Origin of the sequence: Caballeronia sp. LZ016 (assembly GCF_031450805.1) — a bacterium.
In the GTDB taxonomy this organism is placed as follows: Bacteria; Pseudomonadota; Gammaproteobacteria; order Burkholderiales; family Burkholderiaceae; genus Caballeronia.
Map to the genome: position 1 here is coordinate 1,092,864 of NZ_JARTVY010000001.1, position 110,046 is coordinate 1,202,909.

The following is a 110,046-nucleotide window of genomic DNA, read 5'->3' on the forward strand; positions in this document are numbered from 1 at the left end:
CGTGCTGAGCAAGGACGAAGGCGGCCGTCACACGCCGTTCTTCAACAACTACCGTCCGCAGTTCTACTTCCGTACGACGGACGTGACGGGCTCGATCGAGCTGCCGAAGGACAAGGAAATGGTGATGCCGGGCGACAACGTGTCGATCACGGTCAAGCTGATCGCCCCGATCGCCATGGAAGAAGGTCTGCGCTTCGCTATCCGTGAAGGCGGCCGTACCGTCGGCGCAGGTGTCGTTGCGAAGATTATCGAGTAAAATCTCGGTCTTACTCGAAGTCGTAGTACAGAAGTAATGTGACCGGGGCCGGGTGTTCGCCCTCAGCGAATGCCCGGCCCCTCGCTCTTTTGCCAAATCGGCGGCGCAATACCGCCTCGCTCTTTTCTAAGGAATCGTCATGCAGAACCAGAAAATCCGCATTCGTCTGAAGGCTTTCGACTATCGCCTGATCGATCAATCGGCAGCCGAGATCGTCGATACGGCGAAGCGGACTGGCGCGATCGTCCGTGGCCCGGTGCCGCTGCCGACGCGTATTCAACGTTTTGACATTCTGCGTTCGCCGCACGTCAACAAGACGTCGCGCGACCAGCTCGAAATCCGTACGCACCAGCGCCTGATGGACATCGTCGATCCGACCGACAAGACGGTCGACGCGCTGATGAAGCTCGATCTGCCGGCCGGTGTGGACGTCGAAATCAAGCTGCAGTAAGCCTACAAAGCTCCGCCGGCGTGCCGGACGGAGCTAAGTCTTTGATTGCTTGCGGAAAACGAAAGGCCTTGTTATACTCCAAGGCTTTTCGCGCATTTGCGCAAAAAAGTCTGTCGGGTTTTCGGGCGTAAGTCACTTGAACGCGGCGGGCATTTTGTAATCAGCCCCGACCAATCGCAGTCGGGAATGGAGAAAACGATGAGCCTTGGACTCGTAGGTCGCAAGGTTGGCATGACCCGTATCTTCACGCCTGAGGGGGATTCGATCCCCGTCACCGTGCTGGACGTGTCGGACAACCGCGTGACGCAGATCAAGACCGTTGAAACGGATGGTTATACCGCCGTTCAGGTTGCATTCGGTACTCGCCGCGCATCGCGCGTGACGAAGCCGCTGGCGGGCCACCTCGCCAAAGCCGGCGTTCAAGCCGGTGAAATCCTCAAGGAATTCCATATCGACGCAGCCAAGGCAGGTGAACTGTCGAACGGCGCCGTCGTCGGTACGGACATTTTCGAAGTCGGCCAGAAGGTTGATGTGCAAGGCACGTCGATCGGTAAGGGCTACGCCGGTACCATCAAGCGCTACAACTTCGCCTCGGGCCGCGCAACGCACGGTAACTCGCGTTCGCACAACGTTCCGGGTTCGATCGGTATGGCGCAGGATCCGGGTCGGGTGTTCCCCGGCAAGCGCATGACGGGTCACCTCGGTGACGAAACCGTCACGGTCCAGAATCTCGAAATCGCCCGCATCGACGCTGAGCGCAATCTGCTGCTCGTTCGCGGTGCTGTTCCGGGTGCGAAGGGCGGCAAGGTCTTCGTGACCCCGGCTGTCAAGACGCGTGCTGTGAAAGGAGCGAAATAATGGAACTTAAGCTCCTGAATGCCAATGGTCAGGAAGGCGCTGGCGTGACCGCATCGGACGTCGTGTTCGGTCGCGATTACAACGAAGCCCTGATTCACCAGGTCGTGGTGGCTTATCAAGCCAACGCGCGCAGCGGCAACCGTGCTCAGAAGGACCGTGAGCAGGTCAAGCACACCACCAAGAAGCCGTGGCGTCAGAAGGGTACGGGCCGCGCTCGTGCCGGTATGTCGTCGAGCCCGTTGTGGCGTGGCGGTGGTCGCATTTTCCCGAACTCGCCGGAAGAAAACTTCTCGCACAAGGTCAACAAGAAGATGCATCGCGCAGGCCTCTGCTCGATCTTCTCGCAGTTGGCTCGCGAAGGCCGCATCTCGGTGGTCGAGGATCTCGCGCTCGAAGCGCCGAAGACCAAGCTGTTGGCCGAAAAATTCAAGGCGATGGGTCTCGACTCCGTGTTGGTCATCACCGATACGGTTGACGAAAACCTGTACCTCGCGTCGCGCAACCTGGCCCACGTGGCGGTTGTCGAGCCGCGTTACGCCGACCCGCTCTCGCTGATCTACTTCAAGAAGATTCTGATCACGAAGGCTGCGGTCGCTCAGATCGAGGAGTTGCTGTCATGAGCGAAGTTCGCAAAAACGATCATCGTTTGATGCAAGTTCTGCTCGCGCCGGTGATCTCCGAAAAGGCGACGCTGGTTGCCGACAAGAACGAACAAGTCGTGTTCGAAGTCGCGCCGGACGCCACGAAGCAGGAAGTCAAGGCTGCTGTCGAGCTGCTGTTCAAGGTCGAAGTCAATTCCGTCAACGTGCTCGTCACGAAGGGCAAAGCCAAGCGCTTTGGCCGCTTCAACGGCAAGCGCAAGGACGTGAAGAAGGCGTACGTCTGCCTGAAGCCCGGCCAGGAAATCAACTTTGAAGCGGAGGCCAAGTAATCATGGCAATCGTGAAAGTTAAGCCGACCTCGCCGGGTCGCCGCGCGATGGTCAAGATCGTCAACAAGGATCTGCATAAGGGCAAGCCGTTCGCAGCGCTGCTCGACTCGCAATCCAAGTCGGCGGGCCGTAACAACAACGGCCGTATCACCACGCGTCACCAGGGCGGTGGTCACAAGCAACACTACCGTATCGTCGATTTCCGTCGCAACAAGGACGGCATTCCGGCGAAGGTCGAGCGTCTCGAGTACGACCCGAACCGTAGCGCGAACATTGCGCTGGTTTTGTACGCAGACGGCGAGCGTCGCTACATCATTGCGCCGAAGGGCGTGACGGTTGGCACGCAGCTGATGTCCGGCTCGGAAGCGCCGATTCGCGCAGGCAACACCCTGCCGATCCGCAATATTCCGGTCGGTACGACGATCCACTGCATCGAAATGCTGCCGGGCAAGGGTGCGCAGATCGCGCGTTCGGCTGGTACGTCGGCCATGTTGCTGGCTCGCGAGGGCGTCTACGCACAGGTCCGCCTGCGCTCGGGCGAAATCCGCCGCGTGCACGTCGAGTGCCGTGCGACGATCGGTGAAGTGGGTAACGAAGAGCACAGCCTCCGTCAGATCGGTAAGGCCGGTGCGAACCGCTGGCGCGGTATTCGTCCGACGGTGCGCGGTGTTGCGATGAACCCGATCGATCACCCGCACGGTGGTGGTGAAGGCCGCACGGCTGCAGGTCGCGATCCGGTGAGCCCGTGGGGCACGCCGACGAAGGGCTACCGCACCCGCAGCAATAAGCGCACGACGACGATGATCGTCCAGCGCCGTCACAAGCGTTAAGGAGTAGGCAATGACACGTTCTGCTAAAAAAGGTCCGTTCTGCGACGCTCATTTGCTGAAGAAAGTTGAGGCGGCTGCGTCCACGCGTGACAAGAAGCCGATCAAGACCTGGTCGCGTCGTTCGACGATTCTGCCGGACTTCATCGGTCTGACGATCGCTGTTCACAACGGCCGTCAGCACGTTCCGGTGTACGTCACGGAAAACATGGTCGGCCACAAGCTTGGCGAGTTCGCACTGACCCGTACGTTCAAGGGTCACGCGGCCGACAAGAAGGCCAAGAAATAAGGGGCTATCAAGATGGAAGTGAAAGCAATTCATCGCGGTGCCCGCATCTCGGCGCAGAAAACGCGCCTTGTGGCTGACCAGATTCGTGGTTTGCCGGTCGACAAGGCGCTGAACGTTCTGACGTTCTCGCCAAAGAAGGCGGCGGGTATCGTCAAGAAGGTCGTGCTGTCTGCGATCGCGAATGCGGAACACAACGAAGGCGCCGATATCGACGAGCTCAAGATCACGAGCATCTACGTCGACAAGGCCGCTTCGCTGAAGCGTTTTACCGCGCGCGCAAAGGGTCGTGGTAACCGCATCGAGAAGCAATCCTGTCACATCACTGTGACGGTCGGGAATTAAGGAGCCATACGATGGGACAGAAAATTCATCCGACTGGCTTCCGTTTGGCCGTCAGCCGCAATTGGGCTTCGCGCTGGTACGCGAACAACAACAATTTCGCGGCGATGTTGCAGGAAGACATCGGTGTTCGTGACTACCTGAAGAAGAAGCTGAAGAACGCGTCCGTCGGCCGCGTGGTGATCGAGCGTCCTGCAAAGAACGCACGCATCACGATTTTCAGCTCGCGTCCGGGTGTCGTGATCGGCAAGAAGGGCGAAGACATCGAACTGCTGAAGTCCGAGCTGCAAAAGCGCATGGGCGTTCCGGTTCACGTCAACATCGAAGAAATCCGCAAGCCGGAAACCGATGCTCAACTGATCGCCGATTCCATCACGCAGCAGCTCGAGCGCCGGATCATGTTCCGCCGCGCGATGAAGCGTGCGATGCAAAACGCGATGCGTCTTGGCGCCCAAGGCATCAAGATCATGAGCGCGGGCCGTCTGAACGGTATCGAGATTGCACGTACCGAGTGGTATCGCGAAGGCCGCGTGCCCCTCCATACGCTGCGTGCCGATATCGACTACGCGACGTCGGAAGCGAAGACCACGTACGGCATCATCGGCGTGAAGGTGTGGGTCTACAAGGGCGACACCCTCGGTCGTAACGAAGCGCCGGTGGTGGAAGAAGTCGCGGAAGAGAAGCGTCCGCGTCGCAACGCACGTCCGGGTGGCGATCGCCGTCCGCGCCGTGACGGTGAAGGTGCGCCGGCTGGTGCACGCCGCGGCGGCCCCCGTCGTGGTGGCGCCGGTGGTGACGCGAAGAGTGGAGAATAACGATGCTGCAACCGAAACGCAGAAAGTATCGCAAAGAGCAGAAGGGTCGTAACACCGGCAAGGCGACGCGCGGCAACGCAGTGTCGTTCGGTGAATACGGTCTGAAGGCTATCGGTCGCGGCCGTTTGACCGCGCGTCAGATCGAAGCGGCGCGTCGTGCCATGACGCGTCACATCAAGCGTGGCGGCCGGATCTGGATCCGCATTTTCCCGGACAAGCCGATTTCGCAAAAGCCGGCTGAAGTACGTATGGGTAACGGTAAGGGCAACCCGGAGTACTACGTCGCGGAAATTCAACCGGGCAAGATGCTGTACGAAATGGACGGTGTCTCCGAAGAACTGGCGCGCGAAGCGTTCCGTCTGGCTGCAGCCAAGCTGCCGCTCAAGACGAACTTCGTCATCCGCCAGCTCGGCGCCTAAGGAGTAAACGATGAAGGCATCTGAACTTCACCAGAAGGACCAGGCCGCGCTCAACCAAGAGCTGTCGGACCTGCTTAAGGCGCAATTCGGCCTGCGCATGCAACTCGCGACCCAGCAGCTTACGAACACGAGCCAGCTGAAGAAGGTTCGTCGCGACATCGCACGTGTGCGGACTGTCCTGACTGAAAAGGCGAACCAGAAATGAACGATAGCGTAAAAACCTCGCTCAAGCGGACGCTGGTCGGCAAGGTCGTCAGCAACAAGATGGACAAGACGGTTACCGTGCTGGTCGAGCACCGCGTCAAGCACCCGATCTACGGCAAGTACGTCGTGCGTTCGAAGAAGTATCACGCGCATGACGACGCAAACACGTACAACGAGGGCGACCTCGTTGAAATCCAGGAAACGCGTCCGATTTCGAAGACGAAGGCCTGGGTTGTGTCGAAGTTGCTCGAAGCAGCTCGCGTGATCTGAAGTAGAAGTACCGCGACGCAGTAGGTCGTAAGTGTCGCAGTAAGTTTCGCTTGCAAGACCGAGATTATTTGCTATAATCTCGGTCTTCCCTCTTTGTGGGAGCCCCGTCGCGGGCGAAATTGGTGGGGGAAGCCGGTTCAGGCGCCAGCCTGTATCGACAGATTCACCGGATTGCGATGGCGGGTTTCGTCTGCCCTCGCTGCCTGTTCTAACCCAAGCAGCCGAATGGCTGACGGGACCAAGACTGACCGGATGTGCCATGGTGGTGCGACCGGATTAAGTTGGGAAAGATAAACCATGATCCAGACCGAAACTCGGCTTGAAGTGGCCGACAACACGGGTGCACGTGAAGTCATGTGCATCAAGGTGCTCGGCGGCTCGAAGCGTCGTTACGCTAGCATTGGCGACATCATCAAGGTGACCGTCAAGGAAGCGACGCCGCGCGGACGCGTGAAGAAGGGCGAAATTTATAACGCCGTGGTCGTTCGCACGGCCAAGGGCGTGCGTCGCCAGGATGGCTCGCTTATCAAGTTCGACGGCAATGCCGCCGTTCTTTTGAATACGAAGCTCGAGCCGATCGGCACGCGTATCTTCGGGCCGGTCACGCGTGAACTGCGTAGCGAACGATTCATGAAGATCGTTTCGCTCGCGCCGGAAGTGCTGTAAGGAGTCGCGATGAACAAGATTCGCAAGGGTGACGAAGTCATCGTCATCACCGGCAAGGACAAGGGCAAGCGCGGCACCGTGCTGGTCGTTGCGGAAGACCGTGTGACGGTCGAGGGTATCAACCTCGTCAAGAAGCACGTGAAGCCGAACCCGATGAAGGGAACGACGGGCGGTGTGGAAGCCAAGTCGATGCCGCTGCATATTTCGAACGTCGCACTGGTCGACGCGAATGGCAAGGCGTCGCGTGTTGGCATCAAGGTCGAAGACGGCAAGAAGGTTCGCTTCTTGAAGTCGACCGGCGCCACGCTTAACGCCTGATGCGGAGTTAAAAAATGGCTCGTCTGCAAGAAATTTACAAAGAGAAGGTTGTACCGGAACTCGTCGAAAAGTTCGGTTACAAGTCGGTCATGGAAGTGCCGCGCCTCACCAAGATCACCCTGAACATGGGTCTTGGCGAAGCCGTCGCTGACAAGAAGGTCCTTGAGCACGCCGTTGGCGACCTCACGAAGATCGCTGGCCAAAAGCCGGTTATCACCAAGTCGCGTAAGGCAATCGCTGGTTTCAAAATCCGCGAAGGCTACCCGATTGGCACGATGGTTACCCTGCGTGGCAATGCCATGTACGAATTCCTGGACCGTTTCGTGACAGTGGCGCTGCCTCGCGTGCGCGACTTCCGTGGCGTGTCGGGCAAGGCGTTCGACGGCCGTGGTAACTACAACATCGGTGTGAAAGAGCAGATCATTTTCCCCGAAATCGACTACGACAAGATCGACGCGCTGCGTGGGCTGAACATCAGCATCACGACGACTGCGAAGACCGACGAAGAAGCAAAGGCGCTGCTCGCCGGCTTCAAGTTCCCGTTCAGAAACTGAGGTTACCGTGGCTAAACTGGCACTGATCGAACGTGAAAAGAAGCGCGCGCGCCTGGCAGCCAAGTACGCTCCGAAGCGTGCTGAGCTGAAGGCTGTGATCGACGACGCAAGCAAGTCGGACGAAGAGCGTTACTTCGCCCGCCTGGCGCTGCAACAACTGCCGCGTAACTCGAACCCGACTCGCAAGCGTAACCGCTGCGCGATCACGGGCCGCCCGCGTGGCACGTTCCGCAAGTTCGGACTCGCGCGTAACAAGATTCGTGAAATCGCGTTCCGCGGCGAAATCCCTGGCCTCACCAAGGCGAGCTGGTAATAGGAGAAACATAAATGAGCATGAGTGATCCTATCGCCGATATGCTGACTCGCATCCGCAATGCGCAGATGGTCGAGAAGGTTTCGGTGACTATGCCCTCGTCGAAAGTCAAGGTTGCGATTGCGCAGGTTTTGAAGGACGAAGGTTATATCGACGACTTCGCAGTGAAGGCTGAAGGTGCGAAGACGGAATTGAATATCGCGTTGAAGTACTACGCTGGCCGTCCGGTTATCGAGCGCCTCGAGCGCGTTTCGAAGCCTGGTCTGCGCGTGTACCGCGGTCGCAACGACATCCCGCAGGTCATGAACGGCCTGGGCGTTGCAATCGTGTCGACGCCGAAGGGTGTGATGACCGACCGCAAGGCGCGCCAGAACGGCGTCGGCGGCGAAGTCATCTGCTACGTCGCTTAACGCCGAAGGGAGAGGAAACATGTCTCGAGTAGGTAAAAGCCCGATCGCGCTGCCGCAAGGCGCGGAAGTGGCCGTCAAGGGCGACGTCATCACCGTGAAGGGTCCGCTCGGCACGATTTCGCAAGCGGCCAATCCGCTCGTGAACGTGGCGAACGAGAACGGCACGCTGAACTTCGCGCCGGCTAACGAAAGCCGCGAAGCAAACGCGATGTCCGGCACGATGCGCGCCCTGGTGGCGAACATGGTGTTCGGCGTCACCAAGGGTTTCGAGCGCAAGCTGACGCTGGTTGGCGTTGGTTATCGTGCGCAAGCGCAAGGCGACAAGCTGAACCTGTCGCTGGGTTTCTCGCACCCGGTGGTGCACCAGATGCCGGAAGGCGTCAAGGCTGAAACCCCGTCGCAGACCGAAATCGTGATCAAGGGGATCGACAAGCAGAAAGTCGGACAAGTCGCTGCAGAAGTGCGCGGCTATCGTCCGCCGGAGCCCTACAAGGGCAAGGGCGTGCGCTATTCCGACGAGGTCGTGATCCTCAAAGAAACGAAGAAGAAGTAAGGGTGCGCAATCATGGATAAGACTCAATCTCGCCTGCGCCGCGCTCGTCAGACGCGTATCAAGATCGCTGAGCTGCAGGTCGCGCGTCTCGCCGTGCATCGCACGAATACGCACATCTACGCGCAAGTGTTCTCGGCATGCGGCACGAAAGTGCTGGCCAGCGCATCGACGCTGGAAGCCGAAGTTCGCGCTGAGCTGGCCGACAAGTCGGGCAAGGGCGGCAACATCAACGCTGCAACCCTGATCGGCAAGCGTATTGCCGAGAAGGCCAAGGCTGCCGGCATCGAATCCGTCGCCTTTGACCGCTCGGGTTTCCGCTACCACGGCCGCGTGAAAGCGCTGGCTGACGCGGCGCGCGAAGCCGGGCTCAAGTTCTAAGGGAAGAATTCGTCATGGCAAAGATGCAAGCGAAAGTTCAGGCTGACGAACGCGACGACGGCCTGCGCGAAAAGATGATTTCGGTCAACCGCGTGACCAAGGTCGTGAAGGGTGGCCGGATTCTCGGCTTCGCCGCACTGACCGTGGTTGGCGACGGTGATGGCCGCGTCGGCATGGGCAAGGGCAAGGCGAAGGAAGTTCCGGTTGCCGTTCAGAAGGCAATGGAACAAGCCCGCCGCAACATGTTCAAGGTGCCGCTCAAGAACGGTACGTTGCAACACGAAGTGCACGGCAAGCATGGCGCTTCCGCAGTCCTCCTCGCTCCGGCGAAGGATGGTACGGGCGTGATCGCCGGCGGTCCGATGCGCGCAGTGTTCGACGTGATGGGCGTGCAGAACGTGGTGGCCAAGAGCCACGGCTCGACGAACCCGTACAACCTCGTTCGTGCAACGCTCGACGGTCTGCGCAAGCAGTCGACCCCGGGCGACATCGCGGCGAAGCGCGGCAAGTCCGTCGAAGATATTTTGGGCTAAGCCTCGAGGTCATCATGTCTGAGAAAACTGTCAAGGTTCAGCTCGTCAAGAGCCTGATCGGGACTCGCGAAACGCACCGCGCGACGGTGCGTGGCCTCGGCCTGCGCCGCCTCAACTCGGTTAGCGAGCTGCAGGACACGCCGGCTGTGCGCGGGATGATCAACAAGGTCGCGTACCTCGTTAAGGTCATCGGCTAAGCGGCCGACCCACGGATCCAAGGAGTTGAACATGGAATTGAATAACCTGAAGCCGGCGGAAGGCGCGAAGCACGCTAAGCGTCGCGTCGGTCGCGGCATCGGTTCGGGCCTCGGCAAGACCGCAGGCCGCGGCCACAAGGGTCAGAAATCGCGTTCGGGCGGCTTCCACAAGGTTGGCTTCGAAGGCGGTCAGATGCCGCTGCAGCGTCGCCTGCCGAAGCGCGGCTTCACGTCGTTGACGAAGGAATTCGTCGGTGAAGTGCGCCTCGCTGATCTGGAAAAGCTGCCGGTCGACGAAATCGATCTCTTGGCGCTGAAGCAAGCGGGTCTGGTCGGCGAGCTCATCAAGAGCGCGAAGATCATCAAGACCGGCGAGATCACGCGCAAGGTCACGGTGAAGGGTCTGACGGCAACGAAGGGCGCCCGTGAGGCAATCGAAGCCGCTGGCGGCTCGTTCGCCGAGTAACGCGCTTTCGCCGTTACTAGCACTTGCATCGGAGAAGGTTCTTGGCTAACAGCCCGAGTCTCGCAAAACCCGGTCGAAGCGCGGCGAAATTTGGCGATCTGCGTCGGCGTGCAGTGTTTCTGCTGCTGGCGCTGGTCGTCTACCGCATTGGTGCGCACATTCCGGTCCCCGGCATCGATCCGGATCAACTGGCGAAGCTGTTCCAAAGCCAGTCGGGCGGCATCCTTGGCATGTTCAACATGTTCTCGGGTGGCGCGCTGTCGCGATTCACGATCTTTGCGCTGGGCATCATGCCCTACATTTCGGCGTCGATCATCATGCAGTTGCTGTCGATCGTATCGCCGCAAATGGAAGCATTGAAGAAGGAAGGGCAGGCGGGGCAACGGAAGATCACGCAGTACACGCGTATCTTCACCGTCGTGCTCGCGACCTTCCAGGCGTTCGGTATCGCGGTCGCGCTCGAGAATCAGCCCGCTCTGGTAGTCGATCCCGGCATGGTGTTCCGCCTGACGACGGTGGTGACGCTGGTGACGGGCACGATGTTCCTGATGTGGCTGGGTGAGCAAATCACGGAACGCGGTCTCGGCAACGGCATCTCGATCATCATCTTCGGTGGCATCGCGGCGGGCTTCCCGAACGCGATCGGCGGGTTGTTCGAGCTTGTCCGCACTGGTTCGATGAGCATCATCTCGGCGATCATCATCGTCGTGCTGATCGCGGCGGTCACGTATCTGGTCGTGTTCATCGAACGCGGTCAGCGCAAGATCCTCGTGAACTACGCGAAGCGCCAGGTCGGCAACAAGATTTACGGCGGACAGTCGTCTCATCTGCCGCTGAAGCTGAACATGTCGGGTGTGATTCCGCCGATCTTCGCGTCGTCGATCATCCTCTTCCCGGCAACCATCCTGAACTGGTTCAGTTCGGGTACGCGTACCGGCTGGTTCGCAAACACGCTGCACAGCGTGGCTGAGGCCATCAAGCCCGGTCAACCCGTGTACGTGCTGCTGTATGCGTTGGCGATTGTTTTCTTCTGCTTCTTCTACACCGCACTGGTGTTCAACAGCCGAGAAACCGCCGACAACTTGAAGAAGAGCGGTGCATTCGTTCCGGGTATCCGTCCGGGCGATCAGACTGCACGGTATATCGACCGCATCCTCACGCGTCTGACGCTGGCCGGTGCGATCTATATTGTGTTCGTGTGCCTGTTGCCTGAGTTTCTGGTGTTGCGCTGGAACGTGCCGTTCTATTTTGGTGGAACGTCGCTGCTGATCATTGTCGTCGTCACGATGGACTTCATGGCTCAGGTGCAGTCGTACGTCATGTCGCAACAATATGAGTCGCTGCTCAAGAAGGCAAACTTCAAGGGCGGCAACGTCCCGATGCGTTAATTTAGGACTATGGCCAAAGACGATGTAATCCAGATGCAGGGTGAGGTCATCGAAAACCTCCCCAACGCTACTTTCCGGGTGAAATTGGAAAATGGCCATGTCGTCCTGGGACACATTTCTGGAAAGATGCGGATGCACTATATCCGCATCCTGCCAGGCGACAAGGTTACGGTTGAATTGACGCCTTACGATCTGTCTCGTGCACGGATCGTATTCCGGGCGAAGTGATTTGAAAAAAGGGTAATATCATGAAAGTGATGGCATCGGTTAAGCGCATTTGCCGCAATTGCAAGATCATCAAGCGCAAGGGCGTTGTGCGCGTGATTTGCAGCTCTGATCCGCGCCACAAACAGCGTCAAGGCTGAACGCCGCGCTTTTGCTTGCGCTTTTTGTTTGAGGAAAAACAATGGCACGTATCGCAGGGGTTAACATCCCGAATCACCAGCATACCGAGATCGGCCTGACGGCAATCTTCGGCATCGGACGCACGCGTTCGCGCGGCATTTGCATCGCTGCTGGTGTGGAATTTTCGAAGAAGGTCAAGGACCTCACCGACGCAGACCTCGAAAAGCTGCGTGACGAAGTGGGCAAGTTCATCGTCGAAGGCGACCTGCGCCGTGAAGTGACGATGAACATCAAGCGCCTGATGGACTTGGGTTGCTACCGCGGCATGCGTCATCGCAAGGGCCTGCCCCTGCGTGGCCAGCGTACGCGCACCAACGCCCGTACTCGCAAGGGTCCGCGTCGTGCAGCGCAATCGCTGAAGAAGTAAGCGGAACTGACAGTTACAGGAAAACGTAATGGCTAAGGCTTCGAACAACTCCGCGGCGCAACGCGTTCGCAAGAAGGTCAAGAAGAACGTCGCCGAGGGCGTGGTTCACGTTCACGCGTCGTTCAACAACACCATTATCACGATCACCGACCGTCAAGGTAACGCGCTGGCATGGGCGACCTCGGGTGGCCAGGGTTTCAAGGGCTCGCGCAAGTCGACGCCGTTTGCAGCTCAGGTCGCAGCGGAATCGGCTGGCCGCGTGGCAATGGAATACGGCGTGAAGAACCTCGAAGTGCGGATCAAGGGCCCTGGTCCTGGCCGTGAATCGGCGGTGCGCGCGTTGCATGGTCTTGGCATCAAGATCACCGCGATCTCCGACGTGACGCCGGTCCCGCACAACGGTTGCCGTCCGCCGAAGCGCCGCCGCATCTAAGGCGACGACGCGAGCGCATGTTCCTGCTGATGCGTAAGTATCGGCGGGTTTCGTGCGTGATGAATTTGACTAAGCCCACCGTTCGGCCCAAAGGGTTCGGACTAGCGCGAATGAAAGTTCGCGTGATTAATTTTTAAGGATTCAACGTGGCACGCTATACCGGTCCTAAAGCCAAGCTGTCCCGCCGTGAAGGCACCGACCTGTTCCTGAAGAGCGCACGCCGCTCGCTCGCCGACAAGTGCAAGCTCGACAGCAAGCCCGGCCAACACGGCCGTACCTCGGGCGCGCGTACGTCCGACTACGGCACCCAGTTGCGCGAAAAGCAAAAGGTGAAGCGTATTTACGGTGTGCTGGAGCGTCAGTTCCGCCGCTACTTCGCCGAAGCCGACCGCCGCAAGGGCCCGACGGGCGAAAACCTGCTGCAGTTGCTCGAGTCGCGTCTCGACAACGTCGTGTATCGCATGGGCTTCGGCTCGACGCGCGCTGAAGCGCGTCAGCTGGTCAGCCACAAGTCGATCATGGTGAACGGCCAGGTCGCGAACATCCCGTCGATGCAAGTCAAGTCGGGCGATGTCGTCTCCGTTCGCGAGCAGTCGCGCAAGCAGGCTCGTATCGTCGAGGCGCTGTCGCTGGCAGAGCAAGGCGGCATGCCGAGCTGGGTGTCGGTCGATGCGAAGAAGTTCGAAGGAACGTTCAAGTCGATGCCGGAGCGCAGCGATATCGCTGGCGACATCAACGAAAGCCTGATCGTCGAATTGTATTCGCGTTAATCGCGCGGTAATCGGATTAGCAGCCGGGGAGCCTGATTGCTCGTGGCAAATCGGCGTCCTCGGCTGTTTAATTTTCAGGTTGTTACCGGTCAGCCTTATCGGTGTAACGAGCCGAGGGTATTGAAAAGGAAAACCTATGCAAACCAGTTTGTTGAAGCCCAAGATCATTGCAGTTGAATCGCTTGGCGAGAGCCATGCGAAAGTGGTTATGGAGCCGTTCGAACGCGGCTATGGCCACACCTTGGGTAACGCGCTTCGGCGCGTGCTGCTGTCGTCGATGGTGGGCTACGCGCCGACCGAAGTGACGATCGCAGGCGTCGTGCACGAATACTCGACGCTCGATGGTGTGCAAGAGGATGTAGTCAACCTGCTGTTGAACCTGAAGGGTGTCGTCTTCAAGCTGCACAACCGCGACGAAGTCACGGTGACGCTGCGCAAGGAAGGCGAAGGCGTGGTCACGGCCGGCGATATAGAACTCGCGCATGATTGCGAGGTCATCAACCCGGATCACGTGATTGCTCACCTGTCGAAGGGCGGCAAGCTCGACGTTCAGATCAAGATCGAAAAGGGCCGTGGTTACGTGCCCGGCAACGTGCGTCGTTACGGCGAAGAATCGGCGAAGATTATCGGCCGTATCGTGCTGGACGCGTCGTTCTCGCCGGTGCGCCGCGTGAGCTACGCCGTGGAAAGCGCGCGTGTCGAACAGCGTACCGACCTCGACAAGCTCGTGATGAACATCGAAACCAACGGTGTGATCTCGCCGGAAGAAGCGATCCGTCAATCGGCGCGCATTCTGGTTGATCAACTGTCGGTGTTCGCAGCGCTGGAAGGCACGGAAGCCGCAGCGGAAGCGCCGTCGCGCGCACCGCAGATCGATCCGATCCTGCTGCGCCCGGTGGACGATCTCGAACTCACGGTTCGTTCCGCGAACTGCCTGAAGGCCGAGAACATCTACTACATCGGCGATCTGATCCAGCGTACGGAGAACGAGCTGCTGAAGACTCCGAATCTCGGTCGCAAGTCGCTGAACGAGATCAAGGAAGTGTTGGCCTCGCGCGGTCTGACGCTTGGCATGAAGCTCGAGAACTGGCCGCCGGCCGGGTTGGACAAGTAAGGTGCTGTAACTGGCATAGACGCGGATTTTGCTTTAAAATCCGCGTCTTGCTTTTTCTTCGACCGGCCCGTGCGCAGCCATTTTCCGGCAACGCGCAATAGAAGAGCTGGATCAAAACTCGTTAAAGGAACTGAAAATGCGTCATAAGCACGGTTTGCGGAAACTGAACCGCACGAGCAGCCACCGCCTGGCAATGCTCCGCAATATGTCGAACTCGCTGATCGAGCACGAAGTCATCAAGACGACGCTGCCGAAGGCCAAGGAACTGCGCAAGGTCGTCGAGCCGCTGATCACGCTCGGCAAGAAGCCTTCGCTGGCAAACCGCCGTCTGGCGTTCAACCGCCTGCGCGATCGTGATTCCGTCGCGAAGCTGTTCGACGTCCTCGGCCCGCGTTACGCGAACCGTCCGGGTGGCTATCTGAGCATCCTGAAGTTTGGTTTCCGCGTCGGCGACAACGCTCCGATGGCGCTGGTCCAACTGATGGATCGCCCGGAAATCGAAGAAACCGAAGAAGTTCAAGAAGCGGAATAAGTTCGGTAAGCAGTTCAGCGAAAAGGCCAAGCGTTGCTTGGCCTTTTTGTTTTTGGGCTCGTGCGACCGCGTTTCGCGAACCGCCGGGGGCCACTCCCGAATGCTACGATATCAGCCGTAGTCCGCAATTTCTGGAGCCGTAGGTGAACGTTCCTGTCATTCTGATGTTGACGACGCTGCCCGACGCCGAATCGGCGGGCGCGCTCGCGCAAGCGGTTCTCGAGGCGCGACTGGCAGCCTGCGTGACCAAGCTGGGCGCGGTTGAGTCGCACTATCATTGGAGAGGCGTGCGCGAATCGGCGGAGGAAGTACAAGTGCTGCTCAAGACGAGCGTCGCGCGCAGCGAAGAATTGCAGCGCTTCGTCGAGGCGCGGCATCCGTATGAAACGCCCGAGATTCTCGTCTGGCAGGCGGACGCGTCGCCGCGTTACGGTCAGTGGGTCAATGCAGAAACGCAGCGTCATCTTCATGTTTGAGCTTTCCCGTAGCGCCGCGCTTCGTGTCTTCGGCGCGTTCGTCCTGTTGATGTTGTGCTGTGCCGTCATCGGTGCGGCGCGCGCAGACGACGAATTTCTCGATCCCGCCGCCGCTTTCAAGTTCAGCGCCTCCGAGCAGCCAGGCGAAGTCGACGTGCGATACAAGATTGCCGACGGCTATTACATGTACCGCGAGCGATTCGCCTTCGGGGTGAAGAGCGGCGACGCCACCATTGGCGCGGCGCAGTTGCCGGCCGGAAAAGTCCACTTCGATCAGACGTTCAACAAGGACGTTGAGACGTATCGCGGCGAACTGGTCATTCGTATCCCCGTCGCACAAGCCAAGGGGCCGTTCGAACTCGCGGTAACGTCGCAGGGTTGCGCTGAAAAGGGCATCTGCTATCCGCCGATGGAGCGCACGTATCGCGTGAAGGGCGCGGCGTTGCAAGCAGCGGGCGCGTCGCCTTCGACGCCCTCGGCCGCCGATGCATCCCTGTCATGGTTCGATCGCGCGACGAGCGCCGATTACGCCCAGTCCATGCTCGAAGGCGGCGGCTTCTTCGCAGTCGTGGGCCTGTATTTCGTCGCGGGGATGGTGTTGAGTCTGCTGCCGTGCTCATACCCGATGATCCCGATTCTGTCCGCGATCATCGTCGGCGAAGGTGCGCGCGTGACGCGCGCGCGCGGTTTTTCGCTTTCGGCGTGCTATGTCGTCGGCATGGCGCTCGTCTACACCGTGCTCGGTGTGGCGGCGGCGCTGGTCGGCCAGAGTCTCGGCGCCTGGCTGCAGAACCCGTGGGTGCTCGGGGCTTTCGGCGTGCTGCTCGCGGTCTTCGCTATCGCGCTGATTTCAGGTGTCGATATCGCGTTGCCCGAGCGGTGGCAGAGCAGCGTGAACGAGGCGTCGCAAAAGCGCCCCGGCGGCAAGTTCGCCGCGGTCGCCGCGATGGGCGCGTTGTCTGCGCTCGTCGTGGGCGCGTGCATGACGGCGCCCCTCTTCGCGGTGCTGGCGTTCATCGCGCATACCGGCGATGCGGTGCTTGGCGGCGCGGCGCTCTTTGCCATGGGCATCGGCCTCGGCGTGCCCTTGCTCGTCATCGGACTGGGCGCCGGCTCGATACTGCCGCGCGCAGGCGCCTGGATGGGCAGCGTGAAGGTGTTCTTCGGCGTCGTGCTGCTTGCTGCGGCGTTGTGGATCGTTTGGCCGGTAATCGGCGGCGTCGCGCGGATGTTGCTGAGTGCGCTGTGGCTGCTGATTGCCGCTGCGTCGCTCGGTGTGTTCGGGCGTGGCGCGGCAACGCCGGCAAATGTCTGGAAGCGCCTGGGACGCGGACTCGGCGCGGCGCTCGCCGTGTGGGCCGCGACGCTTCTCGTTGGCCTGGCGGCAGGCTCGACCGACCCGCTGCGTCCATTGGCGGTGCTGGCCTCGCGCAGCGGCGCATCCGGCGCGCAGGGTGCGCCGAACCAGGGCCCGGTCTTCGCCCCGGTGCGGACATCGGCTGAACTGGATTCGGCAGTAAAAGCGGCCGCGCGTCCCGCGATGCTCGATTTCTACGCAGACTGGTGCGTGTCCTGCAAGGAAATGGAGAGCCTGACGTTCTCGGATGCGCGCGTCCAGGCGCGACTCTCGCAGTTGAACTTGCTGCGTGCGGACGTCACCGCGAACAACGCCGACGATCAGTTCCTTCTCAAGCGCTTCAAGCTGTTCGGCCCGCCCGGCATCATCTTCTTCGATGAAAAGGGCAACGAGGTGGCGCGGGTCGTCGGTTATGAATCGGCGGACAAGTTTCTCAAGAGCCTCGACAAACTCAGTCCGTCGAATGGATAAAAAAGGGCGATGCCGCGAAGCATCGCCCTTTCTGCATCAGCCGCGCAGAACCTTACTTCGATGCCCGCAGAATGCGCGCCGCATCGAGCGCGAAGTAGGTCAACACGCCATCTGCGCCCGCGCGCTTGAACGCAAGCAACGATTCCATCATCGCCTTGTCGTGGTCGAGCCAGCCGTTCTGGGTGGCGGCCTTGATCATCGCGTATTCGCCGCTGACCTGATATGCGTACGTCGGGAAGCGGAACTCGTCCTTCACGCGCCGCACGATATCCAGATACGGCATGCCCGGCTTGACCATCACCATGTCTGCGCCTTCCTCGATGTCCATTCGCACTTCGCGCATCGCTTCATCGGAATTCGACGGGTCCATCTGGTAGGTCATCTTGTTGCCCTTGCCCAGATTCGCCGCCGAACCGACCGCGTCGCGGAACGGGCCGTAGAACGCGGACGCGTACTTCGCGGCATACGCCATGATGCGCGTGTGGATGTGGCCGTCGCTTTCGAGCATCTCGCGGATCGCGCCGATGCGGCCATCCATCATGTCCGACGGCGCGACGATATCCACGCCGGCTTCGGCCTGCGTGCGCGCCTGCTCGACGAGAATCTCGCTCGTTTCGTCGTTCTTCACGTAGCCTTCGTCATCCAGCACGCCGTCCTGGCCGTGGCTCGTGTAGGGGTCGAGCGCGACATCGGTGAGCACGCCGAGCGTCGGAAAATTCTTCTTGAGTTCGCGCACGGCGCGCGGAATCAAACCTTCGGGATTGGTCGCTTCGCGGCCATCGGGCGTCTTCAGCGACGGCTCGATCGCCGGAAACAGCGACATCACCGGCACGCCCAGTTCGACGCATTGTTCGGCGACCTTCATCAGCAGATCGACGGACGTGCGCTCGACGCCGGGCATCGACGGAATCGACTGCCGCTCATTCGTGCCTTCGACGATGAAAACCGGGTAGATCAGGTCGTTCGTGGTGAGGATGTTTTCGCGCATCATGCGGCGCGAGAAGTCATCGCGGCGCATGCGGCGCGGACGATGATGGGGATAGAAACTCATGACGTGACTCGATGTGATGTGCTTCGGAGGAAGATCGGAAACGTTGCTCGCGTGCGTGACAGCCCTATGCGACAAGCCCGTCCGCGTCGCGGTAACGTTTTGAGACAATGGTATATCATACCGATCGAGCAACGCGCTTGCGCCGCGCTCCCCGCTTCTCCTCCCTGAGCGGGCGCCAATCGTTATTCGATTAGGCTGTTGACCCGCCGTTATGCGGCGGGTTTTTTTATGCCGGCTCGCGCTCGAATTGCGATGGCGTCGGTCGCGTCGGTCACTCTGCCGCGTCGTCGGATGCGGCCTGCTCGGGGATCAGCCAGCTTTCGATCAGTTCATGCGCTTCGTCGAGACCCGTGCGCTTGAGCGCCGAGAAAAGCTGCACGCTGAGTTCGCCCCGATACCCCGCCGTCTTGTACTCACCGAACGCCTTCTGCGTCGATCGCAGTGCGTTAGTCATTTCCTGTCGCGTCAATTTGTCGCATTTTGTGAGGAGCGCGTGGATCGGCTTTCCGGTCGGCGCGAACCAGTCGACCATGATGCGGTCCAGTTCGGTCAACGGACGGCGCGAATCCATCATCAGGATCATGCCGCGTAGCTGCGCGCGGCTTTGCAGATAAGTGGAGAGCAATTGCTGCCAATGCGCCTTGGCCGCGCCCGGCACTTCTGCGTAGCCGTAGCCCGGCAAATCGACGAGATGCGCGGCAGGCTCATCCTTCGGGCCGACGGAGAAGTAATTGATATGCTGCGTGCGGCCCGGTGTCTTACTGGCGAACGCGAGCCGCTTCTGATTGCAGAGAATGTTGATCGCGGTCGATTTCCCCGCATTCGAGCGTCCGGCAAACGCGATTTCCGGCTGCGGCGTCGGCGGAAGGTCGCGCAGATGATTGACGGTGGTGAAGAAGCGAGCTTGATGGAGCAGAAATGACATTGGCGGGCGATCGAGAGAGAGGCGATGACTGAAGCCTTGAGAACCCCGGCAAATACTGGGCATGCCCCGACTGGCGTCTTTGCGTGTAGCGGGTTATTGTACAATACGACGGTTTCTTAATGACCCGCAGGGCGTAAGACCCAAGGCCGCAGGGGCCACCCATCAAGGAGCGAGACGGTTTTCAGGGCGTTCTTGACGCTCTTTCGTTCGGGTATCTTGCGGCATGTCCGGTTGCCGTCGTTTTTGCAGAACCTCACATTCTCACAAGACGAAAAACAGGGTACGCGAATGAACCGACTGTACAGGTCTCTGGTGGTGCTCAAGGCAGCGGCGGCTTTCGGTTTTGGTGCGAGTTTGAGTGGGTTCGGGGTATCGGTGAACGCGGCGGAGCCTGCTCAGCCGGCCAAGCCCGATGTGGCGAGAGGGCAGGCCATCGCCACGCAGGTCTGCGCCGCGTGTCACGCGGCGGACGGCAACAGCGCCGGCGCTGCGTTTCCGAAACTCGCGGGCCAGCACGCGGAATACATCGTCAAGCAGTTGAAGGACTACAAGACGCAGCCGGGCGCGAAAGCGCCGGCGCGCAACAATCCGATCATGACGGGCATCGCGAGCGCGCTGACGGATCAAGACATGGTCAACGTCGCCGCTTACTTCGCTTCGCAAAAGGCCAAGCCCAACTTCGCGCGTGACAAGAACACCGTCGCGCTCGGCCAGAAGATCTACCGTGGCGGCATCGCGGACAAAGGCGTACCGGCGTGCGCGGCGTGTCACGGGGCAACGGGCATGGGTATCCCGGTGCAATATCCGCGACTGTCGGGACAGTGGGGCGATTACACCGCCGCACAGTTGAACGCCTTCGCGCAGGGCACGCGCAACAACAGTGAGCCGATGCACGCCATCTCGTCTCGCCTCAACGATGCCGAGATGAAAGCGGTAGCGGATTACATCGCCGGATTGCATTAACGCAGCACGCAGCGTCCAGCGGTTCCCGCGAAGGAGCACGAAAGCGGGGAATCGCCCATACTACGATACGAAGCCGGCCCACGAAGGCCGGTGCGAGAACAAGAAAAGGGTGGGACGTCGGTCGGTCAGACCGTTGGCGTCTCCACCCTTTTTTGCTGTCAGCCGGAGTTTGAATGAGCGTCACCACATCGGGTATGCAGTCGAAGTCGAGCCGCCGCGTCATCAGGCATTTCGTCGAACTCGTCAGTTCGATGCGCTTCGCCATCGCCTTGCTGGTCGTGCTGGCGATCGCAAGCATCATCGGGACGGTGCTCACGCAAGACGACCCTTACCCGAACTACGTCAATCAGTTCGGCCCGTTCTGGGCGGACATCTTCCGGGGTCTGAGCCTCTACACCGTGTACAGCGCGTGGTGGTTCATGCTGATCCTGATCTTTCTCGTGATCTCGGTGTCGCTGTGCGTGTTGCGCAATGGCCCGAAGATGATTGCGGACATCAAGAGCTGGAAAGATCGCGTGCACGAAGGCAGCCTGCGCGCGTTTCATCACAAGGGCGAGTTCGTGGTCGCAGTGGATCGCGCGCAGACGGCCGCGACGCTCGAACGCCTGAGCGCGAAGATGGGCTACCGCTTCGTTCGGCGCGAGACGGACAACGGCGCGACGCTGATCGCGGGCAAGCGGGGCGCGCTCACCAAGATCGGCTATATCTCGGCGCATCTGGCGATCGTCGTCATCTGCATCGGCGGGCTGCTCGACAGCAACTTGCCGATCAAGCTGCAGATGTGGCTCTTCGACAAGACGCCGATCAACACCAATGCCGTCATCAACGACATTCCCGCCGAACATCGCCTGTCCACGTCGAACCCGACGTTCCGTGGCTATGCGTGGGTGCCGGAAGGCCAGTATGTCGGCACCGCGATTCTGAATCAGCAGGACGGCTCGATCATTCAGGACCTGCCGTTCTCGATCCAGCTCGACAAGTTCATCGTCGATTACTACTCGACCGGCATGCCGAAGCTTTTCGCGAGCGATATCGTCGTGATCGATCACAAGACCGGCAAGCGTATCCCGGCGCGCATCGAAGTGAACAAGCCGTTCACGTATGAAGGCGTGTCGATCTATCAGTCGAGCTTCCAGGACGGCGGCTCGAAGCTGGAAATGACCGCGTGGCCGATGGCCGGGGGCAGCGCGAAGACGGCGCCGGTCAACGGCGCCATCGGCGGCACGGCGCCCATCGGCGCGCAGTTCGCGGCAGCCAAAGGCGAAACCGTCGAGTTCACGGACTTCCGCGCGATCAACGTCGAAAACATGACGGACGGCAGCGGCACGCCGGACGCACGCGGCGTCGGCAAGAAGGACACACTGCGCGATGCGTTCGACGAGCGCCTGGGCTCCGGCGCGAAAACGTCGAAACCGACCGATTTGCGCAACGTCGGACCATCGGTGCAGTACAAGGTGCGCGGCACGGATGGCCAGGCGCGCGAATACAGCAACTACATGCTGCCGGTCGATGTCGGTGGCCAGCGAATGTTCCTCGCCGGCATGCGCACGAGCCCGAACGATTCGTTCCGCTATTTGCGCATTCCCGCCGACGAGCAAGGCTCGGTCAAGCAGTGGATGGAACTGCGCGCCGCGCTCGCGACGCCCGCGACGCGCGCCGAAGCGGCGCACCGCTTCGCGCTGCGCTCGGTGCCGCAGACGAATACGGACATGCAAAAGCACCTCGAGGAAAGCGCGATCCGCGTGCTGAACCTCTTCGCCGGTGCAGACGAGAACGGCGCGGCGACGGCCAATCCGCAGATGATTGGCGGCTTTCAGAGCATTGCGGCGTTCATCGACCGTTCAGTGCCGAAGGGCGAACAGGAGAAAGCCGCGGGCCTCCTGATGCGCATGCTCGAAGGCGCGATGTGGGACGTCTGGCAGATTTCCCGCGAGCAGAACGGCCTGCCCGCCGCGAAGATCGACGAGAAAAGCACGGCGTTCGTTCAGGCGTCCATCAACGCGCTTTCCGACAGCTTTCTGTACGGTTCTCCCGTCTTCCTGCAACTGGATACCTTCAAGCAGATCCAGGCTTCGGTATTCCAGCTGACGCGCGCGCCGGGTAAAAAAGTGGTGTATCTTGGCAGCCTCCTGCTGGTGGTCGGCATTTTCGCGATGTTTTACGTGCGCGAACGCCGGCTCTGGTTCTGGCTCAAAGATACAGGGCAGGGCGGCGCGAACGTCCTGATGGCGATGTCCACCGCACGCCGCACGCTCGACTTCGAGAAGGAGTTCGAGCGCACGCGCGCGACGGTGGCGGCGGCGCTCGGCGCATCGCCGCTGGATCCCGCTGCGGCGAACGCGCCCGTCGCCGCCTCGTCGCAATCGACATCCGAAGCTGCCAGCTCGGAAGTTTCATCACGGTAAGATCATGGACCTCATACAGACTTCCTCCCACGCCTCCGCCAAGACGGAACGTCCGGCATCGGGCCTCCCCGACGCTCTCGTGTTCGACGATCGTCCGTTCTTCCGCAAGCTCGGCGCGCTCGACTGGCTTTTCGCCCTCGCGATGGTCGCGGGCGCGGGCTTCGCACTCAACCGCTATCACACGTACATGGATGTGTACGACATGGCGGTGCTGATCGGCGCGGTGCCCACGTTCGTCGTCCTCGGCTGGCGCTGGAAGCCGGTGCGCCTGCTGATCGCGTTCATCGCGGTGCTGGCGCTGTCGTCCATTCAGCTTTATCAGCACGACCTCGCGCGCGCGGACACCAATTTCTTCCTCAAGTATTTCCTGTCGAGCCAATCCGCCATTCTGTGGATGAGCGCGCTTTTCATTCTCGCGACGCTGTTCTACTGGATCGGCTTGCTGACGCGCTCGCAGACGGGCGGCGCGATCGGTTCGCGCATGACCTGGGTCGCGGTGCTGATGGGCTTCACCGGTCTCATGGTGCGCTGGTACGAGTCGTACATGATCGGCAGCGATGTCGGCCATATTCCGATTTCGAACCTGTACGAAGTGTTCGTGCTGTTCTGCCTGATTACGTCGCTGTTCTATCTCTATTACGAGCAGCATTACGCGACCCGCCAGATGGGCGCTTTCGTGTTGCTCGTGATCAGCGCAGCGGTCGGCTTCCTGATGTGGTATTCGATCGCCCGCGACGCGCAGCAGATTCAGCCGCTCGTCCCGGCGCTGCAGAGCTGGTGGATGAAGATCCACGTGCCGGCGAACTTCATCGGTTACGGCAGCTTTGCGCTCTCGGCGATGGTTGCCGTCGCGTATCTGGCGAAGCAGCGCGGCGTGTTCGCCGACCGCCTGCCGTCGCTCGAAGTGCTCGACGACGTCATGTACAAGTCGATCGCCGTCGGTTTCGCGTTCTTCACCATCGCCACGATTCTCGGCGCGCTGTGGGCGGCGGAAGCGTGGGGCGGCTACTGGAGCTGGGACCCGAAGGAAACGTGGGCGCTGATCGTCTGGCTGAACTATGCGGCCTGGCTGCACATGCGGCTGATGAAGGGACTGCGCGGCGCAGCGGCGGCATGGTGGGCGCTAACGGGCCTCGTCGTGACGACGTTCGCGTTCCTCGGCGTCAACATGTTCCTGTCCGGCTTGCACAGCTACGGCAAGCTCTGATCCGGCCGCATCGAAGGAAAAAACCGCCACGCATCGCGCTGGCGGTTTTTTTTCGTTCTAACGTGGAATACGGGCACCGGCCGTGCTGTTTGCACCGGTAAGCACCCATGCAAAAGGAGTCATCCTCATGTGGATCAAACGAAATGGCGCGCTTTACGGCGACGACATCGACAGCAGCGAGATCACGCCACGGCACGTGTTCGAAAATCGGCGGCGCGTGTTGCGCTCGATGGGCGCGCTCGCCGCGACGGGTCTCGCCGGCGCGAGCGGTATCGCTCACGCGACGCTGACGTCACCGGATGCCAAAGGACAGAAGCTGGCGGCAAAGACGAATGCGAAATTCGTCGCGCTCGACAAGCCGACGTCGCTCAAGGACATCACGACGTACAACAACTTCTACGAGTTCGGCACCGACAAGAGCGATCCGGCGCAGCACGCGGGCACGCTTCGTCCGCGGCCGTGGAAAGTGTCGGTCGAAGGCGCGATCAGGAACCCGAAGGTGTATGACATCGACGAACTGCTCAAGCTCGCGCCGCTCGAGGAACGCGTCTATCGGCTGCGCTGCGTCGAAGGCTGGTCGATGGCGATTCCGTGGATCGGCGTGTCGCTGTCGGAACTGATCAAGCGCGCGGAGCCGACGGGCAACGCGAAGTACGTGCAGTTCATCAGTCTTGCCGATTCCTCGCAGATGCCCGGACTCTCGACGCCGATCCTCGACTGGCCGTACTCCGAAGGACTGCGCATGGACGAGGCGATGAACCCGCTCACGCTCCTGACCTTCGGGCTGTACGGCGAAGTGCTGCCGAACCAGAACGGCGCGCCGGTGCGGATCATCGTGCCGTGGAAATACGGCTTCAAGAGCGCCAAGTCGCTGGTGAAAATCCGTTTCGTGGAGAAGCAGCCGCCGACGAGCTGGAACAGCTATGCGCCGAGCGAATACGGCTTTTATTCGAACGTGAATCCGAAGGTCGATCACCCGCGCTGGAGTCAGGCGACGGAGCGGCGCATCGGCGAGGACGGCTTCTTTTCGCCGAAGCGCAAGACGCTGATGTTCAACGGATACGGCGACCAGGTCGCGTCGTTGTATCAGGGCATGGACCTCAAGAAGAACTTCTGAATCATGCCGACCGCATCCGAAATAAAGCTGAAACGCGCAGCGGCCGCCGCGCCGCAGACTCGAAACTGGATCGCGCCCGCAAAGGTAGCGGTTTTCGTCGCGATGCTCTATCCGCTGGCGCGCATCGTCGTCCTCGGCTTGACGTCGGGGCTGGGCGCGAATCCGATCGAATTCATCACGCGTTCGACCGGGCTCTGGACGCTCGTCTATCTTTGCATCACGCTCGCCGTCACGCCGCTGCGCCGCCTGACGGGCGTGACCGCGCTCGTGCGCTTTCGCCGCATGATCGGGCTATACGCGTTCTTCTTTGCCGTCTTGCACTTCACGACGTACATCTGGTTCGACAAGTGGTTCGACCTCACGGAGGTGCTGAAGGACATCGGCAAGCGGCCGTTCATCACGGTCGGCTTCGCGGCGTTCCTGCTGCTGATTCCGCTCGCGGCGACTTCCCCCAAGGCGATGGTGAGACAGCTCGGCCGCCGGTGGCAAACGCTGCACCGAACGATCTATCTGATCGCGGCGCTCGCCATCCTGCATTTCTGGTGGATGAAAGCCGGCAAGCACGACTTCGAGCTGCCGAAGATTTACGGCGCAATCGTGATCGTGTTGTTGGGCTGGCGTCTGATTGCCTGGCTCCGGGCGAGATCCGCGCGCGCATGAAAAAAGGCGACGCTTGTTCGAGCGTCGCCTTCGTTCCTGGTCTACCGGGTAAAGAAGATCAGTCCGGCAGGATAGATTCCCCGGCGAACAGCGCTTTCACCGTTTCGCGCTCGCGCACGACGCAGACGCGCTCACCGTCCACCATGACCTCGGCGGCGCGCGGGCGGGTGTTGTAGTTGGAGCTCATCACGAAGCCGTACGCGCCCGCCGAGCAGATGGCGAGCAGATCACCCGGTTCGACGGCCAGATCGCGATCGCGCCCGAGCCAGTCGCCGCTTTCGCAGACCGGGCCGACCACGTCGTATCGGTGCGCGGCGGCATCGCGCTTCGCCACCGGCACGATGCGATGAAACGCCTCGTACATCGCGGGGCGCGCGAGATCGTTCATCGCGGCATCGACGATGGCGAAGTTCTTCTCCTCGCCCGGCTTCAGATATTCCACGCGCGTCAGCAACACTCCCGCATTGCCCACGAGCGAGCGCCCCGGCTCGAAATACACTTCGCGCTGACCGTGGCCGCGCTTCTCGATGTGATCGAGCAGTGTGCGCACGAAGTCGCCGATATCCGGCGGAGTCTCGTTGTCGTACGTGATGCCGAGACCGCCGCCGACATCCACGTGACGAATGCTCATGCCGTCCGCTTCGATCTGCGCGACGAGTTCGAGCAGCTTGTCGAGCGCGTCCAGATACGGGCTGATCTCCGTGATCTGCGAGCCGATGTGGCAGTCGATGCCGACGACGTCCAGATTCGCCATCGCGTGGGCGGCGCGGTAGGTCGCGCGCGCGTCGCTGAACGCCACACCGAACTTGTTCGACTTCAGCCCCGTGGAAATGTAGGGATGCGTCTTCGCGTCGACGTCCGGATTCACACGCAAGGAAACGGGTGCGCGCGTTCCGAGCGACTTCGCCACTTCATTCAACGCATGGAGTTCGGGAATCGATTCCACGTTGAAGCACTTCACGCCGGCCTCGAGTGCTTCGCGCATCTCGGCGGCCGTCTTGCCGACGCCCGAGAACACCGTGTTCTGTGCCTTGCCGCCTGCGGCGAGCACGCGCGCGAGTTCGCCCGACGACACGATATCGAAGCCCGCTCCGAGACGCGCGAACACGTTGAGGACGGCGAGATTGCTGTTGGCCTTCACCGCGACGTGCACGGTCGCGCGTCGGCCGGCGCACGCATCGGCGTAAGCGCGATAAGCGCGCGTCAGGGCATCGCGGGAATAGACGTAGAGCGGCGTGCCGAACTGCTGCGCGAGCGACGCGGCGGAAACGCCTTCGGCGTGGAGTGCGCCGTCGACATAATGGAATGCGGAATCACTCATGCGTGGGCGTGGGTGGAAACGGGTCGGGGATGCGCCGGAGGGCGCACAGGCTTGCTGTCAGTACGCGGACGAGGCCGCTTTCGGTGCGGCGGGCGTCGATTTCAGATTCGTCTCGGGCGCGAGCGAGAGCGCTTCGCCGGACGTATCGGGAATGTCGCCGGTGACGTCCGACGATGCGCGAGCCTTGCTTGCGCCAGATGCGGTTTCGTCGCTCGGAGTCACGTCGGAAGGCGGCGTATCCTGCAGGTTGTCAGGACGCTGCGGCATGGGAGGCACGACGGGAAGATAAAGCGGACCGCGTTGCCCACAACCGCCGAGCGTGACTGTCGCTGCGGCGCAAACGCTGACAGCCGCTACAATCGCGCTCATCCTGAAAACAACTCGCATGACCGTCCCTGTACATAGAATCGATGGAGTTTAGCATGACAGACCAGGAATACCTGACGTTGGCGGAGGCCGTGCTGACCGCGATCGAGCGCGATGTGGACACGGCCGAAGCCGACATCGAGTTCGAGCGAAGCGGCAACGTGCTGACGCTGGAATTCGAGAATCGCACGAAGGTGATCGTCAACTTGCAGCCGCCCAAGCACGAAATCTGGCTCGCGGCGAAGGCGGGCGGATTCCACTACAAATACGTCGATGGTCAGTGGCGCGACACCCGCGACGACAGCGAGTTCTTCGCTGCGCTGAGCAAGTATTCGACCGAGCAGGCAGGCGAGCCGATCTGCTTTTTAGCGTGACCGGCTCGTGAGGTGAGGGGAAAGCAGGCCGTGTGACGAAGGGTCACTGACCCTTGAACAGATTCATGATGTCCTGCTTTTCCTGCTCGCCGACATCGGGCGTCGGCGCGGTCACGCCGGACACGCCGTCGTGTGGCGGCGCCTGACTGACGCCGATCGTCGCGATGAAGCCGTGGCCCGGCGTCATGTCGTCGTAGTACAACTCGCCGCCGAGCGACTTCACATCGGGCGGCATCATCGGCTTGTACTCGGGCACGCCTTGCAGCGCGCGGCCCATGTACTCCATCCACACGGGCAGCGCGAGGCCGCCGCCGGTTTCCCGGTCGCCGAGGCTGCGCGGATTGTCGTAGCCAATCCAAGCAATTGCGACCAGCGAACGCTGATAACCGGCGAACCACGCGTCGCGCGAATCGTTGGTCGTGCCGGTCTTGCCGGCCAGGTCGCCGCGCTTCAGCTGATTCGTCTTCGCGGCCGTGCCGTGCTGCGCGACGCTTTGCAGCAGGCTGTTCATCACGTACGCGTTGCGCGGCGGGATGGCGAGCGGCGCGCTGTCCTGCGCGACGAGCGGCTGCGGATGCGACACCACCGCGCCGCGCGGATCGGTGATATCGGCGATCAGATACGGATTCACGCGATAGCCGCCGTTCGCAAAGACCGCGTAACCCGAAGCCATCTGCAGCGGCGTCACCAGACCCGCGCCGAGCGCCATCGGCAGATACGCCGGATGACGGTCGGCATCGAAGCCAAAGCGCGTGATGTACTGCTGCGCGTACTTCGTGCCGATGTTGTTCAGGATGCGGATCGACACCATGTTCTTCGACTTCTGCAGCGCGGTGCGCATGCTCATCGGGCCGTCGAAGCCGCCGCCGTAGTTCTTCGGCTCCCACGCCTGACCGCCCGTTTCGGCGGCGCTGAAGAAGAGCGGGCCGTCGTTGATGATCGTCGCCGGCGACAAACCCTTCTCGAGCGATGCCGAATAGATGAACGGCTTGAAGCTCGAGCCCGGCTGACGCCACGCCTGGGTGACGTGGTTGAACTTGTTCTTGTTGAAGTCGAACCCGCCGACGAGCGCGCGGATCGCGCCGTCCTGCGGCACGAGCGAAATCAACGCGCCTTCGACTTGCGGCAGTTGCGTGATGGACCAGTCGCCGTCGTCGCCTTTGACGAGACGCACGATCGCACCCGCACGAATGCGCTGGTTCGGCTGCGCGCGCGGGGAAAGCGCGTTCGCGACGAAGCGCAGATCGTTGCCGGTGATGGTGGCCACGTTGCCGTCGATGAAGCTCGCCTTCACTTCCTTGGGACTTGCCGACGTCACCACGGCCGCGACGATTTCGCCGTTGTCCGGATGCTCGGCGAGCGCGTCGTCGATGGCCTGCTCGCGGTCGTCCGGGTCCGACGGCAGGTCGATGAAGCCTTCCGGCCCGCGATACCCGTGACGCCGTTCGTAGTCCATCAGGCCCTTGCGCAGCGCGCGGTAGGCGGCGTCCTGGTCGGCGGAATCGATCGTCGTCACGACGTTCAGGCCGCGTGTATAGGCTTCTTCGCGATATTGCGCGTACATCATCTGACGCACCATTTCCGCGACGTATTCCGCGTGGACGCTGAACTCGCGCCCTTGTCCCTTCACGATGAGCGGCTGTTTCGCCGCCTGGTCGTACTCTTCCTGCGTGATGAAGTTCAGCTCGCGCATGCGCTGAAGGATGTACTCCTGCCGGACCTTCGCGCGCTTCGGATTCACGACCGGGTTATACGCCGACGGCGCCTTCGGCAGCCCCGCGAGCATCGCCGCTTCAGCAAGCGTGATGTCCTTCAGGTCCTTGCCGAAATAGACGCGCGCCGCGCTCGCGAAACCGTACGCACGCTGGCCGAGATAGATCTGATTCATGTACACCTCGAGAATCTGATCTTTCGTGAGCGCGCGCTCGATCTTGTAGGCGAGCAGCATCTCGTAGATCTTGCGCGTGTACGTCCTTTCGCTCGACAGGAAGAAGTTTCGCGCGACCTGCATGGTGATCGTGCTCGCGCCCTGCGATGCGTGTCCGTTCGAGAGTGCAACCGATCCCGCGCGCAGAATGCCCATGACATCGACGCCGCCGTGATCGTAGAAACGCGCGTCTTCGATTGCGAGCACGGCTTTCTTCAGGCGATCCGGCACGTCCTGAATACGCACGACGCTGCGGCGTTCCTCGCCGAATTCGCCGATCAGCACGTGATCCGCCGTGTAGATGCGCAGCGGCACTTTCGGCCGATAGTCGGTCAGCGCATCGAGCGAGGGCAGGTTCGGCATCGCGACGACGAGCGCATAGCCGAACACGAGCGCAATGCACACGATCAGCGCGAAAACGCTGACGAGAGAGCCTAGGAGGAGCCGCTTGAACCACGAGCGTCGAGGCTTTTTCTGGCCTTCGGGCGGCGTGGCCGGCGGATGAGTCGGGGAAGAGGATTGCATAGCACCACCAAAAACAGTCCCGGGATTATAGCCGTCCGGGTTTCGGGATTTTCCTAGGCACTCGGGCAACAGTCCGATGCATCCCGCGCCGTTTTCCTATCGCCAAGATACGCGCGATGCTCCGCGAAAACATCGTGTCATCGCTTGCGTTAGCCATTCGGCCGAATGTTCGCCGCGCGCCGCCTTCACGAGAATTCCTGCATCGAAAGCGCGCGAATGTTTCGGCGCGCGAGTGAAAGAAGGAGTGGACATGAAGAACGAAAGCGCCCTGCGCGGCACGGTACTGACGGCTACGCGCCGGTTCGCGGCGGGTATCGACGTGAGCGAGGACGCGGTGCGGCTCGCGGTTCTCAGCCGGCGGCTGAAGCGGGATTCGACCGTGTGCGTCGAGCATCTGGATGCGGTGCCGATAGCGGCCGGTGCGGTCGTCGGCGGCGATTTCGTCGATCGCGCCGCCGTCGCTGCGGCGCTGCGCGAAGCGGTCGAACGCATGCCGCAGAACGGCGCATGGCGTGCGCTGCGCTGCTCGATGGGGCTGCCGGCGTCGGCGACGCTCACGACGCGCGTTCCGCTCGCGCGGCTTATCGAAGCGCGTCAGACGGACGTGTCGGACATCGGCAGCGATCCGTGCGGCCTGCTGGAGCCGGCGGTGCTCGCCGAAGCCGAGCGCGCCGCGGGCATGGAGCGCGGCGCGCTCGCGGTCGACTGGTCCGTCGAGGCTCGCGACGACGGAAATGCGCACGTCACCATTGCCGCGACCGCGCGACGGCACGTCGAGGCGCGCGTCGAAACAGCGGCGTCGGCGGGCGTCGCGTTATGCGCCATCGACGGTGAGCCGGCTGCGGCTCTGCGTGCGATGCGTCATTCGGGCCGCGTCGAACTGGATGCCGACGCGCGCTATCTCGTCTGCTGGCTCGAAAGCTCGGGGCTGCACGGATGGGTCGTGAACGCCGGCGAGGTCGAGAGCGAAGCGCGTTATCCCGCGCCGGAATACGCGAGCATCACCGACGCGCTGTGCCATCTGGCGGGCGAGACGACGCCCGTCGATTGCGCGTACGTCGGCGGCCAGACGCAATTGCTGGCAAACGCGGGCCTTCCGCTGCCCGCGCTCGCCAGAATGTTCGGCTGTCCCGCGCTGCCGTTCGAATCCGCGCCGTATTGCAACGGCGCGTCGGACATCGATGCCGCGATGAAGCACTCGCCGCTCTTCGCCACCGCCTTCGGGCTCGCCTTGCGCGAGGTGCTGCAATGACGAGCGCCGCCATCGCCGACGGCTTCAATCTGCTGCCGCATCGGTCGCGCAAGCGTCGTGCGCTGCGGCGGCAGCGGCTCGCGATCCTGGCCGTCGCGAGTCTGGCCGGATGCGCGGCTGTCGGAAGCGTCGCCGGCTGGGACGCGTTCGAACGCATGCGTCTCGATGACCGGCGTATCGCGCTGGACGCGACACTGCGCGCGTCGAACGCGGCACTGGACGAGCACGCGCGTCTGCTTCGCGTCGAGGCCGAGCGACGCCGGGCGCGTGAAGCCGCGCAACCGCTCGCCGTACCGCGCAACCGGTTTCTCGCGCTGCTGGAAGCGCTCGCCGATGCACCCCCGCGCACCGATGTCGTCTTGCAACGCGTTACGCAACGGGCCGACGAAGTCGAGCTCGCCGCGCTCGCGCCCGATTCGCAGACGGCGGCGCGCTGGCTCAAGAGGCTGGAGAACCTGCGCGGCGTGCAATCGGTGGAGGTCGTGGAGATGAAGCGGCGCGCGGAAACGAGGCCGTCCGTTAAGCGGGATGCCGTCGCGCCGGCGATCGATCGGTATGAATTCACGGCGCTCGTGCGCTATGAGGCGGCCGGGCAGAAGACTGTCGCGGCACCGGCCAAAGCGTCTGCGAAGGGGGAAGCCCCAATGAACTTCCGGACATCGAACAAAAGGAACCCGCAATGAACACGCTGACGATGACTCTCCCCGGGCGCGCGCGTCCCCGCGAACGCGGTCGCAAGCCGATCCTTCGACCGCTGCACGAGTGGTCGGCGCGCCGTACCGCTTTCACGGCGTTCGCGCTTTTCGCATGTGTCTTCCCGCTCGGCCTCGAAGGCTGGCTCGCGTCCGGCCTGAACCAGCGCGATGCGGCCCGCACCGCGCTCGCCGCCACCCAGCGCAAGGCCGACGATGCCCGCACGATCGTCGCGACACTGCCGGAACTGCGGGCGCGGGCCGCGGCCACCAGCCTGGCGCCGGCAACGTGGACCGCCGCCGATGCGCTCCACGCCGTGGCGGCACTCGCCGCGCAGAGCGGGTTGCGCGTGACGGAGATCGAACCGCAATCGGCGGCGAAAGGCCGTTCGCGCGATTCGGCGCAACCCGCAACCCCGCCCGCGACGCAACGCGCGCTGACTTTCCGCGCGGAGGGCGCGTTTCCCGAAGTGCGCCGCTTTCTGGAAGCGCTCGCCGGTCTGCCGCGCCTGATCGTGCCCGAGGCCGTGCAGATCAAGCGTCAGGCCGGCGCGGTGACGGTCGACGCGACGCTACGCATCCACGACACGCTGCCGGCCGTTCCGCTTTCGGAGCCCGCACGCACGAACGCGTTCATCGTCGATCCGTTCGGCAAGGACGGTGCAACCGGTCTCGCACGCGATGCGGGCATGCTGCTCGTCGGCACGATGGTGGCGCGCCATCGCGCGATGGCGCTCGTGCAGAGCGCGAAGAACGTCGAGCATTACGAACCGGGGCAGAAGATCGGCGACGAGCGGCTCGAGCGCGTGCAGCCCCGCGCGATACAGCTTGCAAGTGGCGAGGGCGCATCGCGCACGCTGACGTTCGCGGAGGATCGCAAGTGAGCAAGGCACTATGCATCTTCCGCGCGATGAGCTTCGCAGCGGTCATCGTCGCGCGTGCGGCAATCGCGGCGGAAGCCGGCGATGCGCCCGTCGCGCTATTGCCGCCGCTGCCCGCATCGCTCGACATCTTGCCGACGGACCAGTTCGCGCTCGAAAACGCGGTGCCGCTGGTGGCCCCGGCGCCCACGCCGACGCCATCGACGCCGCCGGAGGCGACGACTTCCGCGAACGCCGACAAGCCCGAGCCGCTCGAAGGACCGCCCGTGCCGCTGCGGCAACTCGAACGTCTCAGCGGGCAGAAGGCCGACGACGGCAAGCCGATCACGCTCGACCTGAAAAATGCGGACCTGAGCGCCGCGCTGCAGGGCTTCGCGCGCTTCACCGGCCTCAACATCATCGCGAGTGAGAAGGTGCGCGGGCAGGTATCGATCAATCTCGTCGCGGTGCCGTGGCGGCGCGCGTTCGACACGCTTCTCGAAGTCAACGGCCTCGCGATGGAGCAGCACGGCAACGTGATCTGGGTCGCGCCGCTCGCCGAACTGGCGGCGCGCGAGAAGCTGCGCTACGAGGCGCACGCCCGCGCAGCAGACCTCGAACCGCTCGCGAGCCGCACGTTCACGTTGCGGTATCCGCGCGCGGAAGACGTGCGCAAGCTGCTGACCGGCTCGGGCACGCAGCGCGTGCTGTCCAAGCGCGGCTCCGCCATTGCCGACACCCGGACCAATCTTCTCTTCGTCACCGATCTCGACGCTCGCGTGCAGCAGATCGCCGAACTCATCGCGTCGATCGACAGGCCGACGCCGCAAGTGATGATCGAAGCGCGAATCGTCGAGGGCGAGACGGGGCTTTCGCGCAATCTCGGCGTCAAACTGGGCGTCGCGCCGACCGGCGATTCGGCGCGCGGCGTCGCGGGCGGCAAGGACGGGGTGGTATACGATCTGTCGGCGCGGCCCGTCAACGGCTTCGACGCCGCGACCGCCGGGCTCACGCTCTTCGCCGCGCAAGCTACGCGGCTGCTCGATATCGAACTGAGCGCGCTCGAATCCGAAGGGCGGGGACAGATCGTTTCGCGACCGCGCGTCGTGACGGCGGATCGGGTGAAGGCGGTCGTCGAGCAGGGCACGGAGCTGCCGTATCAGGCGAAAGTCGGCAATGGCGTCTCGGGCGTGCAGTTTCGGCGCGCTGCGCTCAAACTGGAGGTCGAACCGCAAATCACGCCGCACGGGCATGTCATTCTCGATCTGGATGTCGCGAAAGACAGCGTCGGCGAGCAGACCGCGGCGGGACCCGCCATCAACACGAAGCACGTGCAGACGCGCGTGGAAGTCGAGGACGGCGGGACCGTTGCGATCGGCGGCATCTATTCAGAAGACGAACGGGTCGATGTCACCGGCGTGCCGGGCCTGTCGAAACTGCCGATCATCGGCTGGCTGTTCCGTCACGACGCGCGGCGCAAGTCGCAGAGCGAGCTGGTCATCCTGATCACGCCGCATGTGGTGGCGGCGAAGGGATGAGGCCGGGCGCGCGACTCGACAAAGCGGGCGGTTTGCCCTTAAGCTGCCGCACGAACAAATTGCATATCGTCAAAGGATCAAGGTTGCAGGAAGGGCACGCGAACGCGAACATCTTTTTCGTCGGACTCATGGGGGCGGGTAAAACCACCGTGGGCCGTGCGGTTGCGCGCCGTCTGCAGCGCTCGTTCATCGATTCCGATCTGGAGATCGAAGCGCGTACCGGCGCGCGCATCCCGGTGATATGGGAACTCGAAGGCGAGGACGGATTCCGCCAGCGCGAGGCGAATGTCATCGACGAGCTTTCGCAGAAGAGCGGCATCGTGCTCGCGACGGGCGGCGGCGCGGTGCTGCGGCAGGAGAATCGCGAACATCTGAGGAATCGCGGCATCGTCATCTATTTGCGCGCGAATCCGCACGACCTTTGGCAACGCACGCGCCGCGACAAGAACCGGCCGCTGCTTCAGACCGAAGACCCGCGCGGCAAGCTCGAAGCGCTCTTCAAAACGCGCGATCCGCTCTATCACGAGTGCGCGCATTTCGTCGTGGAGACCGGGCGGCCGACCGTCAACGCGCTCGTCAACATGGTCCTGATGCAACTGGAGGTGGCCGGCGTCATCAAGTCGGCCGAGTCATAATGTCCCCCATGATTACAGTCAACGTCGAACTGGGCGAGCGCGCCTATCCCATTCATATCGGTGCAGGGCTGATCGGGCGGACGGAGCTTTTTGCGCCGCATATCAAGGGCTCGTCGGTGGCCATCGTCACCAACACGACCGTCGATCCGCTCTATGGCGATACATTGCGCGCCGCGCTCGAACCGCTCGGCAAGAATGTGACGACCGTCGTCCTGCCCGATGGCGAAGCGCACAAGAACTGGGAAACGCTCAACATCATCTTCGACGCGCTCCTGACCGATCGCGCCGATCGCAAGACGACGCTCATCGCGCTCGGCGGCGGCGTCATCGGCGACATGACCGGTTTTGCAGCGGCGTGCTACATGCGCGGCGTGCCGTTCATCCAGGTGCCGACCACGCTCCTTTCGCAGGTGGATTCGTCGGTCGGCGGCAAGACGGGCATCAATCATCCGCTCGGCAAGAACATGATCGGCGCGTTCTATCAGCCGCAGGCCGTCATCGCGGATATCGGCGCGCTCGATACGCTGCCGAAGCGCGAACTGGCGGCGGGCATCGCGGAAGTCATCAAGACGGGCGCAATCGCCGATGCCGGATTCTTCGAGTGGATCGAAGCGAACATCGGCGCATTGAACAGCCGCGACGGAAACGCGCTCGCGCACGCGGTCAAACGCTCATGCGAAATCAAGGCGTCGGTCGTGGCATCGGACGAGCGCGAGGGCGGGCAACGCGCCATCCTCAATTTCGGCCACACGTTCGGTCACGCTATCGAAGCAGGCCTGGGCTACGGCGAATGGCTGCACGGCGAAGCGGTCGGCTGCGGGATGGTGATGGCCGCGGACTTGTCCGTGCGGCTCGGCAAGCTCGACGACGCCGCGCGCCAGCGGCTCGTGCGCGTCATCGAGGCGGCGAAGTTGCCGGTCGTCGGCCCGAAACTCGGCGATGACCGCTACGTCGACCTGATGAAAGTCGACAAGAAGGCCGAAGCCGGCGAGATCAAATTCATTCTGCTGACCCGCTTCGGCGCGACGGAGATCACGAGCGCGCCGGACCAGGCCGTGCGTGCGACGCTCGCAGCCAGCGTCTGAGCGACGCAGCAGCCGGAACCACGACGATGCGGAGGCAGCCGGTGAGCGAAACAGAAGTCGGATTCGGAGCGCCGTCGCAAGCGGCGCTGGAAGCCCATCTTGCGCCGTACGCGGCGCGTTCGTCGTCGTCGCGGGGGCGCCGTTATGCGGAACAGCCGCCCGCCGCGCGGACCGAGTTTCAGCGCGACCGCGATCGCATCGTCCATTCGACGGCCTTTCGCCGGCTCGAATACAAGACGCAGGTTTTCGTCAATCACGAAGGCGACCTGTTTCGCACGCGGCTGACGCACAGTCTGGAAGTGGCGCAGATCGCGCGTTCCATCGCACGTAATCTGCGGCTGAACGAAGACCTCGTCGAAGCGATATCGCTCGCGCACGATCTCGGACACACGCCTTTCGGCCACGCCGGTCAGGACGCGCTGCACGAGTGCATGCGCCATCACGGCGGCTTCGAGCACAATCTTCAAAGTCTCGCGGTTGTCGATCAACTCGAAGAACACTACGGCGCGTTCGACGGCCTGAACCTCTGCTTCGAAACGCGCGAAGGCATTCTCAAACATTGCTCGCGCGAAAACGCACGCAAGCTCGGCGATCTCGGTGAGCGCTTTCTCGCGGGCCGCCAGCCGTCGCTCGAAGCGCAGATCGCGAACGTCGCGGATGAAATCGCCTACAACAATCACGATGTCGACGATGGCCTGCGCTCCGGCCTGCTCACGCTCGATCAACTGTCCGAAGTCAGTCTCTGGCACACGCATTTCGATGCCGCGCGCGCGGAGTTTCCGGTCATCGAAGGCCGCAGGCTCATCCACGAGACCATACGCCGCATCATCAACACGCTGATCGTGGATCTGATCGAGACCACGAGCCGCAATCTCGCGCGCGTGGCCCCGGCGTCCGTCGAAGATGTGCGCAATGCGCCGCTGCTCGTCGCGCATAGCGATGAAGTCGCTGCGCAAGCCGCCGCGCTCAAGCGCTTTCTGTTCAAGAACCTGTATCGCCATTACCGCGTGATGCGCATGGCCAACAAGGCGAAGCGTGTCGTCACCGGCTTGTTCGACGCCTTCACCGACGACCCGCGCCTTCTGCCGCCCGCCTATCAGGCGCGGCTCGCCGTGGCGGAGGAGTCCGCGAACGACGCCGCCGCGCCGGGCCACGAGAGCACGCAGGCCCGGCTGATCGCGCACTACATCGCGGGCATGACCGATCGATACGCACTGAAGGAATACCAACGTCTGTTTGTCATCGACAACAACTAAGATCGCGCGTTTCAACGCGCGAATCTGCAAAAAGGAGACTCATCGATGAAATGCACGCCCTCGTTCCGCTCGATCACGGCTGCGGCCATTCTGGCGTTCGGCGCCAGCACCGCCGCCCACGCCGCGACCGAAATCCAGTTCTGGCACGCGATGGAAGCCGCCCTCGGCGAGCGCGTGAACGACATCGCGAAAGACTTCAACGCGTCACAGAGCGACTACACGATCGTTCCGGTGTTCAAGGGCACCTATGACCAGACGCTCGCGGCGGGCATCGCGGCGTATCGCAGCGGCAATGCGCCCGCGATCCTGCAAGTCTACGAAGTCGGCACCGCGACGATGATGCAGGCCAAGAAGGCCGTGCTCCCCGTCTCGGACGTGTTCAAGCAAGCGGGCGTGCCGCTCGACGAGAAGGCGTTCGTGCCGACCATCGCCGGCTATTACAGCGACGCGAAGACCGGTCATCTCATCTCGATGCCCTTCAACAGTTCCACGCCCGTCCTCTACTACAACAAGGATGCGTTCAAGAAGGCCGGCCTCGATCCGAATCAGCCGCCGAAGACTTGGGCCGATGTCGAAGCCGACGCGAAGAAGCTGAAGGCGGCGGGCTATTCGTGCGGCTATTCGTCGGGCTGGCAGAGCTGGATTCAGCTCGAGAACTACAGCGCGTGGCACGCGGCGCCGTTTGCATCGAAGAACAACGGCTTCGACGGGCTGGATGCAAAGCTCGAGTTCAACAAGCCGCTGCAGGTCGCGCACATCCAGTTCCTGCGGAAGATGGCGAAGGAAGGCACGTTCACTTACGTGGGGCGCAAGGACGAGCCGGTATCCAAGTTCTACAGCGGCGACTGCGGGATCATCACGAACTCGTCGGGCTCGCGTGCGACTATTCAGAAATACGCGAAGTTCGAGTACGGCGTCGGCATGATGCCTTACGACGCGAGCGTGAAGGGCGCGCCGCAGAACGCGATCATCGGCGGCGCGAGTCTGTGGGTGCTGTCGGGCAAGGACCCAGCCGTGTACAAGGGCGTCGCGAAGTTCCTCGCGTATCTGGCGACGCCGCAGGTCGCGGCCAAGTGGCATCAGGACACCGGTTATCTGCCGGTGACGACCGCCGCCTACGAGCTCACGCAAAAGCAGGGCTTCTACGACAAGAACCCCGGCGCGGATATCGCCATCAAGCAGATGCTGAACAAGCCGCCGCTTGCTTATACGAAGGGTTTGCGTCTCGGCAACATGCCGCAGATTCGCACCATCGTCGATGAAGAACTCGAGCAGGTCTGGGCCGAGAAGAAGACGCCGCAACAGGCGCTCGATTCTTCCGTACAGCGCGGCGACGAACTCCTGCGCCGCTTCGAAAAGAGCGGCGGCTAAGCGGCAAGCATTCAGCGCCAACGTCAGGCATGCGCCCGCGAAAAACGCGGGCGCCGTTCAGGACATACCAATGGAAAAACGGTCTCGTTTCGATACGAGCGTGTTGCCGTATCTGCTCGTCGCGCCTCAGCTCGCGATCACCGCGCTCTTCTTTCTCTGGCCCGCCGGCGAAGCGCTCTGGCAAGCGACGCAAAGTCAGGACGCGTTCGGTACGTCGAGCGAATTTGTCGGCTTCGCCAACTTCAGGCAGCTTTTCGCGGACCCGCTGTATCTGTCGTCGTTCAGTACGACGATGATCTTCTGCGCGCTGGTCACCGTGTCCGGGCTCGTCATCTCGCTGCTGCTCGCTGCGTGCGCGGATCGCGTGACGCGCGGAGCGAAGGCGTATCAGACGCTGCTCATCTGGCCGTATGCGGTCGCGCCGGCCATCGCGGCGGTGCTGTGGTCGTTTCTGTTCAATCCGAGCATCGGGCTCGTGACGTATGCGCTGGCGAAGCAGGGCATCGTGTGGAATCACGCGCTCAACGGTACGCAGGCGATGTTTCTCGTCGTGCTCGCGTCGGTGTGGAAGCAGGTCAGCTATAACTTCCTGTTCTTCTATGCCGGCCTGCAGGCGATACCGCAATCGCTGATCGAAGCCGCCGCGATCGATGGCGCCGGTCCCGTGCGGCGCTTCTTTGGCATCGCGTTGCCGCTGTTGTCGCCGACGAGCTTCTTCCTGCTCGTCGTGAATCTCGTCTACGCGTTCTTCGATACCTTCCCCGTCATCGATGCCGCCACCGGCGGCGGTCCCGCGCAATCCACCAAGACGCTCATCTACAAGATTTTCGCGGAAGGGTTCCAGGGGCTCGACATCGGCAGTTCCGGTGCGCAGTCGGTCGTGCTGATGGTGATCGTCGTCGCGCTGACCATCGTGCAATTCCGCTTTGTCGAACGCAGGGTGCAATACTCATGATCGAGAACCGTCGCGGCTTCGATATCTTTTGTCACGCAGTGCTGATTCTCGGCGTCGCGCTGATCGTTTTCCCGGTCTACGTCGCGTTCTGCGCGGCCACGATGAACGCAAAGGAAGTGTTCAGCGTGCCGCTATCGCTGATTCCGAGCACGCATCTCTTCGAGAACATTGCGAACATCTGGACGCACGGCAGCGGCAATGCAGCGGCGCCTTTCGGACGCATGCTCATCAATAGCCTTGCGATGGCGCTGGTCATCTCCATCGGCAAGATCGCGGTGTCGATCATTTCGGCGTATGCGATCGTGTTCTTCCGCTTCCCGATGAAGAACCTTGCGTTCTGGCTCATCTTCGTCACGCTCATGCTGCCCGTCGAAGTGCGTATCTTTCCGACAGTGCAAGTCGTATCATCGATGCATCTCGCCAACACGTATGCCGGCCTCACGCTGCCGCTGATCGCATCCGCAACCGCGACTTTCCTGTTCCGGCAGTTCTTCATGACGCTGCCCGACGAACTGATGGAAGCGGCGCGCATCGACGGCGCGGGGCCGCTGCGCTTCTTCTGGGACGTGGTGCTGCCGCTGTCGAAGACGAACATCGCGGCGCTGTTCGTCATCACGTTCATCTACGGCTGGAACCAGTACCTCTGGCCGATTCTGATCACCAATCAACAGTCGCTGCAAACGGCGGTGGTCGGCATCAAGAGCATGATCGCCTCGGGCGATACCGCGACCGAATGGCATCTCGTGATGAGCGCGACGCTGCTCGCGATGCTGCCGCCGCTCGCCGTCGTGCTGACGATGCAGCGCTGGTTCGTGCGCGGTCTCGTGGACGCGGAAAAATAAAAATGGAGAGCAGGTATCAATGGCTGCGCTGACACTCAAAGGCGTCAAGAAGACATACGACGGCACGCAATACGTGCTTCATGGCATCGATGTATCGATCAACGATGGCGAGTTCGTCGTGATGGTCGGGCCATCCGGCTGCGGCAAGTCGACGCTACTGCGCATGGTGGCGGGACTGGAGAGCGTGTCGGAAGGCACGATCGAAATCGCGGGCAAGGTCGTGAACAAGCTGGAGCCGAAAGATCGCGATATTGCGATGGTCTTTCAGAATTACGCACTTTATCCGCACATGAGTGTCGCGCAAAATATGGCCTATGCGCTGAAGATCGGCGGAGTGGATCGCGGGACCATCCAGAGCCGCGTTGCGAATGCCGCGCGTATCCTCGAACTCGAGCATCTGCTGGCGCGCAAGCCGCGCGAGTTGTCGGGCGGACAGCGCCAGCGCGTTGCGATGGGGCGTGCAATCGTGCGTGAACCGGCGGTCTTTCTGTTCGACGAACCGCTGTCGAATCTCGACGCGAAACTGCGTGTGCAGATGCGCCTCGAGATTCAGCGCCTGCATGCGCGTCTCGCAACCACGAGCCTGTACGTGACGCATGACCAGATCGAAGCCATGACGCTCGCGCAGCGCGTGATCGTCATGAACAAGGGGCACGCGGAGCAGATCGGTGCGCCGACCGAAGTGTACGAACGGCCGGCTACGGTGTTCGTGGCGAGCTTCATCGGATCGCCGGCCATGAATCTGCTCGAAGGCAAGTTGTCCGAGGATGGTTCGGTGTTCGAAGTAGCGGGTGGCGGGCCGAAGCTGAGGGTCGCGGGCGCGAGCGGTATATCGCGTGCAATGTTCGGGCGCGAGTGGACCGTCGGTATCCGTCCCGAGCACCTGACGCCCGGCAGCCATGAGGCGACGCAAGCGGTGCTCGACGTGGATTCGGCGGAGTTGCTCGGCGCGGACAATCTCGCGCACGGCAAGTGGGGCAAGCATGACGTGGCGGCCCGCTTGCCGCACGCGCATCGGCCGGTGCGCGGCGAGAAGCTCGCGGTATCGGTGCCGGCGCGGCATCTGCATTTGTTCGATCCGGCTACCGGATTGCGCGCCAACTGAAGGAGCTTATGCGATGAGAACCTGGCCGTATCCCGCCATCGTCGCGCATCGCGGCGGCGGCAAGCTCGCGCCCGAGAACACGCTGGAAGGCATCGACACCGGCGCGCGTCTCGGCCTGAAGATGATCGAGTTCGATGCGAAGCTGTCGGCCGACAACGTCGTGTTCCTGCTGCATGACGACGATATCGACCGTACGTCGAACGGGCATGGCGCGGCCAAGTCGATGACCTATGCGCAGTTGCGCGCGCTCGACGCCGGTTCCTGGTTCGGCGAGGACTTCGCGGGCGCGCACATGCCGACGCTCGCCGAAGTGCGGGAGCGATGCGCGTCGCTGAACATGGCCGCGAACATCGAGATCAAGCCGTGTCCGGGGCGCGAAGTGGAAACAGGCGAATGCGTCGCGCGCGAGGCGGCGCGACTGTGGAACGACGCCGAGCCGGAGCCGCTGCTGTCGTCGTTCTCGTATGCGGCGCTGGAGGCGGCGCGCGATGCCGCGCCGAATCTCCCGCGCGGCATGTTGTACGAGCGCGTGCCCGCGGAGTGGCGCGCGCAGACGGCGGCGCTTGCGTGCGTGTCGCTGCACGCGGACCATCGTTCGCTGGACGAAACACGCGTGCGCGAAATCAAGGGCGCGGGCTTGCGCGTGCTCGCCTACACGGTGAACGATCCCGAGCGGGCGCGGTTGCTCGCGCAGTGGGGCGTCGATGCAATCTGCACGGATCGCATCGACGTCATCGGCGCGGACTTTCTGGAAGGCGCGTCGAGGTAAGACGCGCTAGCGGGCGCGCGAAAGAAGAATGCCCGCGACCAGCGCGAGACCGCCAACGATGGCAATGGTCTGCCAGGGCCTGTCGTGGACATAGGCGTCGGCGTCATCAAATGCGGCGGCGGCGCGTTCGCGGACCACGGCGGGTGTGGCGTTGAGGCGTGCGCGCGCGGAATCGATCTGATCGCCGATTCGCGAACGAAGCGCGGCGGCGTCAGCTGACGCGCCGTCCGATAGCATTCCTTCGAGTTCCGAAAGAAGGACGCGCAGTTCGGCGCCGATATCCTGGGCAGCTTCGCGGCCATGACGCGCCATGCGGCGTGCGCGGCGGCCCGTGGCGTTCCATGAATCTCCGATGGCGTCTCGCGTGTTAGGCAGTGCGTTCATAGATCGCTCCGTCGATGGATGAATCGTGGATGGACATACCCGCTTGCATCGCGGGGAAGGTGCTAAGAGCAAGTTGGGTGCCGGCGCATCGCGAGCCTGCCGTGCGGCGTCGGAACACGTAATAACTGCGGTGCCTCGCACCGGCGCGAGTCACATTTACAAGGGGCGTGTAAAAGCAAACGCCGCCATGCGATATCGCATGACGGCGCGTGCCGTGAGCTTGAACCAGTGAAACGCCGGCATGCGAATCAGAAGCGATAGCCGACGCGCAGATACGTCACGATCGGGTTGATCGTGATCTTTGCCTGCGATTGAACGTTGAGCGTACCGACCGGCGTCTGGGCTTGCGTGCTCAGCTTGGCGGTCGCCTTCAGCGGAATGAACGACACGGAGAAACCCGCGAACCAGTGTTCTGTGAAATTGTAGACAGCGCCGACGTTAAAGACCGGCGCCCACGAACTATCCGTATCAACGCTGGTCGGACCATGCAGAACGGAGCCTTCGAATGCGGCGTTGGTAATCTTCGCGTCGGTGAACCAGGTGCGCGTCACGCCCACGCCGACATACGGGCGAAACTTCGCCTGCGGTTCGTTAAAGAAGTATTTGAAGAGCAGCGTTGGGCTCCATTGCTTCGCGCTGCCGATCTTGCCGAACCGATCGAGCGTTCCTGTGCCGTTGAGATCGAACTCTGGCGGAATGCCCATCTCGAATTCGGCGGCGATGTGGTCGGTCGCGAAGTAGCCTACCGTGAAGCCGGCCGTATCCGAGCTGCTGATACCCGCGCCCGTACCCGGCACGCTGATATTGACGGGAGATCCGCCTACACTTGTTTCTTTGAGCGGACCGCTGCTGTCTTGTGGGGCGAGATGAAACCAGCCTGCAGTGGCATAAATGGACCCAGCCGACTGTGCATGTGCCGCGGTCGACACACACGCCAATGCTGCGATCCCCGTTACGACTTGTTTTATTTTCATTTGTGCTCCTCCAGAAAGCACGCCCATTATGAACACAACGTTTCAAAGTAACCATAGCGGCGCCGTAGAGCATTTTCCCTAGGATCGCAGCGGTTCCGGAGTCCCGTTGCACGGCGCTTGCATGCGCCTGTAACCCTGTAGCAGCGGCGTCTCCCGTCAGCCCCCGATCGGGGTAACACAAACGCGATCAACGGAATATCCAGAATGGCACGGCTTGCACGACTCTACGTTCCCGAACAGCCGCAGCATGTCATCCTGCGTGGTCTCGACCAGCAACCTGCCTTCGTCGACGACCAGGACTATCAGCTTTTCATCGACTGCTTGAGGACGGCTTCACGTGATCATCACCTTTCCATCCATGCCTATGCGTTGATGCCGCAGGCCGTGCATCTGCTCGTCACGCCGCGCGACGAAGCCAGTCTGCCCAAAGCGATGCAGGCCGTGGGGCGTCGTTACGTGGCGCACTTCAATCGGCGATACACGCGGCGTGGCACGCTGTGGGAGGGGCGGTACCGCGCGACGGTCATCGAAGGCGAGCGGTATTTCCTGCTCGCGACGCGAGTGGTCGAAACCGCGCCGGTTCGTGCGCAACTCGCTGCATCGCCGCAGGATTACAAGTGGTCGAGCTACCGGCATCACATCGGCGTGACGCTCGATGCGCTCATCACCGATCACCCGCTGTTCTGGTCGCTCGGCAATACGCCGTTCGAGCGTCAGCATGCGTACAAGGAACTGTGCGAGCAGCCGCTCGACGAGCGGGAGACCAACCGTCTGCTGCAAGCCACGCTCAAGGGCTGGGTGCTCGGCAGCGATGCGTACCGCGAATGGGCGTCGCGGGCGGCGAATCGGCGCGTGTCGCCATTGCCGCGCGGGCGCCCGCGTAAAGTGCGCGAAACGCCGCAGACGCAGTAACGGCGGGACTTTTCGCAGGAAGATTCGCAAGCAACGGCGCTTCGCATCTAGGGAGCGCCGTTTATTTTTGACCCGCAATGATGTGGCACTTATTTATTGGGCAGTTCTTGCACCATAACGATAATAGGTGCCAGATCATCAGTTTTTATTTGCCATCGTTTTGATTCGTCGCGTATATTTCGATTTCCGGCGGTTTTGCGGTGCAGCGCGTCAAATGCGCAACCCGCCTCGGTGCCCGAATCTGGACTGCGGGCAGCGGGCAACAAAAAAACGATTCAACGGCCGAGTCGGCCCCTCACAGCAGAGACGGTGTCCCCATGAACGATCATCAGCAGCCGGCAGCCGGTTCGCTTCCCGCCGCGCAGGGCATGTACGACCCTGCGAACGAACATGACGCTTGCGGCGTCGGCTTCGTCGCCCATATCAAGGGCAAGAAAAGCCACGAGATCATTCAGCAGGGTCTCAAGATCCTCGAGAACCTCGATCACCGGGGCGCGGTCGGCGCAGACCCGCTGATGGGCGACGGCGCGGGCATCCTGATTCAGGTGCCGGACGGCTTCTATCGCGAGGAGATGGCCAAGCAGGGCGTGACGCTGCCGCCGGCCGGCGAATACGGCGTCGGCATGATCTTCCTGCCGAAGGAACACGCGTCGCGTCTCGCGTGCGAGCAGGAACTGGAGCGCACGGTCAAGGCAGAGGGCCAGGTGGTGCTCGGCTGGCGCGACGTGCCGGTGGACGGCAACATGCCCATTTCCCCCGCCGTGAAGGCAAGCGAGCCGCTGATCCGCATGATCTTCATCGGGCGCGGCAAGGACATCGTCGTGACGGATGCGCTGGAGCGCAAGCTGTACATCATCCGCAAGACGGCGAGCCATCGCATTCAGGCGCTCAAGCTCAAGCACGGCAAGGAATATTTCGTACCGTCGATGTCCTCGCGCACGGTCGTCTACAAGGGTCTGCTGCTCGCCGGCCAAGTGGGCGTGTATTACCGCGATCTGCAGGACGAGCGCGTCGTGTCGGCGCTGGCGCTCGTGCATCAGCGCTTCTCGACCAACACGTTCCCGGCGTGGGAACTTGCGCACCCGTATCGCATGATCGCGCACAACGGTGAAATCAACACCGTGAAGGGCAACGTGAACTGGCTGAACGCCCGCACCGGCGCGATCGCCTCCTACGTGCTCGGCGACGATCTGCCGAAGCTCTGGCCGCTGATCTATCCGGGCCAGTCGGACACGGCTTCGTTCGACAACTGTCTCGAACTGCTCGTGATGGCAGGCTACCCGCTCGTCCACGCGATGATGATGATGATTCCCGAGGCATGGGAACAGCACACGCTGATGGACGAGAACCGCCGCGCGTTCTACGAATATCACGCGGCGATGATGGAGCCGTGGGACGGACCCGCCGCGATCGCGTTCACGGACGGCCGCCAGATCGGCGCAACGCTCGACCGCAACGGGCTGCGCCCGGCGCGTTACATCGTGACCGACGACGATCTCGTGATCCTCGCGTCGGAAGCGGGCGTGCTGCCGATTCCCGAATCGAAGATCGTCAAGAAGTGGCGTCTGCAGCCGGGCAAGATGTTCCTGATCGACATGGAGCAGGGCCGCATCATCGAGGACAAGGAGCTCAAGGACAACCTCGCGAACGCGAAGCCGTACAAGAGCTGGATCGACGCCGTGCGCATCAAGCTCGACGAGATCGAGCCGAAGGCCGAGGACGTCGAAACGCAGCGCCGCGAAGCCGCCGCGCTGCTCGACCGTCAACAGGCGTTCGGCTATACGCAGGAGGACGTGAAGTTCCTGATGGCGCCGATGGCGCAAGCGGGCGAAGAGGCCATCGGCTCGATGGGCAACGACTCGCCGCTTGCCGTGATGTCCAGCAAGAACAAGACGCTGTATCACTACTTCAAGCAGTTGTTCGCGCAAGTGACGAACCCGCCGATCGACCCGATCCGCGAAAACATGGTGATGTCGCTCGTCTCGTTCATCGGACCGAAGCCGAACCTGCTCGATACCATCAACATCAACCCGACGATGCGCCTCGAAGTGTCGCAGCCCGTGCTCGACTTCAAGGACATCGCGAAGATCCGCGCGATCGATACGTACACCGGCGGCAAGTTCCGCTCGTACGAACTGAGCATCTGCTATCCGGCTGCGTGGGGCAAGGAAGGCGTGGAAGCGCGCATCGCGTCGCTGTGCGCCGAAGCCGTCGATGCCGTGAAGTCCGGCTACAACATCCTGATCGTGTCGGACCGCAAGATGGACCGCGACAACGTCGCGATTCCGGCGCTGCTCGCCACGTCCGCGATCCACACGCATCTCGTGCAGCACGGCCTGCGCACGAGCACGGGTCTCGTCGTGGAGACGGGTTCGGCGCGTGAAACGCATCACTTCGCGCTGCTCGCGGGCTACGGCGCGGAAGCCGTTCACCCGTATCTCGCGCTGGAAACGCTCGCCAACATGGCCGAGGGGCTGAAGGGCGACCTGTCGGCGGACAAGGCCATCTACAACTTCACGAAGGCGGTCGGCAAGGGCCTGCACAAGGTGATGTCGAAGATGGGCATCTCGACGTACATGTCCTACACCGGCGCGCAGATTTTCGAGGCGGTCGGCTTGTCGTCGGATCTCGTGGAGAAGTACTTCAAGGGCACGGCGTCGAAGGTCGGTGGCATCGGCATCTTCGAGGTGGCGGAGGAAGCCATTCGCCTGCATCGCGATGCGTTCGGCGACAACCCCGTCCTCTCGACCATGCTCGACGCGGGCGGCGAATACGCGTACCGCGTGCGCGGCGAAGAACACATGTGGACGCCGGATGCGATCGCCAAGCTGCAGCACTCGGCGCGCAGCAACTCGTACCAGACGTACAAGGAATACGCGCACCTGATCAACGACCAGACCAAGCGTCACATGACGTTCCGCGGTCTGTTCGAGTTCAAGGTCGATCCGGCAAAGGCCATTCCGCTCGACGAAGTGGAGTCGGCAAAGGACATCGTCAAGCGTTTCGCGACCGGCGCAATGTCGCTCGGCTCGATCAGTACGGAAGCGCACGCCACGCTGGCGGTCGCGATGAACCGCATCGGCGGCAAGTCGAACACCGGCGAAGGCGGCGAGGACGAAACGCGTTATCGCAACGAGCTGCGCGGCATTCCGATCAAGAACGGCGACACGCTGCAATCGATCATCGGCAAGGAAGTCATCACCGACATTCCGCTGAAGGACGGCGATTCGCTGCGCTCGAAGATCAAGCAGGTCGCGTCGGGACGCTTCGGCGTGACGGCGGAATATCTGTCGTCGGCGGATCAGATTCAGATCAAGATGGCGCAGGGCGCGAAGCCCGGCGAAGGCGGCCAGTTGCCCGGCCACAAGGTGTCGGACTACATCGGCAAGCTGCGTTACTCGGTGCCGGGCGTGGGCCTCATTTCGCCGCCGCCGCACCACGACATCTATTCGATCGAAGACCTGGCGCAACTCATTCACGATCTGAAGAACGTGAATTCGTCGTCGAGCATTTCGGTGAAGCTCGTGTCCGAAGTGGGCGTCGGCACGGTCGCGGCGGGCGTTGCGAAGGCGAAGGCCGATCACGTCGTGATCGCCGGCCATGACGGCGGTACGGGCGCGTCGCCGCTGTCGTCGCTGAAGCACGCGGGTACGCCGTGGGAACTCGGTCTTGCCGAAACGCAGCAGACGCTGGTGCTGAACCGCCTGCGCGGCCGCATCCGCGTGCAGGCCGACGGCCAGATGAAGACCGGCCGCGACGTCGTGATCGGCGCGCTGCTCGGCGCCGACGAGTTCGGCTTCGCGACGGCGCCGCTCGTCGTCGAAGGCTGCATCATGATGCGCAAGTGCCATCTGAACACGTGCCCGGTCGGCGTCGCGACGCAAGATCCGGTGCTGCGCGCCAAGTTCACCGGCCAGCCTGAGCATGTCGTCAACTACTTCTTCTTCGTCGCCGAAGAAGTGCGCGAAATCATGGCGCAACTGGGCCTGCGCAGGTTCGACGACCTGATCGGCCGCGTCGATCTGCTCGACACGAAGAAGGGCGTCGAGCACTGGAAGGCGAAGGGCCTCGACTTCTCGCGCATCTTCTATCAGGTGCCGGTGGCGAGCGAAGTCGCGCGCAAGCATGAAGACGTGCAGGATCACGGTCTGGACAAGGCGCTCGATCACGTGCTGATCGAGAAGTCGAAGGCGGCGATCGAGAAGGGCGAGCATGTCTCGTTCATTCAGCCGGTGCGCAACGTGAACCGCACGGTCGGCGCCATGCTCTCCGGTCTCATCGCGAAGAAGTACGGCCATGACGGCCTGCCCGACGACACCATCCACATCCAGTTGAAGGGCACGGCGGGCCAGAGCTTCGGCGCGTTCCTCGCGAAGGGCGTGACGCTCGATCTCGTCGGCGACGGCAACGACTACGTCGGCAAGGGCCTGTCGGGTGGACGCATCATCATTCGCCCGACTAACGACTTCCGCGGCAAGTCCGAGGAAAACATCATCTGCGGCAACACGGTGATGTACGGCGCGATCGAAGGCGAATCGTATTTCCGCGGCGTCGCCGGCGAGCGCTTCTGCGTGCGTAACTCGGGCGCGAGGGCGGTCGTCGAGGGCACGGGCGATCACGGCTGCGAATACATGACGGGGGGCACGGTGGTCGTGCTCGGCGAGACGGGCCGCAATTTCGCGGCCGGCATGTCGGGCGGTATCGCGTTTGTGTACGACCCGGACGGCACGTTCGCCGCCAAGTGCAACAAGTCGATGGTCGCGCTCGATCCGGTCCTGCAGCAGGCCGAACAGGAGCGCACGGTGGATCGCGCGCTGTGGCACGCCGGCCAGACCGATGAAGCGCTGCTGAAGGGCCTCGTCGAGCGTCACTTCCAGTTCACGGGATCGCCGCGTGCGAAGGCGCTGCTCGAGAACTGGGATGCGTCGCGTCGTCAGTTCGTGAAGGTCTTCCCGACCGAATACAAGCGCGCGCTCGGCGAACTCGGCGCGAAGAAGGCGAAGGAAGCTCTGGCGGCCTGAAGCCCGACACACACAAAAGCAGGGCTCTCCGATGCGCGGCATCGGAGAGCGCGATCCTCACCAAATACAGAGAAAGAAATGGGCAAGGCAACCGGTTTTCTCGAGTTCGAACGCCGCCATGAGGCGTACGAAGCACCGCTGACCCGCGTCAAGCATTACAAGGAATTCGTCGCCGCACTGACCGATGACGACGCCAAGGTGCAGGGCGCGCGCTGCATGGACTGCGGCATTCCGTTCTGCAACAACGGCTGTCCGGTCAACAACATCATTCCGGACTTCAACGATCTCGTGTTCCGCCAGGACTGGAAGACCGCGATCGAAGTCCTGCATTCGACGAACAACTTCCCGGAGTTCACGGGCCGCATCTGTCCGGCGCCGTGCGAGGCGGCGTGCACGCTCGGCATCAACGAAGATCCGGTCGGCATCAAGTCGATCGAACGCAAGATCATCGACAAGGCGTGGGAAGAAGGCTGGGTCGCGCCGCAGCCGCCGAAGCACAAGACGGGCAGGAAGGTGGCCGTCGTCGGTTCAGGTCCTGCCGGTCTCGCCGTCGCGCAGCAACTGGCGCGCGCGGGGCATGACGTCGTCGTGTTCGAGAAGAACGATCGCATCGGCGGATTGCTGCGTTATGGCATCCCCGATTTCAAGCTGGAGAAGTGGCTGATCGACCGCCGCATGCGCCAGATGGAAGCGGAAGGCGTGTCGTTCCGCACGAACGTGTTCGTCGGCCGCGATCCGCTGCCGGCGCATATCGGCAATACGGCGAAGGAAAGCATCACGCCGGAAGAGTTGAAAGAGCAGTTCGATGCGGTCGTGATCGCGGGCGGTTCGGAAACGCCGCGCGATCTGCCGGTGCCGGGGCGCGAACTGGAAGGCATTTATTTCGCAATGGAATTTTTGCCGCAGCAGAACAAGGTCAATGCGGGCGACAAGCTCGCCGATCAATTGCTCGCGAAGGGCAAGCATGTCGTCGTGATCGGCGGCGGCGATACGGGTTCAGACTGCGTGGGCACATCCAATCGGCATGGCGCGAAGGACGTGACGCAGTTCGAGTTGCTCGCGCAGCCGCCCGAGGAAGAGAACAAGCCGCTCGTTTGGCCTTACTGGCCGATCAAGCTGCGCACCTCGTCGTCGCATGAAGAGGGCTGCGAGCGCGACTGGTCGGTGGCGACGAAGCGCTTCGAGGGCAAGAACGGCAAGGTCGAGAAGCTGATTGCGGCGCGCGTCGAGTGGAAGGGCGGGAAGATGGTCGAAGTGCCCGGCTCGGAGTTCGAGATGAAGGCGGACCTCGTGTTGCTCGCGATGGGCTTCACGCAGCCGCTGTCGCCGGTTCTGGAAGCGTTCGGCGTGGACAAGGATGCGCGCGGCAACGTGCGGGCATCGACGGAAGGCGACAAGGCGTATTACACGTCGGTGGACAAGGTGTTCACGGCGGGCGATATGCGGCGCGGACAGTCGCTCGTCGTGTGGGCGATTCGGGAAGGCCGCCAGTGCGCGCGATCGGTGGATGCCTATTTGATGGGGAGCAGTGAGTTGCCGCGGTAAGTTTGTGCCGGCGGAAAAGAAGGGCGGAAGGCCGTGAGGCTTTCCGCCTTTTTTTGTTTCTAAGCCACGCGCATGCGATGGCGGATCTTCTTGGCGAGCGCGGCTTCGGCGTCGATCGAATCGACCATGTCGTTGGCTGCGTTCATGAGGCGGCGAAGATCGATACTCGGGATAGCACGCGCATCCTGGAAAACGATGATCGAATCGAAGCGTTCGACGTACTGCTCGACGTGTTGCAGCACGATCGTAGCGACGCGGGCGCGTTCCGAATTGAGCACGCCGAAAACGAACAGCGGGGTTTGCGAGCCTTTCAGGAGGAAGTCGATGGGGTAGTCGGCGGCATCCGGTACTCCCGCGCAGATGTATCTCGGCACGACGTTAGCCTTGCCGACGATATCTCCGAGCCTGCGTTCCAGATCATCAAAAAATGTCGAGGCAACGCGCGGCTTGCTCCAACTCCTTAGATCACCCACGCGCAGTAGTGCTTGTCCGAAGCGCAGCAGCGAAAGGCCCAACTGCGCTTCGGCGGAATCCGCGACGACTTGGCCATCGTCAGCGAGGCGTGCGCCATACTCGGCTAGCGTCTGATCAAGCAACACGCGCCGGGGGCCGCGTAACAAAGCGGTTGCATCGGAATCGTAGGACATCCGCATGAACGTAGTGCCTGCGTCTTCGAGCCGCCAACCGCCCATGATTTGCCTTAACCACACGGTGATGTAATCACCGTCAGGTTCCATGAGGGGCATGCATAAGCGAATCGAATCACCGTCCGGGGCGACGTTGATTTCGGAGCACCATGACTCGCACAGCAGGCGCTTTACTGCAGCCGACGCGTCGTTGAGCATCTCAGAACTCTAATTCCGGTTGAAACGGATCGTAGGCTAGCGCAGCGACTCCGCAGTCGCGGCATAGGCATTCGAATGCGCCTTCCAGGGAATTGTAGGATGACATTGCTTCCGCGTAGCCATCGACATGATGTCCCGCTCGGATGTAGCGTTCCGTAGCTAAATGCCGATGGCAGCCGAGGGAAACTTTATTTCCTTCGATGATATTGCCATGCGCATGATAAGGGCCGTTGTAGCGAGCGAGGATGAGTGTTTCATCAGTTGGCCAGACACGGGCCAGGCCAACGGAGAATGCGCTCGGTCGAGTGGCGGACGACCGCAGGAACAGTCGATATAACTGAGTAGCGTCGCGCGCATCGTGCAGCGTGAAATTCTTCTCTTTGTGCCCGCCTTTGAAGACCCATCTCGCGCGTGGATTGGTGATGATCTTCGGAGCGCGTCGCATGGAATCCAGGTCGTGATCCGTTAAGAGTCGAGGGTCCATGAACTGTTGGGTATGAGGAGACGCGTCAGTCTATGACGATATGACGCGCTGCCGTTCAACCAGCCCAACAAATCAGAAAAACCGCACCTGCAATCGCGGGCGGATGCGGCATTCCCAACCCACCGACGCAGCGTCAAGCCTCCACCATCGCCCTCTCGATCTCGATCCGGTAATCATGAAACAGCGCCACCGATTCCCGGTGCGCGACGCTCAGAATCGCGGCCTTCGGCAGCCGATCGACGAGCGTGTTGTAGATATGCAGTTCGTTGTCCGCATCGAGCGCGCTGGTGGCTTCGTCGAGGAACACGAAATCCGGCTTGTGCAAGAGCACGCGCGCCGCGGCGAGCCGTTGCTGTTCGCCCGGCGACAGGCTCCGCGCCCAGTGCCCGCTCTCTTCCAGCCGATCCCCATATGCCTCGAGGTTGCACGCGCGCAGCACTTCGCGCGATTCCTCGTCGGTGAACGTGCCGCCCGGCGACGGATATGCCAGCGCCGCGCGCAGCGTGCCGATCGGCAGATAGCTTTGCTGCGGGACGAACATCATCTTCGCGTCGACGGGGGCGTCGATCGTGCCGTCGCCGAACGGCCAAAGGCCCGCGAGCGCGCGCATCAGCGTGCTCTTGCCCGACCCGGACGGCCCCACGACGAGCCATCGCGATCCCGGCTCCACCGATACATCCGCCACCCGCGACAGCGGCGTGCCGTTCGGCAACGCGAGCAGCAGGCCGGTCGTCGTCAAGGCTTCCGTGCTCGTGTAATGCAGATTGATGCCGCCGCGTTCCGTCGCGGGCGAGTTCTCCTCGCGGATGTGCGTCGAGCGCATCACGCGCTTGAATTCGCGCAGACGGTTGACGGTTGCGCGCCATTCGACCAGCGTCGAATAACTGTTGATGAACCACGAGAACGAATCGCTCACGGTGCCGAATGCCGACGATATCTGCATCAGCACGCCGAAGGAAAACGCGCCCGCGAAGTAGCGCGGCGCGGCCACCATGATCGGAAAAATGATCGCGATCTGGCCATAAAAACTCAGCACGAAGGTCATGCGCTTCGTGTACTTCATGATGAGCCACCAGTTATCGCGGATGCGCTGGAAGATGCTCTTCGCATTCGCGGTTTCGGTGGCGATGCCGTCGTAAAACGCGATCTGCTCGGCGTTCTCGCGCACGCGGATCAGCCCGAAACGGAAGTCCGCTTCCACCTTCTGCTGCTGATAATTGATCGACACGAGCGGATGCCCGACCTTCTGAATGATCAGCGAGCCGAGAATCGCATACAGCGCCGCCGCCCAGACCATATAGCCCGGAATCACGATGGGCGTGCCGCCGAGCGTCAGCGTCAGCGCGCCAGCGAGGGTCCAGAGGATGGTGATGAAGGTGACGAGCGTGACGAGCGTCGAAAGCAGATCGAGCGACAGCGTGAGCGTGGTCGTCGCGAACGATTGCAGGTCGTCGCTGATACGCTGGTCGGGGTTGTCGGCGAGACGGTCGCGCTCGATACGATAGAACGCGCGGTCGCCGAGCCATTGCTCGAGAAACCGGTTCGTGAGCCATTGCCGCCAGCGGAACGCGAGCATCTGGCGCAGATAGCGTCCGTAGACGGCGAGCAGAATATAAGCAAATGCAAGCCCGGTGAAGATCAGCAGCAGATGCGGAAAGTCGCGGACATTCTTGTTCTGCAGCGCGTTATAGAAGTCCGCGTTCCAGCTGTTGAGCCGCACGTTGATCCACACGACCGTCATGTTGATCGCGATGATCGCGACGAGCAGCCCCCACGCCACGCCTCGTTCTTCGGATATCCAGTACGGTTTGATGAGACTCCACGCCGAGACTTCGTCCGCCTTCTGTTGCGTGCTTTCCGGGTTTGAGTTGGCCATGACCTTTCTGCTTGTGCGCCGGCTTGCCGGCGGGTTGACACATGTCGCTGCGGGATCGGGCTGCCGCGATGTCGCGTGCAGCCCGATCCCAGCCTCGCAGATTGTTGAGACGTTCCCTTAACTGCCACTTAATACGGTGCGATCGTTCGATGAACTGCGTTCGGGGCATTGTGCCAGAGTGACGCAGCCGGCGATCAGGCGGCCAAGCGCGCGCGGGCAATCCCGGTTTGCAGCGGCTTCGGCTTTTATGCTCTAATGACTTCCGGCGAAACAGGGGTGCTTCGTGCGCGAGCGGTATCGAAAGTATCGAGCGCGGCGAGGCTGAGAGAGACCCTTTGCACCCGATCCGGGTAATACCGGCGAGGGAAGTTTCCGGAGAACGCGCGACTCCCGCGCCTTCCTCCAGTTTCTTCCAGTCCTCCTTTCCGCTCGGTGCGTCGTTCTCGCGCCGGGCCGGTCTCTCCGCTGTTTCGTCCTTGTTCGCGTGGATTCGCCTACGGCCGCTTCGTTGCGATGCGAAGACGCGTCCGTCGCCAAAGGAGACATCGGATAGTGATTAGCATCGATCAGACCGCAGCGAAGCCCGACTTCGCCGTGATCGGCGGCGGGCTCGTCGGACGGCTCGTCGCGTGGCAACTCGCGGGCGCGGGACACGGCGTTGCGCTGTACGAGCGCGGCGACGAGTCGGGCGCGCAGTCGGCAGCGTGGGTCGCCGCCGCGATGCTCGCGCCGCTCGCCGAAGCCACGAGCGCCGAGCCGCTGGTCGTCGAACTCGGCGCGGCGTCGCTCGCGCGATGGCCGGATCTCCTCGCGGCGCTGCCCGAGCCGGTCTTCTTCCAGCGCAACGGGACGCTCGTCGTCTGGCATGGCGCGGATCGCGCGGAAGCGCCGCTGTTCGAGCGCCGCTTGCGGGCGAACGCGCCCGCCGAATTGCTCGATGGCGGTTTCGTGAAGCTCGCCGGCGCGCAGGTCGCGAAGGCCGAACCCGCACTCGGCACGCGTTTCGCGCAGGGCTGGCTCCTGCCGCACGAAGGCCAGCTCGACAACCGTCAGGCGCTCGCGGCGCTCGCTGCGGGGCTGGCGGCGCGTGGCGTGCAGACGCACTGGAACACGCCCGTCGATGCGATGCCCGACGCGCGCTGGATCATCGATTGCCGCGGACTCGGCGGTAAGCCCGCGTGGCCCGCGCTGCGCGGTATCCGCGGCGAAGTGGCGCGCGTGCATGCGCCGGGCATCGGATTGACGCGGCCGGTCCGGCTGCTGCATCCGCGCTATCCGCTCTACATCGCGCCCAAAGAGAACGACCTCTACGTGATCGGCGCGACCGAAGTCGAAGGCGAGGACATGTCGCCCGTCAGCGTGCGATCGGCGCTTGAACTGCTGAGTGCCGCGTTCGCGGTTCATCCGGGATTCGGCGAGGCGCGCATTCTCGAACTGAACTCGCAATGCCGGCCGACGCTGCCGGATCATCGCCCGGCTATCGCGTGGGACGGGGCGCAGATCGTGCGCGTGAACGGGCTGTATCGGCACGGCTTCATGATCGCGCCCGAAGTCGCGGATTCCGCCTGCGCGCTCGCGGATGCGCTCGTCGGCGGAACCGTGCGCGACGCCGCCTCCTTCGACGACTTCCGCCGCCAGGCGCTATGGTCCGAGCTGCTGCACGGCGCCTTCGAGACGGCGACCGCGTGACCGAGATCAGAGAGAACGCATGAACATCCACATCAATCAGCGCGAGTTCACGTTGCCCGACACGGCGACCGTCACCGACGCGCTCGCCGCTTTCGGTGCGAAGCCGCCGTTCGCCGTCGCGCTGAACGGCCAGTTCGTCGCGCGTGGCGAGCACGGCACGAAGACGCTTTCCACGGGCGACAAGCTCGACATCGTTTCGCCCGTCGCGGGCGGCTGAGCGCATCACCAGAGGACGATCATGACCACACATCCCGCCGCCGATACCCTGACGCTGTACGGCCAGTCGTTTCCGAGCCGCGTGCTGCTCGGCACGTCGCGCTATCCGTCGCTGCAGTCGCTATCGGACTCCATCGACGCCGCGCGTCCCGGCATGGTGACCGTCGCGCTGCGCCGGCAGTCGGAGACCGGCGAGGCCGGCTTCTTCGACGTGCTCAAGCGCCACGGCGTCGCGCTGCTGCCGAACACGGCGGGCTGCCAGAGCGTCGATGAAGTGCTGACCACCGCGTACATGGCGCGTGAAGTGTTCGATACGCCGTGGATCAAGCTGGAACTGATCGGCGACGACTACACGCTGCAGCCGGACCCGATCGGTCTCGTCGAAGCCGCGGCAAAGCTTGTGCGCGACGGCTTCAAGGTGCTGCCGTACTGCACCGAAGACCTCGTGATCGGCCGGCGTCTGCTCGATGCCGGCTGCGAGGCGTTGATGCCGTGGGGCGCGCCCATCGGTACGGGCAAGGGCGTGACCAATCCGTATGGCTTGCGCACGCTGCGCGAGCGCTTGCCGGATGTGCCGCTGATCGTCGATGCCGGTCTCGGCGTGCCGTCGCATGCGTGTCAGGTGATGGAGTGGGGCTTCGACGGCGTGCTGCTGAATACAGCGGTCTCGCAGGCTACGTATCCGCCGCAGATGGCGCGCGCGTTCGCGATGGGCGTCGAGGCGGGACGCACGGCGTTTCTCGCCGGACCGATGGCCGAGCGCGACAGCGCGCACGCGAGCACGCCGGTCGTCGGCATGCCGTTCTGGCACCAGGACGGAGGTGCGGCATGAGCCTGCTCGGACGCGAAGTCTTCTGGCCGCCGGCGGACGAACTGGTCGAAGTTGCCGAGCGCATCCGCGCGCGACTGGGCGACTGGCCCGCCGCCGCGACCCGCTGGCGCATCTGTCTGACGCCGCCTGAATCGCCGGGTGCGCAGGATTTGGCCGTGTTCGCGGAAGCACATGACGTCGACGTCGAATCGCTCGAAGCGGGCGGCGCGGCGGTCGTGCAAGCGCACGGCGAACGCGTGACGCTCACGCGCGGCGGCGACCGCTTCGTGCTCGAAGGCGCGCGCTCCGACGACTGGCTCGCCGCGCTCGCTGCGTTTCTCGACTGCAACTTCGAACCGCACGATGCGCTCGTTCTCGCGCTCGCGTGGCGCAGCGGCGACGAGGCAAAGGCCGACGCATGGCCCGTCGATTTCGCGACGTTTCCGCGCGTCGGCGATCTGCCGCCCGCGCCGCAACCGGCGTTTCCCTCGTGCCCCGACAAGCTGGGGCTGTATCCCGTGCTGCCGAGCGCCGAATGGACGGAGCGCGTGCTCGACCTCGGCGTCGTCACCGCACAGTTGCGCCGCAAGAGCAACGACGCTGGCGACCTCGAGCGCGAGATCGAGCGTTCGGTCGCGGCGGGCCGGCGGCATCAGGCGCGGCTTTTCATCAACGATCACTGGCGCGCGGCGATTGCGGCGGGCGCATACGGCGTCCACCTCGGGCAGGAAGACGTGCAGACCGCCGATTTGAACGCAATCGCGCGGGGGGGATTGCGGCTCGGCCTTTCGACGCACGGCTATTACGAGATGCTGCGCGCGCTGCATTTCCGCCCGAGTTATCTGGCGCTCGGCGCCGTATTCCCGACGACGACCAAAGTGATGCCGACGAAGCCGCAAGGCCTCGCGCGCCTTCGCCGCTACGTGCAGTTGCTCGATGGCCGCGTGCCGCTCGTCGCGATCGGCGGTATCGACGGTCAGGTGATCGCCGACGTGCTCGCCACGGGCGTCGGCAGCGCGGCGGTCGTGCGTGCGGTCACGGAAGCGTCGGATACGGCTGCGGCGGTATCGTCGCTGCAACAGAAGTTTGCAAGTCAATGCTGACAGTTCTTAAAAAGCAAGGAGTGACGGCCTAGGGCGAAGCACCGATTGCACGCAGGCCCTATAATGCGGCGTTTTGCGTCAACGGAATGTCTTACCCAGTGCCAGCCTCTTCAGAGACTCTGCTAGAGCTTCGCGACGTCGACTTCGGTTACGGCGACCGGCTCGTCCTGTCGAACCTGAACATGCGATTCACGCGTGGGCAGGTGGTCGCGGTCATGGGCGGCTCCGGCTGCGGAAAAACCACGACGCTGCGGCTGGTCGGCGGTCTCGTCAGGGCGAGCCGCGGCCAAGTGCTGTACGGCGGCCAGGACGTCGGCGCGCAGACGCGCGACGGCCTCTACGCGCTGCGCCGCAAGATGGGCATGCTCTTTCAATTCGGCGCGCTGTTCACGGACCAGACCGTGTTCGAGAACGTCGCGTTCCCGCTGCGGGAGCACACCGATCTGCCGGAAGAACTCATCCGCGATCTCGTGCTGATGAAGCTGAACGCGGTCGGCTTGCGCGGCGCGCGCGATCTCGCGCCGTCGGAAATCTCGGGCGGCATGGCGCGTCGCGTCGCGCTTGCCCGCGCCATCGCGCTCGACCCCGAACTGATGATGTACGACGAGCCGTTCGCCGGTCTCGATCCCATCTCTCTCGGCATCACCGCCAAGCTGATCCGCACGATCAACGACGCGCTCGGCGCGACCTCCATCCTCGTCACGCACGACGTGCCCGAATCGTTTGCCATCGCGGATTACGTGTACTTCATCGCCAACGGCGGGATTCACGCGGAAGGCACGCCGGACCAGTTGCGCGCGTCGCAAGACCCGACGGTGCGCCAGTTCATCGACGGCACGCCGGACGGTCCTTTCAAGTTCCACTACGCGAGCCAGCCGCTCGCGGCGGATTTCGGCATCGGAGGCAAGGCATGATCAGCGCACTCGGACGCTGGGTGCTCGACGGCTTCGGCACCGCCGGCTACGCGACGCGCATGCTTGTGCGCCTCGTGCTCGAATTCTTCCCGCTGTTGCGCCGCCCGCGGCTTGTCACGAAACAGATCCATTTCGTCGGCAATTATTCGCTTGTCATCATCGCGGTGTCGGGCTTGTTCGTCGGCTTCGTGCTCGGGCTGCAGGGCTATTACACGCTGAATCGCTACGGCTCCGAGCAGGCGCTCGGGCTGCTCGTCGCGCTGTCGCTCGTGCGCGAGCTCGGGCCGGTCGTCACCGCGCTGCTGTTCGCGGGGCGCGCGGGCACGTCGCTCACCGCCGAAATCGGCTTGATGAAAGCGGGCGAGCAGCTAACGGCGATGGAAATGATGGCCGTCGACCCCATGAAAGTGGTGGTCGCGCCGCGCATGTGGGCGGGCATCATCGCCATGCCGGTGCTCGCGGCCATCTTTAGCGCGGTCGGCGTAATCGGCGGCTATGTGGTCGGCGTGCTGCTGATCGGCGTGGATTCCGGCGCGTTCTGGTCACAGATGCAAGGCGGCGTGGACGTGTGGCGCGATGTGGGCAACGGCGTCGTGAAAAGCGTCGTGTTCGGTTTCGCGGTGACGTTCATCGCGTTGTTCCAGGGCTACGAAGCCCGGCCGACGCCCGAAGGCGTCTCGCGCGCGACGACCAAGACGGTCGTGTACGCGTCGCTCGCGGTGCTCGGCCTCGATTTCCTGCTGACCGCGTTGATGTTCAGCTGATGGACCGGGCGCGAACGTCCGCTACGGCGTGGGCGTTGTGAAGGGCACAGACCGTCACGCGCGTTCCGCGACAAGATTTTCTTTGGAAAGACGATGAAAAAGACTGCTCTCGACTTTTGGGTCGGCCTCTTCGTGGTGCTCGGTTTCGTGGCGCTGCTGTTCCTCGCGCTGAAGGCCGGCAACATGAGTTCCCTGTCGTTCCAGCAAACCTATGCGGTGCGGCTCAAGTTCGACAACATCGGCGGGCTCAAGCCGCGCGCGCCCGTGAAAAGCGCGGGCGTGACGGTCGGGCGCGTCGGCTCGATCGGCTTCGATGCGAACACGTACCAGGCGGTCGTGACCATCGATATCGACAAGCAATATCAGTTTCCAAAGGACTCGTCCGCGAAGATCCTGACCTCCGGCCTGCTCGGCGAGCAGTACATCGGCCTGGAGCCGGGCGGTGACGACCAGATGCTCAAGAATGGCGACACGCTCACGATGACGCAATCGGCAGTCGTGCTTGAAAACCTGATCGGTCAATTCCTCTACAACAAGGCTGCGGATTCCGGCGCGTCGAAGTCGGCTGCACCGGCCGCGGCTGCGCCGGCGTTCCCGGGAGCGGCAAGCGCGATGGGCGCTGCGCCTGCACCGGCGGCATCGGCGGCGGGTGCGGCGTCGGACGCCGCCCAATAAGGAGAATCGTATGTACGCGATGGGGCTGCGGCGCGTGCTTGTCTCGGCGGCGGCGGTAACGCTCGCCGGCTGTGCGACGGTGACGACGCCGACCAAAGGCGATCCGTTCGAAAGCTACAACCGCACGATGTTCACGATCAACGACAAGGTCGATCAGGTCGCGCTGAAACCGGTTGCAAAGGCATACGTGTGGGCAGTTCCGGAGCCGGTGCGCAACAGCGTGACCAACTTCTTCTCGAATATCGGCGACGTCTACATCGCGGCGAACAACCTGATGCAGCTGAAGATCGCGGACGGTGTGTCGGACATCATGCGCGTCGCGATCAACACGGTGTTCGGCGTCGGCGGTCTGTTCGACGTCGCGACCGTCGCGAAGCTGCCGAAGCATGCGGGCGACTTCGGCCTGACGCTCGGGCATTACGGCGTGCCGCCCGGGCCGTACGTCGTGTTGCCGTTGCTTGGCCCGAGCACCGTGCGCGACACGAGCGGGCTCGTCGTCGACTATTTCGGCAATCCGCTCAGCTACGTCAGTCCGGATTCGGTGAGCTGGGCGCTGTACGGTGTGAATCTCGTTAATGTGCGAGCGAATTTGCTCGGCGCAACGGATGTCCTCGCGGACGCCGCGCTCGACAAGTACTCGTTCGTGCGTAACGCCTATTTGCAGCGACGCCAGTATCTGATCGGCGAAAGCATGGGCGCCGACGCGGATGCCGCACCGCCCGACTACGACGAAGCGCCGCTGCCGAGCTACGCCGAGCCGGACGGCACGGCAGGCGCCGTTGGCGCTGCCGGCGCGTCGGCGACGGCCGTTGCGCCTGCAGGGGCTGCGTCGGGCGCGGCTCCTGCTTCGGAAACCGCTGCGGCGCCGAACGCGGCCAGTTCGACGGGCAACACGACGGTGCCGGGCAATCAGTATGTCCCGCCGCGTGCTCCGCCGGGCTTCCCTTCGTTCCGCTTGCGCTAGGTGTATCGACGCTAACGCGCGGTAACAAAACCGACAGCATTTTTTACAGCTTGAGCTGCGTGTTCACTGAACTACGGTCACGTGAACGCGCTCAAACCCAAGCCACTTTTTGCAGGAACTGCGATGAAAAAACTCTTTTTGCTTCCCTTGTTTGCCATGTTCATGGCGTTCTGCGGCGCGGCCTCGGCGCAGACCGTCGATACCAACTCGCCCGACGGCATGATCAAGACCGTGACGCAGCAGGTTCTCGATCAGATCAAGACCGACCCGCAACTTCAGTCGGGCAACATTCAGCGCATCACCGAACTCGTCAACCAGAAGATCCTGCCGTACACGGACTTCACGCGCACGACGCGTCTCGTGATGGGCCGCAACTGGAATTCGGCCACGCCGGAACAGCAAAAGCAGATCGTCGAGCAATTCAAGATGCTGTTGATCCGCACGTACTCGGGCGCGCTCGGCCAAGTTCGCAACCAGACCATTCAGTACAAGCCGTTCCGGGCATCGCCGGAAGATACGGATGTCGTCGTTCGCTCCGTCGTGATGAACAACGGTTCGCCGGTGGAGCTGGACTATCGCCTGTACAAGACGCCCCAAGGCTGGCGCGTGTATGACATCAACGTGCTCGGCGCATGGCTGATCCAGGCATACCAGCAGCAGTTCAGCGAGCAGATTTCGCAGCACGGCGTCGATGGCCTGCTGCAGTTCCTGACGCAGCGTAACCAGCAACTGGCGAACGGCAAGGCTTCGTCGTGAGTTCACCCGGCACCGGCGGCCGTTTCCAGACGGCCGCAACGCTGACCCACGAGAGCGCAAAGTCCGCGCTCGAGTCGGGTCTTTCGCGCATCGCCGCGGGCGCGACGGAAGTCGATTGCGCGCCGTTGCGGCAGTTCGATTCGTCCGCGCTCGCCGTGCTGCTCGCATGGCAGCGCGCGGCCACCGCACGCGGCGCCGCGCTCGGTATCGTCAACACTCCCTCCGGGCTTGCCAGTCTCGCGCAAGCCTATGGCGTCGACACGCTGCTTACCTTCCGACATTGATCCTGTACTGACTTTCTTCAGGCGCGGCGGCGCGCTCATCGGGCGCCATTTCCGCCGCAAACAGGATCGTTCCGACGTCGGGTCAATCGGCTTTGCCCTATAATCAAACGTTTTTTCGGGCCGACACCCGGCTCCTTCCGAGCGAGCCCCGGTCCCGTCAAGCAACAAATCCGCCAATCGAGGCGCGGCCGCTGATGCACGCGCACTGTCAATGTCAGCCATAGAAATCCGAAACGTCAGGAAGCGCTACAAGGACCTCCAGGCGCTCAAGGGCGTGAGCCTCACGGTGGAAGAGGGCGAATTCTTCGGCCTGCTCGGGCCGAACGGCGCGGGCAAAACCACGTTGATCAGCATTCTCGCCGGGCTCGCGCGTGCCGACAGCGGCACGATCGCCGTGCGCGGCCATGATGTCGTCAGCGATTTCCGCGCGGCTCGGCGCGCGCTCGGCGTCGTTCCGCAGGAACTCGTGTTCGACCCGTTCTTCACGGTCCGCGAGTCTTTGCGCATTCAGTCCGGCTATTTCGGCTTGCGTAACAACGACGACTGGATCGACGAGGTCATGGCGAATCTCGATCTCACCGAAAAGGCCGATGTCAACACGCGCGCGCTGTCGGGCGGCATGAAGCGCCGCGTGCTGGTCGCGCAGGCGCTGGTGCATCGGCCGCCCGTGATCGTGCTGGACGAGCCGACGGCCGGCGTCGATGTCGAGTTGCGTCAAACGTTGTGGAAATTCATCTCGCGTCTGAACCGCGAAGGCCACACGATCGTTCTGACCACGCATTACCTCGAAGAAGCGGAATCGCTGTGCGACCGCCTCGCGATGCTTCGCCGCGGCGAAGTGGTCGCGCTGGAGCGCACGAGCACGCTGCTGCAGCGTTTCTCCGGCATGCAGCTCTATCTGCGTTTCTCGAGCGGCGTGTTGCCGGCCGAACTGCGTTCGCTGGAAGTCGATCCGCATGCCGTGGGAGGCGCGCAACATTTGCTGCGCCTGTCGAGCTACGACGAAGTCGAGCCGATTCTCGCAAAGTGCCGCGCGGCCGGTTGCACGTTCGATGAAATCGAAGTGCGCAAGGCCGATCTCGAAGATGTGTTCGTGCAGGTCATGAACGAGCCCGAAGTCGTCGAGGGCCTGTCATGAGCGGCTTTCGCACGTTGTTCTACAAGGAGCTGCTGCGCTTCTGGAAAGTGTCGTTCCAGACGGTGCTCGCGCCCATCGTGACCGCGCTGCTTTACCTGACCATCTTCGGCCACGCGCTGTCGGGCCACGTGCAGGTTTATCCTGGCGTCGGCTATACCAGCTTTCTCGTGCCGGGTCTCGTGATGATGAGCGTGCTGCAGAACGCGTTCGCGAACAGCTCGTCGTCGCTGATTCAATCGAAGATCACCGGCAATCTCGTCTTCGTGCTCCTGCCGCCCATCGCGCATTGGGAAATGTTCTTTGCATATGTGCTCGCGTCGGTCGTGCGCGGGTTGTGCGTCGGACTGGGCGTGTTCATCGTGACGATATGGTTCATCCCGATGTCTTTTTCCGCGCCGTTCTACATCATTGCGTTCGCGATGCTCGGTTCGGCGATCCTCGGCACGCTCGGCCTCATCGCCGGCATCTGGGCCGACAAGTTCGATCAGCTGGCCGCGTTCCAGAACTTCCTGATCATGCCGCTCACGTTTCTCTCCGGCGTGTTTTATTCAACGCATACGCTGCCGCCGGTGTGGCGCGCGGTGTCGCATCTAAACCCGTTCTTTTACATGATCGACGGTTTTCGCTACGGCTTCTTCGGCCTTTCCGATGTCAACCCGCTGGTGAGTCTCGGCATCGTCGGCGGCTTTCTGGCCGTGCTGGCGCTGATCGCCGTGCGTCTGCTCGCGAGTGGCTACAAGCTGCGTCACTAACTCATCTCAAGGACACGTTATGTTGCCGACTCCGGAGCAAGTGAAGGATTACATCGCTGGCGGCTTGCAGTGCCAGCATCTCGAAGTGGAAGGCGACGGTCAGCACTTCTTCGCGACGATCGTGAGCGATGCGTTCGTCGGCAAGCGGCTGATCGCGCGTCATCAACTGGTGTATGCAGCGCTCGGCGAGCGCATGCGCGAGGAGATTCATGCGCTCAGCATGAAGACCCTCACTCCCGACGAATGGAAATCGGCCTGATCCATCCGGCGAATCCAGGCAGGCCACAGTCACTCTCAGCAATACCGCAACACCCGGCATCACCCGGCAGGAAACAGTGCGAATCATTCAAGATAACCGCGGCGCCGAATCTGGCTCCGCAGCAGGACGCTCGGTCGAAGGACAAGCAACCATGGACAAACTGGTCATCACAGGGGGCGCGAAGCTCTCCGGCGAAATCACCGTATCGGGCGCGAAGAACGCGGCTTTGCCGATTCTGTGCGCGAGCCTTCTCACCGCCGAGGACGTCCAGCTGTCGAACGTTCCGAATCTGAAGGACGTGCGCACGACGCTCGAACTTCTGCGTCAGATGGGCGTGCAGTCGCAGGCGCTGAACGACGGTTGCGTGACGCTGAACGCATCGAAGGTCGACCAGCTCGTCGCGCCGTATGAGATGGTCAAGACCATGCGCGCGTCGATCCTCGTGCTCGGGCCGCTCGTCGCGCGTTTCGGCGAAGCGAAGGTGTCGCTGCCGGGCGGCTGCGCAATCGGCGCGCGTCCGGTCGACCAGCACATCAAGGGTCTGCAGGCGATGGGCGCCGAAATTAACATCGAGCACGGCTTCATCGAGGCGCGGGCGAAGCGGTTGAAGGGCGCGCGCATCATCACCGACATGATTACCGTCACCGGCACCGAAAACCTGCTGATGGCGGCGGTGCTCGCCGATGGCCAGACGGTCATCGAGAACGCGGCGCGCGAGCCCGAAGTCAGCGACCTGGCGAATCTGCTCGTCGCGATGGGCGCGAAGATCGACGGCATCGGCACCGACCGGCTGGTGATTCAGGGCGTCGAAAAGCTGCACGGCGCGAAGCATGCCGTGGTGCCGGACCGCATCGAAGCGGGCACTTTCCTGTGCGCGGTTGCTGCCGCCGGCGGCGATGTCACGCTGCGTCGCGTCACCCCGTCGCTGCTCGATGCGGTCACCGCAAAGCTGCGCGAGGCGGGCGTGTCGATCGAGGAAGGTGACGACTGGATGCGCGTTCGCATGGACAAGCGTCCGGACGCCGTGAACATTCGCACGTCCGAATACCCCGCGTTCCCGACCGACATGCAGGCGCAGTTCATGGCGCTCAACGCGATTGCAAACGGCACGTCGCAAGTCGTCGAGACCATTTTCGAGAATCGCTTCATGCACGTGCAGGAGCTGAATCGTCTGGGCGCGCGCATCACGATCGACGGCAACACGGCCCTTGTCGCCGGCGTCGAGCAACTGTCGGGCGCCAAGGTAATGGCCACCGATCTGCGCGCGTCGGCGAGTCTCGTGATCGCGGCGATGTGCGCGGACGGGGAAACGCTGATCGACCGCATCTACCATCTGGATCGCGGGTACGACCGCATGGAGTCGAAACTGACGGCCGTGGGCGCGAACGTTCGCCGCATCAAGGGCACCGGGAGCGAGCAATGAGTTCGCTGCCGCAGACATCGGCGTCGGTCGGCGCGAGCGCGCCCCTCACGCTCGCATTGTCGAAAGGGCGTATCTTCGAGGAAACGGTGCCGCTGCTCGCGGCAGCCGGCGTGCAGGTGGCCGAAGATCCGGAAAGCTCGCGCAAGCTGATTCTGCCGACGACCAATCCGAACCTGCGCGTCATCATCGTGCGCGCGACCGATGTCCCGACGTACGTCGAATACGGCGCGGCGGACTTCGGCGTGGCGGGCAAGGACGTGCTGATCGAACACGGCGGCAGCGGGCTGTATCAGCCGGTCGATCTCGATATCGCGCGCTGCCGGATGTCGGTCGCGGTCAAGGCCGGTTTCGACTACGCGAGCGCGGTGCGCCAGGGCGCGCGCCTGCGGGTTGCGACGAAGTACACGCAGACGGCGCGCGAGCACTTCGCCGCGAAGGGCGTGCACGTCGATCTGATCAAGCTGTACGGGTCGATGGAGCTCGCGCCGCTCGTCGGCCTGGCGGATGCGATCGTCGATCTGGTCAGTTCGGGCGGCACGCTGCGCGCCAACAATCTGGTCGAGGTCGAAGAGATCATGCAGATTTCGTCGCGCCTCGTCGTGAATCAGGCGGCGCTGAAGCTGAAGCGCGCGGCGCTCAAGCCGTATCTCGATGCGTTCGAGCGCGCCTCGGCAGGAACGAACAACTAGGGCGGCCGCATCGCGCGGTGCGCCACAGCACACGGAAACCAGCATGTCTATCAAGATTCGTAAGCTCGATTCCAGCACCGCCGGTTTTCAGAAGGCGCTGCGCGCGGTTCTCGCGTTCGAAGCGAGCGAGGACGAAGCCATCGAGCGCGCCGTCGCGCAGATTCTCGCGGACGTGAAATCGCGCGGCGACGCCGCCGTGCTCGAGTACACGAATAAGTTCGATCGCCTGAAAGCGGACAGCGTCGCGGCGCTGGAACTGCCTGCTTCGGAGATGGAAGCCGCGCTCGAAGGGCTCGAACCGAAGCGCCGCGCGGCGCTCGAAGCGGCGGCGGCGCGCGTGCGTGGCTATCACGAGAAGCAGCGCATCGAATGCGGAAGCCATAGCTGGCAATACACGGAAGCCGACGGCACCGTGCTCGGCCAGAAGGTCACGCCGCTCGATCGCGCCGGTATTTACGTGCCGGGCGGCAAGGCGGCGTATCCGTCGTCGGTGCTGATGAATGCGATTCCGGCGCGCGTCGCGGGCGTCAAGGAAATCGTGATGGTCGTGCCGACGCCCGACGGCGTGAAGAATCCGCTCGTGCTCGCGGCTGCGCTGCTCGGCGGTGTGGACCGCGTGTTCACGATCGGCGGCGCGCAGGCGGTCGGCGCGCTCGCGTACGGTACGGAATCCGTGCCGGCCGTCGACAAGATTTGCGGGCCGGGCAACGCGTATGTCGCGTCGGCGAAGCGGCGGGTGTTCGGGACCGTGGGCATCGACATGATCGCGGGTCCGTCCGAAATTCTCGTGATCTGCGACGCCACCACCGACCCGCGCTGGGTCGCAATGGATCTGTTCTCGCAAGCCGAGCACGACGAGCTCGCGCAATCCATTCTGCTGTGCCCCGATGCGGCGTTCATTCAGCGCGTGGAAGACGCGATCGTCGAGTTGCTGCCCGCGATGCCGCGCCGCGACGTGATTCAGCGGTCGCTCGAGGATCGCGGCGCGCTCATCAAGGTGAAGGACATGGCCGAGGCGTGCGCGATCGCCAACGACATCGCGCCGGAGCACCTGGAAATCTCCGCGCTCGATCCGCATCAGTGGGCCGCGCAGATTCACAACGCCGGTGCGATGTTCCTCGGCCGTTACACGAGCGAAAGTCTCGGCGATTACTGCGCCGGGCCGAATCACGTGCTGCCGACTTCGCGGACTGCGCGTTTCTCGTCGCCGCTCGGCGTCTACGACTTCATGAAGCGTTCGAGCGTGATCGAAGTGAGCGCGGACGGGGCGCAGACCCTCGGAGAAATCGCGGCGGAACTGGCTTACGGCGAAGGCTTGCAGGCGCATGCGAAGAGCGCCGAATACCGAATGAAAAACCTCGGCTGAACCTTGCCGGTCCTATCGAACGAGGCGGCCCGAGAGCCGCCGGCGGCATCATGACGACACCACAAGACATCATTCGTCCCGACATCCTCGCGATGACGAGCTATCCGGTGCCCGATTCGTCGGGCCTCATCAAGCTCGACGCGATGGAGAATCCGTACACGCTTCCCGCCGATCTCGCGGAGCGCCTCGGCGCGCATCTCGCGAGCGTCGCGCTGAATCGCTATCCGGCGCCGCGTCCCGCGCATCTGCTCGCGAAGCTCAAGCGGACGATGCACGTGCCCGACGCCTGCGACGTGCTCCTCGGCAACGGCTCGGACGAACTGATCAGCATGATGTCGGTGGCGTGCGCGAGGCCGGGCGCGAAAGTCGTCGCGCCGGTGCCGGGTTTCGTCATGTATCAGATGTCGGCGGCGTTCGCGGGAATGGAGTTCGTCGGCGTGCCGCTCAACGCGGACTTCACGCTCGATGCGAACGCGCTCATCGCCGCCATCGAAGAACACGCCCCGGCGCTCGTCTATCTCGCGTATCCGAACAATCCGACCGGCACGCTCTACAGCGACGCCGACTTGGAACGCGTGATCGCGGCGGCAGGCCGGAGTCTCGTCGTGATCGACGAAGCGTATCAGCCGTTCGCGGAGAAGACGTGGATGCCCCGCGCGGCCGAGTTTGACAATGTCGTCGTGATGCGCACGGTGTCGAAGCTCGGGCTGGCGGGCATTCGCCTGGGCTACATGGCCGGGCGGCCCGAGTGGATCACGCAGTTCGACAAGGTGCGTCCGCCGTACAACATCAACGTGCTCACGCAAGCCACTGCCGATTTCCTGCTCGATCACCTCGATGTGCTCGACGCGCAGGCGGCTGCGCTGCGAGAAGCGCGCACGGAACTCGCACGCGAAGTGGCCGCATTGCCGGGCATGACGGTCTATCCGAGCGCGGGCAACTTTCTGCTCGTGCGCGTGCCGGACGCCGCGCTCGCATTCGAAACGCTTCTGACGTCGCGGGTTTTGATCAAAAACGTGGGTAAAATGCACCCATTGCTTTCAAATTGCGTGCGATTGACGGTCGGAACCGCAGAAGAAAACGCGCACATGGTCGCCGCACTCAAGAAGCTCTCCACTTTCGATTAAGTCTCAAGGAAACACCATGCGCATTGCGGAAGTCGTTCGCAACACCAGCGAAACGCAGATCCGTGTGAAGCTCGATCTGGACGGCGCCGGCAAGCAGAAGCTCGCCACCGGCGTGCCGTTCCTCGATCACATGCTCGATCAGATCGCCCGTCACGGCCTGTTCGACCTCGAAATCGAAGCGCATGGCGACCTCCATATCGACGATCACCATACCGTCGAGGACACCGGCATCACGCTTGGGCAAGCTGTGGCGAAGGCCATCGGCGACCGCAAGGGAATCCGCCGCTACGGGCACTCGTACGTGCCGCTGGACGAAGCGCTCTCGCGCGTGGTCATCGACTTCTCAGGGCGGCCGGGGCTCGAATTCAACGTGCCGTTCACGCGGGCGCGCATCGGCAATTTCGATGTCGACCTCACCATCGAATTTTTCCGTGGCTTCGTGAATCATGCCGGCGTGACGCTGCATATCGACAACCTGCGCGGCATCAACGCGCACCATCAGGTCGAGACCGTGTTCAAGGCCTTCGGCCGCGCGCTTCGCATGGCCGTCGAACTCGACGAACGTGCGGCGGGGCAGATTCCATCGACCAAAGGCAGTCTCTGAACGCTGCATGCCGGTTCGGCGCGACCTCGCGTTCAACCCGGCTGGCCATCCGCGATGGATCTTTTCAAGTCGTTCATATCCTTGCTCGCGCTGATCAACCCGATCGGCGCGATACCGTTTTTTCTCAGCCTCACCGCGCAGCAGTCGGATGTGGAGAAGCGCAACACCATCCGCGTCGCGTGCATTTCGGTGTTCTGCGTGATCGCCGTGACCGCGCTGCTCGGACAGCAGATCATCGCGTTCTTCGGCATTTCGGTCGGATCGTTTGAAGTCGGCGGCGGCATCATCATGTTGCTGATGGCGATCAGCATGCTGAACGCGCAAGTCGGCAACGCGCGCTCGACGCCCGAAGAACGCATGGAAGCCGAGGAGCGCAACAGCATCGCCGTCGTGCCGCTCGCCATTCCGCTGCTGACCGGGCCGGGATCGATCAGCACGGTGATCGTCTACGCCGCCAACGCGCAGCACTGGTACGACCGCTTCGGGCTCGTCGTGCTGGGCGCGATCATCGCGGCGCTGTGCTTCGGCGCGCTGAATCTGGCCGAGCCGATTGCGCGCTGGGTCGGACGGACCGGCATCAATATCGGCACGCGTCTGATGGGATTGATGTTGTCGGCGCTGGCGGTGGAGTTCATCGTCGACGGATTGAAGGCCCTGTTGCCTACTTTGAAATGAAAACTTCAATTGCGATTGTTGATTACGGAATGGGCAACCTGCGCTCGGTGTATCAGGCGCTGAAGAAGGCCGCGCCGGACGCCGACGTGGCGATCGTCGACCAGCCGCAAGCCATTCATGCGGCCGATCGCATCGTGTTGCCGGGCCAGGGCGCCATGCGCGACTGCATGGCGCATCTCGGCGCATCGGGGCTGCAGGAAGCGGTGATGCAGGCGTCGCGCGAGAAGCCGATGCTCGGCGTCTGCGTCGGCGAGCAGATGCTTTTCGACTGGAGCGAGGAAGGCGATACGAAGGGTCTCGGGCTCTTTCCCGGCAAGGTGCTGCGCTTTCATCTGGAAGGCCGCGTGCAGGACGACGGCTCGCGCTTCAAGGTGCCGCAGATGGGCTGGAATCGCGTGCGTCAGACGCAGGCGCATCCGGTGTGGGACGGCATCGCGGATGGCGCGTTCTTCTACTTCGTGCACAGCTACCACGTAGTGCCCGACAATCCGGCGCATACGTCGGGCGAAACCGTCTACGGCGATGCCTTCACGTCCGCAGTCGCGCGCGACAACATCTTCGCGACGCAGTTTCACCCTGAAAAAAGCGCGGACGCGGGGCTGAGGCTGTATCGAAACTTCGTGCACTGGAATCCGTGAGACCTACCGCACGTTAGCCGTCCGGCCTATGCCGGCGGCCGACAGGATGCTGCAAGACTTGTACTACACTAGCGAGACGGCCCGGGCGGCCGTTCTCATCAATTTCATCCAGACACTACGCGATACCTATGCTGCTCATTCCGGCCATCGATCTTAAAGACGGTCAGTGCGTGCGCCTCAAGCAGGGCGATATGGACCAGGCGACCATTTTCTCGGAGGATCCGGCGGCGATGGCCCGGCATTGGGTCGACAAGGGCGCGCGCAGGCTGCACCTCGTCGATCTGAACGGGGCATTCGCGGGCAAGCCGAGAAACGGCGACGCCATCCGCGCGATCATCGAAGAAGTGGGCAGCGAGATCCCGGTGCAACTGGGCGGCGGCATTCGCGATCTGAACACGATCGAACGTTATCTGGACGATGGCCTCTCGTACGTGATCATCGGCACGGCGGCGGTGAAGAATCCCGGTTTCCTGCAGGACGCGTGCACCGCGTTCGCCGGGCACATCATCGTCGGCCTGGACGCGAAGGACGGCAAGGTCGCCACCGACGGCTGGAGCAAGCTGACCGGCCACGAAGTCGTGGACCTCGGCCGCAAGTTCGAGGACTACGGCTGCGAGTCCATCATCTATACCGACATCGGCCGCGACGGCATGCTTCAGGGCATCAACATCGACGCCACCGTGCGGCTCGCGCAAGCGGTAAAGATTCCGGTGATCGCGAGCGGCGGCTTGTCGAGCATCGCGGACATCGAGTCGCTGTGCGAAGTCGAGAGCGAAGGCATCGAAGGCGTGATTTGCGGGCGCGCGATCTACTCCGGCGATCTGGATTTCAACGCCGCGCAAACGCGCGCCGACGCGCTGCGAGAAGCGGACGACGCATAAATTCGGTGCTTCGCCTCTCGCGCGGACTTTGCAGCGCGCCGGGCGGCGCTGGCCGCCCTCACTTGTATCGAACCGGCAGTGGCAAGAACATGGCTCTCGCAAAACGCATCATCCCTTGTCTGGACGTAACCGCTGGGCGCGTCGTCAAGGGCGTCAACTTCGTGGAATTGCGCGACGCGGGCGATCCCGTCGAGATCGCGCGGCGCTATGACGATCAGGGTGCCGACGAACTCACGTTCCTCGACATCACCGCGACGTCCGATCAGCGCGATCTCATCCTGCCGATCATAGAGGCCGTCGCGTCGCAGGTCTTTATCCCGCTGACGGTCGGCGGCGGCGTGCGCGCGGTCGAGGACGTCCGGCGGCTGCTGAACGCGGGCGCGGACAAGATCAGCATGAATTCGTCTGCGGTGGCGAATCCGCAACTCGTGCGCGACGCGTCGGACAAGCATGGTTCGCAGTGCATCGTCGTCGCGATCGACGCGAAGCGCGTATCGGCGGAAGGCGAGCCGGCGCGCTGGGAAGTGTTCACGCACGGCGGCCGCAAGGCGACGGGCATCGGCGCCGTCGAATGGGCGCGCAAGATGGCCGCACTCGGCGCGGGCGAAATTCTGCTGACGAGCATGGATCGCGATGGCACGAAGGCCGGCTTCGATCTCGCGCTGACACGCGCCGTCTCGGACGCCGTGCCGGTCCCGGTGATCGCTTCGGGCGGCGTCGGCTCGCTGCAGCATCTGGCGGACGGTATCGTCGACGGTCACGCCGACGCGGTGCTCGCAGCGAGCATCTTCCACTATGGCGAGCACACGGTCGGTGAAGCGAAGCGCTTCATGGCCGGCCAGGGCATTTCGGTGAGGATCTGACTGTGACCGATCAAGCCAGCTGGCTGGACAGGGTGAAGTGGGACGCCAACGGGCTAGTCCCGGTTATTGCGCAAGAGGCGTCGACGAACGACGTCCTCATGTTCGCGTGGATGAATCGCGAGGCGCTTCTCAAGACCATCGAACTGAAACGCGCCGTGTATTTCTCGCGTTCGCGCCAGCGCTTGTGGTTCAAGGGCGAGGAATCGGGGCACGTACAGCTCGTCCATGACGTGCGTCTCGATTGCGACGAGGACGTCGTGCTGCTCAAAGTCGAGCAGGTTTCGGGCATTGCCTGTCACACGGGCCGCCACTCCTGTTTCTTCCAGAAATTCGAAGGAACGGCTGACAACGGCGAGTGGATCGCCGTCGAGCCGGTCCTGAAAGACCCAGAAAGCATCTATAAATGACGCAAGCCACCACGCTGGACACGCTGCTGCGCCTCGCCGCCGTCATCGACAGCCGCAAGGGCGGCGATCCGGAACAATCCTACGTTTCGCGACTCTTTCATAAAGGTGACGATGCGGTCCTGAAGAAGATCGGCGAGGAAGCGACGGAAGTCGTGCTCGCCGCAAAGGACGCGCGGCACGGCGGTGCGCCCAAGGCGCTCGTCGGCGAAGTCGCCGATTTGTGGTTCCACTGTCTCGTGATGCTGTCGCACTTCGACCTGAGCCCGGCCGACGTGGTCGCTGAACTTGAGCGGCGCGAAGGCTTGTCGGGTATCGAAGAGAAGGCGCTGCGCAAGTCGCGCGAGCGCGAGCGGAACGGCGGCTGACGAGGTTTCGCTCACTTTCTCGCGCACGCGTTGGAGGCAAGCATGAGAACGTCCGATCAGCCGTATCCGCCGACTGTATTCACCGACCCCGGCGAAGCGGAGCGCCTGCGCCGGCTGCGCACGCTGACCCACATCGTCTACGCGCTGTATGCGCTTTATTGGCTGACGGGCGGCTTGACCGTGCTCGTCGCGATCATCATCAACTACCTGAAGCGCGGCGATACGGTGGGCACGCCATACGAAGCGCACTTCACGTGGCAGATCCGCACGTTCTGGTGGGCGGTGCTCGGACACGTTATCGGCGCAGCGTTGCTGTTCGTCGGCATCGGCTTCGTCATCTTGTTTGCGGTCGGTATCTGGACCCTTTATCGCGTCATCAAGGGCTGGCTGTTCCTATACGAAAACAAAGCGATCGAACCGCGCGCGTGGTTCTGATCGGCAACGCCGGGTCTCCGGGCATTGGATATTCATGAGCCAAGACAACTGCATCTTCTGCAAGATCGCCTCGGGGCAGCTTCCGAGCACGAAGGTCTACGAAGACGACGAATTCGTCGCGTTCAACGACATCAATCCGGCGGCGCCGGTTCATGTGCTGGTCATCCCCCGCAAGCACATTGAAACACTTTCGGACTGCTCCGAAAGCGATGCGCCGTTGCTTGGTAGAATGGTGAGTCTCGTTGGCCGTCTGGCAAAAGACCTGGGCGTTTCCTACACAGGGGGCGACACCGGGTTCCGCACGGTCATCAACACCGGGCCGGGCGGCGGGCAGGAGGTGTATCACATTCATGCGCATCTCTTGGCCGGGGAGCGCCCTTGGCGGCGGATGGGCTGATACGGTTTCATCGGCGTGTCGGCTTTTCAACGCAATATTGGGCGCGGAAAATCGATATACGTAAGCTGAAGCGCCATCGCTTCGGCAGGGCCGCAGAGTCGGGCTTCCGTCGCGGAAAATGGCTTGGCGGTCGAACTAAGGAGAGTTTTCATTCATGGGTTCGTTGAGCATTTGGCATTGGTTGATCGTGTTGCTGATCGTGGCGCTCGTCTTCGGGACGAAGAAGTTGCGCAATATCGGCGGCGATCTGGGCGGCGCGGTGAAGGGCTTCAAGGAAGGCATGCGCGAAGGGGACAACCCCGCCTCGCCCGAACAACGTGAACTGCCGCGCAACGGCGCAGTGGACGTGGAAGCGAAGGACAAGACCCGTTCCGGCGACTACCGCTGATCGGGCCGCTGACCGCAACCATTCACTTCTTCGTCAATGCTCGATCTCGGTCTGACCAAAATGGCGCTCATCGGCGTCGTCGCGCTGGTGGTGCTCGGGCCGGAGCGGCTGCCCGGCGTGGCGCGCACGGCTGGTGCGCTCTTCGGCCGCGCGCAGCGATACATCAACGACGTGAAGTCGGAGGTGGCGCGCGAGATGGAGCTCGACGAGCTCAAAAAGATGCGCACGCAGTTCGAAACGGCGGCGTCGAACGTCGAGACGACGATTCACGACAATCTCAAGCGCCACGAATCGGAATTGAACGACGCCTGGAATCAGGGGACGTCGGTTTCACCGAGCATCGCGGGCGGTGAATCGCCGGCGGTGGACGACGGCGGTTCCGGCGAGCAATGGCCCGCCGCTACGCCAGCGCGGCTCAAGCGCAAGAACTGGCGTGTCAAGCAGAGCGCGGTTCCGAGCTGGTACAAGCGCACCACCGCGCGCCGCACGCGCGTGCAGTCGGGCGCGGCGCGCGTCGCGCGGCATACACCCGCCACCCTGCGGCGTCCGACCAAATTCTTCTGATACGGCCGCATTTCTTCCATCGATGACCCATACCGAGGGCCGGCGTGAGCGACCCGCAACAAAATAAAGACGAGCCCGTCGAAGAGACGTTCATTTCGCATCTGGTCGAACTGCGCGATCGCATCATCCGTGCGGGCGCCGCGGTCATCGTCGTATTCATTTCGCTCGTGTACTGGGCGCCCGATATCTTCAAGCTGCTCGCGCGACCGCTGATGCAGAACCTGCCGCGCGACGGCAAGATGATCGTCACGGACGTCACCGGCTCGTTCTTCGTGCCGATGAAAGTCACGATGCTCGTTGCGTTCGTCATTGCGCTGCCCATCGTGCTGTATCAGATCTGGGCGTTCGTCGCGCCCGGCCTGTATCAGCACGAGAAGAAGCTGGTCGGCCCGCTGGTTTTCAGCAGCTACACGCTGTTTCTTTGTGGAATGGCGTTCGCGTACTTCATCGTGTTCCCGACGATTTTCCGCGTGATGGCGCATTACAACGCGCCGCTCGGCGCCGAAATGACGACGGATATCGACAATTACCTGAGCTTCGTGCTGACGATGTTCATCGCGTTCGGCGTGACGTTCGAGGTGCCGATCGTCGTCGTGTTGCTTGCGCGCATGGGCGTAGTGTCGATTGCGAAGCTGAAGCAGATTCGCCCCTATGTGATCGTCGGCGCGTTCGTCATCTCGGCGGTGGTGACGCCGCCGGACGTGTTCTCGCAGCTGATTCTCGCAATTCCACTCGTCATTCTTTATGAGGCGGGGATCGTGGCGGCGCGTTTCGTTGTCGGCAAGGAATCGGTCAAGAGTGAGGAAGCAGCGGCGGACTAGTGCGGTCGCTCTGCGGCGGATTGTCGCGTCTCTGCTTCCGTCACACGTAAAAAAGGCAGATTCCGTTCAACGGAGCTGCCTTTTTCTGTTTCGGGCGCCGACGCATTACTCGTCGCCCTGATCGCCTTGATCCTCGTCGGGCATCTGCGGGGCGCGCGGCTGAGCGGGCCGCTTGCCGATGGTGACGCTGACGTCCAGTTCCCTGTTCTTGCGCATCAGGTGGACCTTTACCGCCGTGCCCGGCTTGATCTGCGCGACGACGTTGAGCAGGCGCGTGGTGTCGGTAATCGTGTCCTCGTTGATGCTGACCAGGATGTCGCCCGGCTTGATGCCCGCTCTGTCAGCAGGACCGCCTTGCAGCACGCCCGCGACAATCGCGCCCGACTTCTGGTCGAGCCCGAACGATTCCGCGATCTCCGGGGTGACGTCCTGTGGCTCGACGCCGATCCATCCGCGCGTGACCGTGCCCGTCGTGATGATGCTTTCGAGCACGCTGCGTGCCGTCGAAACGGGAATGGCGAAGCCGATGCCCAGCGAGCCGCCGCTTCGCGAATAAATTGCGGTGTTGATCCCGAGCAGGTTGCCGTCTACGTCGACGAGCGCACCGCCCGAATTGCCGGGGTTGATCGCCGCGTCGGTCTGGATGAAGTTTTCGAAGGTGTTGATGCCGAGGTGATTGCGCCCGAGCGCGCTGACGATGCCCATCGTTACCGTCTGACCGACGCCGAACGGATTGCCGATCGCCAGCACCACGTCGCCGACGTGCGCCTGATCCATCCGGCCGAGCGTGATCGTCGGCAGATTCGTCATGTTGATTTTCAGTACCGCGAGGTCGGTTTCAGGATCGACGCCGATCACCTTCGCGCTCGACGTGCGACCGTCCGCGAGCGCGACTTCGATCTGATCCGCACCGTCCACGACATGCTGGTTCGTTAGAATGTAGCCTTCCGAGCTGACGATCACCCCCGAGCCCAGATTCGATGCGGGCGGCTCGTCGCTCTTGCGCCGGTTCTTGTCGCCGAAGAAGTAGCGGAACAGCGGGTCTTTCGAGCGCGCGTCCGGCGGCAGATTGCCGTCCTTGCTGGAGAACACGTTGACGACCGCGGGCATGGCCTTTTGCGCGCCTTCGGCATAGGAAGACTGAAGCGGGCGCGAACCGATGCTCGGCGCCACTTCCTGCAGCGCGACGATCGGCTCGGCGAGTTGCTTGCCAAACTGGCCCTGACGTTGAAGCCACTGCGGTTTCAGGGTCGCGATGATAAACATCAGAGCCAAAAGCACGGTGACCGCTTGGGCAAAAAACAGCCAGAAGCGTCTAAGCATTTGAAGGGATAGAGGATTTCATGGATCGGATCGAACTCGAATTGTATCTGAACAATCTGCTGGAAATCGGCCGCTTCAAGGACTATTGCCCGAACGGCCTACAGGTCGAAGGGACTCGCCGTGTTCACAAAATCGCAACCGGCGTGACGGCGTCGCTGGCATTTCTCGAAGCCGCGCTGGACTGGGGCGCGGACACGGTGCTGGTTCATCATGGCTACTTCTGGCGCAACGAAGCGCCGCAGATAACGGGGCGAAAGCATCGGCGTCTGCGCACGCTGATCGCCAACGACGTCAATCTGTTCGCGTACCATCTTCCGCTCGATTCTCACCCGGAACTCGGCAACAACGCGCAACTGGGCGCACGGCTCGGTCTGATTGCGGATGGCCGTTTCGCCGATCAGGATCTCGGTTGGATCGCGCCGCTCACGATGCCGCTGTCGCTCGAGCATTTCACCGCGACCGTTGAAAATGCGCTCGGCCGAAAGCCGCTAGTATTCGGCGATTCGGACCGCGAACTGCGACGCGTCGCATGGTGCACCGGCGGCGCGCAGGGCTATTTGGAGCAAGCGGTTGCGGCCGGCGCGGATGTCTACGTGAGCGGCGAAGTCTCCGAGCAGACCATGCACATTGCGGCGGAGTCAGGCGTCGCGTACATCGCGGCGGGGCATCACGCCACTGAACGATATGGGGTGCAAGCGGTAGGCGCGCATCTGTCCGAGGAGTTCGATATCGAGCACTTGTTCATCGATATCGATAATCCGGTTTAATAGGCGTGCGGCCGATTTTGAAGGGCTGCGGGGCAGTCGGCTTCGGCTTAAAACATTGCTTCACGAGAACGTGCGAAAACGTGGGGAAAACCCGCAAGGCCTGTGACTTCGAGTGATTTTTACTGCGCGGGCCTTGTAAATGGCAACTCCATTCGCGCACACTAGCGGCGGAACACTGATGTGACGGTATAAATCCAACTCAGAAGTGGGGCGTGTGATGCGAGACAAGGACGATAACCGCGTCGACGGCGGCCGCCGTACCTGGCTGATTGCGACGACCGTAGCAGGTGGTTTCGGAGGTGTGGCAACCGTAGTGCCTTTCGTCAGTTCGTTTGCGCCATCGGAAAAGGCGAAAGCGGCGGGCGCGCCTGTCGAGGTCGATATCAGCGGGCTCAAGCCGGGCGAAATGATGACGGTCGCGTGGCGCGGCCGTCCGGTGTGGATCGTGAATCGCACCGACGAAATGCTGGCCGATATCAAGAAGGCCGACAGCGAAGTGGCAGACCCGAATTCCAAGATGGAATTCTCCATGCCGTTGCCGGAGTACTGCAACAACGAATATCGTTCGCGCGCGGATCACAAGAATATTCTCGTGACCGTCGCCGTGTGCACGCACCTCGGGTGCACGCCGACGCCGCGATTCACCGAAGGGCCTCAACCCAATCTCCCTGATAACTGGCCGGGCGGTTTTCTTTGCCCATGCCACGGCTCGACTTATGACCTGGCGGGCCGCGTCTTCAAGAACAAGCCTGCGCCGCAAAATCTGGACGTGCCTCCATACATGTTCACTTCGGCGACGCAACTCGTGATCGGCAAGGACGAAAAGGGAGAGGCTTAAATGGCGACCGCAGACAAGGATGTCGAAACGACGGGCCTCACGGGCTGGATCGACCGCCGGTTTCCGCTCACCGCGAGCTGGAAAAAGCACGTCTCGGAGTATTACGCGCCGAAGAACTTCAACTTCTGGTATTTCTTCGGCTCGCTTTCGCTGCTCGTGCTCGTCATTCAGATCGTGACGGGCATATTTCTCGTCATGAATTACAAGCCGGATGCGACGCTCGCTTTTGCATCGGTTGAATACATCATGCGGGAGGTGCCGTGGGGCTGGCTCATTCGGTACATGCATTCCACCGGCGCTTCCATGTTCTTCGTCGTCGTTTATCTGCACATGTTCCGCAGCCTGATTTATGGGTCATACAGGAAACCGCGCGAACTGGTATGGATTTTCGGCTGTGCTATTTTCCTGTGCCTGATGGCGGAGGCGTTCTTCGGGTATCTGCTGCCTTGGGGGCAAATGTCGTTCTGGGGCGCGCAGGTCATCGTGAATTTGTTTTCGGCCATTCCTTTCATCGGTCCGGATCTTTCGCTCTGGATTCGTGGCGATTATGTCGTGTCGGACGTCACGCTGAACCGCTTCTTCGCGTTTCACGTAATTGCGATTCCGCTCGTGCTGATCGGCTTGGTGGCGGCCCATCTGGTCGCGCTGCACGAGGTCGGATCCAATAATCCCGACGGCATCGAAATCAAGGCAAAGAAGGATGCGAACGGCATTCCGCTCGATGGCATTCCGTTTCATCCGTACTATTCGATCCATGACTTCTTCGGTGTCTGCGTATTTCTGCTGATTTTCGCGGCAATCATCTTCTTCGCCCCGGAAATGGGCGGATATTTCCTTGAAGCGAACAACTTCGTTCCGGCGAATCCGCTGCAGACGCCGCCAGAAATCGCGCCGGTCTGGTATTTCACTGCGTTCTACGCGATGCTCCGCGCGACCACCGATCCGTTCAAGATCGTCCTCATGATCGTGATCGCGCTGCTCGGTGTATTTGCGCTGTTGAGGGCTCGCGGAAAGTGGCGTATTGCGTTGCCGGTACTTGCGCTTGTCGTGATCGTGTTCATGGCGCTGACCGAGTCGAAATTCTGGGGCGTCGTGGTAATGGGCACCGCAGTCGTGTCGCTGTTTTTCCTGCCCTGGCTCGATCGCAGTCCGGTGAAATCCATTCGCTATCGGCCACTCTTCCACAAGGTTTTTTACGCGATCTTCGTGATCGCCTTTCTCGTGCTCGGCTTCCTGGGGACGAGGCCGCCATCGCCGGCGGGGACACTCATCGCACAGATTTGCGCACTGATTTATTTTGCGTTTTTCCTGGGCATGCCTTTCTGGACGCCGCGCGGCAGATTCAAGACGCCGCCCGAGCGAGTGAACTACAAACACCACTGAGCTCACGTCCGGAGATTACGCGATGAAAAAATGGCTCTCGATGATGGCGATGATCGGCGCCGCGATGTTCGCATTCGGCGGCGCGCCGGCCCACGCGGAAGAGGAGGCGGTCCTCGACCGGGCGCCGAATAACGCGGACAATTTTGCGTCGTTGCAGCATGGCGCTCAAATGTTTGTAAACTATTGCCTGAACTGCCACAGTGCGAACCTGATGCGCTACAACCGGCTGACCGATCTCGGCATCAGCCAGAAGGAGATTCAGGACAATCTGCTGTTCACAACGGACAAAATCGGCAACACGATGAGCATCGCGATGCGCCCGGACGACGCGAAAGCGTGGTTCGGCGCGTCGCCGCCCGATTTGTCGGTGGAGGCGAGGGCGCGTGGACGCGACTGGCTCTACACGTATATGCGCAGCTTCTACCGCGATCCGACGCGGCCGACCGGCTGGAATAACCGCGTGTACGAGAACGTCGGCATGCCCCACGTGCTGTGGACGCTGCAAGGCATCCGCGACGCCCGGTTCGCGACGGAAACGGACGAAAAGACCGGCGAAAAGGTAAAAAGATTCGTGGGTTACACTCAGGTGACGCCTGGCGCCATGTCAAACGTGGATTATGATTCAGCTGTGGCCGATCTGGTTTCGTACCTTTCGTGGATGTCCGAACCCGCCCAGCAAACCCGCAAGCGCCTCGGCGTCTGGGTCCTGCTGTTCCTGGCGCTCCTGAGCTTCCTCGCATGGCGTCTGAACGCGGCATACTGGAGAGATATCAAATAGCACGCCAATCGACGGCGTGGGTCGGTGCGACGGCGCTTCCGCCAGGGAGCCGCCTCGGCCGGCCCTTCGAGTTTACTGAAGGGACTTTAAAAACATGATGGTTCTGTATTCCGGCACTACTTGCCCGTTCTCCCAGCGCTGCCGGCTGGTGTTGTTCGAAAAGGGCATGGATTTCGAGATCCGCGACGTCGATCTGTTCAACAAGCCGGAAGACATCGCGGTGATGAACCCCTACGGACAGGTACCGATCCTCGTCGAGCGCGACCTGATTCTGTACGAGTCGAATATCATCAACGAATATATCGACGAGCGGTTTCCGCATCCTCAACTCATGCCGGCTGACCCGGTCCAGCGCGCGCGTGCGCGCCTGTTCCTGCTGAACTTCGAGAAAGAATTGTTCGTGCACGTCGGGACGCTGGAGAACGAAAAGGGCAAAGCGGCCGAGAAGAACCACGAGAAGGCGCGCAGCGCCATCCGTGATCGCCTCACTCAACTGGCGCCGATCTTCTTGAAGAACAAGTACATGCTGGGCGAAGAGTTCTCGATGCTGGACGTGGCGATCGCACCGCTGCTGTGGCGCCTGGATCACTATGGCATCGAACTGTCGAAGAATGCTGCGCCGTTGATGAAGTACGCCGAGCGGATTTTCAGCCGTCCGGCCTATATTGAAGCGCTGACGCCTTCCGAAAAGGTGATGCGTCGATAGTTTGCGAGAGCGGAGCACGGCGGCGCGAGTTCGCATGCCTTGCTCCGGCAGAGGAAAGTTGATGCAAGAAATTTCCACCAAGCCGTATCTGCTTCGCGCGCTCTACGAGTGGTGCACGGATAACGGCTTCACGCCACATATCGCCGTGCGGGTCGACGGGGCCACGCGCGTGCCGCGCCAGTTCGTTCGCAACGACGAGATCGTCCTGAACATCAGCTTCGAGGCGACGAGCCAGTTGCAGATGGGCAATGAATGGATCGAGTTCAGCGCACGATTCTCGGGCAAGTCGCACAAGATCGAGGTGCAGGTAGCCAACGTGCTCGCGATCTACGCGCGAGAGAACGGGCAGGGAATGGCGTTCCCGGTAGAACCGTCGCAGCATGCGGCAGAGCCAGCGCGGTCCGCGGAGCGTGAGGCGCGTCCGGCCGCCCCGGCGGCGGACGAGCGATCGGGTTCTGACGACGCTTCGGCGCCCGAGGAGCCGAGCGTCGGTTCAGCCGAAGATGAAGCTGCGAAATCTTCCACGAGATCGCACCTCAAAGTCGTCAAATGAAGTAGAATCTCGTCCTTCGCCGGCTTAGCTCATCTGGTAGAGCAGTTGATTTGTAATCATCAGGTGGCGGGTTCGAGTCCTGCAGCCGGCACCAAGACTAAGTCGACGGGTCGTGTGATGTCCGCACGGCCCGTTTGATTTCAAGGATCAAGTGTGATCCTGTCTTGGATGAGGTGCCGAAAGGCAAGTCGACAAGAAGCTTCAAAAACTTGTTGACAGACTTCGAAGCGATATTCATAATCTCGTTTCTCTGCTGCTGACGCAGCGACGCAAGACGAAGCAGGAAGGTCTCGCGAATGTTCTTTAAAAACTAACAGCCGATAAGTGTGGGCGCTTGATGGCGAGTGCGGTTCTGGTGCTTAGGTGCTGGAGCGACAAGCAAAAGTAATCAAGAGTCTCACACGAAGTATTAAGAGGAAGGTTTATCTGTCTTCGGACGGATTAATCATCGTCAGTACGTTGAGTGAGCGACCGGTTTCTAACGGAACCGAAAAACAGTAACAGGGTTTGAACTGAAGAGTTTGATCCTGGCTCAGATTGAACGCTGGCGGCATGCCTTACACATGCAAGTCGGACGGCAGCGCGGGTTTCGGCCTGGCGGCGAGTGGCGAACGGGTGAGTAATACATCGGAACGTGTCCTGTAGTGGGGGATAGCCCGGCGAAAGCCGGATTAATACCGCATACGATCTACGGAGGAAAGCGGGGGATCTTCGGACCTCGCGCTGCAGGGGCGGCCGATGGCAGATTAGCTAGTTGGTGGGGTAAAGGCCTACCAAGGCGACGATCTGTAGCTGGTCTGAGAGGACGACCAGCCACACTGGGACTGAGACACGGCCCAGACTCCTACGGGAGGCAGCAGTGGGGAATTTTGGACAATGGGGGCAACCCTGATCCAGCAATGCCGCGTGTGTGAAGAAGGCCTTCGGGTTGTAAAGCACTTTTGTCCGGAAAGAAAACTTCGTCCCTAATATGGATGGAGGATGACGGTACCGGAAGAATAAGCACCGGCTAACTACGTGCCAGCAGCCGCGGTAATACGTAGGGTGCGAGCGTTAATCGGAATTACTGGGCGTAAAGCGTGCGCAGGCGGTCTGTTAAGACCGATGTGAAATCCCCGGGCTTAACCTGGGAACTGCATTGGTGACTGGCAGGCTTTGAGTGTGGCAGAGGGAGGTAGAATTCCACGTGTAGCAGTGAAATGCGTAGAGATGTGGAGGAATACCGATGGCGAAGGCAGCCTCCTGGGCCAACACTGACGCTCATGCACGAAAGCGTGGGGAGCAAACAGGATTAGATACCCTGGTAGTCCACGCCCTAAACGATGTCAACTAGTTGTTGGGGATTCATTTCCTTAGTAACGTAGCTAACGCGTGAAGTTGACCGCCTGGGGAGTACGGTCGCAAGATTAAAACTCAAAGGAATTGACGGGGACCCGCACAAGCGGTGGATGATGTGGATTAATTCGATGCAACGCGAAAAACCTTACCTACCCTTGACATGGTCGGAACCCTGCTGAAAGGTGGGGGTGCTCGAAAGAGAACCGGCGCACAGGTGCTGCATGGCTGTCGTCAGCTCGTGTCGTGAGATGTTGGGTTAAGTCCCGCAACGAGCGCAACCCTTGTCCTTAGTTGCTACGCAAGAGCACTCTAAGGAGACTGCCGGTGACAAACCGGAGGAAGGTGGGGATGACGTCAAGTCCTCATGGCCCTTATGGGTAGGGCTTCACACGTCATACAATGGTCGGAACAGAGGGTTGCCAAGCCGCGAGGTGGAGCCAATCCCAGAAAACCGATCGTAGTCCGGATCGCAGTCTGCAACTCGACTGCGTGAAGCTGGAATCGCTAGTAATCGCGGATCAGCATGCCGCGGTGAATACGTTCCCGGGTCTTGTACACACCGCCCGTCACACCATGGGAGTGGGTTTCACCAGAAGTAGGTAGCCTAACCGCAAGGAGGGCGCTTACCACGGTGGGATTCATGACTGGGGTGAAGTCGTAACAAGGTAGCCGTATCGGAAGGTGCGGCTGGATCACCTCCTTTCTCGAGCTTCGCGCTTAAAGTTAAGCGCTCACGCTTATCGGCTGTCAGAAAGACAGGCTAAGGGTCTGTAGCTCAGTCGGTTAGAGCACCGTCTTGATAAGGCGGGGGTCGTTGGTTCGAATCCAACCAGACCCACCATCCGAATCAGGCGTGGCTGGGCAACACCTTAGTCAGGCCTCATCGGGGGATTAGCTCAGCTGGGAGAGCACCTGCTTTGCAAGCAGGGGGTCGTCGGTTCGATCCCGTCATCCTCCACCAATCCTCAATGCCTAGCGCTTCGGGTAAGCGTTAAGCATTGGCGATTGCTAGCCAGTTGATGTCGCAAGTATTGAAACACGCTTGTCGGCTAAACGTTCTTTAACAATCTGGAAGAAGTAGTAAAGAGAATCTGGGAAAGCGCTTAGAGATGGGCGCGAGTAGCAGGTTCAGGGTAGTGATTGTATCGAGTATGAAAAGTGATCTTAATGATGACTTGGAATACGGCACAACGCGAAAACTCAGCCTATGGCGGATGTGGCTCGATGAGAGACGCACTCGTTATAGGGTCAAGCGAACAAGTGCATGTGGTGGATGCCTTGGCGATCACAGGCGATGAAGGACGCGGTAGCCTGCGAAAAGCTTCGGGGAGCTGGCAAACGAGCATTGATCCGAAGATGTCCGAATGGGGAAACCCGGCCCGTATGGGTCACCCATGACTGAATACATAGGTCATGTGGAGCGAACGCGGTGAACTGAAACATCTAAGTAACCGCAGGAAAAGAAATCAACCGAGATTCCCAAAGTAGTGGCGAGCGAAATGGGAAGAGCCTGTACTCTTTATCTGCATTGTTAGCTGAACGCTCTGGAAAGTGCGGCCATAGCAGGTGATAGCCCTGTAAGCGAAAGCAGCGTGGAAGAACTAGGGGTACGACAAGTAGGGCGGGACACGTGAAATCCTGTCTGAAGATGGGGGGACCATCCTCCAAGGCTAAATACTCGTGATCGACCGATAGTGAACCAGTACCGTGAGGGAAAGGCGAAAAGAACCCCGGGAGGGGAGTGAAATAGATCCTGAAACCGCATGCATACAAACAGTCGGAGCCTCGCAAGGGGTGACGGCGTACCTTTTGTATAATGGGTCAGCGACTTACGTTCAGTAGCGAGCTTAACTGATTAAGGCAGGCGTAGCGAAAGCGAGTCCGAATAGGGCGATCAGTTGCTGGGCGTAGACCCGAAACCAAGTGATCTATCCATGGCCAGGTTGAAGGTGCGGTAACACGTACTGGAGGACCGAACCCACTAACGTTGAAAAGTTAGGGGATGAGCTGTGGATAGGGGTGAAAGGCTAAACAAACTTGGAAATAGCTGGTTCTCTCCGAAAACTATTTAGGTAGTGCCTCGTGTATCACCTTCGGGGGTAGAGCACTGTCATGGTTGTGGGGTCCATTGCGGATTACTACGCCATAGCAAACTCCGAATACCGAAGAGTGCAATCACGGGAGACAGACATCGGGTGCTAACGTCCGGTGTCAAGAGGGAAACAACCCAGACCGCCAGCTAAGGTCCCCAAGATTGGCTAAGTGGGAAACGAAGTGGGAAGGCTAAAACAGTCAGGAGGTTGGCTTAGAAGCAGCCACCCTTTAAAGAAAGCGTAATAGCTCACTGATCGAGTCGTCCTGCGCGGAAGATGTAACGGGGCTCAAGCCAGTCACCGAAGCTGCGGATGCGTACGCAAGTACGTGTGGTAGGAGAGCGTTCCGTAAGCCTGCGAAGGTGTGTCGAAAGGCATGCTGGAGGTATCGGAAGTGCGAATGCTGACATGAGTAGCGATAAAGGGGGTGAAAAGCCCCCTCGCCGTAAGCCCAAGGTTTCCTACGCAACGTTCATCGGCGTAGGGTGAGTCGGCCCCTAAGGCGAGGCAGAAATGCGTAGCTGATGGGAAGCAGGTCAATATTCCTGCACCATTGTTAGATGCGATGGGGGGACGGATCGCGGAAGGTTGTCCGGGTGTTGGACGTCCCGGTCGCTGCATTGGAGAAGGTGCTCAGGCAAATCCGGGCACAGGATTCAAGGGTGTGGCGCGAGCTTCTTCGGAAGCGAAGCAATTGGAAGTGGTTCCAAGAAAAGCCTCTAAGCTTCAGTCTAACGATGACCGTACCGCAAACCGACACAGGTGGGCGAGATGAGTATTCTAAGGCGCTTGAGAGAACTCGGGAGAAGGAACTCGGCAAATTGGTACCGTAACTTCGGGATAAGGTACGCCTCTGTAGCTTGACTGGCCTGCGCCAGAAGGGTGAAGAGGTTGCAATAAACTGGTGGCTGCGACTGTTTAATAAAAACACAGCACTCTGCAAACACGAAAGTGGACGTATAGGGTGTGACGCCTGCCCGGTGCCGGAAGATTAAATGATGGGGTGCAAGCTCTTGATTGAAGTCCCGGTAAACGGCGGCCGTAACTATAACGGTCCTAAGGTAGCGAAATTCCTTGTCGGGTAAGTTCCGACCTGCACGAATGGCGTAACGATGGCCACACTGTCTCCTCCCGAGACTCAGCGAAGTTGAAGTGTTTGTGATGATGCAATCTCCCCGCGGCTAGACGGAAAGACCCCATGAACCTTTACTGTAGCTTTGCATTGGACTTTGAACCGATCTGTGTAGGATAGGTGGGAGGCTATGAAACCGGAACGCCAGTTTCGGTGGAGCCGTCCTTGAAATACCACCCTGGTTTGTTTGAGGTTCTAACCTTGGTCCGTGATCCGGATCGGGGACAGTGCATGGTAGGCAGTTTGACTGGGGCGGTCTCCTCCCAAAGCGTAACGGAGGAGTACGAAGGTACGCTAGGTACGGTCGGAAATCGTGCTGATAGTGCAATGGCATAAGCGTGCTTAACTGCGAGACCGACAAGTCGAGCAGGTGCGAAAGCAGGTCATAGTGATCCGGTGGTTCTGTATGGAAGGGCCATCGCTCAACGGATAAAAGGTACTCTGGGGATAACAGGCTGATACCGCCCAAGAGTTCATATCGACGGCGGTGTTTGGCACCTCGATGTCGGCTCATCTCATCCTGGGGCTGTAGCCGGTCCCAAGGGTATGGCTGTTCGCCATTTAAAGAGGTACGTGAGCTGGGTTTAAAACGTCGTGAGACAGTTTGGTCCCTATCTGCCGTGGGCGTTGGATATTTGAAGGGGGCTGCTCCTAGTACGAGAGGACCGGAGTGGACGAACCTCTGGTGTACCGGTTGTCACGCCAGTGGCATCGCCGGGTAGCTATGTTCGGAAGAGATAACCGCTGAAAGCATCTAAGCGGGAAACTCGCCTTAAGATGAGATATCCCCGGGGCTTCGAGCCCCTTGAAGGGTCGTTCCAGACCAGGACGTTGATAGGTCAGGTGTGTAAGTGCAGTAATGCATTGAGCTAACTGATACTAATTGCCCGTAAGGCTTGATCCTATAACCAGTGTGTTTCGCAGTGAGTTAGCGCTTTAGCGCTTACTCACTGCAACCCCCGAAGGGGGCACGCCGGTTGAGTGACGCGACTGTGCCCAACAGTCACTACCGAATCTACTTCTTCCCAGATTGGTTGTGCCGTCCCCAACGCGCACAACAACAAGTCATGCCTGATGACCATAGCGAGTCGGTCCCACCCCTTCCCATCCCGAACAGGACCGTGAAACGACTCCACGCCGATGATAGTGCGGATCCCCGTGTGAAAGTAGGTAATCGTCAGGCTCCTCATGCCTTAAACAAAAACCCCACCCCTCAAAGGTGGGGTTTTTGCGTTTCAGCCGTGTTTCACGTAGAGGCCCGAGACATCAGCGCGTGATGGCCCGCGCGCTAAAATCCCCACTTCGTATTCCCGTTCGGCTGCTGCCATCGAGTTCCCATGCTACGTTTAAGCGAAATCAAGCTCCCGCTCGATCATCCTGATTCGGCCATCGAACCGGCTGTTGTCGCGCGTCTGGCAGAAATCGGTGTCGCTGCCGAGGAGCTCGTGCATTTCCACGTGTTCCGTCGCGCGCACGATGCCCGCAAGCGCGCCGATATCAAGCTCACGTACATCATCGATGTCACGCTGCAAGACGAGGCATCGGCGCTGGCGCGTCTGAAGGCTCACGCGCATCCGCATTGCGGCGTCACTCCCGACATGAGTTACCACTTCGTAACGAAGGCGCCCGAACGCTCGACGATGCTCCGCCCTGTCGTCATCGGGATGGGGCCCTGCGGGCTTTTCGCCGGCTTGATTCTGGCGCAGATGGGCTTCCGGCCGATCATCCTCGAGCGTGGAAAAGCCGTGCGTGAGCGGACGAAAGACACCTGGGGCCTTTGGCGACGCAACGAACTCAATCCCGAGTCGAACGTGCAGTTCGGCGAAGGCGGCGCCGGTACTTTCTCGGACGGCAAACTCTACAGCCAGATCAAGGACCCGAAGCACTACGGACGGAAGGTGCTCGACGAATTCGTGAAAGCCGGCGCGCCGGAGGACATCCTCTATCTGAGCCGGCCGCACATCGGCACATTCCGTCTCGTGAGCATGGTCGAGAAGATGCGCGCGACCATCCACCAGTTGGGCGGAGAAGTGCGATTTCAGCATCGCGTCGAGGATATCGATATAGACGACGGCAAAGTGCGCGGCCTGCGGCTGTCGACCGGCGAAGTGCTGCGCTGCGAACATGTCGTGCTCGCCGTCGGCCACAGCGCCCGCGATACCTTCGAGATGCTGCATGAGCGCGGCGTCTACATGGAAGCGAAGCCGTTTTCGCTCGGGTTCCGCATCGAGCATCCGCAGGGAGTAATCGACAGGGCGCGCTTCGGCAAGTTCGCCGGTCATGAGCGCCTGGGCGCCGCGGACTACAAGGTGGTGCACCACTGCAGCAACGGACGGGCAGTCTATAGCTTCTGCATGTGCCCGGGCGGGACGGTGGTAGCCGCTACATCGGAGGCGGGGCGCGTCGTCACCAACGGCATGAGCCAGTATTCGCGTGCCGAACGCAATGCGAACGCGGGCATCGTCGTTGGCATCACGCCAGAAGATTATCCGGGCGGCCCGCTGGCCGGCATCGCGTTTCAGAGAAAGTGGGAAGAGCGCGCGTTCGAGCTCGGCGGCGGTGATTACAGCGCGCCGGGGCAACTCGTCGGCGACTTCATCGCTGGGCGTGCGTCGACGTCGCTGGGTTCGGTAATGCCGTCGTATAAACCGGGCGTCAAGCCGACCGACCTGAGCACCGCGTTGCCCGACTACGTGATCGAGGCGATCCGCGAGGCGCTGCCCGAACTGGACAAGAAGATCCCGGGTTTCGCGATGCACGACGCCGTGCTGACCGGCGTCGAAACGCGCACATCGTCGCCACTGCGAGTGCGCCGCAACGACGACTACCAGAGCGTCAATGTCGATGGACTGTACCCGGCGGGCGAGGGCGCGGGCTATGCTGGCGGGATTTACTCGGCGGCGATCGATGGAATCGAGGTTGCCGAAGCTGTCGCGCTGAAGATGATGGCGGAATATTCGGCGACGGTCTGACCCGCGATACCCTGCACGGACGCTGTGAACGCATGTCGCTCGTCGCGACCGATTGAGGCGCGACATCGGCGATTACCTGCCGTCCATCCAGACCGACGGCGCACTGCGGATCCCGGCAACTCGGGCGGCCCGCTCATCAACTTAGCGGAGTGATCGGCATCAACTCGCAGATCTAAAGCCGCACCGGCGGTCTCACGGGCATCTCGTTCGCGTTTCCGATCGACGAAGCGATGCGCGTCGCCGATCAGTTGAAGACGTCGGGCAGATCGTGCGCGGGCGGATCGCGGTGGTTATCGTGAAGCGACGGAGGATGTCGCGGATTCGGTCCAGCGCCTTACGTTGGCCATGAAGCTAGCCGCCGCATCGCTCGCGTCAAGCACGATGCGATGCGACGTCTACGGTACGACAATCAATCAGGTCACCACGCCCACCTGCCACGGCACGAACTCGCTCTGCCCGTAACCGTTGAGCTCACTCTTCGACGCAACGCCCGACGCGCAATCCAGCATCATCTGGAAAATCTGCTCGCCGAGTTCGTCGATGCTCGCAGTACCATCGATCACGCCGCCGCAGTTGATGTCCATATCCTCTTCCTGGCGCTCCCACAACGCGGTGTTCGTCGCGAGCTTCAGTGAAGGGGAGGGCGCGCAGCCATAGGCCGAGCCGCGCCCTGTCGTGAAGCAGATAAGGTTCGCACCGGACGCGACCTGACCCGTCGCGGACATCGGATCGTAGCCCGGCGAGTCCATGAATACGAAACCCTTCGCGTGGATACGCTCGGCGTATTCATAGACTTCGACGAGATTCGTCGTGCCGCCCTTGGCAACCGCGCCCAGCGACTTCTCGAGAATCGTGGTCAGCCCGCCGACCTTGTTGCCCGCCGACGGATTGTTGTCCATGGCCGCGCCGTTGCGCGCGCAATACTCTTCCCACCACTTGATGCGCGTGAGCAGCTTTTCTCCGACTTCGCGGCTCACCGCACGGCGCGTTAGCAAATGCTCCGCTCCGTACACTTCCGGCGTCTCCGAAAGGATGGCCGTGCCGCCATGACTCACGAGCTTGTCGACGGCTGCGCCCAACGCGGGATTCGCCGAAATGCCCGAATAGCCATCCGAGCCGCCGCACTGCAGTCCCACGATCAGATGCGATGCAGGCACCGGCTCGCGCTGCACCCGATTCGCCTCCGCCAGCATTTCCTTGACCAGCGCGATGCCGCGTTCGATCGTCTTCTTCGTTCCGCCGCTGTCCTGAATCGTGAAGCTGCGCAGCCGCTCGCCGTCCTTCAGTCCACTGGATTCCAGCACGCCGGCAATCTGATTCGTCTCGCACCCCAAGCCGACGAAGAGCACCGAATGAAAGTTCGGATGCACCGCATATCCGGCCAGCGTGCGCCGCAGAATGCCGAGCCCTTCGCCCTGCATGTCGATACCGCATCCGAGACCGTGCGTCAGCGCGATCACGCCATCGACGTTCGGATAATCCGCGAGCGCTTCCGGATGCACATCGCGGCGGAAGTGATCCGCGATCGCGCGCGCGACGGTGGCCGAGCAGTTCACGCTCGTCAGCACGCCGATGAAATTGCGCGTCGCGACGCGCCCATCGTCGCGACGGATGCCCATGAACGTCGCGGGCTTGTCGACGACAGGCGTCGGGTGCTTGTCGACACCGAATTCGTGCTCGCGCGCGAAATCGGCCATCGACAGATTCTGCGTATGCACGTGCTGCCCGCGCGCGATCGCCTCTTTCGCCACACCGATTATCTGGTTGTAGCGCTTGACGGGCTCGCCCGCGGCGATCGCCCGCGTGGCGATCTTGTGGCCCGGCGGAATCAGCCCCGCGACGACCAGGTCCTCCGACGCGATGCGCGCGCCGGAGACAAGTTGCCGCGTCGCGATCACGACGTCGTCATTGGGGTGCAGCCGGATGACCGCATGGTCGGTGGATGTGGTGGACATGATGTTTTCTTAGATCGTGGACGGTGCGCGCTTTTCGGACAGCGAATCCTGCTCGGCTTTGTTGAGCGGTTCGATCTTGCCGACAATCACAAGATAGCTGAATGCGCCCAAAAAGCAGAAGCCGCCCGCCACGCACAGCGGAATGACAAACGAACCCTTGGTGATCGCCAGCATGACGCCGGTGAACGTCGTGATGACGATCCCCGCCAGGTTCGACGCGAAGTTCTGAATGCCGCCGATCGACGCAACGTGATCCGGCGTCGGCGCGACATCGCTCGGCAAGGACCAGATGCTTGCAGCAGCAAAGGCCAGCGAAGCGTAGGCGATGCCGAAGAACGCGAGCATCAGATAGGTATTCTCGGTGAACGCGCAAAGCGTGATGACCGACGAAAGCAGCATGCCGCCGACCATGCAGGTCTTGCGTGCGGCGGTCAGGCTCCAGCCGCGCTTGAAGAGCGAGTCCGACACCCAGCCGCCGAGCCAGCCGCCGGGAATCGACATCAGCGCGGGGATGGTGCCGAGCGTGCCAAGAGACTTCAGCGAGAAGCCGTGCGCCTGAACGAGATAGCTCGGGAACCACGTGATGAAGAAGTAGATCACGAAGTTGAGGCAGAAGAAGCCGAGCATCATGCCCCACAGCGTGCGGTACTTGAAAAGCGAAGCCCACGACACCTTGTTTCTCGGTGCGACGGGCGCCGGATCGACATCGACTTCGCCGGTCAGGTCACCCTTCGACTTGTTGCGATAGATGAGGAACCAGCCAAGAATCCACACGAAGCCGATCGCGCCGGTGATGATGAACGACGCTTCCCAGCCGAACGCGCTGATGATGAGCGCAACGACCGGGATCGACAGGGCCGAACCGACGCGCGAGCCGCTATCGAAGATACTCGTCGCGAACGCGCGCTGCGCCTTGGTGAACCATTGCGAGACCAGTTTCGCGCACGACGGATACGCGCCCGCTTCGCCGATGCCGAGCATCAGGCGGCAGCCGAACATGCCGGTGACGCTCGTCGCGACGGCGGTGAGGGCCGTAAACACCGACCACCAGCCGACCGCGAGCGGCAGCGCAATGCGCGCGCCGACGCGATCGACGAACCAGCCGAACGGCATCTGCATCAGCGCGTAGCTCCAGAAGAAGCCGCTCAGAATGAAGCCCATTTCTGCCGGGCCGATATTGAGCGCCTTCTCGATCTGCGGCGCGGCGACCGCGAGATTCGCCCGGTCGATGTAATTGATCGCGATGGCCAGAAAGGCCAGAAATATCACCACCCAACGCATTTTCCGCATCGTTTGTCTCCTCAGTGAAGCGGCACTTCGTTCATATGGCCCTTGCGCGTTCAAGACGCGGTGGGGCCGTGATTGCAAAAAACAATCCGTCGTGCGCGTTCCGCTTTCTAGGGCGGATTCGCGCGCCGGTTCAGCCGACGTCCGCGTTCAGCGCGTCGCGCAGCCGCTTTTGTCCGATGTCGAGCTTCAATTCACGAGCAAGATCGATGACAGGCTGAAAGCGCCGCATCTTCTTTTCTTCGTGATTGCGCGCGATGTCCGATAGCCGGTGCACGAGAAACGGGTTCTCGAAGCGATCGCGCACGCTCGCCAGGTATTCAGCCGCGACATCGTGCTGGCCGAGCGCCGTGAAGACCGGCAGGACTTCGTCGCGCCAGACGGCTTCGAGCGGCTCGCGGAAGGCGGGATCGCGCATCGCGTCGAGGACGGTCATATCGGCTGCGCCGTCGCGTGTGCGCCAGAACTCGGCGAGCATCGTGTGGCCGAGATTGAGCAGCAGCAGCTTGAGGCGTTCGTAATGCGCGAGATCGTCGGTCACGACGATGTCTTCGTGTTCGCACGGCAGCACCATGCCCGCCTGCCGTTCGATGGCCCAGAGCGCGTACGGCTCGGCGATCGCGCCGACCGGCAGGATCGGCTCCGAGACGATGCGGTCGACGAGCGAATTCACCCAGACGCAGTCGCTCGTCAGATAGCGGATAAACGCGTCGTCCGTCCGCCATTGACGAGCGATGCCCAGGACGAGATCGCGCAGCGTGTCGCCGTTGCGCGAAACGAGCTCGCACGGCAGCAGCGTGATCGGCGCGGCGCCGGCGCGAAAGCGCGCGTGCAGCAGAACCGCGAGCTTGGCTGCGAAGCCGCGCGGGGTCTGCTTTCCGTCGAGCAGATCGGCGGTGTCTTCGTCGAAGAGGGCGTAGCCGGCATCGGCCGTGTTGGAGACGATCACTTTTACATCGCGTTGAATCCGTTGCAGCAAGAGCGCCCAATCGTCGTTGGCGTGCAATGCTTCGGTGATCGAATCGCATTCGATCGTCATGTCGATGGTCTCATCACGACGGCGTCCGCGAATGCGGACCGGATAGCGGCCGGTTGCCTTCAGCGCGTCGGTGCGCGCGCGGCTGTCGGCGCTGGACGTGGTCTGCACGACGGTGATCTTGCCGAGCGCGGTGGCCGGATCGCGCCGCGCCGCTTGAGTGACGAAGAAGTCCACGTGCGCTTGCAAGAAGCGGCTCGTGCCGAACTGAAGGATCGGATTGCTCATGGGTGCGTCGCTCGGGGGCCGCTTCCGTCGCTACATGCAGACGGCGGCGAAGGTTGTATTGGGGCGCTTGTGATTGGAAACGGTTCCAACGCGACATAAAAAAATTCGGCCGCGTGGCCTTACCAGATTGCATACTAGTGGCTTGACTCGAAATTGGTCAAGCCACTTGTAAGCGTAAAAAACGGTTCGGACGCCCGGCCCACGGTGCGTCAACCCTTCGCCTGATTACAATCCACGTTTTCCCCGAGCCTTGAGGAGTCTGCCCGTGAGTGTCAAACCCGCCGAAACGCGCCGTCTCTACCTCCAGATCGCCGACAAACTGCGCGGCATGATCGGGCAAAAAGACTTCGCGCCGAACGGCCGGCTGCCATCGGAACGGGAACTGGCGCAGACGCTCGGCGTATCGCGGCCGTCCGTGCGGGAGGCGCTCGTCGCGCTCGAACTGGAGGGGCGCGTAGAGATTCGCATGGGTTCGGGCGTCTATATCTCCGCGACGCCCACGGCCAGGCCGCCAAGCAGTGAGGCGGAGCTTGGCGAGAGTCCCATCGAAATCATGAATGCGCGCAGCGTGATCGAAGGTGCGATTGCGGCGAGCGTCGCGCCGTTCGCCAAGCCGAAGGCACTGAAGGCGCTGCGAACCGTCTACGAAACGATGGCGCGCGAAGTGGAAAGCGGTCAGATACCGATGAGCGCGGATCGCGCCTTTCATATCACCATCGCGCAAATGTCCGGCAACGACGTACTGGTGCGCACCGTCGGCGCGCTGTACGACGAGCGGCACAGTCCGCTGTCATCGACGTTACGGGGACACTTCGAGGGGGAGGAAACGTGGGCGGCCGCGCTGACGGAGCATCGCGACATTCTCGAAGCGCTCGAAGCCCGCGACGCCGTGCAGGCTCAGGCTGCGATGCAGCGCCATATGCGAAATTCCGCCGCGCGGCTGATGACGCGGCGCAAAAGCTGAAGCCGGCGCGTCCTCGGAAGACGAACCGGCGTCCGGAATCCGGGCTTGTCAGCCCGGATAGGCTTCATCCACCTTCAGGCCGGCGAGCTTGAAAATCACCCGCAGCGTTTGCGGCGCGATCTCGCGGCGCGATGCGAGCGTCGTCAGCACGAAGTCCATCACCTTGGCGTACTTGAGCATCGTGAGACACGTCTCGATGTCGGTGGAGCCGTCACGCATCGACTCGGCGAGCCGCAACATCTCCACGGAAATCTCTCGGGCCATCTCGAGCTCGAGCTGCTGCTTTTCGCTCCACGCGGGCATCGCGGTCAGAGCCGCGAGCATCTCCTGAAACTGTTTCTCTGCTTTCTTGTCCGGGATCGCATCCATCGCCGTCCTCTCTTGATCATGGCGCCGGCGAGTCGCATCGCCGCGCTGTGCGTTAGGGTGTTACGTAACGGAACCGGACGCGGTGACGACGCAGGCGTGTCGAGACGCGGCTCGTTACTGACTATATGTTTCTGCGTGCTGCATCTGCGCGTGGCAGCCAGTGACCACACGTGCGTGCCGTCTGTTGCAATGGTCTCATTGTCAGACGATGCACGATCCGTTCCATGCGCTCGTTGTGACGCATAAGCCGATGATTCGATGGCCGGAACAAGAGCGTCTCTGCGCTTTTCGGTAAACTTCCTCTTTTGAGACGGCAGAACCAGCGGTTAGCGCACATTCAGCGCGAACATGCTCCGCTTTTTCATCAACCAGTCACTGATCACGATGGCCAAGAAGTCCCCCGCGTCGGTTCCCGGCACGTCCGAACCTTCGAACAAACATGAAATTCGTCCCGGTCAGTCGATCGAACTGCTGAAGGAATTGCACATCCTCACGCGCGACGGCAAGATGAACCAGGACAGCCGCCGCAAACTGAAGCAGGTCTATCACCTGTTTCAGTTCATCGAACCACTTCTATCCGATGTGCATCAGCACCAGGGTTCCGTATCGCTCGTCGATCACGGCGCGGGGAAGTCATACCTCGGGTTCATTCTCTACGATCTCTTCTTCAAGACTCTGCGCGATCGGTCACACATCTATGGCATAGAGACGCGTGAAGATCTGGTGAAAAAGTCGGAGGAATTGGCGAAACGGCTGGAATTCGACGGCATGTCGTTCCTGAATCTGTCGGTGGCCGAATCGATCGACTCGAATCTTCTTCCCGAGACGGTCGACATCGTCACCGCATTGCACGCCTGCAACACCGCAACCGACGACGCCATCCACTTCGCTCTGCAGAAGAAAGCGCAGTACATCGTGGTGGTGCCGTGCTGTCAGGCGGAAGTCGCGTCCGTGCTGCGCAAGAACAAGGGGCACTCGCTGTCGAAGAACGTGCTGACGGAGATGTGGCGGCATCCGCTGCACACGCGCGAGTTCGGCAGTCAGATCACGAACGTCCTGCGGTGCCTTCAACTCGAGTCGCACGGCTATCAGGTCAGCGTGACCGAACTGGTCGGATGGGAACATTCGATGAAGAACGAGCTCATCATCGCTCAGTTCAAGGACCTGCCGCGCGGCAGGCCGGCACAACGGCTATCGGAAGTGCTGGAAACGCTGGGCCTCGAAGAACTACGCGAGCGCTTCTTCGCGTAACCGTTCAACGTTTGTCCATCCAGGCCCTGAAGCCCTCGTGACCGAGGCGGCGCAGCGTTTCGATGTTGCGCTCATAGATATCGGCGGCGTCGGGAAACGCCGCGACCGCCCGATCGATGCTCGCCTCACGCAACAGATGGAAGATCGGATACGGCGCGCGATTCGTGTAGTTGTCGATATCGTCCGGCTCGGTGCCTTCGAACCGATAATGCGGATGGAAGCTCGCGATCTGCAATTCGCCCGCGAGCCCCATGTCGTTCAGCAGACGATCGGCAAAGAAGAGCGCGTCGTTGTAATCGATGAAGTCGGCGAAGGCGTGCGGCGTGATGAGGAGCGTCGTATCGACCGCTTCCGGATCGCTGTCACGCAGAAGACGCAGTTCGTCCGCCAGTTCGACCACGATGTCCTCCACGCCTCGCGCTTCGCTCACGACGTAGCGAATCTGTCCCTTCACATGGACGCTCTTGGCGAACGGGCAGAGATTGAGGCCGATTACCGCGCGCGTCAGCCAGTGTTGTGTGACCGCGATGACATCGTCGCGCGTGCTTGCATCCATCATGAGTTTTCCTGATTTCCTTGCTCGATGCGCTTCGACGCACATGCCGCATCGATGAGCGTGCGCGCGATGCGCGGCGCGGCGCACAGCGGCCCCGAGCCGGGGCCATAAGTCTGACTGGTCGCGTAGATGCCGTCGACCAGCAGCGCCAGCGATTCTGCCAGTTCCTGCGGATTATCCGCGCCCGCCGCCGCCGAGATTTCCACGAAGCGCGACATCACATAACCCTTGTTCTGGTCGACGAGTTGCCGCGCCGGATGCGCCGGATCGCCGAACTCGCACGCGATGTTGACGAACGGGCACCCGCGATAGTCCGGCGCCGACGCGCGCTTCACCAAATCTTCGAACGCCTGAACGAGTTGCTTCGCCGGCTCGCCGGGATGCTTCGCCACGCTCGCCTCGAAGCGGCGGCGAAAGCCGTCGTCCATGCGCTCAAGATACGCGACGACGAGTTCGTCCTTCGACGCGAACCGCCGATAGAGACTCATCTTGTTGACGCCCGCGCGCTCGACGACGGCATCGACGCCGACCGCGCGAACGCCTTCGCGGTAAAACAACTCCTGGGCTGCGTCGAGCAGTTGTTCCTGCGCGGTCGCGCCATCGGTGCGAACCTGGCGGCGACCCGTGGACTTGGGCTGATCGGCGGATGATCGTGTCAAAGCGCTTCCTCGAAATGTGCGTCGGCCTTGACATGTTACCGATCGGTAACTAAGCTCGCAACTCTGATGTGACAGAGCGGTCACGAATCTCCACGAAACATAACGAAACCGGAGCGGCGATGAATTGGGTTGCGAGACGGCTGAATGGCCGGATGCATTACGGGTGGATCGCGGTAGGCGTCGTATTTCTGGTTCTGCTCGCGGCGGCCGGCACGCGCGCGACGCCGAGCGTGATGATGCTTCCGCTCGAAAAGCAATTCGGCTGGTCGCGCGGCACGATCTCGCTCGCGATTTCGATCAATCTCGCGCTGTATGGCCTTACCGGCCCGTTCGCCGCCGCCGCGATGCAGCGTTTCGGGGTGCGGCCGACACTGCTTGCCGCGCTCGCGACGCTGGCTGCGGGCGTCGGCATTTCGTCGATGATGACCGCGCCGTGGCAGATGGTGATCGTGTGGGGCGTGATGGTCGGCGGTGCGACGGGCGTCGCGGCGCTGACGCTCTCGGCGACGGTGGTGAATCGCTGGTTCACGACGCATCGCGGTCTCGCGATGGGCATCCTCACCGCCAGTTCGGCGACCGGCCAGCTCGTGTTCCTGCCGTTCCTCGCGTCGCTTTCCGAGCATCACGGCTGGCGGCCGGTGGTGTTCGTCGTCGCGGCCGCAACGGCGCTTGTGTTGCCGCTCGTCGCGTGGCTCCTTCCGGAGCGTCCCGCGGATCTCGCGTTGCGTCCCGTCGGCGAAACGGCCGAAGCGCCGCCCGGCGCCGCGCCTACACAAAAAAATCCGATCAAGGTGGCGTTCGGCGCGCTCGGATCGGCGAGCAAGACGCGCGATTTCTGGCTGCTCTTCTTCAGCTTCTTCGTCTGCGGAGCGAGCACGAACGGCTACGTCGGCACGCACCTGATCGCGATGTGCTCGGATTACGGCATGACGCAAGTGCAGGGCGCGACGCTTCTCGCCGCAATGGGCATCTTCGATCTCTTCGGCACGACGCTCTCCGGCTGGCTCTCCGACCGCTTCAACGCGCGGGTGCTGCTGTTCTGGTACTACGGCTTGCGCGGCTTGTCGCTGATTTACTTGCCGTATGCGTTCGGCATCGATTTCTTCGGCCTGCCGCTCTTCGCGGTGTTCTACGGCCTCGACTGGATCGCCACCGTCCCGCCGACGGTGCGCCTCGCCACCGATGTCTACGGCAAGGAATCCGCGCCCATCGTATTCGGCTGGATCGTCGCGGGGCATCAGCTCGGCGCGGCGTTCGCGGCGCTCGGCGGCGGCATGTTGCGATCGAGCCTCGGGAGCTACACCGTCGCGACGATGATCTCGGGCGGCCTGTGCCTCGTCGCAGCCGTAGCGGTGCTGCGCATCAACCGGGCAGGACGGGCTGTCGGCGTGGCGGCCACCTGATGCCCACAGCCTTGTTCTATGCTTGTCGTCGGAGCGGCGCGCCGTTTGCCGAAGCGCGCCGCACGTCTTTCAACGAACGAGGACTGACGCCATGAGTGCGAAACCCGCTCCGACCGATGTCGACATCCACGAACTGATCGCCGGCCGATGGAGCCCGCGCGCGTATGCCGGGGAGCCCGTCGACCGTGCGCAGTTGCATCGGCTGCTGGAGGCGGCGCGCTGGGCGCCGTCTTCCAACAATCTGCAGCCGTGGCGGTTCATCGTTTTCGACCGTCATCGCGATGACGCCGCGTTCCAGCGCGCGTTCGCCACGCTCGCACCGTCCAACCAGACATGGAATGCAAACGTGCCGGTGCTGATCTGCGTCGCGGCGTCGACGCTCACGCCCAGAGGCGAGCCGAACCGCACGGCGGCTTATGACACCGGCGCCGCGGCGATGGCGCTCGTGCTTCAGGCACACGCGATGGGCCTCGCGACGCATCAGATGGGCGGCTTCGACCGCGACGCTTTCCGTGCCGCCTTCTCGATTCCCGAAGACGCGCAACTTGTCGCGATGATCGCAATCGGCCATCACGGCGACGCAAGCCAGCTCGACGACGCGTTGCGCGAGCGCGAAGCCGCGCCGCGAGCGCGTCGCGCCATCGGCGAGACGGCATTCGACGGCGCGTGGGGCAAGGCGTTCGACTGAGTGAGCGCCGGTCAGTGTTCGTCGGCGGCGGAAAGCGGACGCGCCACGTCTTCGAGCGATTTGCGCTCCGCCGCGACGCCCCAGATGCCGGCCACGACCGCCGCTGCCAGCATCAGCGCCGAGCCGATCAGATAGCCGGCGAAGACCGCGCTTCGCTCGTGCGTGTCGATCAGCCGCCCGAAGAGCGTCGGCCCGATGATCCCGCCGAGCGCGGTGCCAAATGCGTAGAAGACCGCGATCGCGAGTGCGCGGATCTCCAGCGGAAAGGTTTCGCTCACGGTCAGATACGCCGAACTCGCCGCCGCGGAGGCAAAGAAGAAAATCACCATCCACGCGATCGTCTGCGTCGTGACCGTGAGCAGGCCCTGCGTGAACATCCAGCCGCTCAGCGTCAGCAGCACGCCCGAGATGGCATACGTGAAAGCGATCATGCGACGCCGGCCCAGCACGTCGAACAAGCGGCCGAGCAGCAGCGGGCCGAGAAAGTTGCCGGCGGCGAACGGCAGCACGTACCAGCCGATGTGATCGCCCGGCACGTGGTAGAAGTCCGTCAGCACGAGCGCGTACGTGAAGAAGATCGCGTTGTAGAAGAACGCCTGCGCGGTCATCAACGTCAGCCCGACGAGCGAACGCCGCCGGTGCGCGTGGAAAAGCGTATGGGCGACTTCCGCGAGCGGCGTGTGGTCGCGCGCGCGCAGCCGTAGCGGCTTGACGGGCGCACGGGCAATTTCCACGCCTCGCTCCTGAAACTCCGCTTCGATTCCTTCGACGATCCTCCGTGCCTCGTCGGCCCGGTTATGCGTGATGAGCCAGCGCGGACTTTCGGGCACCCACATCCGCATGAAAAGCACCGTGAGCCCGAGCAGCGCGCCGATCAGGAAGCAGGCGCGCCAGCCCCAGTCGGACGGGAGCATCGCAGGATCGAGCAGCACGATCGACCCGGCAGCGCCGATGCCCGCGCCGACCCAGAACGTCCCGTTGATGGCAAGATCGGTCCAGCCGCGCAGCCGGGCGGGCGTGAACTCCTGGATCGTCGAGTTGATGGCCGTGTATTCGCCGCCGATGCCCGCGCCGGTCAGAAAACGAAACAGCACGAACGACGCGAGGTTCCAGGAGAACGCGGTTGCAGCGGTGGCGGCGACATAGAGGAAAAGGGTGATAAAAAATAGCTTGCGGCGGCCGAGCCGGTCCGTGAGCCAGCCGAAGCCGAGCGCGCCCAGCACCGCGCCCGCGATATACGCGCTCCCGGCAATGCCGACATCCGCGTTGGAGAACTGGAGCGCCGGACTCGTCTTCAGCGCGCTCGCGACCGCGCCTGCCAACGTCACTTCCAGGCCATCGAGCAACCAGGTGACGCCGAGCGCCATGACGATCAGCGTGTGGAAGCGTCCCCACGGCAGGCGGTCGAGCCGGCCGGGCAAATCGGTTTCGATGATGCCGGCCCGATCGCTCGATGCGGCTGCCGGCCGGTTGTCTTGCGGTGTGGTTGTCTCGTTCATGAAGTCGGGGCGTCCCCTTGTGAACTGCATGGCGGCGAGCAAGGTGCATTCCGCTCTGGTGAGAGGAATGCGGTCAGTTTATATTTATCTTGGCTGCGATTGATGCGTCTCTCCGAACGTGTTAAAAACGCCGTCCACGTTTTTGATATGCGGTGTCGCAGGCTGACGCCGCCGCGACTTCCATGACCTACTGCGCGATCGATTTCGGCACGTCGAATTCCGCCGTTGCCTTGCCCGACGGCCTGCGGATGCGGCTCGCGCCCGTCGAGGGCGACGCGACGACCCTGCCGACCGCCGTGTTCTTCAACACCGACGAGGACAACCAGTCGTATGGCCGCGCGGCGCTCGAGGCGTACATCGACGGCTTCGACGGCCGTCTGATGCGCTCGATGAAGAGCATTCTCGGCTCGCCCCTCGCGGAAAACGTCACCGATCTCGGCGACGGCTCCGCGATCAAGTACACCGATGTGATCACGCTGTTTTTGCAGCATCTGAAGCAAAAGGCGCAGGCGGTCGCCGCCGAACCGCTGACGCGCGCGGTGCTCGGCCGCCCTGTGTTTTTCGTCGACGACGATCCGCGCGCCGACCGCATGGCGCAGAACCAGCTCGAAGCGTGCGCGCACGCCGTCGGGTTCCGCGAGATCGAGTTCCAGTACGAACCGATCGCCGCCGCGTTCGACTACGAGGCGCGTCTCACGCAGGAAGGGCTGGTTCTCGTTGCCGACATCGGCGGGGGCACGTCGGACTTCTCGCTCGTGCGCGTCGGGCCTGAACGTGCGCGTCGTCTGGATCGGAAAAGCGATGTGCTCGCGCATCACGGCGTCCACGTGGCCGGAACCGATTTCGACCGGCGCGTCGAACTGGCGACCATTCTTCGCCAGCTCGGTTATCAGGCGCTCGATCCGCAGGGCCGCGAAGTGCCGAACCGCGTGTACTTCGACCTCGCGACCTGGCACTTGATCAACACGGTCTACGCGCCGAAGCGCGTCGGCGAATTACGGCTGATGCGCCATCTCTACGTCGAGCCGCGTCACCACGACCGGCTGATGCGCGTCGTCGATCGACGGCTCGGCCATGCGCTCACCGCGCACGCGGAGGAGGCGAAAATCGACGTATCGGCGGGCGGTGCGACCGAGATCGACATGGAGGAAATCGAGGAGGCGCTGCGCGTGCCGTTCGACGAGCAGCAATTGATCGATGCGGGCCAGGACGAAACGCGGCGCATCGTCGAGACCGCGCTCGAAACGGTGAAACGCGCGGGCGTCGGCCCGGCGGACGTGGGAGCGGTCTACTTCACCGGCGGCACGACCGGTCTGCGTTTTCTGTCGGATGCGCTGGCGGCGGCGTTTCCGGGCGCGCAGGCCGTGTTCGGCGACCGGCTGGCCAGCGTGGCGACGGGCCTCGGCATCTACGCGCAACGCGTATTCGCCTGAAGAAGGAAAGCGGCGGAAAACGGCGCTCCAATGCAAAAACCCCGCATACGCGGGGTTTTCTCTGAACTCAGCGGGCTTAGGCCGGCTTGATGTTCGCAGCTTGCTTGCCCTTCGGGCCAGTCTTCACTTCATAGGTAACCTTCTGGTTTTCCTGAAGCGTCTTGAAGCCTTCGATGCGGATTTCCGAGAAGTGCGCGAACAGGTCTTCGCCGCCGCCATCCGGGGTGATGAAGCCAAAGCCCTTTGCGTCATTGAACCACTTGACGGTACCGGTTTCCATATTACTTATTCCAAAAAATTTGATGATTAAGGCCGAAGCCAGGGGTGCATGAAAATCAAGGAAGGGGCAATGGGACCAACCGGAGTACCGTAATGGCGAACTACGAAAGAACCACTTCACTCGCCACTTGAAATCCTGCAAGAAGGTTTATACGGCGAAACCATTTCGCGGTCAAATAATATCCGACAACGCTGAGGGGGTTTTTGAGACAGTCCCCGAGCGCTCGCCCATATCCCGGTTCGTCGCTGGACTTTCGTCAGATGGTCTCCGAAAAAAGGTGTTTCCTGACAGCCTTGCACTGCATTAGAAAGGTGCAACCGTTAAACTACGCGCCTTCGTTAAGAAGAGTTGCACCAGCGTCGCTGGATCGCCGGATCGGTTGCCGGCATCCCGGCGGATGCGGCCGCTTAGCCGTGTTCGACTCGCGTGCGACGCGAGACATTGGAGAAGGATAGTGAAGAGTTCGATTCAAAGAAATATCGGGCCGTGGGCGCTGATGCTGACCGGTCTTGGGTCCATCATCGGTTCCGGGTGGCTGTTCGGAGCGTGGAAAGCATCGCAGATCGCCGGGCCCGCCGCGATTTGCGCCTGGGTGATCGGCGCGGTCGTCATCCTGGCTATCGCGCTGACCTACGCGGAACTGGGCGCCATGTTCCCGGAGTCCGGTGGCATGGTGCGCTACGCGCGCTACTCGCACGGCGCACTCGTCGGCTTTATCGCGGCGTGGGCCAACTGGATCGCGATCGTTTCCGTCATTCCGATCGAAGCGGAGGCGTCGATCCAGTACATGAGCACGTGGCCCTACGAATGGGCGCACGAGCTGTTCGTCAACGACACGCTGACGACGAGCGGCCTCGCGCTGTCCGCGTTGCTCGTCATCATTTACTTCATGCTGAACTACTGGGGCGTGAAGGTCTTCGCGCGCGCGAACACCGCCATCACGATCTTCAAGTTCCTGATTCCGGGCGCGACCATCGCCGGCCTCGTCTTCTCCGGCTTCCATGCCGAGAACTTCGGCACCGTGTCGAACTTCGCGCCGTACGGCTGGCCCGCAGTGCTGACAGCCGTCGCGACGAGCGGCATCGTGTTCAGCTTCAACGGCTTCCAGAGCCCGGTGAACCTGGCCGGTGAAGCGCGTCATCCGGCGCGCAGCGTGCCGTTCGCGGTCGTCGGATCGATTCTGATCGCGCTCGTGATCTACGTGCTGCTGCAAGTCGCGTACATCGGCGCGGTGAACCCGAACGACGTGGCGCTCGGCTGGAAGCACTTCCACTTCGCGTCGCCGTTCGCGGAACTGGCCATCGCGCTGAACCTGAACTGGCTGGCCGTCCTGCTTTACATCGACGCCTTTGTCAGCCCGAGCGGCACCGGCACGACTTATATGGCGACGACCACCCGCATGATCTACGCGATGGAGCGCAACAACACGATGCCGAAGATGTTCGGCAACGTGCATCCGTTCTACGGCGTGCCGCGTCAGGCGATGTGGTTCAACCTGATCGTCTCGTTCATCTTCATGTTCTTCTTCCGTGGCTGGGGCACGCTCGCCGCGGTCATCTCGGTGGCGACGGTCATTTCCTACCTGACCGGCCCGATCAGCCTGATGGCGCTGCGCCGCTCGGCGCCCGACCTGGATCGTCCGCTGACGCTGCCGCTGATGGGCGTGATCGCGCCGTTCGCGTTCGTGTGCGCGTCGCTCGTGCTGTACTGGGCGAAGTGGCCGCTGACGGGCGAGATCATTCTGCTGATGGTCGTCGCGCTGCCCGTGTACTTCTACTATCAGGGCAAGACGGGCTTTGCCGGCTGGAGCCGCGATCTCAAGGCGGCATGGTGGCTGATCGGCTATCTCCCGTCGATGGCGGTGATGTCGCTCGTCGGCAGCAAGGAATTCGGCGGAAGCGGGCTTCTTCCGTACGGCTGGGACATGGCCTGCGTGGCCGTGCTTTCGCTGATCTTCTATTACTGGGGCGTGCACACCGGGTATCGCACCGATTACCTCGATGAACGCGAGAGCCGCGACGACATTCTTCACGAAGTCGGCGCGTAAATCTCCGCTGCAATAGAACGAAGCCCGCCCGAGCGATCCGGCGGGCTTCTTCGTTTTGCGGCCCGAATCAGGCGTCCGCGAACACGTAGTTGGTCATCGCGAGGGCGCGCTGGAAAGTCCCGAGCGACTGAATCCCGAGCCGATAATCGTCCGACGCCGCACCGAGCGCGCCGAAGACCGGCAACAGATGCTCGTCCGTGGGATGCATCAGTGCCGCGTGCGGCGCGCGGGCGCGATAGTCGAGGAGGGCGTCGATATCGCGGGCGGCGAGCCGGGATTCGAACCAGTCGGTGAATTCGACGACGCGCGGATCGGCATCTTCGGGGCGCGCGCTGAAATCGGCCATGCGCAGGTTGTGCGTGATCTGCCCCGAACCGACGATCATCACGCCGTCGTCACGCAATTCGCGCAGCGCACGGCCGACGCGAAAGTGATGCGCGGCGTCCAGACGCGGTTGAATCGACAGTTGCGCGACGGGAACGTCCGCGTCGGGGAACATGAGCAGCAGCGGCACCCACGCGCCATGATCGAGCCCGTGAACCGTGGTCGCGCTCGCGATGCCGTGCTCGCCGAGCATCGCGGCGGCGCGTTTGGCGACATCCGGCGCGCCCGGCGCGGGATAGCGCAGTTCGTATAGCGCACGCGGAAATCCGTAGAAGTCGTGGATGGTGTCCGGGCGCTCCGCGATGCTCGCAGCCGGCTCCGCCGTGTTCCAGTGCGCGGACAACGTCAGAATCGCCCGTGGACGCGGCAGCGTCGCGGCGAGCGAGGCGAAACCGGCGGACGGCATCGATGGATCGATCGGCAGCGTCGGCGCGCCGTGCGAAATGAAGACAGTGGGCAGTCGGCTCATGGCGTCAATCCGAAAGTGATGCCATGCAATGTACGTCTTGCCACGGCGGTGATAAAGCGCACCGCTGGTAACGGATTATGTCCCGCCAGTTCGCAATCAGTCCACTTCGCCGCGCAGCCCTTGCCACGCAGCGGCGACCGATTGCGAAACGCCGAACAGGTCGATGACGCGCGCCACCGTGTGATCGACCATTTCGTCGATGCTCGCGGGCTTGTGATAGAACGCCGGCAGCGGCGGAAAGATCACGCCGCCCATTTCCGTCACGGCCGTCATGTTGCGCAGGTGCGCGAGGTTGAACGGCGTTTCGCGCACGAGCAGCACGAGCCGGCGACGCTCCTTGAGCACGACATCGGCGGCGCGGGTGATGAGGTTATCGGAGAGGCCGTGCGCAATGCTGGCGAGCGTGCGCATCGAGCAGGGTGCGACGATCATCCCGTCCGTCGCGAACGACCCGGACGCGATGCTCGCGCCGACATCGCGCACGTTGTGGACGACATCGGCGAGGGCGTGGACAGCGGATTTATCGAGTTCGAGTTCGTGCTGAATGTTCAGCCAGCCCGAGGCGGAGACGAGCAGATGCGTCTCGACGTTCGGCAATCGGCGCAGCGTCTCGAGCAGACGCACGCCGTAGATGGCGCCCGTTGCGCCGGTGATCGCGACGATGAGCCGTCGCTTCACGGCAGCGGGCGCATTCACTTCCAGCGGCTTCTGATGCGGCTCACGCAGCGGCGAACAGCTGCTGCAGTTCGCCTGACTGGTACATCTCCATCATGATGTCCGATCCGCCGATGAACTCGCCCTTTACATAGAGCTGCGGAATGGTCGGCCAGTTGGAGAATTCCTTGATGCCCTGGCGGATGCCTTCGTCTTCGAGGACGTTGACCGTCATGATCTGATCGACGCCGCACGCCTTCAGCACTTGAATGGCGCGGCCGGAGAAGCCGCACATCGGGAATTGCGCCGTGCCTTTCATGAAAAGGACGACCGGGTTTTGATCGACGATCTGCTTGATGCGTTCTTGCGTATCCATGGCGTTCCTGCGCTGTAATGTCGGTTGGACTCAGGTCTCGAAATGATAGCGGATTTCGCCCGCGCGGTTCGGTGCCCGCCTTCAGACGATGAACGTTCCGCCGCTCGTGCGTTCGATGCCCGCGAGGTCGCGCAGCGAACGAACATCGGTGAAGCCGCGTGCTGCGAGCAAATGGCGCACGGCGTCGGCCTGATCGTAGCCGTGCTCGATCCACAGCACGCCGTTGGGCGCGAGCAGCAACGGCGCTGTCTCGACGATGACGCGTATCGCAGAAAGGCCGTCGGCGTCGTCGGTGAGCGCGCCGCGCGGCTCGAACCGCAAGTCGCCTTGCGTCAGATGCGGATCGTCGCTGGCGATGTAGGGCGGGTTGCTCACGATGGCTTCGAAGCGCAGCGACCGGTCGATTTGCGCGGTCCAGTCGCTCTCGATGAACGTCACCGTGCGCGCCGGATCGAGCAGATTCCGCGCATTGCGCCGGGCGACGTCCAGCGCGGCGGGCGAGCGGTCGACGGCCCAGACGCGCGCATCGGGCCGGGCGTGAGCGATTGAAATTGCGATGGCCCCGGTGCCGGTGCCGAGGTCGAGCACGCGCGCGTTCGGCGTCCCGGCGATGGCGTCGAGCGCCGTTTCCACGAGGAGTTCGGTTTCCGGGCGAGGAATCAGCACGTCCGGCGAGACTTCGAATTCCAGACCGAAGAACTCGCGCTTGCCGGTCAGTTGCGCAATCGGCTCGCCGTTCAGGCGCCGCTGCGCCAGCGCCTCAAAGCGTTGCACGGCTTGCGGATCGAGCGGTTCGTCGTCGCGCGTGATGAGTTCCGTGCGCCGCCAGCCGAGCACATGTGTCAGCAGCACGCGTGTTTCCAGCGCGGGCAGCGACGAAGCGCGCTCCAATTGCGCGACCGTCGTCACTCGGCGTCCCCGAGCGCCGCGAGCTGCTCCGCCTGATGCTCGGAAACGAGCGCGCTGATCAGTTCGTCGAGATCGCCGTCCATGATGTATTCGAGCTTGTAGAGCGTGAGATTGATACGGTGATCCGTCATGCGCCCTTGCGGGAAGTTATAGGTGCGGATGCGTTCGGACCGGTCGCCCGAACCGATCAGGCTCTTGCGCGTTGCGGCTTCCTTCGCGTGCTGCTCGTGATACTGCTTGTCCTTGATGCGCGCGGCGAGCACTTTGAGCGCGCGATCCTTGTTCTTGTGCTGCGAGCGGTCGTCCTGACATTCGACGACGATGCCCGTCGGCAAGTGCGTCACGCGCACGGCCGAGTCCGTCTTGTTGATGTGCTGCCCGCCCGCGCCCGATGCACGGAACGTGTCGATGCGCAAATCCGCCGGATTGATCACGACTTCGCTGATTTCATCGGCTTCCGGCATCACGGCGACGGTACACGCCGACGTATGGATGCGTCCCTGCGTTTCGGTCGCCGGCACGCGCTGCACGCGGTGGCCGCCCGATTCGAACTTGAGCCGCGAATACGCGCCCTGACCCGCAAGCCGCACGATTACTTCCTTGTAGCCGCCGAGGTCGGACACGCTTTCGGACATCGTTTCGGCGGTCCAGCGGTTGCGTTCCGCGTAACGCAGATACATGCGCAGCAGATCGCCCGCGAACAACGCGGATTCGTCGCCGCCGGTGCCCGCGCGAATTTCGATGAAGATGTTGCGGTCGTCGTTCGGATCTTTCGGCAGCAGCATCGTCTGCAAGTCGCCTTCGATCTTCGCCATGCGCTCGCGCGCCTCGCCGATTTCCTCTTCGGCGAAATCGCGCATCGACGGATCGGAGAGCAGCTCTTGCGCGGTGGCTTCGTCGTTGAGCGCCTGACGCCAGAGCGCGTACTGATCGACGATCGGGCTGATTTCCGCGTGTTCGCGCGTGAGCTTGCGATACTGGTCCATATCGGACGTCACGTCTTCGCGGCTCAGCAGTTCATTGAGATCGACCTGCCGTTTTGCAAGCTGGTCGAGCTTGCTTTGCATGCTCGTTTTCATCGGGCGGGGATGGAGCGCTCGCTCCAGGAAAGACTGCAATCGGGCGCTGCCGCGCGCTTCGCGCGGA

The 110,046-nt window shown here is 62.2% G+C and carries 119 protein-coding genes, 3 tRNA genes, 3 rRNA genes, 1 pseudogene and 1 riboswitch (1 of these 127 cut by a window edge); of the genes and pseudogenes, 102 read left to right on the forward strand and 24 right to left on the reverse strand.

Features of this window, described 5'->3' with window-relative positions; translation table 11 throughout:
• From tuf to dsbD, 32 genes are all read left to right on the forward strand, one after another.
• A protein-coding gene (gene tuf / locus P9220_RS05175) for an elongation factor Tu (RefSeq protein WP_309763880.1) crosses the window boundary here: on the forward strand, positions 1-256 show its 3' portion. It extends 935 nt beyond the left edge of the window; 256 of the gene's 1,191 nt are visible here — the last part of the coding sequence; its start codon lies off the left edge, out of view; its stop codon occupies positions 254-256.
• 139 nt (positions 257-395) lie between these two features.
• Positions 396-707, forward strand: coding sequence for a 30S ribosomal protein S10 (gene rpsJ / locus P9220_RS05180; protein ID WP_006998489.1), 312 nt, complete (start codon positions 396-398; stop codon positions 705-707).
• A gap of 198 nt (positions 708-905) precedes the next feature.
• Positions 906-1,565, forward strand: coding sequence for a 50S ribosomal protein L3 (rplC, locus tag P9220_RS05185; RefSeq protein WP_040050487.1), 660 nt, complete (start codon positions 906-908; stop codon positions 1,563-1,565).
• The gene (gene rplD / locus P9220_RS05190; protein WP_035967598.1) at positions 1,565-2,185 is read left to right on the forward strand and encodes a 50S ribosomal protein L4; all 621 of its coding nucleotides are present in this window, start codon (positions 1,565-1,567) and stop codon (positions 2,183-2,185) included. Before rplC ends, rplD begins: the two co-directional genes overlap by 1 nt.
• Positions 2,182-2,496, forward strand: coding sequence for a 50S ribosomal protein L23 (gene rplW / locus P9220_RS05195; RefSeq protein ID WP_035967599.1), 315 nt, complete (start codon positions 2,182-2,184; stop codon positions 2,494-2,496). The genes rplD and rplW overlap by 4 nt, the downstream gene beginning before the upstream one ends.
• Before the next feature lie 2 nt (positions 2,497-2,498).
• A complete protein-coding gene (gene rplB, locus P9220_RS05200; RefSeq protein WP_309763887.1) occupies positions 2,499-3,326 on the forward strand; it encodes a 50S ribosomal protein L2 in 828 nt (275 codons plus the stop codon).
• A 10-nt stretch (positions 3,327-3,336) separates the two neighbouring features.
• Entirely contained in the window at positions 3,337-3,612 is a 276-nt protein-coding gene (gene rpsS, locus P9220_RS05205) for a 30S ribosomal protein S19 (protein ID WP_008343850.1), read from the forward strand.
• Positions 3,613-3,624: 12 nt separating this feature from the next.
• Positions 3,625-3,954 carry a 50S ribosomal protein L22 gene (rplV, locus tag P9220_RS05210; RefSeq protein ID WP_007730533.1) on the forward strand — a complete coding sequence of 110 codons (330 nt, stop codon included), beginning with the start codon at positions 3,625-3,627 and terminating at the stop codon, positions 3,952-3,954.
• A gap of 11 nt (positions 3,955-3,965) precedes the next feature.
• A complete protein-coding gene (rpsC, locus tag P9220_RS05215) occupies positions 3,966-4,766 on the forward strand; it encodes a 30S ribosomal protein S3 (RefSeq protein ID WP_309763888.1) in 801 nt (266 codons plus the stop codon).
• Positions 4,767-4,768: 2 nt separating this feature from the next.
• The gene (gene rplP, locus P9220_RS05220; RefSeq protein ID WP_035967605.1) at positions 4,769-5,185 is read left to right on the forward strand and encodes a 50S ribosomal protein L16; all 417 of its coding nucleotides are present in this window, start codon (positions 4,769-4,771) and stop codon (positions 5,183-5,185) included.
• 10 nt (positions 5,186-5,195) lie between these two features.
• On the forward strand, positions 5,196-5,390 hold the full coding sequence (gene rpmC, locus P9220_RS05225) for a 50S ribosomal protein L29 (protein WP_035967606.1): 195 nt from the start codon (positions 5,196-5,198) through the stop codon (positions 5,388-5,390).
• The gene (gene rpsQ / locus P9220_RS05230) at positions 5,387-5,659 is read left to right on the forward strand and encodes a 30S ribosomal protein S17 (RefSeq protein ID WP_035933074.1); all 273 of its coding nucleotides are present in this window, start codon (positions 5,387-5,389) and stop codon (positions 5,657-5,659) included. Before rpmC ends, rpsQ begins: the two co-directional genes overlap by 4 nt.
• 297 nt (positions 5,660-5,956) lie before the next feature.
• Complete coding sequence (gene rplN, locus P9220_RS05235) at positions 5,957-6,325, forward strand: 50S ribosomal protein L14 (protein ID WP_006998478.1); 369 nt, start codon at positions 5,957-5,959, stop codon at positions 6,323-6,325.
• A 9-nt stretch (positions 6,326-6,334) separates the two neighbouring features.
• The gene (gene rplX, locus P9220_RS05240) at positions 6,335-6,643 is read left to right on the forward strand and encodes a 50S ribosomal protein L24 (protein ID WP_309763889.1); all 309 of its coding nucleotides are present in this window, start codon (positions 6,335-6,337) and stop codon (positions 6,641-6,643) included.
• A gap of 14 nt (positions 6,644-6,657) precedes the next feature.
• Positions 6,658-7,197: a 50S ribosomal protein L5 gene (gene rplE / locus P9220_RS05245; RefSeq protein WP_061138390.1), complete on the forward strand. Its 540-nt coding sequence runs from the start codon at positions 6,658-6,660 to the stop codon at positions 7,195-7,197.
• Between the two features lie 7 nt (positions 7,198-7,204).
• Positions 7,205-7,510: a 30S ribosomal protein S14 gene (gene rpsN / locus P9220_RS05250; protein ID WP_061126156.1), complete on the forward strand. Its 306-nt coding sequence runs from the start codon at positions 7,205-7,207 to the stop codon at positions 7,508-7,510.
• 14 nt (positions 7,511-7,524) lie between these two features.
• A complete protein-coding gene (gene rpsH / locus P9220_RS05255; RefSeq protein ID WP_035967610.1) occupies positions 7,525-7,920 on the forward strand; it encodes a 30S ribosomal protein S8 in 396 nt (131 codons plus the stop codon).
• 19 nt (positions 7,921-7,939) lie between these two features.
• Positions 7,940-8,473, forward strand: coding sequence for a 50S ribosomal protein L6 (gene rplF / locus P9220_RS05260; RefSeq protein WP_309763890.1), 534 nt, complete (start codon positions 7,940-7,942; stop codon positions 8,471-8,473).
• Between the two features lie 12 nt (positions 8,474-8,485).
• Complete coding sequence (gene rplR, locus P9220_RS05265; protein WP_035967614.1) at positions 8,486-8,851, forward strand: 50S ribosomal protein L18; 366 nt, start codon at positions 8,486-8,488, stop codon at positions 8,849-8,851.
• A 14-nt stretch (positions 8,852-8,865) separates the two neighbouring features.
• Positions 8,866-9,384: a 30S ribosomal protein S5 gene (rpsE, locus tag P9220_RS05270; protein ID WP_244793886.1), complete on the forward strand. Its 519-nt coding sequence runs from the start codon at positions 8,866-8,868 to the stop codon at positions 9,382-9,384.
• A gap of 14 nt (positions 9,385-9,398) precedes the next feature.
• On the forward strand, positions 9,399-9,581 hold the full coding sequence (gene rpmD / locus P9220_RS05275; RefSeq protein ID WP_035967615.1) for a 50S ribosomal protein L30: 183 nt from the start codon (positions 9,399-9,401) through the stop codon (positions 9,579-9,581).
• Between the two features lie 31 nt (positions 9,582-9,612).
• Positions 9,613-10,047 (forward strand): 50S ribosomal protein L15, encoded by a 435-nt coding sequence (rplO, locus tag P9220_RS05280; RefSeq protein WP_008343934.1) that lies wholly within the window; start codon positions 9,613-9,615, stop codon positions 10,045-10,047.
• A gap of 41 nt (positions 10,048-10,088) precedes the next feature.
• Complete coding sequence (secY, locus tag P9220_RS05285; protein WP_309763891.1) at positions 10,089-11,435, forward strand: preprotein translocase subunit SecY; 1,347 nt, start codon at positions 10,089-10,091, stop codon at positions 11,433-11,435.
• A 9-nt stretch (positions 11,436-11,444) separates the two neighbouring features.
• Positions 11,445-11,663, forward strand: a complete 219-nt coding sequence (gene infA, locus P9220_RS05290; protein WP_004521905.1) for a translation initiation factor IF-1 — start codon at positions 11,445-11,447, stop codon at positions 11,661-11,663.
• 20 nt (positions 11,664-11,683) lie between these two features.
• Positions 11,684-11,800, forward strand: a complete 117-nt coding sequence (gene rpmJ / locus P9220_RS05295) for a 50S ribosomal protein L36 (protein ID WP_004199844.1) — start codon at positions 11,684-11,686, stop codon at positions 11,798-11,800.
• 41 nt (positions 11,801-11,841) lie between these two features.
• Complete coding sequence (rpsM, locus tag P9220_RS05300) at positions 11,842-12,207, forward strand: 30S ribosomal protein S13 (RefSeq protein ID WP_309763892.1); 366 nt, start codon at positions 11,842-11,844, stop codon at positions 12,205-12,207.
• Between the two features lie 28 nt (positions 12,208-12,235).
• Positions 12,236-12,640 carry a 30S ribosomal protein S11 gene (gene rpsK, locus P9220_RS05305; RefSeq protein WP_006052224.1) on the forward strand — a complete coding sequence of 135 codons (405 nt, stop codon included), beginning with the start codon at positions 12,236-12,238 and terminating at the stop codon, positions 12,638-12,640.
• A 146-nt stretch (positions 12,641-12,786) separates the two neighbouring features.
• Positions 12,787-13,410, forward strand: a complete 624-nt coding sequence (gene rpsD, locus P9220_RS05310; RefSeq protein WP_309763893.1) for a 30S ribosomal protein S4 — start codon at positions 12,787-12,789, stop codon at positions 13,408-13,410.
• Positions 13,411-13,546: 136 nt separating this feature from the next.
• Positions 13,547-14,524, forward strand: a complete 978-nt coding sequence (locus P9220_RS05315) for a DNA-directed RNA polymerase subunit alpha (RefSeq protein ID WP_040050462.1) — start codon at positions 13,547-13,549, stop codon at positions 14,522-14,524.
• A gap of 136 nt (positions 14,525-14,660) precedes the next feature.
• Positions 14,661-15,056, forward strand: a complete 396-nt coding sequence (rplQ, locus tag P9220_RS05320) for a 50S ribosomal protein L17 (RefSeq protein WP_309763894.1) — start codon at positions 14,661-14,663, stop codon at positions 15,054-15,056.
• Between the two features lie 164 nt (positions 15,057-15,220).
• Positions 15,221-15,532 carry a divalent-cation tolerance protein CutA gene (cutA, locus tag P9220_RS05325; RefSeq protein ID WP_309765392.1) on the forward strand — a complete coding sequence of 104 codons (312 nt, stop codon included), beginning with the start codon at positions 15,221-15,223 and terminating at the stop codon, positions 15,530-15,532.
• Positions 15,525-17,360 carry a protein-disulfide reductase DsbD gene (gene dsbD, locus P9220_RS05330; protein WP_309763895.1) on the forward strand — a complete coding sequence of 612 codons (1,836 nt, stop codon included), beginning with the start codon at positions 15,525-15,527 and terminating at the stop codon, positions 17,358-17,360. Before cutA ends, dsbD begins: the two co-directional genes overlap by 8 nt.
• Before the next feature lie 52 nt (positions 17,361-17,412).
• Here dsbD and hemB read toward each other — a convergent pair whose 3' ends face one another.
• Complete coding sequence (hemB, locus tag P9220_RS05335) at positions 17,413-18,411, reverse strand: porphobilinogen synthase (protein WP_309763896.1); 999 nt, start codon at positions 18,409-18,411, stop codon at positions 17,413-17,415.
• Between the two features lie 271 nt (positions 18,412-18,682).
• Positions 18,683-19,336 (reverse strand): ribosome biogenesis GTP-binding protein YihA/YsxC, encoded by a 654-nt coding sequence (gene yihA / locus P9220_RS05340; protein WP_309763897.1) that lies wholly within the window; start codon positions 19,334-19,336, stop codon positions 18,683-18,685.
• Between the two features lie 288 nt (positions 19,337-19,624).
• On the opposite strand from yihA, the gene P9220_RS05345 reads away from it, so the two are divergent.
• The 5 genes from P9220_RS05345 (at position 19,625) to msrQ (ending at position 25,688) form a co-directional block, all read left to right on the forward strand.
• Positions 19,625-20,299 carry a c-type cytochrome gene (locus tag P9220_RS05345; protein WP_309763898.1) on the forward strand — a complete coding sequence of 225 codons (675 nt, stop codon included), beginning with the start codon at positions 19,625-19,627 and terminating at the stop codon, positions 20,297-20,299.
• 173 nt (positions 20,300-20,472) lie between these two features.
• Positions 20,473-22,704 carry a cytochrome c biogenesis protein ResB gene (locus tag P9220_RS05350; protein WP_309763899.1) on the forward strand — a complete coding sequence of 744 codons (2,232 nt, stop codon included), beginning with the start codon at positions 20,473-20,475 and terminating at the stop codon, positions 22,702-22,704.
• A 4-nt stretch (positions 22,705-22,708) separates the two neighbouring features.
• Positions 22,709-23,911 (forward strand): c-type cytochrome biogenesis protein CcsB, encoded by a 1,203-nt coding sequence (ccsB, locus tag P9220_RS05355; protein WP_309763900.1) that lies wholly within the window; start codon positions 22,709-22,711, stop codon positions 23,909-23,911.
• A 127-nt stretch (positions 23,912-24,038) separates the two neighbouring features.
• Positions 24,039-25,028: a protein-methionine-sulfoxide reductase catalytic subunit MsrP gene (gene msrP / locus P9220_RS05360; RefSeq protein WP_309763901.1), complete on the forward strand. Its 990-nt coding sequence runs from the start codon at positions 24,039-24,041 to the stop codon at positions 25,026-25,028.
• Between the two features lie 3 nt (positions 25,029-25,031).
• A complete protein-coding gene (msrQ, locus tag P9220_RS05365; RefSeq protein ID WP_309763902.1) occupies positions 25,032-25,688 on the forward strand; it encodes a protein-methionine-sulfoxide reductase heme-binding subunit MsrQ in 657 nt (218 codons plus the stop codon).
• 58 nt (positions 25,689-25,746) lie between these two features.
• Here msrQ and lysA read toward each other — a convergent pair whose 3' ends face one another.
• Both lysA and P9220_RS05375 read right to left on the reverse strand, forming a co-directional pair.
• Positions 25,747-27,009 (reverse strand): diaminopimelate decarboxylase, encoded by a 1,263-nt coding sequence (gene lysA / locus P9220_RS05370; protein ID WP_309763903.1) that lies wholly within the window; start codon positions 27,007-27,009, stop codon positions 25,747-25,749.
• 57 nt (positions 27,010-27,066) lie between these two features.
• A complete protein-coding gene (locus tag P9220_RS05375; RefSeq protein ID WP_309763904.1) occupies positions 27,067-27,396 on the reverse strand; it encodes an LPS translocon maturation chaperone LptM in 330 nt (109 codons plus the stop codon).
• Positions 27,397-27,431: 35 nt separating this feature from the next.
• Between P9220_RS05375 and cyaY the strand changes: the two genes are divergently transcribed.
• Entirely contained in the window at positions 27,432-27,749 is a 318-nt protein-coding gene (gene cyaY, locus P9220_RS05380) for an iron donor protein CyaY (RefSeq protein ID WP_309763905.1), read from the forward strand.
• 43 nt (positions 27,750-27,792) lie between these two features.
• Here cyaY and P9220_RS05385 read toward each other — a convergent pair whose 3' ends face one another.
• On the reverse strand, positions 27,793-30,201 hold the full coding sequence (locus P9220_RS05385; RefSeq protein WP_309763906.1) for a penicillin-binding protein 1A: 2,409 nt from the start codon (positions 30,199-30,201) through the stop codon (positions 27,793-27,795).
• Between the two features lie 250 nt (positions 30,202-30,451).
• On the opposite strand from P9220_RS05385, the gene pilM reads away from it, so the two are divergent.
• The 12 genes from pilM (at position 30,452) to ugpQ (ending at position 42,561) form a co-directional block, all read left to right on the forward strand.
• Positions 30,452-31,453: a pilus assembly protein PilM gene (gene pilM, locus P9220_RS05390; RefSeq protein WP_309763907.1), complete on the forward strand. Its 1,002-nt coding sequence runs from the start codon at positions 30,452-30,454 to the stop codon at positions 31,451-31,453.
• A complete protein-coding gene (locus tag P9220_RS05395) occupies positions 31,450-32,136 on the forward strand; it encodes a PilN domain-containing protein (RefSeq protein ID WP_309763908.1) in 687 nt (228 codons plus the stop codon). Before pilM ends, P9220_RS05395 begins: the two co-directional genes overlap by 4 nt.
• Positions 32,133-33,029 (forward strand): hypothetical protein, encoded by an 897-nt coding sequence (locus tag P9220_RS05400; RefSeq protein ID WP_309763909.1) that lies wholly within the window; start codon positions 32,133-32,135, stop codon positions 33,027-33,029. The genes P9220_RS05395 and P9220_RS05400 overlap by 4 nt, the downstream gene beginning before the upstream one ends.
• 26 nt (positions 33,030-33,055) lie before the next feature.
• Complete coding sequence (locus P9220_RS05405) at positions 33,056-34,543, forward strand: type IV pilus secretin PilQ (RefSeq protein WP_309765393.1); 1,488 nt, start codon at positions 33,056-33,058, stop codon at positions 34,541-34,543.
• Between the two features lie 83 nt (positions 34,544-34,626).
• Positions 34,627-35,178, forward strand: a complete 552-nt coding sequence (gene aroK, locus P9220_RS05410; protein ID WP_309763910.1) for a shikimate kinase AroK — start codon at positions 34,627-34,629, stop codon at positions 35,176-35,178.
• 8 nt (positions 35,179-35,186) lie between these two features.
• The gene (gene aroB, locus P9220_RS05415) at positions 35,187-36,263 is read left to right on the forward strand and encodes a 3-dehydroquinate synthase (protein ID WP_309765394.1); all 1,077 of its coding nucleotides are present in this window, start codon (positions 35,187-35,189) and stop codon (positions 36,261-36,263) included.
• 41 nt (positions 36,264-36,304) lie between these two features.
• A complete protein-coding gene (locus tag P9220_RS05420) occupies positions 36,305-37,519 on the forward strand; it encodes a deoxyguanosinetriphosphate triphosphohydrolase (protein WP_309763911.1) in 1,215 nt (404 codons plus the stop codon).
• Positions 37,520-37,564: 45 nt separating this feature from the next.
• Entirely contained in the window at positions 37,565-38,890 is a 1,326-nt protein-coding gene (ugpB, locus tag P9220_RS05425) for a sn-glycerol-3-phosphate ABC transporter substrate-binding protein UgpB (RefSeq protein ID WP_309763912.1), read from the forward strand.
• Between the two features lie 70 nt (positions 38,891-38,960).
• Entirely contained in the window at positions 38,961-39,845 is an 885-nt protein-coding gene (ugpA, locus tag P9220_RS05430) for a sn-glycerol-3-phosphate ABC transporter permease UgpA (RefSeq protein WP_035967648.1), read from the forward strand.
• Positions 39,842-40,687 carry a sn-glycerol-3-phosphate ABC transporter permease UgpE gene (gene ugpE / locus P9220_RS05435; protein ID WP_309763913.1) on the forward strand — a complete coding sequence of 282 codons (846 nt, stop codon included), beginning with the start codon at positions 39,842-39,844 and terminating at the stop codon, positions 40,685-40,687. The genes ugpA and ugpE overlap by 4 nt, the downstream gene beginning before the upstream one ends.
• Before the next feature lie 19 nt (positions 40,688-40,706).
• Positions 40,707-41,792, forward strand: coding sequence for a sn-glycerol-3-phosphate import ATP-binding protein UgpC (locus P9220_RS05440; protein ID WP_309763914.1), 1,086 nt, complete (start codon positions 40,707-40,709; stop codon positions 41,790-41,792).
• 13 nt (positions 41,793-41,805) lie between these two features.
• Complete coding sequence (gene ugpQ / locus P9220_RS05445; RefSeq protein WP_309763915.1) at positions 41,806-42,561, forward strand: glycerophosphodiester phosphodiesterase; 756 nt, start codon at positions 41,806-41,808, stop codon at positions 42,559-42,561.
• Positions 42,562-42,567: 6 nt separating this feature from the next.
• Here the strand turns inward: ugpQ and P9220_RS05450 are convergent, their stop codons facing one another.
• Positions 42,568-42,945, reverse strand: a complete 378-nt coding sequence (locus P9220_RS05450; RefSeq protein ID WP_309763916.1) for a DUF883 family protein — start codon at positions 42,943-42,945, stop codon at positions 42,568-42,570.
• A gap of 248 nt (positions 42,946-43,193) precedes the next feature.
• The gene (locus tag P9220_RS05455; RefSeq protein WP_309763917.1) at positions 43,194-43,919 is read right to left on the reverse strand and encodes an OmpW family outer membrane protein; all 726 of its coding nucleotides are present in this window, start codon (positions 43,917-43,919) and stop codon (positions 43,194-43,196) included.
• 204 nt (positions 43,920-44,123) lie between these two features.
• On the opposite strand from P9220_RS05455, the gene P9220_RS05460 reads away from it, so the two are divergent.
• The 3 genes from P9220_RS05460 (at position 44,124) to P9220_RS05470 (ending at position 51,397) form a co-directional block, all read left to right on the forward strand.
• On the forward strand, positions 44,124-44,831 hold the full coding sequence (locus tag P9220_RS05460; protein WP_309763918.1) for a transposase: 708 nt from the start codon (positions 44,124-44,126) through the stop codon (positions 44,829-44,831).
• Positions 44,832-45,148: 317 nt separating this feature from the next.
• Complete coding sequence (locus P9220_RS05465; protein ID WP_309763919.1) at positions 45,149-49,852, forward strand: glutamate synthase-related protein; 4,704 nt, start codon at positions 45,149-45,151, stop codon at positions 49,850-49,852.
• 78 nt (positions 49,853-49,930) lie between these two features.
• Positions 49,931-51,397 carry a glutamate synthase subunit beta gene (locus P9220_RS05470; protein WP_309763920.1) on the forward strand — a complete coding sequence of 489 codons (1,467 nt, stop codon included), beginning with the start codon at positions 49,931-49,933 and terminating at the stop codon, positions 51,395-51,397.
• A 59-nt stretch (positions 51,398-51,456) separates the two neighbouring features.
• Here P9220_RS05470 and P9220_RS05475 read toward each other — a convergent pair whose 3' ends face one another.
• The 3 genes from P9220_RS05475 to P9220_RS05485 form a co-directional block, all read right to left on the reverse strand.
• A complete protein-coding gene (locus P9220_RS05475) occupies positions 51,457-52,242 on the reverse strand; it encodes a DUF1828 domain-containing protein (protein ID WP_309763921.1) in 786 nt (261 codons plus the stop codon).
• 1 nt (position 52,243) lies between these two features.
• Positions 52,244-52,726: a hypothetical protein gene (locus tag P9220_RS05480; protein WP_309763922.1), complete on the reverse strand. Its 483-nt coding sequence runs from the start codon at positions 52,724-52,726 to the stop codon at positions 52,244-52,246.
• Between the two features lie 133 nt (positions 52,727-52,859).
• On the reverse strand, positions 52,860-54,602 hold the full coding sequence (locus tag P9220_RS05485) for an ABC transporter ATP-binding protein/permease (RefSeq protein WP_309763923.1): 1,743 nt from the start codon (positions 54,600-54,602) through the stop codon (positions 52,860-52,862).
• A gap of 262 nt (positions 54,603-54,864) precedes the next feature.
• Positions 54,865-54,987, forward strand: a riboswitch (TPP riboswitch).
• A 167-nt stretch (positions 54,988-55,154) separates the two neighbouring features.
• On the opposite strand from P9220_RS05485, the gene P9220_RS05490 reads away from it, so the two are divergent.
• From P9220_RS05490 to tatC, 29 genes are all read left to right on the forward strand, one after another.
• Positions 55,155-56,291, forward strand: coding sequence for an FAD-dependent oxidoreductase (locus P9220_RS05490; RefSeq protein WP_309763924.1), 1,137 nt, complete (start codon positions 55,155-55,157; stop codon positions 56,289-56,291).
• Positions 56,292-56,310: 19 nt separating this feature from the next.
• Positions 56,311-56,508, forward strand: coding sequence for a sulfur carrier protein ThiS (thiS, locus tag P9220_RS05495; protein ID WP_309763925.1), 198 nt, complete (start codon positions 56,311-56,313; stop codon positions 56,506-56,508).
• A 21-nt stretch (positions 56,509-56,529) separates the two neighbouring features.
• Positions 56,530-57,339, forward strand: coding sequence for a thiazole synthase (locus tag P9220_RS05500; RefSeq protein ID WP_309763926.1), 810 nt, complete (start codon positions 56,530-56,532; stop codon positions 57,337-57,339).
• A complete protein-coding gene (gene thiE / locus P9220_RS05505; protein ID WP_309763927.1) occupies positions 57,336-58,421 on the forward strand; it encodes a thiamine phosphate synthase in 1,086 nt (361 codons plus the stop codon). Before P9220_RS05500 ends, thiE begins: the two co-directional genes overlap by 4 nt.
• A gap of 86 nt (positions 58,422-58,507) precedes the next feature.
• Complete coding sequence (locus tag P9220_RS05510) at positions 58,508-59,335, forward strand: ABC transporter ATP-binding protein (protein WP_309763928.1); 828 nt, start codon at positions 58,508-58,510, stop codon at positions 59,333-59,335.
• The gene (mlaE, locus tag P9220_RS05515; RefSeq protein WP_309763929.1) at positions 59,332-60,099 is read left to right on the forward strand and encodes a lipid asymmetry maintenance ABC transporter permease subunit MlaE; all 768 of its coding nucleotides are present in this window, start codon (positions 59,332-59,334) and stop codon (positions 60,097-60,099) included. The genes P9220_RS05510 and mlaE overlap by 4 nt, the downstream gene beginning before the upstream one ends.
• Before the next feature lie 93 nt (positions 60,100-60,192).
• Positions 60,193-60,774 carry an outer membrane lipid asymmetry maintenance protein MlaD gene (gene mlaD / locus P9220_RS05520; RefSeq protein ID WP_309763930.1) on the forward strand — a complete coding sequence of 194 codons (582 nt, stop codon included), beginning with the start codon at positions 60,193-60,195 and terminating at the stop codon, positions 60,772-60,774.
• A gap of 10 nt (positions 60,775-60,784) precedes the next feature.
• Positions 60,785-61,738, forward strand: coding sequence for a VacJ family lipoprotein (locus P9220_RS05525; RefSeq protein ID WP_309763931.1), 954 nt, complete (start codon positions 60,785-60,787; stop codon positions 61,736-61,738).
• Between the two features lie 123 nt (positions 61,739-61,861).
• Positions 61,862-62,494 carry an ABC transporter substrate-binding protein gene (locus P9220_RS05530; RefSeq protein WP_309763932.1) on the forward strand — a complete coding sequence of 211 codons (633 nt, stop codon included), beginning with the start codon at positions 61,862-61,864 and terminating at the stop codon, positions 62,492-62,494.
• Positions 62,491-62,778, forward strand: coding sequence for an STAS domain-containing protein (locus P9220_RS05535; protein WP_309763933.1), 288 nt, complete (start codon positions 62,491-62,493; stop codon positions 62,776-62,778). Before P9220_RS05530 ends, P9220_RS05535 begins: the two co-directional genes overlap by 4 nt.
• 211 nt (positions 62,779-62,989) lie before the next feature.
• Entirely contained in the window at positions 62,990-63,916 is a 927-nt protein-coding gene (locus tag P9220_RS05540; protein ID WP_309763934.1) for an ABC transporter ATP-binding protein, read from the forward strand.
• Complete coding sequence (locus P9220_RS05545; protein WP_309763935.1) at positions 63,913-64,668, forward strand: ABC transporter permease; 756 nt, start codon at positions 63,913-63,915, stop codon at positions 64,666-64,668. Before P9220_RS05540 ends, P9220_RS05545 begins: the two co-directional genes overlap by 4 nt.
• A 19-nt stretch (positions 64,669-64,687) precedes the next feature.
• Positions 64,688-64,927, forward strand: coding sequence for a BolA family protein (locus P9220_RS05550; protein ID WP_035967676.1), 240 nt, complete (start codon positions 64,688-64,690; stop codon positions 64,925-64,927).
• Between the two features lie 151 nt (positions 64,928-65,078).
• Complete coding sequence (gene murA, locus P9220_RS05555) at positions 65,079-66,350, forward strand: UDP-N-acetylglucosamine 1-carboxyvinyltransferase (protein WP_309763936.1); 1,272 nt, start codon at positions 65,079-65,081, stop codon at positions 66,348-66,350.
• Positions 66,347-67,039: an ATP phosphoribosyltransferase gene (gene hisG, locus P9220_RS05560; RefSeq protein ID WP_309763937.1), complete on the forward strand. Its 693-nt coding sequence runs from the start codon at positions 66,347-66,349 to the stop codon at positions 67,037-67,039. The genes murA and hisG overlap by 4 nt, the downstream gene beginning before the upstream one ends.
• Before the next feature lie 43 nt (positions 67,040-67,082).
• Positions 67,083-68,405 (forward strand): histidinol dehydrogenase, encoded by a 1,323-nt coding sequence (hisD, locus tag P9220_RS05565; RefSeq protein ID WP_309763938.1) that lies wholly within the window; start codon positions 67,083-67,085, stop codon positions 68,403-68,405.
• A 50-nt stretch (positions 68,406-68,455) separates the two neighbouring features.
• Positions 68,456-69,532: a histidinol-phosphate transaminase gene (gene hisC / locus P9220_RS05570; RefSeq protein ID WP_309763939.1), complete on the forward strand. Its 1,077-nt coding sequence runs from the start codon at positions 68,456-68,458 to the stop codon at positions 69,530-69,532.
• Between the two features lie 16 nt (positions 69,533-69,548).
• Entirely contained in the window at positions 69,549-70,136 is a 588-nt protein-coding gene (hisB, locus tag P9220_RS05575) for an imidazoleglycerol-phosphate dehydratase HisB (RefSeq protein ID WP_035967682.1), read from the forward strand.
• Between the two features lie 54 nt (positions 70,137-70,190).
• A complete protein-coding gene (locus P9220_RS05580) occupies positions 70,191-70,811 on the forward strand; it encodes a YchE family NAAT transporter (RefSeq protein WP_309763940.1) in 621 nt (206 codons plus the stop codon).
• Complete coding sequence (hisH, locus tag P9220_RS05585; protein ID WP_309763941.1) at positions 70,808-71,449, forward strand: imidazole glycerol phosphate synthase subunit HisH; 642 nt, start codon at positions 70,808-70,810, stop codon at positions 71,447-71,449. The genes P9220_RS05580 and hisH overlap by 4 nt, the downstream gene beginning before the upstream one ends.
• A 128-nt stretch (positions 71,450-71,577) precedes the next feature.
• Positions 71,578-72,330: a 1-(5-phosphoribosyl)-5-[(5-phosphoribosylamino)methylideneamino]imidazole-4-carboxamide isomerase gene (gene hisA / locus P9220_RS05590; protein WP_035967687.1), complete on the forward strand. Its 753-nt coding sequence runs from the start codon at positions 71,578-71,580 to the stop codon at positions 72,328-72,330.
• 89 nt (positions 72,331-72,419) lie between these two features.
• Complete coding sequence (gene hisF / locus P9220_RS05595; RefSeq protein ID WP_309763942.1) at positions 72,420-73,193, forward strand: imidazole glycerol phosphate synthase subunit HisF; 774 nt, start codon at positions 72,420-72,422, stop codon at positions 73,191-73,193.
• A 2-nt stretch (positions 73,194-73,195) separates the two neighbouring features.
• On the forward strand, positions 73,196-73,600 hold the full coding sequence (hisI, locus tag P9220_RS05600; protein WP_404980366.1) for a phosphoribosyl-AMP cyclohydrolase: 405 nt from the start codon (positions 73,196-73,198) through the stop codon (positions 73,598-73,600).
• On the forward strand, positions 73,597-73,965 hold the full coding sequence (locus tag P9220_RS05605) for a phosphoribosyl-ATP diphosphatase (protein ID WP_309763943.1): 369 nt from the start codon (positions 73,597-73,599) through the stop codon (positions 73,963-73,965). The genes hisI and P9220_RS05605 overlap by 4 nt, the downstream gene beginning before the upstream one ends.
• 42 nt (positions 73,966-74,007) lie before the next feature.
• Complete coding sequence (locus P9220_RS05610) at positions 74,008-74,400, forward strand: hypothetical protein (protein WP_309763944.1); 393 nt, start codon at positions 74,008-74,010, stop codon at positions 74,398-74,400.
• Positions 74,401-74,434: 34 nt separating this feature from the next.
• Positions 74,435-74,797, forward strand: coding sequence for a histidine triad nucleotide-binding protein (locus tag P9220_RS05615; RefSeq protein ID WP_309763945.1), 363 nt, complete (start codon positions 74,435-74,437; stop codon positions 74,795-74,797).
• 154 nt (positions 74,798-74,951) lie between these two features.
• Complete coding sequence (gene tatA / locus P9220_RS05620) at positions 74,952-75,185, forward strand: Sec-independent protein translocase subunit TatA (RefSeq protein ID WP_244793922.1); 234 nt, start codon at positions 74,952-74,954, stop codon at positions 75,183-75,185.
• 36 nt (positions 75,186-75,221) lie between these two features.
• A complete protein-coding gene (gene tatB / locus P9220_RS05625) occupies positions 75,222-75,749 on the forward strand; it encodes a Sec-independent protein translocase protein TatB (RefSeq protein WP_309763946.1) in 528 nt (175 codons plus the stop codon).
• A gap of 44 nt (positions 75,750-75,793) precedes the next feature.
• The gene (tatC, locus tag P9220_RS05630) at positions 75,794-76,570 is read left to right on the forward strand and encodes a twin-arginine translocase subunit TatC (protein ID WP_309763947.1); all 777 of its coding nucleotides are present in this window, start codon (positions 75,794-75,796) and stop codon (positions 76,568-76,570) included.
• Positions 76,571-76,675: 105 nt separating this feature from the next.
• Here tatC and P9220_RS05635 read toward each other — a convergent pair whose 3' ends face one another.
• Positions 76,676-77,893, reverse strand: coding sequence for a Do family serine endopeptidase (locus P9220_RS05635; RefSeq protein ID WP_309763948.1), 1,218 nt, complete (start codon positions 77,891-77,893; stop codon positions 76,676-76,678).
• Positions 77,894-77,913: 20 nt separating this feature from the next.
• Between P9220_RS05635 and P9220_RS05640 the strand changes: the two genes are divergently transcribed.
• From P9220_RS05640 to P9220_RS05705, 14 genes and pseudogenes are all read left to right on the forward strand, one after another.
• A complete protein-coding gene (locus P9220_RS05640) occupies positions 77,914-78,660 on the forward strand; it encodes a Nif3-like dinuclear metal center hexameric protein (protein ID WP_309763949.1) in 747 nt (248 codons plus the stop codon).
• Positions 78,661-78,877: 217 nt separating this feature from the next.
• Positions 78,878-79,498 carry a ubiquinol-cytochrome c reductase iron-sulfur subunit gene (gene petA / locus P9220_RS05645; protein ID WP_035967706.1) on the forward strand — a complete coding sequence of 207 codons (621 nt, stop codon included), beginning with the start codon at positions 78,878-78,880 and terminating at the stop codon, positions 79,496-79,498.
• Positions 79,499-80,881: a cytochrome bc complex cytochrome b subunit gene (locus P9220_RS05650; RefSeq protein WP_309763951.1), complete on the forward strand. Its 1,383-nt coding sequence runs from the start codon at positions 79,499-79,501 to the stop codon at positions 80,879-80,881.
• A gap of 22 nt (positions 80,882-80,903) precedes the next feature.
• On the forward strand, positions 80,904-81,659 hold the full coding sequence (locus tag P9220_RS05655) for a cytochrome c1 (protein ID WP_309763952.1): 756 nt from the start codon (positions 80,904-80,906) through the stop codon (positions 81,657-81,659).
• Between the two features lie 94 nt (positions 81,660-81,753).
• On the forward strand, positions 81,754-82,365 hold the full coding sequence (locus P9220_RS05660) for a glutathione S-transferase N-terminal domain-containing protein (RefSeq protein WP_008344155.1): 612 nt from the start codon (positions 81,754-81,756) through the stop codon (positions 82,363-82,365).
• Between the two features lie 61 nt (positions 82,366-82,426).
• On the forward strand, positions 82,427-82,918 hold the full coding sequence (locus P9220_RS05665) for a ClpXP protease specificity-enhancing factor (protein WP_309765396.1): 492 nt from the start codon (positions 82,427-82,429) through the stop codon (positions 82,916-82,918).
• Between the two features lie 18 nt (positions 82,919-82,936).
• Positions 82,937-83,012 (forward strand) — tRNA-Thr (locus P9220_RS05670).
• Between the two features lie 415 nt (positions 83,013-83,427).
• Positions 83,428-84,959: ribosomal RNA gene (locus P9220_RS05675) — 16S ribosomal RNA — on the forward strand.
• A gap of 61 nt (positions 84,960-85,020) precedes the next feature.
• Positions 85,021-85,097, forward strand: a tRNA-Ile gene (locus P9220_RS05680).
• A gap of 44 nt (positions 85,098-85,141) precedes the next feature.
• Positions 85,142-85,217 (forward strand) — tRNA-Ala (locus tag P9220_RS05685).
• Between the two features lie 285 nt (positions 85,218-85,502).
• Positions 85,503-88,385, forward strand: a 23S ribosomal RNA gene (locus tag P9220_RS05690).
• 166 nt (positions 88,386-88,551) lie between these two features.
• Positions 88,552-88,664: ribosomal RNA gene (gene rrf, locus P9220_RS05695) — 5S ribosomal RNA — on the forward strand.
• Together the 16S, 23S and 5S rRNA genes with 3 tRNA genes alongside form the textbook arrangement of a ribosomal RNA operon.
• A gap of 154 nt (positions 88,665-88,818) precedes the next feature.
• On the forward strand, positions 88,819-90,453 hold the full coding sequence (locus P9220_RS05700) for an NAD(P)/FAD-dependent oxidoreductase (protein ID WP_309763953.1): 1,635 nt from the start codon (positions 88,819-88,821) through the stop codon (positions 90,451-90,453).
• Positions 90,454-90,511: 58 nt separating this feature from the next.
• A pseudogene (locus P9220_RS05705) lies at positions 90,512-90,831 on the forward strand (trypsin-like serine protease); the annotation flags it as partial.
• 35 nt (positions 90,832-90,866) lie between these two features.
• Here the strand turns inward: P9220_RS05705 and P9220_RS05710 are convergent.
• The 3 genes from P9220_RS05710 to P9220_RS05720 form a co-directional block, all read right to left on the reverse strand.
• Entirely contained in the window at positions 90,867-92,408 is a 1,542-nt protein-coding gene (locus P9220_RS05710; RefSeq protein ID WP_309763954.1) for an altronate dehydratase family protein, read from the reverse strand.
• A 9-nt stretch (positions 92,409-92,417) separates the two neighbouring features.
• On the reverse strand, positions 92,418-93,698 hold the full coding sequence (locus tag P9220_RS05715) for an MFS transporter (protein ID WP_309763955.1): 1,281 nt from the start codon (positions 93,696-93,698) through the stop codon (positions 92,418-92,420).
• Between the two features lie 130 nt (positions 93,699-93,828).
• Positions 93,829-94,959, reverse strand: coding sequence for a mannitol dehydrogenase family protein (locus P9220_RS05720; RefSeq protein ID WP_309763956.1), 1,131 nt, complete (start codon positions 94,957-94,959; stop codon positions 93,829-93,831).
• 265 nt (positions 94,960-95,224) lie between these two features.
• On the opposite strand from P9220_RS05720, the gene P9220_RS05725 reads away from it, so the two are divergent.
• Positions 95,225-95,923: a FadR/GntR family transcriptional regulator gene (locus P9220_RS05725; protein ID WP_309763957.1), complete on the forward strand. Its 699-nt coding sequence runs from the start codon at positions 95,225-95,227 to the stop codon at positions 95,921-95,923.
• Between the two features lie 48 nt (positions 95,924-95,971).
• Here P9220_RS05725 and P9220_RS05730 read toward each other — a convergent pair whose 3' ends face one another.
• Positions 95,972-96,292, reverse strand: a complete 321-nt coding sequence (locus P9220_RS05730; RefSeq protein ID WP_008344375.1) for a hypothetical protein — start codon at positions 96,290-96,292, stop codon at positions 95,972-95,974.
• Between the two features lie 384 nt (positions 96,293-96,676).
• On the opposite strand from P9220_RS05730, the gene P9220_RS05735 reads away from it, so the two are divergent.
• Positions 96,677-97,543, forward strand: coding sequence for an SAM-dependent methyltransferase (locus P9220_RS05735; RefSeq protein WP_309765397.1), 867 nt, complete (start codon positions 96,677-96,679; stop codon positions 97,541-97,543).
• 4 nt (positions 97,544-97,547) lie between these two features.
• Here the strand turns inward: P9220_RS05735 and P9220_RS05740 are convergent, their stop codons facing one another.
• Together P9220_RS05740 and P9220_RS05745 are read right to left on the reverse strand one after the other, a co-directional pair.
• Complete coding sequence (locus P9220_RS05740) at positions 97,548-98,102, reverse strand: DUF1415 domain-containing protein (RefSeq protein ID WP_309763958.1); 555 nt, start codon at positions 98,100-98,102, stop codon at positions 97,548-97,550.
• A complete protein-coding gene (locus P9220_RS05745; protein WP_309763959.1) occupies positions 98,099-98,758 on the reverse strand; it encodes a TetR/AcrR family transcriptional regulator in 660 nt (219 codons plus the stop codon). The genes P9220_RS05740 and P9220_RS05745 overlap by 4 nt, the downstream gene beginning before the upstream one ends.
• A 119-nt stretch (positions 98,759-98,877) precedes the next feature.
• Between P9220_RS05745 and P9220_RS05750 the strand changes: the two genes are divergently transcribed.
• Both P9220_RS05750 and P9220_RS05755 read left to right on the forward strand, forming a co-directional pair.
• Complete coding sequence (locus tag P9220_RS05750) at positions 98,878-100,161, forward strand: MFS transporter (protein WP_309763960.1); 1,284 nt, start codon at positions 98,878-98,880, stop codon at positions 100,159-100,161.
• A 91-nt stretch (positions 100,162-100,252) separates the two neighbouring features.
• On the forward strand, positions 100,253-100,849 hold the full coding sequence (locus P9220_RS05755) for a nitroreductase family protein (RefSeq protein ID WP_309763961.1): 597 nt from the start codon (positions 100,253-100,255) through the stop codon (positions 100,847-100,849).
• Positions 100,850-100,860: 11 nt separating this feature from the next.
• Here the strand turns inward: P9220_RS05755 and P9220_RS05760 are convergent, their stop codons facing one another.
• Positions 100,861-102,348, reverse strand: a complete 1,488-nt coding sequence (locus tag P9220_RS05760) for an MFS transporter (protein ID WP_309763962.1) — start codon at positions 102,346-102,348, stop codon at positions 100,861-100,863.
• Between the two features lie 182 nt (positions 102,349-102,530).
• Between P9220_RS05760 and P9220_RS05765 the strand changes: the two genes are divergently transcribed.
• Positions 102,531-103,781 (forward strand): Hsp70 family protein, encoded by a 1,251-nt coding sequence (locus P9220_RS05765; RefSeq protein WP_309763963.1) that lies wholly within the window; start codon positions 102,531-102,533, stop codon positions 103,779-103,781.
• Positions 103,782-103,857: 76 nt separating this feature from the next.
• On the opposite strand, the gene P9220_RS05770 is transcribed toward P9220_RS05765, so the two are convergent.
• Complete coding sequence (locus P9220_RS05770; RefSeq protein WP_016346375.1) at positions 103,858-104,061, reverse strand: cold-shock protein; 204 nt, start codon at positions 104,059-104,061, stop codon at positions 103,858-103,860.
• A 454-nt stretch (positions 104,062-104,515) separates the two neighbouring features.
• Here P9220_RS05770 and P9220_RS05775 point away from each other — a divergent pair, with 454 nt between their 5' ends.
• Positions 104,516-106,108 (forward strand): APC family permease, encoded by a 1,593-nt coding sequence (locus P9220_RS05775; RefSeq protein ID WP_309763964.1) that lies wholly within the window; start codon positions 104,516-104,518, stop codon positions 106,106-106,108.
• A gap of 67 nt (positions 106,109-106,175) precedes the next feature.
• Here P9220_RS05775 and P9220_RS05780 read toward each other — a convergent pair whose 3' ends face one another.
• The 5 genes from P9220_RS05780 to prfA all read right to left on the reverse strand — a co-directional run bounded on the left by P9220_RS05780 (position 106,176) and on the right by prfA (position 109,979).
• Complete coding sequence (locus P9220_RS05780; RefSeq protein ID WP_309763965.1) at positions 106,176-106,961, reverse strand: class III extradiol ring-cleavage dioxygenase; 786 nt, start codon at positions 106,959-106,961, stop codon at positions 106,176-106,178.
• Between the two features lie 96 nt (positions 106,962-107,057).
• A complete protein-coding gene (locus tag P9220_RS05785; RefSeq protein ID WP_309763966.1) occupies positions 107,058-107,657 on the reverse strand; it encodes a UbiX family flavin prenyltransferase in 600 nt (199 codons plus the stop codon).
• Between the two features lie 22 nt (positions 107,658-107,679).
• Positions 107,680-107,991 carry a Grx4 family monothiol glutaredoxin gene (gene grxD, locus P9220_RS05790; protein ID WP_035970186.1) on the reverse strand — a complete coding sequence of 104 codons (312 nt, stop codon included), beginning with the start codon at positions 107,989-107,991 and terminating at the stop codon, positions 107,680-107,682.
• An 81-nt stretch (positions 107,992-108,072) separates the two neighbouring features.
• Positions 108,073-108,900 carry a peptide chain release factor N(5)-glutamine methyltransferase gene (prmC, locus tag P9220_RS05795; protein WP_309763967.1) on the reverse strand — a complete coding sequence of 276 codons (828 nt, stop codon included), beginning with the start codon at positions 108,898-108,900 and terminating at the stop codon, positions 108,073-108,075.
• A complete protein-coding gene (gene prfA, locus P9220_RS05800) occupies positions 108,897-109,979 on the reverse strand; it encodes a peptide chain release factor 1 (protein ID WP_309763968.1) in 1,083 nt (360 codons plus the stop codon). The genes prmC and prfA overlap by 4 nt, the downstream gene beginning before the upstream one ends.
• Between the last annotated feature and the right edge of the window lie 67 nt (positions 109,980-110,046).

What these genes read in the sequence shown, in the direction of transcription:
- hisH (WP_309763941.1), top strand. Translation starts at nt 70,808, where the DNA reads ATGAAAACTTCAATTGCGATTGTTGATTACGGAATGGGCAACCTGCGC.
- cyaY (WP_309763905.1), top strand. Translation starts at nt 27,432, where the DNA reads ATGACAGACCAGGAATACCTGACGTTGGCGGAGGCCGTGCTGACCGCG.
- P9220_RS05615 (WP_309763945.1), top strand. Translation starts at nt 74,435, where the DNA reads ATGAGCCAAGACAACTGCATCTTCTGCAAGATCGCCTCGGGGCAGCTT.
- hisD (WP_309763938.1), top strand. Translation starts at nt 67,083, where the DNA reads ATGTCTATCAAGATTCGTAAGCTCGATTCCAGCACCGCCGGTTTTCAG.
- P9220_RS05660 (WP_008344155.1), top strand. Translation starts at nt 81,754, where the DNA reads ATGATGGTTCTGTATTCCGGCACTACTTGCCCGTTCTCCCAGCGCTGC.
- P9220_RS05770 (WP_016346375.1), bottom strand. Translation starts at nt 104,061, where the DNA reads ATGGAAACCGGTACCGTCAAGTGGTTCAATGACGCAAAGGGCTTTGGC.
- P9220_RS05715 (WP_309763955.1), bottom strand. Translation starts at nt 93,698, where the DNA reads ATGCGGAAAATGCGTTGGGTGGTGATATTTCTGGCCTTTCTGGCCATC.
- P9220_RS05460 (WP_309763918.1), top strand. Translation starts at nt 44,124, where the DNA reads ATGGCACGGCTTGCACGACTCTACGTTCCCGAACAGCCGCAGCATGTC.
- tatA (WP_244793922.1), top strand. Translation starts at nt 74,952, where the DNA reads ATGGGTTCGTTGAGCATTTGGCATTGGTTGATCGTGTTGCTGATCGTG.
- hisB (WP_035967682.1), top strand. Translation starts at nt 69,549, where the DNA reads ATGCGCATTGCGGAAGTCGTTCGCAACACCAGCGAAACGCAGATCCGT.
- P9220_RS05710 (WP_309763954.1), bottom strand. Translation starts at nt 92,408, where the DNA reads ATGTCCACCACATCCACCGACCATGCGGTCATCCGGCTGCACCCCAAT.
- P9220_RS05760 (WP_309763962.1), bottom strand. Translation starts at nt 102,348, where the DNA reads ATGAACGAGACAACCACACCGCAAGACAACCGGCCGGCAGCCGCATCG.
- rplN (WP_006998478.1), top strand. Translation starts at nt 5,957, where the DNA reads ATGATCCAGACCGAAACTCGGCTTGAAGTGGCCGACAACACGGGTGCA.
- thiS (WP_309763925.1), top strand. Translation starts at nt 56,311, where the DNA reads ATGAACATCCACATCAATCAGCGCGAGTTCACGTTGCCCGACACGGCG.
- rplQ (WP_309763894.1), top strand. Translation starts at nt 14,661, where the DNA reads ATGCGTCATAAGCACGGTTTGCGGAAACTGAACCGCACGAGCAGCCAC.
- P9220_RS05530 (WP_309763932.1), top strand. Translation starts at nt 61,862, where the DNA reads ATGAAAAAACTCTTTTTGCTTCCCTTGTTTGCCATGTTCATGGCGTTC.
- P9220_RS05755 (WP_309763961.1), top strand. Translation starts at nt 100,253, where the DNA reads ATGAGTGCGAAACCCGCTCCGACCGATGTCGACATCCACGAACTGATC.
- rplD (WP_035967598.1), top strand. Translation starts at nt 1,565, where the DNA reads ATGGAACTTAAGCTCCTGAATGCCAATGGTCAGGAAGGCGCTGGCGTG.
- ccsB (WP_309763900.1), top strand. Translation starts at nt 22,709, where the DNA reads ATGGACCTCATACAGACTTCCTCCCACGCCTCCGCCAAGACGGAACGT.
- P9220_RS05750 (WP_309763960.1), top strand. Translation starts at nt 98,878, where the DNA reads ATGAATTGGGTTGCGAGACGGCTGAATGGCCGGATGCATTACGGGTGG.
- P9220_RS05635 (WP_309763948.1), bottom strand. Translation starts at nt 77,893, where the DNA reads ATGCTTAGACGCTTCTGGCTGTTTTTTGCCCAAGCGGTCACCGTGCTT.
- mlaD (WP_309763930.1), top strand. Translation starts at nt 60,193, where the DNA reads ATGAAAAAGACTGCTCTCGACTTTTGGGTCGGCCTCTTCGTGGTGCTC.
- P9220_RS05525 (WP_309763931.1), top strand. Translation starts at nt 60,785, where the DNA reads ATGTACGCGATGGGGCTGCGGCGCGTGCTTGTCTCGGCGGCGGCGGTA.
- rpmD (WP_035967615.1), top strand. Translation starts at nt 9,399, where the DNA reads ATGTCTGAGAAAACTGTCAAGGTTCAGCTCGTCAAGAGCCTGATCGGG.
- P9220_RS05650 (WP_309763951.1), top strand. Translation starts at nt 79,499, where the DNA reads ATGGCGACCGCAGACAAGGATGTCGAAACGACGGGCCTCACGGGCTGG.
- pilM (WP_309763907.1), top strand. Translation starts at nt 30,452, where the DNA reads ATGAAGAACGAAAGCGCCCTGCGCGGCACGGTACTGACGGCTACGCGC.
- tatB (WP_309763946.1), top strand. Translation starts at nt 75,222, where the DNA reads ATGCTCGATCTCGGTCTGACCAAAATGGCGCTCATCGGCGTCGTCGCG.
- P9220_RS05350 (WP_309763899.1), top strand. Translation starts at nt 20,473, where the DNA reads ATGAGCGTCACCACATCGGGTATGCAGTCGAAGTCGAGCCGCCGCGTC.
- P9220_RS05455 (WP_309763917.1), bottom strand. Translation starts at nt 43,919, where the DNA reads ATGAAAATAAAACAAGTCGTAACGGGGATCGCAGCATTGGCGTGTGTG.
- P9220_RS05655 (WP_309763952.1), top strand. Translation starts at nt 80,904, where the DNA reads ATGAAAAAATGGCTCTCGATGATGGCGATGATCGGCGCCGCGATGTTC.
- ugpB (WP_309763912.1), top strand. Translation starts at nt 37,565, where the DNA reads ATGAAATGCACGCCCTCGTTCCGCTCGATCACGGCTGCGGCCATTCTG.
- P9220_RS05480 (WP_309763922.1), bottom strand. Translation starts at nt 52,726, where the DNA reads ATGGACCCTCGACTCTTAACGGATCACGACCTGGATTCCATGCGACGC.
- rplF (WP_309763890.1), top strand. Translation starts at nt 7,940, where the DNA reads ATGTCTCGAGTAGGTAAAAGCCCGATCGCGCTGCCGCAAGGCGCGGAA.
- rplC (WP_040050487.1), top strand. Translation starts at nt 906, where the DNA reads ATGAGCCTTGGACTCGTAGGTCGCAAGGTTGGCATGACCCGTATCTTC.
- P9220_RS05400 (WP_309763909.1), top strand. Translation starts at nt 32,133, where the DNA reads ATGAACACGCTGACGATGACTCTCCCCGGGCGCGCGCGTCCCCGCGAA.
- P9220_RS05545 (WP_309763935.1), top strand. Translation starts at nt 63,913, where the DNA reads ATGAGCGGCTTTCGCACGTTGTTCTACAAGGAGCTGCTGCGCTTCTGG.
- P9220_RS05765 (WP_309763963.1), top strand. Translation starts at nt 102,531, where the DNA reads ATGACCTACTGCGCGATCGATTTCGGCACGTCGAATTCCGCCGTTGCC.
- rpmJ (WP_004199844.1), top strand. Translation starts at nt 11,684, where the DNA reads ATGAAAGTGATGGCATCGGTTAAGCGCATTTGCCGCAATTGCAAGATC.
- rpsE (WP_244793886.1), top strand. Translation starts at nt 8,866, where the DNA reads ATGGCAAAGATGCAAGCGAAAGTTCAGGCTGACGAACGCGACGACGGC.
- P9220_RS05485 (WP_309763923.1), bottom strand. Translation starts at nt 54,602, where the DNA reads ATGGCCAACTCAAACCCGGAAAGCACGCAACAGAAGGCGGACGAAGTC.
- rpsK (WP_006052224.1), top strand. Translation starts at nt 12,236, where the DNA reads ATGGCTAAGGCTTCGAACAACTCCGCGGCGCAACGCGTTCGCAAGAAG.
- aroB (WP_309765394.1), top strand. Translation starts at nt 35,187, where the DNA reads ATGATTACAGTCAACGTCGAACTGGGCGAGCGCGCCTATCCCATTCAT.
- ugpE (WP_309763913.1), top strand. Translation starts at nt 39,842, where the DNA reads ATGATCGAGAACCGTCGCGGCTTCGATATCTTTTGTCACGCAGTGCTG.
- grxD (WP_035970186.1), bottom strand. Translation starts at nt 107,991, where the DNA reads ATGGATACGCAAGAACGCATCAAGCAGATCGTCGATCAAAACCCGGTC.
- mlaE (WP_309763929.1), top strand. Translation starts at nt 59,332, where the DNA reads ATGATCAGCGCACTCGGACGCTGGGTGCTCGACGGCTTCGGCACCGCC.
- P9220_RS05475 (WP_309763921.1), bottom strand. Translation starts at nt 52,242, where the DNA reads ATGCTCAACGACGCGTCGGCTGCAGTAAAGCGCCTGCTGTGCGAGTCA.
- murA (WP_309763936.1), top strand. Translation starts at nt 65,079, where the DNA reads ATGGACAAACTGGTCATCACAGGGGGCGCGAAGCTCTCCGGCGAAATC.
- rpsC (WP_309763888.1), top strand. Translation starts at nt 3,966, where the DNA reads ATGGGACAGAAAATTCATCCGACTGGCTTCCGTTTGGCCGTCAGCCGC.
- P9220_RS05510 (WP_309763928.1), top strand. Translation starts at nt 58,508, where the DNA reads ATGTCTTACCCAGTGCCAGCCTCTTCAGAGACTCTGCTAGAGCTTCGC.
- P9220_RS05465 (WP_309763919.1), top strand. Translation starts at nt 45,149, where the DNA reads ATGAACGATCATCAGCAGCCGGCAGCCGGTTCGCTTCCCGCCGCGCAG.
- hisF (WP_309763942.1), top strand. Translation starts at nt 72,420, where the DNA reads ATGGCTCTCGCAAAACGCATCATCCCTTGTCTGGACGTAACCGCTGGG.
- P9220_RS05315 (WP_040050462.1), top strand. Translation starts at nt 13,547, where the DNA reads ATGCAAACCAGTTTGTTGAAGCCCAAGATCATTGCAGTTGAATCGCTT.
- rplV (WP_007730533.1), top strand. Translation starts at nt 3,625, where the DNA reads ATGGAAGTGAAAGCAATTCATCGCGGTGCCCGCATCTCGGCGCAGAAA.
- rplR (WP_035967614.1), top strand. Translation starts at nt 8,486, where the DNA reads ATGGATAAGACTCAATCTCGCCTGCGCCGCGCTCGTCAGACGCGTATC.
- thiE (WP_309763927.1), top strand. Translation starts at nt 57,336, where the DNA reads ATGAGCCTGCTCGGACGCGAAGTCTTCTGGCCGCCGGCGGACGAACTG.
- rplE (WP_061138390.1), top strand. Translation starts at nt 6,658, where the DNA reads ATGGCTCGTCTGCAAGAAATTTACAAAGAGAAGGTTGTACCGGAACTC.
- petA (WP_035967706.1), top strand. Translation starts at nt 78,878, where the DNA reads ATGCGAGACAAGGACGATAACCGCGTCGACGGCGGCCGCCGTACCTGG.
- P9220_RS05610 (WP_309763944.1), top strand. Translation starts at nt 74,008, where the DNA reads ATGAGAACGTCCGATCAGCCGTATCCGCCGACTGTATTCACCGACCCC.
- rplX (WP_309763889.1), top strand. Translation starts at nt 6,335, where the DNA reads ATGAACAAGATTCGCAAGGGTGACGAAGTCATCGTCATCACCGGCAAG.
- P9220_RS05665 (WP_309765396.1), top strand. Translation starts at nt 82,427, where the DNA reads ATGCAAGAAATTTCCACCAAGCCGTATCTGCTTCGCGCGCTCTACGAG.
- P9220_RS05605 (WP_309763943.1), top strand. Translation starts at nt 73,597, where the DNA reads ATGACGCAAGCCACCACGCTGGACACGCTGCTGCGCCTCGCCGCCGTC.
- P9220_RS05700 (WP_309763953.1), top strand. Translation starts at nt 88,819, where the DNA reads ATGCTACGTTTAAGCGAAATCAAGCTCCCGCTCGATCATCCTGATTCG.
- msrP (WP_309763901.1), top strand. Translation starts at nt 24,039, where the DNA reads ATGTGGATCAAACGAAATGGCGCGCTTTACGGCGACGACATCGACAGC.
- rplW (WP_035967599.1), top strand. Translation starts at nt 2,182, where the DNA reads ATGAGCGAAGTTCGCAAAAACGATCATCGTTTGATGCAAGTTCTGCTC.
- P9220_RS05470 (WP_309763920.1), top strand. Translation starts at nt 49,931, where the DNA reads ATGGGCAAGGCAACCGGTTTTCTCGAGTTCGAACGCCGCCATGAGGCG.
- rpsM (WP_309763892.1), top strand. Translation starts at nt 11,842, where the DNA reads ATGGCACGTATCGCAGGGGTTAACATCCCGAATCACCAGCATACCGAG.
- prfA (WP_309763968.1), bottom strand. Translation starts at nt 109,979, where the DNA reads ATGAAAACGAGCATGCAAAGCAAGCTCGACCAGCTTGCAAAACGGCAG.
- infA (WP_004521905.1), top strand. Translation starts at nt 11,445, where the DNA reads ATGGCCAAAGACGATGTAATCCAGATGCAGGGTGAGGTCATCGAAAAC.
- P9220_RS05720 (WP_309763956.1), bottom strand. Translation starts at nt 94,959, where the DNA reads ATGAGCAATCCGATCCTTCAGTTCGGCACGAGCCGCTTCTTGCAAGCG.
- hisG (WP_309763937.1), top strand. Translation starts at nt 66,347, where the DNA reads ATGAGTTCGCTGCCGCAGACATCGGCGTCGGTCGGCGCGAGCGCGCCC.
- hisA (WP_035967687.1), top strand. Translation starts at nt 71,578, where the DNA reads ATGCTGCTCATTCCGGCCATCGATCTTAAAGACGGTCAGTGCGTGCGC.
- P9220_RS05375 (WP_309763904.1), bottom strand. Translation starts at nt 27,396, where the DNA reads ATGCGAGTTGTTTTCAGGATGAGCGCGATTGTAGCGGCTGTCAGCGTT.
- ugpQ (WP_309763915.1), top strand. Translation starts at nt 41,806, where the DNA reads ATGAGAACCTGGCCGTATCCCGCCATCGTCGCGCATCGCGGCGGCGGC.
- P9220_RS05580 (WP_309763940.1), top strand. Translation starts at nt 70,191, where the DNA reads ATGGATCTTTTCAAGTCGTTCATATCCTTGCTCGCGCTGATCAACCCG.
- P9220_RS05550 (WP_035967676.1), top strand. Translation starts at nt 64,688, where the DNA reads ATGTTGCCGACTCCGGAGCAAGTGAAGGATTACATCGCTGGCGGCTTG.
- P9220_RS05500 (WP_309763926.1), top strand. Translation starts at nt 56,530, where the DNA reads ATGACCACACATCCCGCCGCCGATACCCTGACGCTGTACGGCCAGTCG.
- lysA (WP_309763903.1), bottom strand. Translation starts at nt 27,009, where the DNA reads ATGAGTGATTCCGCATTCCATTATGTCGACGGCGCACTCCACGCCGAA.
- dsbD (WP_309763895.1), top strand. Translation starts at nt 15,525, where the DNA reads ATGTTTGAGCTTTCCCGTAGCGCCGCGCTTCGTGTCTTCGGCGCGTTC.
- P9220_RS05450 (WP_309763916.1), bottom strand. Translation starts at nt 42,945, where the DNA reads ATGAACGCACTGCCTAACACGCGAGACGCCATCGGAGATTCATGGAAC.
- yihA (WP_309763897.1), bottom strand. Translation starts at nt 19,336, where the DNA reads ATGTCATTTCTGCTCCATCAAGCTCGCTTCTTCACCACCGTCAATCAT.
- P9220_RS05730 (WP_008344375.1), bottom strand. Translation starts at nt 96,292, where the DNA reads ATGGATGCGATCCCGGACAAGAAAGCAGAGAAACAGTTTCAGGAGATG.
- hisC (WP_309763939.1), top strand. Translation starts at nt 68,456, where the DNA reads ATGACGACACCACAAGACATCATTCGTCCCGACATCCTCGCGATGACG.
- rplB (WP_309763887.1), top strand. Translation starts at nt 2,499, where the DNA reads ATGGCAATCGTGAAAGTTAAGCCGACCTCGCCGGGTCGCCGCGCGATG.
- rpsH (WP_035967610.1), top strand. Translation starts at nt 7,525, where the DNA reads ATGAGCATGAGTGATCCTATCGCCGATATGCTGACTCGCATCCGCAAT.
- rplP (WP_035967605.1), top strand. Translation starts at nt 4,769, where the DNA reads ATGCTGCAACCGAAACGCAGAAAGTATCGCAAAGAGCAGAAGGGTCGT.
- P9220_RS05780 (WP_309763965.1), bottom strand. Translation starts at nt 106,961, where the DNA reads ATGAGCCGACTGCCCACTGTCTTCATTTCGCACGGCGCGCCGACGCTG.
- P9220_RS05440 (WP_309763914.1), top strand. Translation starts at nt 40,707, where the DNA reads ATGGCTGCGCTGACACTCAAAGGCGTCAAGAAGACATACGACGGCACG.
- rpmC (WP_035967606.1), top strand. Translation starts at nt 5,196, where the DNA reads ATGAAGGCATCTGAACTTCACCAGAAGGACCAGGCCGCGCTCAACCAA.
- msrQ (WP_309763902.1), top strand. Translation starts at nt 25,032, where the DNA reads ATGCCGACCGCATCCGAAATAAAGCTGAAACGCGCAGCGGCCGCCGCG.
- P9220_RS05640 (WP_309763949.1), top strand. Translation starts at nt 77,914, where the DNA reads ATGGATCGGATCGAACTCGAATTGTATCTGAACAATCTGCTGGAAATC.
- rpsJ (WP_006998489.1), top strand. Translation starts at nt 396, where the DNA reads ATGCAGAACCAGAAAATCCGCATTCGTCTGAAGGCTTTCGACTATCGC.
- rpsS (WP_008343850.1), top strand. Translation starts at nt 3,337, where the DNA reads ATGACACGTTCTGCTAAAAAAGGTCCGTTCTGCGACGCTCATTTGCTG.
- P9220_RS05395 (WP_309763908.1), top strand. Translation starts at nt 31,450, where the DNA reads ATGACGAGCGCCGCCATCGCCGACGGCTTCAATCTGCTGCCGCATCGG.
- P9220_RS05740 (WP_309763958.1), bottom strand. Translation starts at nt 98,102, where the DNA reads ATGATGGATGCAAGCACGCGCGACGATGTCATCGCGGTCACACAACAC.
- rpsQ (WP_035933074.1), top strand. Translation starts at nt 5,387, where the DNA reads ATGAACGATAGCGTAAAAACCTCGCTCAAGCGGACGCTGGTCGGCAAG.
- rplO (WP_008343934.1), top strand. Translation starts at nt 9,613, where the DNA reads ATGGAATTGAATAACCTGAAGCCGGCGGAAGGCGCGAAGCACGCTAAG.
- P9220_RS05405 (WP_309765393.1), top strand. Translation starts at nt 33,056, where the DNA reads ATGAGCTTCGCAGCGGTCATCGTCGCGCGTGCGGCAATCGCGGCGGAA.
- P9220_RS05385 (WP_309763906.1), bottom strand. Translation starts at nt 30,201, where the DNA reads ATGCAATCCTCTTCCCCGACTCATCCGCCGGCCACGCCGCCCGAAGGC.
- hemB (WP_309763896.1), bottom strand. Translation starts at nt 18,411, where the DNA reads ATGAGTTTCTATCCCCATCATCGTCCGCGCCGCATGCGCCGCGATGAC.
- P9220_RS05345 (WP_309763898.1), top strand. Translation starts at nt 19,625, where the DNA reads ATGAACCGACTGTACAGGTCTCTGGTGGTGCTCAAGGCAGCGGCGGCT.
- P9220_RS05735 (WP_309765397.1), top strand. Translation starts at nt 96,677, where the DNA reads ATGGCCAAGAAGTCCCCCGCGTCGGTTCCCGGCACGTCCGAACCTTCG.
- P9220_RS05540 (WP_309763934.1), top strand. Translation starts at nt 62,990, where the DNA reads ATGTCAGCCATAGAAATCCGAAACGTCAGGAAGCGCTACAAGGACCTC.
- ugpA (WP_035967648.1), top strand. Translation starts at nt 38,961, where the DNA reads ATGGAAAAACGGTCTCGTTTCGATACGAGCGTGTTGCCGTATCTGCTC.
- cutA (WP_309765392.1), top strand. Translation starts at nt 15,221, where the DNA reads ATGTTGACGACGCTGCCCGACGCCGAATCGGCGGGCGCGCTCGCGCAA.